Source organism: Sphingobacterium lactis, assembly GCF_011046555.1.
GTDB lineage: Bacteria > Bacteroidota > Bacteroidia > Sphingobacteriales > Sphingobacteriaceae > Sphingobacterium > Sphingobacterium lactis.
Window position 1 is genome coordinate 403699 of the sequence record NZ_CP049246.1, and the last position, 115343, is coordinate 519041.

Here is a 115343-nt window from a genome sequence, read left to right on the forward strand (position 1 = left end):
GGTCTCGGTAATAAGGCTTTTCTAGAAAGCTTCATTTTACCTTGCTTATCGATATCCAACAATTTAACCGTTACGATATCGCCTTCCTTAAAGACACCGTCCATTGTTTCCAGACGTTTCCAGTCGATTTCGGAAATATGCAACAATCCATCCTTACCTGGCATAATCTCAACGAATGCACCGAATGGCATAATGGATCTTACTTTACCTTCATAGATTTCACCGATTTCCGGTCTAGCAACGATTGCCTTGATACGTGCCGTAGCTGCATCGATCGAATCTTTGTTGTCTGCGAAGATCTGCACGATACCTTGGTTGTCAACTTCCTCAATGGAGATCGTAGCACCTGTTTCGCGTTGCATTTCTTGGATGATCTTACCACCAGGTCCGATAACCGCACCGATGAATTCTTTATCGATCGTCATCTGAATGATACGTGGAGCATGCGGTTTGTAATCTTCACGAGGAGTAGTAATGGTTTTCGCCATTTCGCCCAAGATGTGAAGACGTGCTTCTTTCGCTTGATCCAACGCTTGTGTCAACACTTCCCATTTCAGACCATTGATCTTCAAGTCCATCTGACAACCAACGATACCTTTTTCAGTACCCGTTACTTTGAAGTCCATATCACCCAAGTGATCTTCATCACCTAAGATATCGGAAAGGATTGCGTATTTACCTGTTTTCTCATCCGTGATCAATCCCATCGCAATACCAGAAACTGGCGCGGAGATTTTCACACCTGCATCCATCAAGGCCAATGTACCCGCACATACGGTAGCCATAGAAGATGAACCATTGGATTCCAAGATATCGGAAACCACACGGATCGTGTAAGGGTTATCCTCACCTGAAGGCAACACCTGCTTCAATGAACGCATGGCCAAGTTACCATGACCTACTTCACGACGACCAGGACCACGGTTAGGTCTTACTTCACCGGTTGAGAAACCTGGGAAGTTGTAGTGCAATAGGAATTTGTTGTATCCATGGATAAAAGCTCCATCGATCATTTGCTCATCATCCTTAGCACCTAAGGTTACCGATGTCAATGATTGTGTTTCTCCACGTGTAAATACAGCAGAACCGTGTGCCGCAGGCAAGAAATCTACCTCGGTTAGGATCGGGCGTACCGTGCGTACATCACGACCATCCAAACGGATGCCTTCGTTCAATACCAAATTACGTACCGCATCGTATTGTACATCATGGAAATATTTCTTCTTCAAGAACTCTGTATCGTCGTCAAGATCTTCACCTAAAGTAGCGAAGAACTCTTCACCGATTTCAGCGAATTTTTCGGTACGCTCGTGTTTTGAAGAACCTGATTTTGCTACAGCGTAAACTTTATCGTATGTCGCTGCGTAAACCGCATCTTTCAATTCTTGATTTTCTGGCTCGTGGTTGAATTCACGTTTTGTCTGTGCACCTACAAGACTTGCCAATTCAAGCTGTGCAGCAACTTGCTTTTTGATCGCTTCGTGAGCGAAAGCAATCGCTTCCACCATTTCATTCTCAGAAATTTCTTTCGCTTCGCCTTCTACCATCACGATATCCTGTGCGGAACCTGCCACAATAAATTCAAGGCTTGCGTTCGCCAAAGCGGACATCGTTGGGTTGATCACCAACTGACCGTCGATTTTCGCAACCCGAACTTCAGAGATTGGTCCGTTGAAAGGAATATCCGATACGGCGATAGCTGCTGATGCTGCCAATCCTGCCAAAGCATCCGGCATAATATCCTTATCTGCAGAGATCAAGCTCACCATAACCTGTGTATCGGCGTGGTAAGTCTCCGGGAACAATGGACGCAATGCTCTGTCGATCAAACGGGAGATCAAGACCTCGTAGTCAGATAAACGAGCTTCACGGCGCAAGAATCCTCCAGGGATACGACCTGTTGCAGCATATTTTTCTTGGTAATCTACTGATAAAGGCAAGAAATCGACACCCGCTTTCGCTTCTTTCGATGATACCACAGTAGCTAGCAACATCGTTGCTCCTTGTTTCAATACTACTGATCCATCAGCTTGTTTCGCTAACTTACCAGTAGACAATTCGATAGGAGCTTGTCCGCCGCCCATCTCAATTGTAACTTTCTTTTCGTTATAAATCATTGTGTTTTCTTTGCGATGCATTTGCCTCAATTCCGATGCATCAAATTATTTTTGACCTTTTTAATCGCACAAATGTAAAGAATTTTGTGCCGTTAACATAAAACCTCGGAAAATTTACTTCCACCTATCGATCAATAAAGCCAGAAGTGGGGTAATTTTCCCATGCTTTAAATCAAACCTAGTTCTATCCCCCTTCCTCCTGTTTCGGCATGGGGAGAGCGTATCTTAAGCGCACTCCTACTTGCTCGATGCTGAACATCCAATTTTTGTTGTCGCCAAAATGGGCCTTTACACAGCGAAAAAACGGGTTTTTAGTGGACCTTGTCCGAGGTGCTACCGTGGTGCGTACGCATTCCGAGCGAGGTGAGAGCGTGCCTATAGACACGCTCTCACTACGCTCTCACCACGCTCTCAGTACGCTCTCACCTCGGACAAGGTCCATGGAAATCAATTCCAACTGGCAATGTACCCGTCCAGAAAAAACAGGTCGTTCCAAATGGATCTCCACTAAAAAATCAGGATTGTTTAAGCACCCATGAGGAATTTCCGGGAGTTAGAGGCGGCAAAATTGATTGCGTGAGCAAATTGGTGGTTTTTGGTGGAAATGATGATCGCCGCTCCGTTCACGTTCGATAACGCAAGAAAATCGGCGCACAAAAAAAGCCGTTCCACATAATGGAACGGCTTTTCAATGCTTTTAATGAATATGCTTACTTGATGATATCACGTAAACCTAATCCTTTGATGATTGCACGGTATCTTTCGATATCTTTTTTGTACAAATAAGCCAATAACGAACGACGCTTACCTACTAATTTCTGTAGGGAACGTTGTGTGTTAAAATCTTTTCTGTTCGATTTCAAATGCCCAGTTAAGTGAGCGATTCTTTTCGTAAATAATGCAACTTGTCCTTCTGCAGAACCTGTGTTTTCAGCTGATCCAGCAAATTCTTGGAAGATATCAGCTTTGTACTCTTTACTTAAATACATTCTTGAATAATATTAAAGCGTTAAAAAATTTATTAATTGGCTGCAAAGTTAACATCTTAAATCGTAATCCCGAAATAAAAGATGAAATAGCCATTGCGCTGATTGTCAACGCACTTCGAAACCCTTACACCTTGATGTAAATCTTCTTTTGATCCAGCCAATAGCAAATGGCCCACATCACTACAAGAAAGCATAGCGAATAGGCAAATGAACCCACTTCTGGAGGTCCGGGCAGGTGTGCACACACATTTTTATAGAACCAGGCAAATGGTGTGGTAAAAACAGCTTCGCCCGCCTCATTCACGCCATTGGGAATTCGGATCAGACCGAGCCCCTTGGGCAAAAGCCCACTCAAAACAAAGATAAACAAAGGGTTCTTGCCGAAAACATCAAAGAACTTGGTCAGGTTGTTTCTCACCCTTTGCACTTCAATATACCAGATCATGGTACCCAGGGTTAGTACGCCCAAGCCCGTGGTGTACAAGACATACGAACTGGTCCAGATTTTTTTGTTGATCGGGAATCCCAATGACCAGGTCCAGGCCAGCACCAACAGGATAAAACCTGTCACGAAAAGACCGGAGAGTAATTTGAAGTGGGGCTCCTGGCTGACCGGGACTTTCGTCCACAACCAATCCACACTACCCTGTTTTTTGATGAATACGCCAGCTAGATAACCGAACACCACCTGAACGACCGCCGGCAGTGCACTCATCAATCCTTCCGGATCAAAAGGGACACCTTCACCCTTATACATATGGGCTACGCCCAAAATTTGCTTGTCAATGGCTGTCCCGAACCATCCTTCCAGGCTATAGGGATCACCGGTACCTAGCACCATGCACAGCCCCCAATACCCCAACAGGATAACCGCGGATATATAGATCAGCGTCCGTGGCTTGAAATAATACGCCAAGATGGATGCAAAGAAATAAGCAATGGCAATCCGCTGCAATACCCCAAGGATGCGGACACCTTTATCGGGATCAACAGAACTGACCCATTCACGGAATTGCAGTGTCCCATCCACCCATTGCACGAAGGGAAACCAATTCAGTCCAAGACCGATCAAGAAGATCAGGACCGTCCGCTTGATGACCTTTTTCCAGAACACCCCATCTCCGGCCTCTTGCAAACGAGGAATAACAAAGGACATGGCATTACCGACGGCAAATAGGAAAAAGGGAAAGACCAGATCGGTAGGCGTGCAGCCATGCCAAGGGGCATGCTTCAAGGGTGCAAACATATGGGACCATGTTCCTGGATTGTTGACCATGATCATTAAGGCAACGGTCGCACCACGAAACACATCTAAGGAATAATAACGCTGTTTCATAATTTATTGCTTAATCGAAGTTACACTATTCAGCAGACTTATTGCACACTTTATTGGTAAAAACACTGAAAAACGCAAGAAAACGCACTAAATCCGGCAAGATAACTGAATAGTTATTCCATGATCCGGATACTTATTAAAAAAATTAAAAAGTATTTGGATGTTAAATAATTATTAACATAACTTTGTCCGATAAATAACAAAACCAAACAGTGGATAGCCTGAAATTATCGATACTCAAGCGGCTTTACTTCTCCAATCCGCAGTCTATTGCGGAATTGAGCAGTACAATTGGCAAAAGTGTTCCGAACATCACCAATTCGGTCAATAAACTCTTGCAGGCAGGACTCATCGAACACGCTGGTTTGGCGGCTTCTACAGGAGGACGTAGAGCGGCCCACTTCGCACCCAATGCCGACAAATTACCCTTAATCCTTAGTGTCGCCATCGATCAATATTACACGTCTGTTGCTGTTGTTGATTTTAAGAATCACTACAAAACTGAAATCAGGACCGCAGCTATCGACCTGAAATCTCCCGAAGCATATACGGAACTACGTGCGCTGATCGAAGCATCCCTTTCGGAAATTGACCGGAAAATGGTGTACGGAATGGGGATCAGTATTCCGGGGTTTGTGGACAGCAACAGCGGGAAGAACAATTCGTATCCCGAGGATGCGCCACTTTACGACCTGAAGCACCAATTGGAACGGGATTTTCGCTTGCCGACCTATGTCGAGAATGATTCTTCTGCGATTGCAATCGCAGAACACCATTTCGGCAAAGCAAAGGAAGTGCGGAATGCGATGGTGATCAATCTAAACTGGGGCGTAGGATTGGGCATGATCATCGACAATGAGCTTTATCGTGGCCATAGTGGGTATGCGGGCGAGTTCAGCCATATCCCATTATCCAACCTGAATAAGTTGTGCTCCTGTGGCAAAAAGGGTTGCCTGGAGGTGGAAGCCTCCCTTGTTGCAGCGATTGATTTTGCACTGGAAAGATTACAGTCCGGGGAAGAGTCGTCGTTGAAACATAAAATCACTTCAGATGGTCGCCTCAGCGGGAATGACCTCTTGGATGCAGCAATTGCCGGGGATCAATTGGCCATGGAGGCCATCAACAGAATCGGCTATATGCTCGGCAAGGGCATTGCGACATTGATCCACATCATTAATCCGCAGAAAGTCATCATCAGCGGCCGGGGGGCAAAGGCCCAGGATATCCTGTTGCCACAGATCCAATCGGCCATCCTTGAATTCAGCATCCAACGCTTATCAAAAGATACTACTATTGAATTTTCAAATACCGATCATATACAACTATTAGGTTCAACTTGTATCTGTGTACTAAACGCAGATAAAAGCATCTACAAACAACAATTAACAGACTAATTAAATTAATTCATCAACAAAATGAGCAAATTTTACTCAAAATGTTGCAGCTTAACGGTTGTTATGCTTCTCTGCATATCGACCTTATTTGCACAGCAGACCGTTACGGGACGTGTAACGGGTGAAAATGGAGATGCCCTTCCTGGTGTCAGTGTTACCGTTGTGGGGACTAACCGCGCGGCACAGACCAATGCCCAAGGGTCTTACTCCATCCAAGCGAACAATGGCGACAAAATCCGCTTCTCCAGCGTTGGTTTTGCCAGCCAAGTGATTAACGTGAGTGGCACCACGCATAACGTGAGCCTGGCTGAAGATGCCGGCAACATCGATGAGGTGGTCGTAACAGCCATGGGGATCAAAAGAGAGCGTAAATCCCTTGGATATTCCTTCCAAGAGGTGAAATCCGAGCAGTTGGCCGATGCCAAAGAGAACAATGTGGCCAACGCCCTAGTGGGTAAGGTTGCAGGCCTTCAGGTCATCAAGGGTTCTGCAGGTCCAGCTTCATCGACCAAGATCACCCTACGCGGTAACAACTCCCTAACGGGAGATAACCAGCCCCTCATTATTGTGGATGGTGTTCCGATGAACAACTTCCTTGGTGCAAAAGGAAGTAATGGCCAAGTGAACAATGACTTCTGGAATCCCGGTACCGATATGGGTAACGGTTTAGGAGATATTAATCCGGAAGATATCGAGAGCATGTCCGTATTGAAATCCGGTGCGGCATCTGCGCTTTACGGATCTCGTGCGGGAAATGGTGCGATCGTCATTACAACCAAATCGGGTAAGGCCCAAAAAGGAACAGGGATCACCTATTCATCCACACTTGGTTTCGAAACTCTATTTATGATTCCTGAAATCCAAAGCGAATTCGGACAGGGTAAAGATGGTGTATTCGATGCTGTAAGTACCGACAACTGGGGTGCTGCAATCGATGGATCAACCTACCAAGCATACGACAACATCAATAACTTCTTCAATACGGGATTGAACCATACGCAGAATGTTTCCTTCCAGCAGCAAGTTGGGGAATCGACGAATGTTTATTCTTCCGCAACGTACCTGAACGATAAGAGCAAGATCCCAGGATCGTCCCTTTCCCGTCTGAACTTAATGTCCAAGGTATCCACTTCATTCGGACCGAACAAACGTTGGTCTACAGAAGTGAAGGTACAGTACATGAACAACGACGCTACGAACAGACCGATTTCAGGACAGAATAACTCCAATGCATTCGCGACGTTATTCCGTATGCCACGCACCATCAACATCTTGGATTACAAAAACCCGGTGAACAACCTGAACAAGATGAACTGGTACGGAACTTCCAATTCCATCAACCCGTATTGGTTAGCGGAATACAACCTGAACAACGATGTTAGGAACCGCTTTTTGAGCAATGCAAATATCAAGTACAAGATTACCGAATGGTTGGATGTAGAAGGTCGTGCCGGCTTGGACACCTATACTTCCCGTTTGGAGAACAAGACCTATGGCGGTAGCCCATTGAGCCCATCAGGCTTATATTCTACGGGTAAAACCGAATTTGCCGAGAAAAACTTCACCTTGGGATTGCATGCTAGACAGGATGCCATCAATGGTGGTAAATGGGGTGTGAGTGGATCGGTATTCGGCCAGATCATGCGCAGTGATGAAACCTACCTGGGTGTAGGCGTTGGCGAACTGGAAGTACCGAACTATTTCAATGTAACGAACGGAAAAGGAAACCCTACTCCTTCCCAATATAACGATAGAAAACAGATTAATTCCCTTTACGGAACTGGAGAATTGAGCTATGATGGATACTGGTTCCTAAATGTTACGGCTCGTAACGACTGGTCTTCTGCATTATCAAAAGTAAACCGCTCGTACTTCTACCCTTCGGTGAGTACATCCTTGGTAATTTCCGATATGATCAGAAAATCAGGTGGTGAAATGCCTAGCTTCATCAACTTCTTAAAGGTTAGAGCGTCGTATGCCATTGCTGGTAACGACATGAAAGCCTACCGTTTGATCAACCAGTATGAGATCAACCGCGATCCGAACGGAAATACAACCGCTGGATTGGGCGATGTTCGCTTCAACGAAAACGTGCGCAGCGAATTGATCAAATCCTTGGAGGTCGGTTTTGACACCCGTATGTTCGACAACCGTTTCGGTATCGACTTCGCGTGGTACAAGAACAACGCAACCCATCAATTATTGGAAATCCCTACGGACCCAATGAGCGGATTCAAAGCAGAAAACATCAACGCCGGAAATATCCAAAACTCAGGTATTGAGATTGCATTGGATGGACAGATCTTACGTTCTGAAAATGGCCTGAACTGGAATTCATCCGTTAACTTCTCGAAGAACGTCAATAAGATCATCGAACTTTCCGATAAGATCGACTACTATACCTTGGGTGGATTTGACAACATTGCCGTTCGTGCAATTGAAAACCAGCTATACGGACAGATCATCGGTTCCAAATTTTTGCGTGTTGACGATCAGAACAGCCCGTACTACGGACAGATGATCCTGAACGGGAATGGCCTGCCACAGGCAGTTGACGGACAGGTATTAGGAAACCAGTCGCCGAAAGCATTAGTGGGTTGGACCAACTCCTTCAATTACAAGAACGTTGGCTTAAGCTTTCAGATCGATGGTCGCTTTGGCGGGGAATTCTTCTCCGGAACCAATGTAAACTTACAGGCGAACGGTACAGCTGCTGAAACGGTAGTGAATGGCAAACGCGATAACTTCGTGGTAAGCGGTGTTGTTGCCAATGGTGATTCCTACACACAAAACACGAAAGAAGTTACGCCTCAGCAATACTGGACACAGGTTGCGACCAGCGGAAACATGGGTATCGGTGAAGCCAACATCTATGATGCGACAAACATCCGCCTACGGAACATTACCTTGAGCTATAACCTGCCAGCGTCGGTTTTGAAGAGCAAGGTATTGCAACGCGCGCGGATCGCTTTCACGATGAACAACGTATGGATGATCAAGAGCTATGCAAAAGGTGTCGATCCGGAATCTGTATTCTCGATCAACAGCAATGCGACGGGTTTTGAGAACTTCGCAACACCGACTTCGCGCTCCTACTTTATCAACCTAACATTAGGCTTTTAATCCTTAGCACTTAAGACATGAAAAATATTATATCAAAAATAGGTCTGGGAATCTTGCTTTCGGCGAGCTTGGCATCATGCTCCAAGTTTGACGAGATCAATGTGGACCCAGGAAAAGTTACCGAAGATCAGGTCCGTGTAGAATACCTGTTCAATAATGCCGTAATCGGTGCACAGATGGATCCGCACATTGCGGAACGTATCTTCGTTATTTATTGGAAAACAGCGGCCCGCCAGCACATGTCCACAGGTCTTGCCGGTGGATCGTACAATGACGGGTACTCTGTAGACTATTGGGGCCGTGGCTACCTTTCCCAATGGTTGAATAACATCAACCAAGCGATCCGTATCGGTGAAAAGCGCATCGCGGACAATTCTGCAGAAGGCCATATCAACAATGTTGTTCAGATTTCCAGAATCTGGCGTGCGTATTTGATGAGTGAGGCGGCAGATAACTTCGGTCCGATTCCTTTGAACGGTTTCGAGGGCGAAAACCCGGAATATGCAGATGTGAAAGCAGTTTATTACCATCTACTGGCGGAGCTGTCAGACGCTGTGGGTAAGATCAATGCAGTAAGTGCGGGTGATTATGCGAAATACGACAATGCCTATGGCTTCAACGGTGACAAATGGAAGAAATACGCAAACTCGCTACGGATGCGTTTAGCGATGCGTATTGCAGAAGTTGATCCGGCAAAAGCGAAAACGGAATTCGAAGCGGCAGCTGCTGGCGGCAATTACATCAAAGCCGCTGAGGATATGTTCGCCATTCAGGAGAAACCAGGATGGGATCCGCTTTCAGGGGTGATGAGCCGCGAATGGAACGGCCAAGTTCTTTCAGCAACCCTCAACAACCTGTATGTAGGTTTGGGTGGTGTGAAATCGGAAGTACAATTAGGTGCTGCCTTCCAATCCAGCATCAAGCCTGCGAACTATGCGGGTAGACGTTTCGTGGATCATTTCTCGCTTAAGACCAATGATCCGATGGCGGGCTATTTCTTCGATGGTATGCCGAACAGCATTGACCCACGTGCCTATAAAACGTTCTACATTCCTGGAGATACCTTGAGTGCGCAGTTTTCGAACTACCCTTCATGGACCAAGGATGCTAAGATTACCAAAGTTGCTTTGAAGCGTGCAACTGGAGGCAACATTCAACTTGACGTAGCGAAAACATGGAGTGCACAGGCACCTGGTGATTTCGGTGCGAAAGGTACGGCCAATGAAATCAGAACCATTCAGATCGGTAAGATCCCGGGATTATCCCAGGCATACCGCACCAGTCAGGCGAAACGTGTGTTTTTTGCTGCTTGGGAAAGCTTCTTCCTTTTGGCTGAAGCATCACTTAAAGGCTGGAATACAGGAACCACGGCACAACAGGCGTATGAGAATGGGGTGAAAGCCAATTTCGAATACATGGGCGTTGGCCAATACGCTAGCCAGTACCTGAGCTCTGAAAACTACAACAACGTAGGAACATCCGCGAAATTTACACATACGACCGAACCGGGTAATTCCCGTACAATGACGTATGTGGATGGCTACACCAATAAATCGGGAACAGCTACCATCAAGTATCCGGTGAACTCCATCTACAAGAATGGTACCGTGCGTAATGACCAATTGACCAAGATCATTACCCAAAAATACATCGCCAATATGCCTTGGTTGCCTTTAGAGGCATGGAATGACCACAGAAGATTGGGCTTGCCGTTCTTTGAGAACCCGGCAATCGAAAATCCACTGACCAATCTTCCAGCATTGAACGATGGAAACTACATGACCAACAGTGTCGATTTCTTCCCGCAGCGCTTGCAATATCCTTCCTCCTTTAGGGAAGCATCCAATGCGCAATACCAAAATGCAGTAACCCTGCTAGGTGGCGAGGACAAAGTAAGTACCCCGCTATGGTGGGCGAAAAAGAAATAAATAGTAAAAGCCGGGTATTTTACCCGGCTTTTTTATGCTTATGCAATGGACCTCCAGGTCCACACTATTCCCTAAGTGATGACTTGCATCATTCCAATGGATAATCCTTTTCCAGCACAAAACTTCCTTCCAATCGGATATCATCCGAAGAGCTACCAACCAGCACCTTAAATCGTCCTTTCTCCACTATCCACGCCTTGTCCACGCCCCATATCTTCAGGTCTTCTGGATTCAACGTAAATGCAACAGCTTGCTTTTCGCCTTTCTTAAAATGTATCCGCTGAAATCCGCGAAGCTGTTTGATCGGCGTAACGACCGAACTGACCTCATCGACAAGGTACAATTGGATAACCTCATCTCCATCATATTGCCCGATGTTCTCCACATCCAGGGTTATCTCCACGTCGAAACTTGCATCCTTTTCCTTCTTTACGATATGTAGCTTGCTGTAGGCAAACTTGGTATAGCTGAGTCCATGCCCAAAGGAGTATAGTGGCTTGGCTTCTATATCAATGTATTCATGATGCTTAGGCTTTTGGTGGTTATAGTAAACTGGGAGTTGCCCAACGGATCTAGGCACGGAAATAGGCAACCGTCCGGAGGGGTTGTAATCCCCAAACAGCACATCGGCAATCGCCAGTCCCCCCTCCTGACCTGGATACCAAGCATCGAGGATGGCAGGTAGGTGCTCTTGGGCCCAGTTTAAATTCAACGGTCTGCCCTTGATGGTCACCAACACAATGGGCTTACCCGTGGCGTGGATGGCTTCCATGAGCTTTAGTTGATCGCCCATCAAATCCAGCGAAGCGCGGTCAAAACCCTCCCCACTTTCCATGTCGGAAATTGCGTTTTTGCTTTCTTCCACATTGGCTGCACCGGTTGCCTGATAGGAGGTCATGAAGTCCCTGGCACTGGAGCCGCCCATCACCAGCACGACCACATCAGCACGCTCCGCAGCCGCGACAGCTGCTGCAATATCGGATGCCGCCGTATCCCGGATGGCTACACCCTTTACATATTCTACCGTCATTTTTTGCCCTACTTTCTCGCGAATGCCCTGCAGCACGGTCGTCACCTTGCCTTCCGCCTGCGGTGCCGTGTAATCCCCCAATTGGTTGTACACATTGTCAGCATTCGGGCCTATTACGGCAATCCGTTTCATATTTCCCTTTAAGGGTAGCAACTCGTTATCATTCTTCAAAAGTGTTATTCCTTCGAGTGCCACCTGTTTGGCGACCGCCCGATGGGCTTTTGTTCCGACCGTTCGCATCGCTTCCTGCTCGGAGACAAATGGATCTTCGAACAGGCCCAATGCAAATTTGGTCCGTAGCACGCGCTTCACGGCTTGATCCAGGGTTTCCTCATCGATGAGGCCCAAAGCCAGGGCGTCCTTTAGGTTCTTGCCATAGGCCGTTCCGCTCAAATCCACGTCAAGGCCTGCCCCTAAGCTCTGTGCGGCACTCTCGACCGGCGAACTTGCTGTAGCATGGCCACCATGCAGCCCTTGGATACTCAATAGATCGGAAACCACAAACCCCTGAAACCCCCATTCCTTTCGCAGGATCTGATTTAAGAGCCAGGCGTTGCTGGAACAAGGGATACCATCAATGGAGTTGTAAGCAGTCATCACGGAATGTGCACCCTGGCGAACTGCAGGCGCAAATGCCGCCAGGTAATTCTGCCGCAGATCCCGTTCACCGACCGATGCGGGGCCACCATTGTGCCCACCTTCGGGTACACCATAGGCTACAAAATGTTTCAACGTGGAAAACAGCTTTCCCTTTCCACCGATCTTTTCCCCCTGCATCCCTTTAACCATTGCTTTTCCCATCTGCCCGACCAAAAAGGTATCTTCCCCATAGGACTCTTCCGTTCTCGACCAGCGCGGTTCCCTTGCGAGATCCAACACAGGGCCATAACCATTATGGGCACCTACAGCCGCCGCTTCCAAGGCAATCACCGCAGCCATCCTTTCGATCAATGCCGTATTCCAGGTGCTGGCTTGGCCGATGGCAGTCGGGAAGACCGTGGCGCCGATGGCCATGTGCCCATGAGGTGTCTCCTCCGAAAGCAATAATGGGATTCCAAGTCGTGTACTGTCCAACATATAGCGTTGCAACGCATTGGTGGCCTTGGCTGCCTCAGCAGGACTTAGCCCGGTTTCCAGTGTCTTCTGCGTCCAAGGGTCTGCCCGCAATGTTGCCCACAGCAGGCCTATAGGTTCCTTCTTGACCAACTCCTTGAACTTTTGGCTGGCTCCAACGCCATGCCCCGTTTTTTCGTACATCTCCCACCCCAGGGGTTTGGCCAATTGCCCCACTTTCTCGTCGATGGTCATACGCCCCAATAGATCATCGACACGCTCCGTAATGGACAACCGACTATCCTTATACGGGAATTTCTGGGAATGCGCGAGGAATGGACTGATAGCGAGGCACGCCAAAATATAATAACACTTGATTTTCATGTCGAATCGATTCTTTAGGTACGTGTTTAGGATTATGTGTTGTAAAATAAGGAATTTTATCCTTTTAGCAGGATAAATAATCCCGCAAAGACCGTTGGAAAGAGGAAATTAGCCTGCCATTTTCTTATATTTGGCTATATCCATTTTATACACTTTTTACGATTTATAATGAAGAAGATCTTAGCCTTATCCCTCCTGCTGTTGTTTGTAACATTGGGCATGGCCCAAAAGAAGGAACAGTGGTTGGAAGATGACCGGTTTGGCATGTTCATCCATTGGGGCCTCTACAGTGCGACGGAAGGAATCTGGAAAGGTGAGCGCCTGCGTCACCCGAACAACTATGCGGAGTGGATCCGCTATCGGAACCGCATTGGCGAAGCGGAATACGGCGAATTGGCGAAGCGTTTCGATTGGGAGCGCATCAATCCGGAAGAATGGGTGTTGCTGGCCAAGAAAGCGGGCATGAAATACATCATCATCACGTCCAAGCACCATGATGGTGTTGCGCTTTGGGATACCAAGGTGGGCACCTACTCGCTGCCGAAACTGAGCGGCACGAATCGCGATGTCATTAAGGAAATTGCCGAGGCTTGCAAAAAGCACGATATAAAATTATGTTTCTATTATTCCCATTGGATCGACTGGCAGCATCCCTATGGATGGAGCCATAACCAAGAAGTAACCGGACGGGTTAGCGATGCACAATATGACCAATATTGGCAAGAGAAAGTCATTCCGCAGGTCCGAGAACTGTTGACCAATTACGGAGATATTGCCATGATGTGGTTCGACATGTGGATTCCCTATCAGCAGAGTATCATCAAGAAGGAACAGTTGGATCAATTGGCCAATATGATCCATGAATTACAACCCAACTGTTTGATCAACTCCCGTCTGGGCTTACCTATCCAGAACGAACATGTTGATTTTGAAACCTTGGGGGACAACCAATTTGGTGCAGCCTATACCGACTATGTCTGGGAAACACCGGGTACCATTGCCCATTCCTGGGGATACAATGCATTGGAGAACGAATGGAAGTCAACAAACCAACTTTTCCAGTCCCTAATCAATAACGTAAGTCTGAATGGTTCCTACACCTTGAATATCGGTCCCCGCGCCGATGGGACGGTTCCTTACGAAGGTGTACAACGTTTGGAGGAAATGGGAAAATGGCTGAAAACCTATGGGGAAGCGGTCTATGAGAACAATGGCCTACCGATTCGTTTCTCCCAGCACGATTGGGGGAAGATGACCCTGAATAAGAAAGATGGCGCAGTTTACCTCCATGTTTATAACTGGCCCTTGGATAAAACATTGCGGGTTACCGGTCTGGCCAGCAAACCGAAAAAGATTGAGGTCCTGACGCCTGCAGGGAAACAAGAAGTGAAGTTTGAACAACATGGCCCCATCTTGCATGTGCATGTGCCTACAGAACAGCCGGATCCCTATGTTTCCGTACTGAAGGTCACATTTCCGGAGCTGAAGCTCGATTCGGAGACCGTTGCAGAATCCTCATTCGGTGGATTTGCCCTCAACGCAAAAAATAATTTATCAAAGAACCTGGTCTTTAAGGCTTTTGACGGCACCAAACCAGACCATTTTGAATTGAAATCTACCGACCGCCCCCAATGGAAAGTTTTCATTCCAGAAGCAGGCACGTATACCATAGCGACTTCCATGCACAATGGGACTGGAAAAACAGTTGCCATCGACCTGATCATTGATGGAAAGACTTACGCGGCTCAAGTAGCGCCAAATGGTAAAGTAACGGTGGAACCCAATGAAAATTGGTATGTGGAGGAATTCTTGGATGTTCCCATGGGGTCATTCGAAGTTGAGCAACCCAAATCCCTAAATGTGGAGTTCCGGAGTTCAGCACCGATCCTATTTAACCGAATCTGGTTGGAGAAGAAATAAAAAGAAATGGGCGACACATGAAGTGTCGCCCATTTCTTTTATAGCGAGGAAAGTTCCTTCGAGCAGACGACTAGATCGCTGCAGTCTTTTCTTTTAACCAAGCTTGCTCCTCAGCAGATAGACTCGGAGAAAGTTTTTCAAATACCCAAGCATTGTAGTCGTTCAACCAGTTGATATGCTTTTCTTCCAATAGGGATTTATCCACCAAGTCTGTAGCGATATAACAAATGGTCAAAGTCTCAAAATCCATGAACTCGCCAAATTGGTTGCTGTCGATAACCTTGGAAAGCACCAGATTCTCGATACGGATTCCGTATTCCCCTTCGCGGTACAAGCCAGGCTCAATGGAAGATATCATTCCCGGTTCAACAGGTATATCCACGGCAGCCATATTGAAGACCTGTGGTCCTTCGTGCACATTCAGGAAGAAGCCTACCCCGTGGCCCGTACCATGGCCATAGTTGCGCAAGGTTTCCCAGATCGGACGACGCGTAATGGCATCGATCGAATATCCTTTTGTGCCTTTCGGGAAAATCGCCTGCGATCCTTCGATCGTTCCTTTTAACACAATCGTGTAATCCTGACGTTCTGCATCCGTAATGTTACCTAAGGACACCACACGTGTAATATCGGTGGTTCCATCCTTGTACTGGCCACCTGAGTCAACAAGCAATAAGCCTTCCTGCAGCAGGGTGGAATTGCTGTCGTCCGTTGCTTTGTAGTGTGGAAGTGCACCATGCTCCTTATACCCCGCAATGGTATCAAAGGAAATATCAACAAACCCTTCGGATGCCGCACGGATACCCTGCAATTTCTCCGCAATGGAGATTTCGCTCAGTTCACCGGTTTTGACATTTTCCTCCAACCATTTGAAGAATTTCGTCAATGCAACACCATCCTTAACCATGGCATTCCGTGTATGGGCAACTTCAACTTCATTTTTCATGGATTTGAACCAAGTCGATGGGTTCATATCCTCTACGATATCCACATTGGCTGGTACCGCATCATAGATGGCAAAACAGGTGCGCTTCGGATCCAAAAGAATGCGGTTCGCTGAAATCGTCTGTACGACCTCGAATGCTTTCTCGTAATCCGCAACCTCTACTCCAGATTGTTTCAGGGAAGCCACATCGGCCTCTGCTAATTTTCCAGATTGAATATATAGGGTGTTCTTATCCGTTGTAATCAATAGAAATCCCAATACTACAGGATTGCAATGCACATCATTTCCACGGATATTCAAGATCCATGCAAGATCGTCCAAGGAGGATACAAAGTGTGCTTCGACACGTTTGTCCTGCATCTGTGTTTTTATACGTTTGATTTTATCAGCGGTGGATTCACCTGTAGTTTCCACGCCGATCAGGTATGCCGGTTCTGTTGGTAATGCCGGGCGACCTTCCCAGATCGGGTCCAGAAGGTCAAGATGGCCATCGACCTGGATGCCCAACGGCTCCAACTCCTGCTGTACGGTTTGCGCTACGGCAACAGCGGCCAAATTACCGTCAAAAGCCACAGTATTTCCTTTTTCCAACTTCTTGCCAAGCCAGGTTACATATTCTGCTTTCCCCTGCACTTGTAGCTTAACCAATTCAAATCCTGATCCCGCCAACTGCTCATTGGCTTGCACAAAATACCGTGCATCGGTCCAAAGACCGGCAAAATCTTCTGTTATTACCAAAGTTCCCGCGGAACCGGTAAAGCCAGAGGTCCATTTGATACATTTGTAGCGGTCCGGAAGGTATTCACTGATGTGTGGATCGGAGGAAGGAATAATATAGGCGTCTACACCCTTTTCTTTCATCAACTGACGGATGGAAGCTAGTTTTTCGATGTAATTCATTATGTTATTTTTAATAATCTCCGCAAGTTATGAAATTCTCTTAACTAAAGTAATTCCTTACTCATAGATTTGAAATTTTACAATTTATATGTACTACTTGTCCAGTAGATTACGATATTTGCTATCTATGAGAAGATTTTTTTCATTTTTTTATTTCGTTGCGTTCATCAGCCTAACCAGCATTGAAACTACAGTTGCGCAAGAAGTAAAATCAAAAGTAGAAACAGCATTTGCTACATTCAGCAAACACCCTTCTATTCAGCATGGTACAGCATCGTTGACGGTTTTGAACTCCAAGACCGGTGAGGTGGTATATGCCAAAAATGATTTGCAAGGTCTTGCTACCGCATCGACTTTGAAAGTAATCACGTCCATTACGGCGCTGGATCTTTTGGGTTCGGATTTCCAATTTGAGACCAAACTGGATTATACCGGACAGATTGACTCCTTAGGCACCCTACACGGCAATTTAATTGTTTCCGGATTTGGCGACCCTACCTTGGGGAGCGACCGCTATGCGGAGACCAAAGCCGACGTCATCCTTGCCAAATGGGTAGCTGCTATCAAAAATTTGGGAATCAAGGAAATAAAGGGTATGTTGATCGCGGATGACAAGCTGTACAACGGCTATGATGTCCCGAATACCTGGATGTGGGGCGATATAGGGAATTACTACGGTGCGGGAATTAGTTCCCTGAACTGGAAAGAGAATAAAACGGGAATTAATTTCATCGTTGGCAGACCTGGTCAGGCCGCTCGGATGCAACCGACGGAGCAACTGCCTTTCTATACCCTCATTAACGAGGTGAAAACGGGTGCTGCCGGTTCCGGAGATAAAGTGTACGGCTATTCGGGTCCTTATGCTAAAAAAGTAGTCCTCCGTGGTACTTATGGCAGTGATCTAAAGAAGACCATTGAAATATCGGTGCCCGATCCGGCGTTACATTTAGGGTATGACCTGATGAAAGCCCTGGCGCAGGATTCCATTGTACTGACGGATTCTGTGACAACGGCGAAACGGTTGATGAATATCGATTCGCTCGTCCTGATGGAGGGACAGCGCGTCAATATCGTTTCCCATAAATCGCCACGCTTAGCGGAAGTTGTACATTGGTTCAATCAGAAGAGTATCAACCTGTATGGTGAGGCACTATTGAAATTAATCGGTGGTATTTCTGCCAACAATTTCGATACGGAGGAATCCGCAGAGTTGATCAGCAAATATTGGCAGAATAAATTAACTATTCCGCCAAGTGCCATCCATACTTTCGATGGATCCGGTTTGTCTCCACAGAATAGGGTGACAACCGCCGCGATGGGAAAGATCATGCATTATGCAAAATCACGTCCTTGGTTTGCTGATTTTTACAAATCATTGCCAACGATCAATAAGACGTCCATGAAGAGCGGAACAATTGGTGGTGTCCTTGGCTATACCGGCTATCAAAAAGCAGCCGATGGGCAGGAATACACCTTTTCGCTATTGGTCAATAATTACCACGGTCCGGCGTCACAGATGCGCCAGCGCATGTTTAGATTATTAGATGTATTAAAATAGGATATCGCAAGGCGATACCCACAAAAGAAAGAAGTAAAAACCAATATAGTAATGAGTAACATCAACAGAAAAAAAGACGCTTTAAACTATCATGCGATGGGGCGTCCAGGAAAGATTGCTGTCGTTCCTACAAAACCACACAGCTCGCAAAGGGACCTATCTCTAGCGTATTCACCAGGTGTGGCAGAACCTTGTCTGGCCATTGCAGAGAATAACGAAGATGCATATAAATATACGGCAAAAGGGAACCTGGTTGCTGTAATTTCCAACGGTACTGCGGTATTGGGATTGGGAGATATCGGCGCACAGGCCGGAAAGCCGGTAATGGAAGGTAAAGGCCTTTTGTTCAAGATCTTTGCCGACATCGATGTATTCGACATCGAATTAGACACCAAAAATGTTGATGACTTCGTAAAAATCGTGAAGGCTTTAGAGCCTACTTTTGGGGGTGTAAACTTGGAAGATATCAAGGCTCCTGAATGTTTTGAAATTGAACGTCGCCTAAAGGCAGAGATGAATATCCCTGTTATGCACGATGATCAGCATGGTACAGCGATTATTTCTGGTGCCGCTTTGATCAACGCATGTGAATTGCAGGGCAAGAACATTGCAGAGGTGAAAATCGTCGTGAATGGTGCTGGTGCAGCTGCCATTTCCTGTACGGCCATGTATGTGGCTGTCGGTGCGCGTAAGGAAAATATCGTGATGTTGGACTCCAAAGGTGTTATTCGCCAGGACAGAGACACATTAGACCCGACGAAAGCAGAATGGGCAACGGACAGAGATATCCATACGTTGGCCGATGCGGTTAAAGACAGTGATGTTTTCATCGGACTTTCTGCAGCAGATGTATTGACTCCAGAAATGTTGAAAACCATGGCACCTAAACCGATCGTTTTGGCTATGGCGAACCCGAACCCAGAAATTGCCTACGAACTTGCTGTGGAAACACGCGATGATATCATCATGGGTACAGGTCGTTCCGACTTCCCGAACCAAGTGAATAACGTATTGGGATTCCCTTACATTTTCCGTGGTGCTTTGGACGTACGTTCAACGGCGATCAATGAAGAGATGAAGATTGCAGCGGTAAAAGCAATCGCTGAATTGGCTAAGCAACCGGTTCCTGAGGAAGTGAACATTGCTTACAATACCAACAACCTACGCTTCGGTGTAGATTACGTGATTCCTAAACCTACCGATCCACGCTTGATCACAGAGGTTTCTGTGGCCGTTGCGAAAGCAGCTATTGCTTCCGGTGTAGCACGTATCGTGATCGAAGATTGGGATGCTTACCGTGATGAATTGCGCAAGCGCTTAGGTAAGGATGACCGTTTAATCCGTACCATCACTGCGAAAGCAAAATCAAACCCTAAACGCGTTGTTTTTGCGGAAGCTGATAACTATAAAACCCTTCGTGCGGCGCAGATCGTGAAAGAAGAAGGTATTGCATTCCCGATCCTTTTGGGTAACCAAGATAAGATCAATGGTTTGATCCAAGAGTACGGTTTCGAATTGGATGGTGTGGAAATCATCGACCCACAAAATGAAATCAAAACAGATCGTTTCGCTAAATATGCGGATCACTTATATCAAAAGAGAGCACGCCGTGGCGTTAACAAATTAGACTCCCGTAAATTGATGACCAACCGCAACTACTTTGCGGCGAGCATGGTGGAGTTTGGTGATGCCGATACCTTGATTTCCGGCTTGACACGCAATTATGCTTCTACCATCCGTCCTGCACTACAGGTGATCGGTGCAAAACCGGGCAGCCGTGTGGCAGGGATGTACATCATGTTGACTTCGCAAGGACCTTTGTTCTTCGGTGATACAACGGTAAATGCAAACCCAACGGCGCAGGAATTAGCAGACATCTCCGTTCTTTTGGACAATGCCGTGAAGCGCTTCAATGTGAAACCTCGCTTAGCGATGCTTTCCTACTCCAACTTCGGTTCCAATGATGGCGACATCTCCGATAAAGTTAGAGAGGCTGTACGCATTTTGCACAAAGAGCACCCAGAGATGATTGTTGATGGCGAGATCCAAGCGAACTTTGCTCTTAACAAAAACTTGCTATCGGATAACTTCCCGTTCTCTACGTTGAATGGTGAGCCAGCAAATACGTTGGTATTCCCGAACTTGGAATCAGGAAACATTTCCTACAAGTTATTGCAGGAAGTGGGCAACGCCGAAGCGGTAGGTCCGATCCTTTTGGGTATGAACAAACCGGTTCACGTATTGCAATTGGACAGTTCGGTTCGCGAAATTGTCAATATGGTTACCATTGCGGTGGTTGATGCGATTGAGCATCAAAACAATAATCAATAAGTCGCAACATACGTATGTACGAATATTTTAAAGGAAAACTTGTTTTCAAAGCCCCTACCCACGTCATTCTAGAAGTGGGTGGGATAGGTTATTACCTGCATATTTCATTGACTACTTACAGTCAGATCAAGGATCAAGAGGAGTGCAAGCTTTTTGCTTCCTTTCAGGTACGCGAAGATTCGCAGACCCTCTTTGGCTTTGCCACAGAAGCGGAGCGCCATCTTTTCCACCACTTGATTTCTGTATCTGGAATCGGTCCGAATACAGGTCGGATGATGTTATCGTCCATCACACCGGAGGAGATTCAATCGGCTATCGTCAATGGACAGGTGGCTGTGATCCAAAAGATCAAGGGTATCGGTCCGAAGACGGCACAACGCGTCATTCTTGAATTACAGGATAAACTGAAGAAACAAGGTCCGGATGCGTTGATTCCATTGGTGGTGAGCAAGCCGTCATCTTCCGAGGAGGCATTGACAGCACTTGTGATGTTGGGATTTCCAAAGCCTGCGGCAGAAAAAGCCTTGCAGGCCATTCTTGCAACAGAACCTGAAGCCAATGTGGAGCAACTGATCAAAGCCGCTTTAAAACGTTTGTAAAGAAAATAGTCCGCACTAGCGAGCGGTATAGCCCATCACTTCAACAGTGATGGGCTTATTTTTTTATCGACCTGCAATAAAAATGGTTTCCTTATATTTGTAGAAATTTAAAGGAGCAGAAAAATGGCAGAAGATTTAGCAATTCATTCGGGGAGCAAGGAAGAACAGTACATCGCGTTGATCCCGCAGATTCAAGCATTAATTGCTGGCGAAACCAATTTGATTTCCAATCTGGCAAACATCAGTGCCGCACTGAAAGAACAGTTTAATTTTTTCTGGGTTGGCTTCTACCTGATTGATGGTGAGGAATTGGTTTTGGGTCCATTCCAAGGACCGGTTGCCTGTACCCGGATTGCCTACAACCGCGGTGTCTGTGGAACAGCTTGGGCAAAAGAAGAAACCCTGATTGTGCCTGATGTGGAAGAATTCCCAGGTCATATCGCTTGCAGCTCCTTATCTAAATCGGAGATTGTGGTACCGCTCTTTTTACAGGACAAGTGTGTGGGGGTATTGGATGTGGATAGTGCAGCATTGAACACATTCGATGAAATTGATGAAAAATACCTGAAAGAGATCTTAAGGCTTCTCACCATAGCTTAATTTTAATATCTTTGCTGACCAAGCACACAAACTATTAGCCGAGATGTCAAGTCCAAGGACCCTATCTGTTTTCAATTTTATTATTGTAGCCCTCAACCTTTTGTGGATTGCACTGGTAGAGAATGGCTACATTTATTCCTATTCATTCTCCGATACCATTGCCCAATATCCAACGTATATTACACCGGCAAAATTTGCGTATAAGATCTGGACATTCATCGCTTTCGTTATGGTTTTGGCCAGTTACTCCATGTTTTATGGTACGCAAAAGGCACACCCCAACAAAAACACCATCCTGAAGGTAGTAAAAATTGATTTCTGGCTGATCCTCAATCAACTTGCTGTAGGAATCAGTATGTCCCTGAAACACAATGATAATTTCAGGTGGTCGCTTCTTTTTACCGGCATTGCCCTAATCAGTATTATGGTGGTGAATAACAAGATCCAAATCCAACGGCTAACATCCAATTCCTTTACGCGGTATTTCATTCGCTTAGCTTTTGGCTTGTATACGGGTTGGTTGATGTATGTTTTTGCGTTTAACCTCGCGGTGATTTTTGAAAAATGGGGATTTGGAATTCCTCCTGCAGGTCAATTCTACGTGGATGTTATCTTACTCCTTATCGTTTCCGTGGCTATGTTGAGCTATTCCTACCTGAAATGCTTACCCATGGTTTCTGTTGTGTTAACCTGGGCAGCGTACGGTGCCTATTATCAAGGCCAATTGCGTCCTCGAGCAGAATCCGAGCAAGTTGGGTACCTCCTTATTGCGCTCATCGTCATCTCCGTCGTCGTGGCCATCCTCACCTACATGCGCTGCAACAAGAACAGAGTTTCTAAACCAATGGAATTAATCGAGGATTAATTCCCAGATTTTGATCACTTTGTCATCTCCCGCAGTGAACAAGTACTGCTGATCCCAAACGATTGTATTGATGGAGAGCTGATGGCTATCGAATCCTCGATCTCGGGAAATGTTCTTCACCAAGGTCAAGTCTTCGGGTTTCCATAGCTTCCAGGTTTTATCCCGACTAGCTGTGGCAATCCATGGGTAATCTGGATTGTTGGAAATACCGTACACCGTAAACATATGAGGGGTCACTTCCTTCATAAGTGAAAGATCACTTCCGCGTAGTTTATATAGCTTGGCATCTCGACCACCGGTGAATAAAGCATCCTGGTGAAACAGGAGACTGGTGACAGGCATATCGTGTATTTTCTCTTTGGCGATCTGATGGAAGTCCGACGCGGAATGCACATGTACTTCGCCAAACTTATCCCCAAAGGCAATCTTATCTTCCGTAGGATGTACCGCAATAACGCGTACTGTTGTATCCGCTATTTTAAAGCGATACAGGAGCTCAAAACTGTCCAATTGATATACATAGGCATAGCCCTCTTCGCCGATCGCTATGAGCTCATTCTTCCCCGGGATGACCTGCATGGAAAATACAGCGCCCTGTTCAACCTTAAAATTCGCTTTTAAGGTCAATGTTTGGGTATCCACCACCAAGATTTGCCCAGAGCGCATACCAATTGCCAGAAGATCCGTTCCGGGAATAACCAATAAACAATATACCGAAGAACCTACTTTGCAAAGGATGCGCTTAAAGGAATTGCTTTCCAAATCCCATTCCACAACACCCTTATCATTCCCGCCACTGTATAAGGTTTTGGAATCTGCAGAAACGGCTAAGGCGAATATGGGGTTTTGATGACCAGCTAATGTCGCTTTTAGGTTGATGTCAATGTTTTTATAGTCCATGTACACGCAAAGATAACGCTTGGGGATGTAAAATATAAATCCCCGTCATTTTCATGACAGGGATTTTATGCTTGTTGCCAATTCTTTTATTGGTGTCTGCTTTCCAAATTCTTTGCTATCGTTTCCAGACTCATGCCTTTTTCCTTTAGCAGTACGATCAGGTGGAATAGTAGATCGGAAGTTTCATTGATAAAGTCGGTATCCGTTTCCGTAAGTGCGGCAATGACTGTTTCCACGGCCTCCTCACCTACTTTTTGAGCAATCTTGTTGATCCCTCTGCCGCGCAATCTATTCACGTAGGACTCCTCATTTGGAAAGTCGATGCGATGCTGCACGATCCTTTCCAGTTGGAGCAGGAAGTTCTGGTTGAATTCCGTTTTAAAACAGCTACGTGATCCGGTATGGCAGGTTGGTCCTACAGGATCGACCAAAATCAAGATCGTATCCTGATCACAATCGATGTGCATACTTTTTACATGCAAGAAATTTCCACTTTCTTCACCCTTTGTCCAAAGTCTGCCTTTGCTGCGGGAAAAGAAGGTTACCTTCTGTTCCGCTTGTGTTTTCTCCCACGCTTCCTGGTTCATGTACCCAAGCATCAATACCTCTAGGGTCTGATAGTCTTGGATAATCACCGGGACAAGGCCTGCGCCTTTATTGAAATCAATCGTCATGATCTGTTAATTATGAACGTCGAACGGGCACTCCGTTGACGTGTAGTGTTTCCTTTAATTCGGGGATTAAGATTTCCCCATAGTGAAATACCGATGCGGCCAGTGCGGCATCGACTTCCGCCTGTTGAAAGACATCCACGAAATGCTGCTGATTTCCCGCGCCGCCAGAGGCGATCAACGGTATGTGGATGCTGTCGTTTATTTTTTTCAGTAGGCCATTATCAAAGCCATTTTTGGTGCCATCGTGATCCATAGAGGTCAATAGAATCTCTCCTGCACCGCGATCCTCGGCTTCTTTCACCCAATTTTCCGTTTCGATGTCCGTTTGATCCCGGCCACCCCGCAGATGGACATAGTTCTTGCCATCCACCAATCGGGTATCCACCGCCAATACCACAAACTGCACACCAAATGCACGGGCCAGTTCCTCCAGTAATTTCGGATTGCGTACCGCAGCGGAATTAATGGATATCTTATCCGCTCCTGCGTTCAAGAGCACATCCGCGTCGGCTAGTTCATTGATCCCTCCACCAATGGTAAAGGGGATATTGATCTGCCGCGCAACGGCCTTCACCAGGTCAACTGTGGTCTTTCTGCGTTCATGCGTTGCTGTAATATCCAGAAATACCAGTTCATCGGCCCCTTGCTGGGAATATTGCCAAGCCAATTCCACTGGGTCACCGGCGTCCTTTAGGTCTACAAAGTTAACCCCTTTGACCGTCCGGCCATCCTTGACATCCAAACATGGAATGATCCGTTTTGCCAGCATCTTAGAAACTGATAAGGGCTTTAAGGTTCCAATCTTTGATCTCTTCGATCGTAATGTGATTTTCGTAAATGGCTTTACCAACCACTACGGATTCCATCTTGCCCAATTTGTTCAAGGCTTCGATATCACCCATCGAGCTGATCCCGCCAGAACCGATCAATTTGATAATTGGCGAATGATCCAATAACTTCTGATACAGCTCAACACCGGCACCGCCCAATTTGCCATCCTTGCTGATATCGGTACAAAGGAAACGGTAAAAACCTAGGCTTAGACATTTGTCAATGTATTCGATCAATTTAATCGGCGAGCTTTCCAGCCAACCGGAATATTTGATCACCTCATCCAACACATCGATGGCAATCACGATATGATCGGCATATTTCACGCGACCTTCGTTCAATTTGCTCAACTCTTCCAAAAAGGTTGGGTTGGTGATGGCTTGTGTACCCACAATAACACGGTAAACTCCTGCATCGACCAATTCCTTCACTTTCTCGATGCTGCGGACACCACCACCGTACTGCACCTTCATCTCCGTTTTCTGGATGATGTCGAAAAGGTACTCTTGGTTGCTGAAGTCGCCCTTTGCGCCGTTCAAGTCAATGATATGGACAATCTCAGTACCATTAGCATGGTACTTCTGGATCTGTTCCTCCAAAGAAATAGGATATTTGGTAACATCTTCATAGTTACCTTCTCTTAAGCGGACAACCTGTTTGTCCAAAACGTCGATTGCAGGTATAATATACATAGTCTAAAAAATTCAATTAAAATTCATTAAAGTTCCGCAGCAGCTGTTCCCCAACTTTCCCAGATTTCTCAGGGTGGAATTGAACCGCCCAGAAATTATCTCGAGAAATTGCTGCTGAAAAAGGCAACCCATAATCACAGGTTGCTATTGTATAGGTTAGCTCATGCTCAATAAAATAAGAATGAACGAAATAAAAATAGGAATTATTAGGGATATCACGGAAAAGAGGGCATGATTTTTCAAATTCGATACTATTCCAGCCCATGTGTGGGACCTTTTCCTGAATTCTTTTATCGAAGTGTAACGTCTTTAAGGGCATAATCCCTAATAAATTCGCATCTCCTTCTTCGGAATAATCAGTCAGGAGTTGCATCCCGACACAGATACCCAACACCGGTTTCGTCAGCGATTTGATGGTTTCGACAAGACCGGAATCCGCTAATTTCTGCATCGCTGCTCCCGCATGGCCAACGCCCGGAATAATGATCTTATCAAACCGATCGAAGTCCTCCGGCGTATTGATCATGCCATAATCAATGCCAACCCGATTTAAGGCCGCCGTAATCGAAAATATATTGCCCGCGCCATAATTTACTATACCAATCATATCTTATCCCCTCTTTACTGGCCTACAATAGCCCCTTTGTGCTCGGTAATTGCATGTTGTCCGCATCTCTGCGCACTGCCTTTTTAATGGTCTTCGCAAAGGCTTTGAAAATCGCCTCGATCTTATGGTGCTCATTATCACCTGTTGCCTGAATGTTCAGGTTCGATTTGGAGGCATCAGAGAAAGACTTGAAGAAATGGAAGAACATTTCCGTAGGCATATCACCGATCTTCTCCCGCTTGAACTCCGCATCCCAAACGATCCAGTTCCGACCGCCGAAATCAATGGCCACTTGCGCCAGGCAATCGTCCATTGGCAACGTAAAGGCATAACGCTCAATTCCACGTTTATTGCCCAGGGCTGTCAAAAAGATTTCACCCAATGCAATGCCCGTATCCTCAATGGTATGATGTTCGTCAATGTGCAAGTCTCCTTTCGCTTTGATCGTCAGATCCAATGCCCCATGACGGGCCAATTGGTCCAACATGTGGTCGAAGAAAGGAAGGCCTGTATCGATGTCGGATTTACCGGATCCATCGAGATTCAATTGGATATAAATATCCGTTTCGTTTGTTTTACGGTGATGTTCAGCTGTTCGGGTTCCCAATTTCAGGAACTCATAGATCGCTTGCCAATCATCTGTTTCCAGACCAATTGTATCCGTTGTAAATTCAATGCCTTCAAGCTTGCCCAACTCATCGTTTTTACGCAGCCAAATTGCCTTAGCACCTAAGTTCTGCGCCAATCGCACATCATTCACCCGGTCTCCAATAACGAAGGAATTGGCTAAATCATATTGCGTGGCATCAAAATATTCCTTGAGCATACCTACCCCCGGTTTGCGGGTGTCCGCATTTTCATGGGGAAAAGTCTTGTCGATGTGTTCTTTGACAAAGGTTACCCCCTCTCCTGCAAATGTCTCCACCACAAATTGATGTACAGGCAGAAAGTTCTCCTCAGGGTGTGCACTTGTGCCGAGACCATCTTGGTTGCTCACCATTACCAACTCAAAATCTAACTCTTTTGCTATTTTAGGAAGATATTGCAAAGCGCCCGGGTAGAACTTAAGCTTAGCAAAGGAGTCGATCTGTTCGTCCTCCGGTTCTAAGATCAAGGTCCCATCCCTGTCGATAAACAAAACTCTTTTCAATTGATCAGCCATTGTATGTTACTTATAAAAAACTTGGATTTCTTCTAATAGTCTTTCGTTCTCTGGTTTTGTCCCTACCGTAATCCGTAGACTTCCCTCGCAGAGGGTAACTTTTGAACGGTCGCGAACAATAATCCCCTTGTTGACCAAGAAGTTATACAGCTCGCGGGGTTGCGCCAATTTTACCAAAATAAAATTAGCATCCGATGGGGTAATATGCTCCACTTGCGGCAATGCCTGCAACTGGCCAACCAAGATTTCACGCTCCTGGACAGTGGATTTGATCCATTCGTTCACTACCTCCACATTGTCCAGCGCTTCCAGTACTAAATCCTGCGTCGCCTGATTAATGTTGTAAGGCGGTTTGATTTTATTGAATACGGCGATGATATCCCTGCTCGCAAAGGCAAGTCCTAAGCGCAATGCGGCCAATCCCCAAGCTTTGGAGAGTGTCTGCAGGACCACCAGGTTTGGAAATTCCGGCAGACTGTGCGTAAAGGATTTCTGTTTGGAATAGTTGATGTATGCTTCATCCACCACCACAAGTCCCTTGAAATTTACCAGTAAGGTTTCAATATCCAGCGGATTGATGCTATTGCCCGAAGGATTGTTCGGCGAACACACAAAAATCATCTTTGTATGCATATCAATTGCTTCAGCAATACCATCGAGGTCAAGCTGGTAATCTGGTGTCAGGTTCACCTTGCGGATCTGCACATCGTTAATATTTGCGGAAACCTCGTACATCCCGTAGGTTGGAGGCACCAGGATAACATTATCTTTTCCTGGCGTACAGCATGCACGGTACAGGATATCGATGGCTTCATCCGAGCCGTTCCCAAGAAACATATTTCCTGCAGGAACACCTTTTATACTTTCTAATTTGGCCTTTAACTTATGCTGAAGTGGATCGGGATAACGGTTGTAATCATGGGGCAGTGGCGAACCAAATGCGTTTTCATTGGCATCCAGGAAAATGGACGCATCGCCTTTAAATTCATCCCTAGCTGATGAATAAGGAACCAGGTTTTTAATATTATCCCTAAGAATTTCGGTTAAGTTGAAGGACATGGTATTCGTATAAAATTTTCGCGCTGTAAATATGGCTAAAATTCCATAAAAACACTAAACTAAAAACCATTTCCCTTCTACAGAAAGCTCAGTTTCAGGAAATATGGTCCGCGCTTCGTCCAAAAGTGGCTGAAGTGTACGGTATCTGGCAGAATAATGGCCGAGCAACAATTTCTTCGCGCCGACTTCCTTGGCAATTTCCGCTGCTTCCAATGAAGTGGTATGGAAGGTTTCCTTCGCCCGATCGACCATCTCATGAAGGAACGTACTTTCATGATAAAGCAGGTCAACACCTTGGATGCTGGACAGATAAATGGGATGTCGGACAGTATCCGAACAATAGGCGTAACTCCGGGATGCCGGTGGTGGCAGGGTAAGTTCCTCCGCCTTGAATACCTTCCCTTGCGGATCGACATAATCAATCCCCTTTTTGAGTGCAGCGAAGTACACTTTGGGGATGTTATACCGTTCCACCAGGTCGGCTTTCAGCGTTGCTGCTCGTTTTCCCTCATCGAAACGGAATCCCGTGCAAGAAATACGGTGGATCAACGGAAAGGACCGTACAGTCAGCATCCGGGTTTCATAGATCACCTCTTCCCGGTCCGGATTGGTCACATGAAAGATGATGTTATACCGGATAACGGTTTCGGAGTATTTAAAATGGAGTTCCAGGATTTCCTGCAGCGGTGCAGGCCCATAGATGTGCAGATCGGCCTTCCGGCCTACCAAGTGCATGGAGGACACCAACCCGACCAAGCCGAGGTAGTGATCTCCATGTAGATGGCTGATAAAGATATGATCAATGCGGTTGCTCTTGATGCCATAGCGTGAAAGCTGCATTTGCGTGCCCTCACCACAATCGATCAAAAACAACTGTTCATTATAGTTGATGACTTGAGAAGTTGGGTGCCGTTCGAACATAGGTGTCGCCGAACTGTTCCCCAAGATCAAAACCTCAAATCGTAACATATTAGGATTGTGCTTCTTTTAAATCCAAACGGATTTCATTACCAAAGATCAAATCCTTTGCTTTTTCAATATTGGGCGTGATGATCAGGTATTTGTCCAAGCCTAACGATGCGATGTAATTCTTTACCGGTTCGTTCAGGTTGGTCAGGATAAACAGCCCGCCTGTAGATTTACACAATCTTCTCGCCAGCAGTCCCGTGCGAATGCCCGCTTCATCCGTTTCCTGGACATTATTTAAATCCAACACGATATTACGCTGCCCACCGGTGTTGCGCAACATAAATTCCCCTTTCAAACTTGCGGCAGTATCCCCGTTTAACTTATCCGTTAGCGGCTCAATCACCACATACCTATCGTATTTATCTACCGTAAATTTCATATTTAAATAAATTAGCGTTGTCTATTTCAGGTTCTGCAATTCCCGGGTAACATTCGCTTCCACACGTTTCAACACGTCTCCCTCTTCAGGATATTGGAAGGATTCTCCCGTAATATGCTCGAAAAGTTCAATATAGCGTTCAGAAATGGATTTTACAATTTCTTCGGTCATTTCAGGTACTTTTTGACCATCCTTGCCCTGGAAACCATTCTCGATCAACCACTGTCTGACGAATTCCTTGGACAACTGTTTCTGCGGTTCATCTTTCGCCAAACGTTCTTCATACCCTTCGGCATAAAAGTAACGTGATGAATCCGGTGTATGGATTTCATCGATCAGGTAGATCTTACCGTCTTTCTTTCCGAATTCGTATTTTGTATCGACCAAGATCAATCCTCTTTCAGCAGCAATTTCAGTTCCGCGTGCAAACAGGGCATGCGCGTACTTCTCCAACTGTGCATAGTCTTCCTCCGTGACGATCCCTCTAGCGATAATGTCCGCTCTGGAAATATCCTCATCGTGGCCGACATCCGCCTTGGTGGATGGCGTGATGATTGGCTCAGGTAATTTTGCATTTTCCTTCAACCCTTCCGGCAACTTTACACCACACAATTCACGGCCACCGTCACGATACGTACGCCACAGGTGTCCGGAGACATAACCACGGATGACCATTTCAACCTTGAAGGGCTCGCAAGCCTTTCCGATCGTCACATTGGGATCCGGAACGGAAGCAACCCAATTCGGCACGATATCCGCAGTAGCCGCCAAGAATTTGGAAGCGATCTGATTCAATACCTGCCCTTTGTAGGGAATGGCTTTCGGTAGCACCACATCAAAAGCCGAAATCCGATCGGAAGCTACCATAACCAGGTAATCCGACCCGATCGTGTACACATCCCTCACTTTGCCTCTATAAAAAGCGGTTTGACCTTCGAAGTTAAAATTTGTTTCTTTTATTGTATTCATATGTATTGCGTCTTGGACGCGCTAATTAATTCTAAATATCTCCGTAAGCTTCCAGGATACGCTTCACTAATTTATGACGAACCACGTCGGAACCCGTTAGGTAAATCATATCGATGCCTTCGATACCGTCGAGGATCTTCACGGCATTGACCAGACCAGATTGCGTTTTCTTTGGCAAATCGACCTGGGTCATATCACCTGTTACGATAAACTTGGCCGTCGGTCCCATACGGGTCAGGAACATCTTCAACTGCATATCCGTGGCATTCTGTGCCTCATCTAGGATCACGAAACAGTTATCGAGTGTACGACCGCGCATAAAGGCCAGAGGTGCTACCTCAATGGTTCTGTTCTCCAGGTAGCCCTTCAATTTTTCCGCCGGGATCATATCGTCCAGGGCGTCATATAATGGGCGTAAGTATGGATCTACCTTCTCCTTCAAATCCCCAGGTAGGAAACCCAGGTTTTCCCCTGCTTCCACCGCAGGACGGGTCAGGATAATTCTTTTGATCTCTTTATTACGTAACGCACGGACAGCCAAAGCAACGGCTGTGTAGGTCTTTCCGGTTCCGGCAGGGCCAATGGCAAATAGGATATCGTTCTTATTGATGCTATCCACCATTTTGCGTTGGTTCGGCGTACGGGCACGAACGATCAATCCATTCGGGCCATATACGATCGGTTCACCTTTGAAAGCGGCCTTCTGTTCGCCCTCCTCTTTTTCCGGGATCACCGATTTCGCACTCGGCACGACACCAACTATACTCTCTAGACCTAATAACGATAAGGTCTGAAATTGGTTAATGTGCGCCAATACTTCGTCGAATACCTGTTGGAACCTGTTCCGCTCCCCTTCTTCACCCAATACTTTCAACGTATTTCCGCGAGCAACAAGGCGAAGCTTTGGAAATGCTTTTTTAATAAACTCAAAATTTTCGTTCTGAGCCCCCCATAATGTCACCAAATTGACAACATCCAAGTTGATTTCTAATTCACTCAAATTATATCGTTCTAAATTTTCGAATAGTCCAAGGTACGCACCTCGAATCGCTAATAAAGATATCAAAAAATCGGACATCTTGAAGCAATCTCAGGTATTTCAAAATCAAAAGTACAAACTAATTGAGCAGAATTAAAAGCATTTATATGGATTAATTCACATAAGATTTAGCAATCAGTTTAGTTTTTCTATTTTTGTAATTCACTGGCAAAAATAACTGTTAAAATTTTTTAGCTTCAGGCATTCTGAACACTATGGGAGTAATTACGTTAACCACTGACTTAGGTCATCGCGATTTTTATCAGGCTGCACTGAAAGGCAGCATCATTTCGCAGTTGCCAGATGTCCGTTTGGTCGACATCTCCCACGATATTCCATCCTTCAACATTCAGCATGCGGCCTTCGTCATCAACAATGCTTATCCCTATTTCCCGAAAGACACGGTGCACCTGATCGGTATCGACACGGTATTCCAAGAAGACTCCCGCTACCTTGCGATGTCCTACAAAGGGCAATACTTCGTGGGTGCGGACAATGGCATCTTCAGCATCATCACCGGGGAGGACCGCCCTGACGAAATGGTGGAAATCAACATTATGCAAGATTTGAGGTACCTACATTTCCCCTTGGCGGACATCTTGACCAAGGCGGCCTGTCACATTGCAAACGGTGGAAAACTCCGTGATATCGGATTACCGGTCGACAATGCCGTGCAGAAGGTTACATTCCAACCGGTCTATAATCAGAACAGCATCAAGGGCCATGTTACCTATATTGACTCCTTTGGGAACGTCATCAGCAACATCAGCAAGGATCTCTTCAACCGCGTACAGAACGGGCGCGATTTTATACTCCGCTTTAAGCGGAATGAAACCATCAGCAACTTGAGTTGGCATTACAATGAAGTCGCCGAAGGCGAAAAACTCTGTCTCTTCGGCATCAGTAATTTTCTCGAGATTGCCATCAATAAAGGCCATGCCAGCCAATTACTCGGTCTTTACCAAGACGAAACCATCTTGGTGGAGTTCCTGGAAAGCAAGTAATTCACCCAAAAACCAAAATGTTCCACGTTTTTTTATTGCCGTAAATCCCTGAAAATACAGCAGTTACCCCATTGTTTTTAGATATTAGGCACCATTATCCGGCCAACTCACCATCGCCCTATTCCATTTGGGAATATGGAGAGCATAAAAAAGGCGATAGAATAATTCTACCGCCTTATCGCCATACTGGCTTCTGGGATTTGTTAAACGTTGGTTGTGGATTTAGAACCCAAAACCAACCTTTAGGCTTGCCCTATGTGCATGAATGGATTTCGTAGCATGGTAATTATGAGTTGCCCCTGGCGTCATTAGCTGAGGCAACAATGGCACTGTCTCCTGATAGGTTTCCGAACCCGCCTTCTGGTAATGATAGCCTAGGGAAAGAGTAAAGGATCCTCTTGCGCCCAATTTCCACTTGACGCCGACCTGTGGAGCAACACGAAGGCCGCCTTCTTCTTTCCGGTCCGTCACTTGATCCCGAAAGCTCGCAAAACCATAGCCCACATCCAAACCGGCATACAATCCTGTGGTTTCGGGTTGTATGATGGTGTGGCGCACGCCCCCCGAGAGGGAAAACACATCCACCTCTTCTCCATGAGTCACAAATAACTTATCATACCCCAAGGTCCCTCCAAGCGTCCATTTCGGAGAAATAGCATACCCATTGAAGGTCTGTACCGTAAATCCACTTTCTTTCGTCTTAAAACCGTAAGGAAGTAAACCCAGCTCGGTATGATTGACAAATTTACGGTCCTGTGCAAACGCAGTGCTGCTCATTGAAAGCAAGACAACCATAAGGAATATATATCTTTTCATGCTGGTTACTTAGATGGAATTACGGAAATACAACTCAACTGTTTCAATTTTGCCGGGTCGCTGTAATCGAATTGGCAAACAGATTCCTTACCGATAACAATCAGTGATTTAGGCCCTGCAATCACATCGAAGCTCTTCAGGTTCTGCAGGTATTCCATCTGGTTATTGTCAACATCCATGACGTCATTGATCCGGAAGCTCTTAAACCCAAAATCACCTTCACAGACATATAGCGAGTTGCCCGAGAGTGCTAGCCCATGTGGATTCTTCATCTGGAATTTACTCACCAGCATCGGCTTCCGCAGATCTTGGATATCAACTACCTCCAAGACATTTTGAGAAGTGTTGCAATTTGTTCCACTTCGTAACGTAACAAAAGCATATTTATCATTTACAACCACGGGATCACAAGCACGTATATGCGTATAGGTGGCCAGTTTCTCGGGCGCCTGCGGATTCTTCACATTAAGAATATGCATACCATCATTTGCACCGACAAACAAGTTGTCCTTGTAAGGGAACAACGTTTCAATACCAAATCCAAGTGCGACATCCGTTTTAAATGCTGGCGAACGGCCATTGCGGAGGTCAAAAGCCTTGATCTTTTCCCCAAAAATTGCAAAGAGGTAATTATTATTCAAAGCGAATCGGGCCATCGATCCGGCTTGACCAACGCTGTTACCACTTTCAGCATACGAATCATACTCAATTCGGTAGCTTGGTATATACGTTTCTTTATAGGTGAAATCTACCAGCGAATCTTTGTACGCTATGGGGACCATATACTCATCGGATAGGACATCTTTTTGTACTCCATCCATAAAATAGCGCACTGCAAAAACATCTTTCTGCCGATCGATCTGCTTCGGCTTTGCGATGTTACTGATATCGAAAGTCACCAAATCTGTAACATTATCTACATAGAGCAGGTCATTTTGAATCGCCAAGTCAAAATTGCCCGGAATCGAAAGGAAACCAACAGACTTCGGACTGGATGGATTCTCATTGTTATAGATATGGATGCCTTTTTGCGGCTCATTGATGAACAGGTGGTTCTTATAGAGGTATATCTTCCCTGTTGCGCTCAACCCCTTACTCTGCTCCAAGGTAAAGGTCATGGCTCGCAAATCCTTCAGCTTGACTAGCACGGGCATGACCGTATTAAATTTCTGTCTCGTTTCGTATTTGTCACATCCCTGGAATATCATCAACAACAGCCAGCTGAAGATGAATAGGAAACTCCCTCGGGATCGGTTGATAAATTTCATAATCGTTAATTTTGGCTTGTAATACCCAGATAACGAAGCGCCTTACCGTAATGCTACAGCAAAAAAATTATTTTAAAGCAAAAAAAATAGTTTTGGAATAATACGATGGATTTTTAATCTTCGTTAAAACTGTGATATGAGAAAAATTTCCTTTCAATATGTAGCCCTTATCATACTGATGATGGTTTCCTGCTTGGTTTATGGACAAGATAGCACCATGGTCAAAGCGGATTCGCTCTCTTTTGAGTCCCAACGGGAGCGCGTGAATGCGCTGTTGAACGAACGGAGCCAGCGATTTGGTGAATACGATGTTTCCCTCGAGAAAAAGACCGGTGTCTTCGGACTGTTCAAGACCAAAAAGGACATGCAGAAATCTATAGACATCTTACGGCAGATCGTCCTGAACGACAACAATATCTTTATCGAAACACGCAAGCTGTTGGACCTGAAGGATGCCCAAAGCGAACGGTACCAACGCCTTGCAGATGAATACGACAAACAGATTTCGGCCTATATGGGCACCATTACCAAGCTGCAGAATGAAAATGAGAAACTGCGTGGAAATGTAGATGCGCTCGATGAATCAGAGACTGGGAACAATGCCCTGCTTTACCTGGCAGTTTTGGTTATTTTGATCTTGGGGACCTTGCTATTTCTGCAATACCGAAAGAATAGCAACAAAAAATTGACGCAATAGTGATAAGAAGACCTTTTTATATTGGTACTTTTGCTCGTTAAGTAAAAATTGGATCAATGGCCAGACCGAGATTGAACAGTGGTGATACGCATTCGGAAGATTTACCCAAGCCGAAAATAAACAAAGAAATCCTCCAAAAAGCTTTAAAGATATTCTCTTACATAAAGCCCTTCAAGTGGAAATTTGTTGTGGGCATGGTATTCCTTGTATTCTCCAGTTTAACGATGCTGACCTTCCCCGCACTGTTAGGGGCGATGATCGATGCGGCACAGGGCATACAATCGTATCCTTTCTTGCCGGCAAGCGTCAAGTTCATCGGTGGACTATCCCTGATCATCCTTACTTTCCAAGCCATTACCTCATTTTTCAGGATCCGCTTATTTGTGGAAATCGCTGAAAAAGCTTTGGCCAACATCCGTCGTGACAGCTACCATAAACTGATCACCCTACCTATCGATTTCTTTGCCAACCGACGGGTCGGCGAGTTGAACAGCCGTTTATCGGCGGACCTATCGCAGATCCAGGATACCATGACAACGACCTTGGCCGAAATGTTGAGACAGACCATCAGTTTAACCTTCGGGGTAATTCTATTGGTGTTCGTATCGCCGAAATTGGCATTGATGAACCTGAGTATTTTGCCGATAATCATCATTGTCGCCATGATCTTCGGGCGTTTCATCCGAAATCTTTCGCGTGAGTCGCAGGATAAACTGGCCGATTCCAACGCCATCGTGCAGGAGACATTATTGGGTATCAGCAACGTGAAAGCCTTCGTCAATGAATTTTTCGAATTTAAACGCTACTCCAATAAATTGGATCAAGCGGTAGGCTTGGCCGTCAAGGGTGCCACTTACCGCGGTATATTTGCATCCTTTATCATATTTGCGATTTTTGGCGCCGTAATCCTTGTGATCTGGTACGGAGCATCATTGGTTTCACGCAATGAAATCTCCGTTGGCGATTTAACGACCTATATCCTGTACTCTTTATTCGTTGCAGGATCGATGGGTAGTTTTCCGGAATTATATGCCAGTGTGCAGCGCTCTTTGGGTGCCAGTGAGCGGGTATTGGAAATCTTGAAAGAACAGCCTGAGGACATCCAGGTGAATGATGCCGACAAGGTTGTGCGGACACCGATTACGGGCGATATCGTATTTGACCACATTAGTTTTTCCTATCCTACGCGCCCTGACCTGGAGATCCTGAAAGACATTTCCTTTCACGTAGCTGCAGGAAAGAAAATGGCCATCGTTGGTCCTAGTGGAACGGGAAAATCGACCATAGCCTCCCTGATATTGCAGTTTTACCAGCCTTCTTCCGGAACGATCTATTACGACGGTATTCCCGCAGATGCGCTGCCACTGACCGATATTCGGAACCAGGTTGCTATTGTTCCGCAGGACGTCCTGCTCTTTGGCGGCACGATCCGAGAAAATATCGGCTATGGAAATCTCCATGCGGATGCAGAAGACATCATCACGGCGGCAAAACGCGCCAATGCACATAAATTCATCATGGACTTCCCTGAGGGTTATGACACCATCGTTGGTGAACGCGGTGTTAAGCTATCCGGCGGGCAGCGTCAGCGGATCGCTATTGCACGAGCGCTCCTGAAAGATCCGGCGATTTTGATCCTCGATGAAGCAACCTCCTCCCTGGATTCTGAATCTGAACGCATGGTGCAACTGGCACTCGAGGAACTTATGAAGAACCGAACTTCCATTATTATTGCGCACCGATTGTCCACCATCCGGGACGCTGACATGATCATCGTCGTTGAGAACGGCCTGATTTCAGACTTGGGCACCCACCAGGAATTGATGGAAAAAGACACCGGCCTGTACAGACATCTCTACACTTTGCAATCTCTTCAAGTGGTTGAAAGTTAATTTTTGTTAATTTAGAATATGTGAAAACTTTTTGGCGCAAGCCTTGTTTTATACTCACAGTACAATTGACAAATAGGATAAAAAAAATATAATCATGGAAAAAAATAGAAATGGATTAGTGGCATTCGCCCTATTAGGACTAGCAGTAGGAACAGCAGCTTATTATTTATTAGGCACTGAAGACGGCAAAAAGCAATTAGACCGTGCGAATGACGGCATTAAGAGCTTAACCAAGTCTATTAAGGATTTATCGAAGAAAGAAGCAAAACGTGCTTCCAGATTGGCTAAATCAGCTAAAGAAGATTTAGAGAACTTGAAAGATCGCGCTAAGAATGCGGGTCGTGATGCATTGGACAAAGCATCTTCAAAAGCAAACGAGTGGGCAAGCAAAGCTTCCGACGCTGCACAAAACGTAGGCGGAAAAGCTGAAGATATCGCTGACCGCGCAAAATCAGAAATTAAAAACGCTTAATTTCTAGAAACGCATTGACTCGCTCAACGGATTGATTCGTATCTTTGTAGACCATGAATCTTTTTGAGCAAGTTAAGACCTTAATATACAAAGATGTTGTCCTAGAATGGCGTTCTAAATATGCCATCAATAGCATCTTACTTTATGTGGTATCCACAGTATTTGTTTGTTATCAATCATTCAAATCTGTGGATACTCTTGTTTGGAACACTCTGTTCTGGATTATCCTGCTCTTCGCGGCCATTAATGCCATGAGCCGTAGTTTTGTGCAGGAGACGGGACCTCGCCAACTGTACTACTATGCGATTGTCAGCCCGAAAGCCATCATCCTGGCCAAGATCATCTACAATTCCCTATTGATGATCCTGCTGTCGACCATTGCCTTTATCGTGTACAACCTCATCTTTAAGAGCCAAGCGGAAAATATAGCAGTCTACCTGTTATCCATCCTGTTGGGCAGCATCAGTTTCGCCACAGTATTCACCATGGTTGCTGGTATCAGCGCGAAAGCGGGCAACAACAGTACCATCATGGCTATCCTGAGCTTTCCGGTCATCATCCCTTTGCTGATCGTACTGATCAAGCTTTCCATGAGTGGTGTCGTGGGCATGACAATAGGCGATAATTGGGGCGATATCGCTGTTTTATTGGCAATTAATATCGTCACAATTGCTATTTCTTTGCTCTTATTTCCTTACCTTTGGCGAGATTGATTTTTTAGTTCTTATGAGAAAGAGTTGGTGGAAAATCTTGGCGGTAGTGATGATCGCCAGTACGATAGTAGCCGGACTATTGGGTCCTGTCCCGGTATTACCCATTTTAAATGAAACAATCCGAAACGTCTATTTCCATGTCCCGATGTGGTTTGCGATGGTATTCCTATACTTAATTTCGGTCATCTATAGCATCAAGTACCTCAATTCGGGAAATCGCAATTACGATTTGATGGCCGTTGAGGCCGTCAATGTGGGCATCCTATTCTGCGCGTGCGGTCTGATGACGGGTATGTTATGGGCCAATATCACTTGGGGTGAACCATGGCCGAATGACCCTAAGCTCAATGGTTCCGCCATTGCGACCTTGATGTACCTGGCCTACCTGGTCCTACGCAATGCCCTGGAAGAAGAACAGAAGCGTGCAAAGATCTCTGCGATCTACAATATCTTCGCATTCCCGATTATGGTCGTTTTGTTGTATATCCTGCCAAAGATGACAGATTCCCTACACCCAGGAAGTGGAGGTAACTCAACCTTCGGTGATCTGGATATGGACAACTACATGCGTCCTGTATTTTATACTGCAGTAATCGGCTGGATCCTAATCGGTTCTTGGATCATGACACTGCGTTACCGCGTTCGTTTAATTGAAGACAAAAAGAACAGTTTTTAACATGAAAAATATCCTATATACAATCGCTGCCTTACTGATGTTCTGCAACCAGAGCTTCGCACAGGGCAAAGTGGAAATGGCTGATGGTCTACGCGCCGAAGGAAAGATTTATGTCGTTGTGCTGGTGATGCTGGTGATTTTCTCGGCCGTTGCCACCTACCTTTTTATCCTTGACCGCAAGGTTTCGAAATTAGAAAAAGACAGATAAGCCCTAAGTACATTTTTTGATATGATCATTAACCAACACCGTACGCTATCAGGATTGAACATTTTCCTTGTTACGCTTGTTGGTACCATATTATGTCTGGGTGTATATCTTCACCTGCCGGATAAATTGACCCCCGTATTGGTGGAACCCGGTCTGAACAGACTGTTGGGTCTCCATATCGGTGAGGATCTCAATCCACAGCTGAACGTAATTATTACCCTATTGCTGACCCTATTTCAGGCATTTTACCTCAATAGGGTTGTCAACCATTACAATCTTTTGGGGAAACCCAGCTTCCTGACCTCCCTCATGTTCATGACCTTGGTCAGCTTGTTCATCCCATTCCTGGTCCTTTCTCCTACGCTGATCTGTAATTTCATTACCATCTGGATGTTGCAGAAACTCTTCAACATCTATAAGCATGTGGACGTGAAGGGCACCATGTTCGACTTGGGCTTGATCGTGGCGTTGGGAAGTCTGATCTATTTCCCATTTATCGTGATGTTGCTGCTTATCTGGGGAAGCTTGATCATCTTCCGTCCCTTCGATTGGCGGGAATGGTTTACCCCGCTATTGGGTGTGATAACTATCTACTTCCTACTGGCAGTAGCCTATTTCTGGTTGGAACGGATGGATGAATTCTATCAGATTTTCATTCCATTCACGTATAACCTGCCCACACGTTTGGACATGGACATGAATGATTATTTCGTGCTCATCCCGATTGTCATATCCTTGGGAGGCTTTCTGTTCATCCTAAAAGACAACTTCTTTAAAAGTGTGGTGCAGATCAGAAAGAGCTTTCAATTGCTGTTCATCATGTTGGTGCTCATCTTCGGTTCATTCTATCTGAATGCAGAACGGTCCATCAACCATTTCCTGCTGGCCGTTCCTCCCCTGTCCATCTACTTGGCATATTTCTTCACCCATGCCAAAATGAAATGGTTCTACGAAACACTTTATGTGGTCATTTTACTGACGATAATCTACTTTCAATTTTTCTAACCTACTGAGCGGTAACCGTTTAACCTTTTTTAACAAACAAAAAGCCGTTGATATTTAAAAAATAGATAGTTTTGTAGCAAAAATTCAGGTATTTACAGCCATCACTGCAGCATTAACCTGATCATGAATGCGCAAAGCAAATTATGAATAGCTGATGGCCGATGAATCATTTAAAATATTGAAACAGTTGAAAATATTTAGCTCAAATACATCCTTACTGAAATTATTAGGCATCGGAGCCGTTTTATTATTCAGTCAGAATTCCTTCGCGCAATCCTCGACCTCACATTCACCTTATTCACAATTTGGTCTAGGCCAGATGCGTGGGGATCAAATACCTCAATTGCGCGGTATGGGCGGTATTTCAACCGGAGTTCGCTACCAAGGTGGGCTTCCGATTCTGAACATTTCCAACCCTGCATCGTATTCGGCATTCAACCGGACGATCTTGGATGCCGGTCTTTACGGCAATATTACCCAATTGGAAAAGGGATCCAGCGTAGGAAATACAGCAGATTTCGCATTCAGCCATTTCGCATTCGGATTTTCCCTGAATAAGCAGAATGGCCCGAAACTGGGTGGTCTATCCTTCGGATTGATGCCTTATTCGGATGTCGGCTATACCGTATCTGCAGACCGCGATATCAACAATACCCCGTATAAAACAAGCCTAATCGGTGAAGGAGGATTGAATAAAGCCTATGTGGGCTGGGGAGTTTCTCCATTCAAGAACTTCAGCATTGGGGCAAACGTAGGCTTCCTGTTCGGAAACCTGTACGACAAGTCCATTATCGAATATCCAGCAGGATATGGTTATTACAACACCTCCAAAACGGATACGCGTCGTGTTACCGGTGTAGTTTATGACTACGGTGCGCAATACTTCTTGCCCCTTGGAAACCGCATGAACCTGACTGTAGGTTATTCCGGTTCCTTGAACAATTCCGTTCGCAGCAGGGTAACCTCTTTGGTAACCCGTACACAGACCGACCTATCCGGTGCCGTAACGGAGCAAGTGCCAATTGATACATCATCGAACGATGAACTTTCCAACCGTAAGATCAACCTTCCGTTGAAACATAGCGTAGGATTCACCTTGAGCAAAGGCGTAAACTGGTCCGTTGGTGCAGACTTTAAGTATGCTGACTGGACCAACTATCAAGTTCGACAAGGTGAGGACAAATTGGGCAAGAACTTAGGTTTTGCCGTTGGTGGACAGATCAAACCAGATCCGACTTCCATGAACTACCTGAAAGTAATCGATTACCGCCTTGGATTCCGTTACAACAAAACGCACATGACGGTGAACGAGCAACGCATCAACGATATGGCAGTGACCGTTGGATTGGGTCTTCCATTACCGGAAACAGGTTTTGGACGGACATTCTCGAACGTCAACATCTCTGCGGAATTCGGTCAGCAAGGTACGATGAACCACAACCTGGTCAGGGAACGATATATTAACTTACATTTCGGATTCACCATCAATGATGCATGGTTTATCAGAAGAAGTTACGATTAATAGATGAGTTTGAAAAGATTCAAGATATCACGATTTTTGCCCCTAACATTAGTTTTGCTAGGGGCAATCTTGTCAATTGCCTGTGAAAATGACGCCAAGGATATCGACCGCCTGGCAAATATCAAGGCGGAAGAGGCTGTTGATATCTCTAAGGATGTGACGGTGGTCTACAGCGATTCGGCACAGGTGAAAGCTGAGCTGAAAGCTCCCGAGATGCGTGTGTATCATGACAGTACCGGTAGCTATGAATTCAAGAAAGGTGTGCAGATCATCTTTTTCGATGAATTTGCGAAGGAAATGCAGCGCATTACGTCAAAGTATGCCATCCAGCGTACCGAGAGCGGTATTACGGAGTTCCGCAACGATGTGGTGATTACCAAGGTGGATGGAACGGTCATCAAAACGGAGGAGCTGATCTACGACGAAAACCAGAAGAAGTACTACGGTAGTCAGCCCATTACCGCTGAATACAACGACGGAAGGACGTCTGCGCAGGGAACTTCCTTCACATCGGATGCCAACTTCAATGATATCCGATTCACCAACGGCACCGCGATTCACTTCCCGACCACAGACTCCCAATTGCCAGGATTTGGAAACTAACAAAGGCAGAGCTTTTTAGCCCTGTAAAATTTACAGTGTGCATGAAAGAAAATTTTACTCTTTTTTTCATAAAAATTGTATCTTGCGCCTTGTTTTAAAGAAACGACAATTAAGTAACTAAAAATTAGCAAAAAATAAAATACAGAATACATTATGGGATTAATGACCTATTTGCGGAACAAAGCGGGACTAGTAATTTTCGTGATTGGTTTAGCAATCGTTGCCTTCTTATTAGGGGATGCAATCAACGTGGGAAAACCATTTTGGCAGAGCAGCCAGAATGAGGTGGGTAGCGTAAATGGTGAAGGTATAGACTACCAACTGTTCAATGCACAGGTAGACCAAGCCAATGCCATGTACCAGCAGCAAATGGGTGGTGCTTCCAATCCGCAGATGCGCAACTTCGCCGTTCAACAGGTGTGGAATCAATTCTTGACCCAAAACCTCTTGAACCAAGAGATGGAGAAAATCGGAATTGAAGTAGGCAAGGATGAATTGAACAGCTTATTGTTCGGAAACAATCCTTCCCCACAGATTCTACAATCCTTCGGGAACCCTCAGACAGGACAGGTGGACAAAAATTACCTGAACCAGGTAATTGAGCAAGCAAAAACCAACCCTCAGGTAAAACAGGAATGGGAAATGTTGCTGCAGAATATCAAGAACGAACGTTTAAATCAAAAATACACAACGTTAATCAACAACAGTGTCTATACGACTTCCTTGGAAGCAGAATATGATTACAATGCACGTCAGAAACTGTCAAACTTCAAATACGTAATGTTGGATTATGCATCAGTGAATGATTCACAGATCAAATTGACAGATGCTGATTACAAAGAATATTACGATAAAAACAAGAAAGCCTTCAAAAACCCTGAAGAAACACGTACGTTGGAGTATGTTCTTTTTGATGCGAAACCAAATGCAGCGGATTCCGCTTTGGTACTTGGCGAAATGCAGAAATTGAAAACGGAACTGCAGGCTTCTACCAGTGACTCGGTTTTCGTAACGACACATGCGGACAACAGACTTCCAGTTCGTTATTATACCAAAGGACAATTGAGCCCAGCTTTGGACTCTGTAGTTTTCAAAACTGCACCAGGCACGGTAGTAGGTCCATTCCTTTCCGACAACGCATACGAGATCGCGAAAGTTATCGCGGTTAAGAACAGCCCTGACTCCGTAAACATCAGCTCCATTGTGATCAATCCAATGGCAGAAGGTGGTATGGATAAAGCCATGGTGAAAGCAGATTCCATTAAAAACTTGATTACCGGAGGTGCTAACTTTGCTGCCTTGGCAGTAGAATTCAGCGCTGATCCGAACAGCAAGAACAATGGCGGTGAAATGGGCACATTTACCCGCGGCATGATTCCTGAATTGGAAGAAGTGATGTTCGACGGTACAGCTGGTGATGTAAAAGTTGTCCCTACGAACAACGCTGTTCATATCATCAAGATCAACAGACAGATCGGTAACTCACAGATTGCGAAATTGGCGATCGTGGATAAATCCATCAACTCGGGCAAAGAAACTACAGATGCCGCTTATGCAAAAGCGAACAGTTTCTTCACTGCCGTGAATAAAGACAACTTTAATGATATCGCTAAGCAACAAAACGTAACGGTTAACAAAAACGACCGCACCTTGGCCATGGATAATATGCTAGGTGGCGTTGAAGTTCCTCGCGACATGGTACGTTGGGCTTTCGAAGCAGAAAACGGCGAAGTGAGCGATAAAGTTTACGAAACGAACGACAACTTCATCGTTGCACGTGTTACAAACATCCAACCAAAAGGACAGCAACCTTTGGAATCTGTAAAATCGAATATCGAGCCTTTGGTTAAGAACATGGTGAAAGCACGTATGTTGAAAGAGAAGATGAACAATGCCTTGAACGGTGCCGGTTCTATTGAGCAGGTAGCGCAGAAATTGGGCAAGAATGTACAGACGGTAGAGAATGTCGTGCTTGCTAACCCAGTTATTCCGGGTATCGCGGTGGAAAACGCAGTCGTAGGTACTGTATTCGGTCTTCAGCCGAACAAGCCATCCAAATCCATTGAAGGTAAACAAGGCGTATATGCAGTTCAAGTAACGGGATTTGTAAATCCTAAAGCTTTAGCTGGTGATGAGTTAGCTGCACAGCAAAAGCAGATCTCAGAAGCCAAGTCACAACGTTCATGGGGGACTATCCTAAAAGCATTACAGGACAATGCGAAGATTGTTGACAATCGCATTAAGTTCTTTTAACATTTAAATAATTAAATTTGCAGCTGGGTGACATGAAGTTACCCAGCTTTTTTTATTTTTATGCATATGGAAATTCAAGAAACAATCATCAATAAGGTCGCTCAAAGTGGTTTAATTACCATTGATCTTGCCGATCATGCACCCAAGGCACCTATTGAAATCTATGATATCAAGGACAACCTATTCCATGGCTTGATCTTAAAGGAAAAGGATTTCCGCGAATTCATCAAGAATCACGACTGGACACAATATAAGGACAAACATATCGGCATCATCTGTTCCACCGATGCGATCGTTCCTACTTGGGCATACATGCTACTGGCAACCAAGCTGGAGAATATTGCGCTATCCATTCATTTCGGAGATGAAGAGTATGTCCGCAAGGTCCTGTTCGATCACGCACTTGCAACTTTTGACTACAGCCAATATGTGGACCAACGGATCGTGATCAAGGGTTGTGGAGATATTCCCGTTCCGGAGTCAGCCTTCGTAACCTTTACGGCCCAATTGAGTAAGGTTGCCAAAAGTATTATGTACGGCGAGCCCTGCTCCACCGTGCCTGTCTTCAAGAGAAAGTCTTAAACTATAGTCCCCAATTCTGGTCAAAAGTATATGAAAAGATTATTACTATTTATCCCGATCTGTGTTTTGCTGATCGGTTCATCCTTCGCGCAGACCCTTCCGTATTTGAAAGAACCGACCTATCAAGTTGGGGAAGTATTGAAATATAAACTGCGCTACGGTATTATTTCCGCAGCAACAGGAACTCTTTCCGTGGAGAAGTCCAAACATAGCTTTGGCGTGAAAAACCCCATCCATTTAAATGCTTTCGGGCAGACATCGGGTGCTTTTTCAAAATTCTATACGGTAAAGAATCAATACGATTCGTACATCGACCAGGATACGTTCCTACCGATCTTATATACCGAGAATATTCGCGAGAACAAGTACCGCCGCGTGGAATACGCAACATTTGACCACAAGGCCAGAAAGGTTAATGGCAAGAAAGGTAACTTCTCGAGTCCTTCGGCACAGACCTTCGACCTGGTTTCGGCCTATTATTTCTCCAGAAATCTGGATTTCTCGAAGTTGAAATCGGGGGAAAAGTTTAAGATCACCTACTTCCTGAACGATGAAGTGGCTCAACTTGGCGTGGAGTACATCGGGGTGGAAAAGGTAAAAACCGTCCTTGGCGAATTGGAGTGTATCAAGCTCAGTCCGGAAATTACGCCCGGAAGAATCTTTAAAAAGAGCAGTCGTTTGTATCTTTGGGTCACCAACGATGGTAACCGGATCCCTGTAAAGGCACAGGTGGAGATCCTAATCGGATCGGTTACGATGGAATTGGTGAGTGCCGATGGATTGAAATACCCGTTGGGCAAACGCGTAAGTTATTCAAAATAAAAATGATAGAAGTAGGAAATGTCCTTGTTCATGAAGACATCATCAACAATGACTTTGTGTGTAACCTGAGTAAATGTAAGGGCATCTGCTGTATTGAGGGCGATGCTGGGGCTCCGTTAACGGAAGCCGAAACCAAGATATTGGAAGAAATCTACCCGAAAGTAAAACCTTACCTGACCGAAGCCGGTATCCAGGCCATTGAAGAGCAGGGCACCTCGGTCGTTGACGCCGATGGTGACCTGACGACGACCTGCGTCGGTGGCAATAAAGAATGTGCCTATGTGACCTGGGAAAATGGCATCACCAAATGTGGCATCGAAAAAGCCTATGAAATGGGGGATGTACAATGGAAGAAACCTATTTCCTGCCACCTCTACCCTATCCGGGCAACCCATTACCCTGAGTTTGACGTACTGCATTATGACCGTTGGTATATCTGTAAAGATGCCTGTTCTTTTGGGCAGGAACTCAAAATCCCGGTCTACAAATTCCTAAAAGATCCGCTCATCCGGGAATATGGTGAAGAATGGTATGCTCAGCTTGAAAATACCTTAGCTTCTCAAGCATAATTTTAGTATTTTTATTGGCAATTCAGAGCACACTGATGGTATTAAACCATATACATGTTGACACTAGACGAAATACAACTTCCAATAAAAGAACATCTCAAGCGATTTGAAAAGACCTTTAAGGCCTCGATGCAAAGCTCGGTTCCCTTATTAGATCGTATCACGCGCTATATTATTAAGCAGAAGGGAAAACAGATGCGGCCGATGTTTGTTTTCTTTTCAGCTGGATTGGTAGGAGGCATCAAGGAGTCGACCTATCATGGCGCTTCCCTGGTTGAATTGCTCCATACGGCGTCACTCGTGCACGATGATGTGGTGGACAATGCGAACGAAAGAAGAGGATTCTTCTCCATCAATGCCCTTTGGAAGAACAAGGTGGCAGTCTTGGTGGGGGATTTCCTGTTATCGAAGGGTTTGCTGCTGTCGGTGAAGAATAAGGAATTTGAGCTGTTACGGATTGTATCCGAAGCCGTAGAAGAGATGAGTGAGGGTGAGCTTCTTCAGATTGAAAAAGCCCGCCATTTGGACATCAAGGAGGAAATCTATTACGAGATCATCCGCAAGAAAACAGCGTCGCTGATTGCGTCCTGCTGTGCCTGCGGAGCTTCTTCTGCCGGTGCCGATGCAGAGACCACCGAAAAGCTGCGCCTATTCGGTGAAAAAGTAGGCATCGCTTTCCAGATTAAGGACGATCTTTTCGATTTCGGACTGGACGATGTGGGAAAACCTGTCGGCAATGACATCAAGGAAAAGAAAATGACCTTGCCCTTGATCCATGCACTTTCGATTGTGGATAAGAGTCAGAAACGGAAAATCATCAACTTGGTCAAGAACCACAATGAAGATCCAAAAAAAGTAGCCGAAGTCATTGCCTTTGTCAAAGCCAATGGCGGCATGGACTACGCAACGGAGCAAATGCTGAAGTATCAGCAGGAAGCTTTTGATATCCTCCATAGCATTCCTGGTGGAGGTGAATACAAAACAGGATTGGAACAATTAGTACGCTTTACAACAGAACGAAACAAATAACTATGAGCCACGAAGCACTATTCATGATCGGATTTATAATCTTTATAATCCTCATGTTAGCCATAGACCTTGGTCTATTTTCAAAAAGTGACAAACCTGTATCCCTGAAGGTCGCCGCCATCATGAGCGCCATTTGGGTCACATTCGCCCTCCTATTTGGTTTATTGCTGTATTATTGGGGAAATGAACTTCACAATGTACACGATATCCCGCGACTCAAAGAGGTTGTGGCCAATCACATGCACAACATCACCATTAATGAAAATGACCTTGTTGGCAGCTTAAAGGCCTATAATAAAAACCTGACCCTGGAATATCTAACCGGCTATGTCGTGGAATACGCCCTATCCGTAGATAATATCTTCGTGATGGTCCTCCTGTTCAGCTCATTTGGTATTCCGGAAAAATATTACCATAAAGTATTGGTTTGGGGTATTCTTGGTGCCATCATCATGCGTTGTATCTTCATCTTTGTAGGTGCTGCCTTGATTACCAAGTTCGGCTGGATCTTATACCTATTCGGTGCATTCCTAGTATTTACGGGTATCAACATGTACATCAACCGTAACAAAGAGGAAGAAGTGGATCCGGAGAACCACCCGGTTGTAAAATTCATGTCGAAGCGCTTTAAGGTGACCCACAAATTGGATCAAGGAAAATTCTTCCATGAAGAAAACGGCGTGAAATACATGACACCTTTATTTCTGGTGCTGATCGTTATTGAATTCACAGATCTAATCTTTGCCGTTGACTCCATCCCCGCGATCTTCTCTGTAACCAAGGATCCATACATTGTATTCTTCTCGAATATCTTTGCCATCCTGGGCTTACGTTCGATGTTCTTCCTATTGATCAACATCATCCATAAGTTCCACTACCTGAAGGTCGGATTGGCGTTCCTATTGATTTTTATCGGTGCGAAGATGCTATTGCACAGTTACCTGAAAGATTGGGGATTCACGACCAGTCATTCCCTGATCGTTATCTTAGGTATCCTAGCGATCAGTATTATTGCATCGCTGATGTTCCCGAAAAAGGAAGATTACACCAAAGCATAAAAGCCAAAGCATAAAAGAATATGCCATTAGGCAAACAAAAAGGTGGGATATGTTCAATCCCGCCTTTTTGTTTGCCTATGGTATTATCCCCGCCTTAATCCACCAATAATTTTACACAATGTACGCTCCTGCTCGATTATTATTTAATAAATTCGTGCCAACAAATTTAACTTAATAATAACATATGAATTGGAGTAAATCTATTCTAATGGCAGCTGCTTTCTTTGCAGCTACACAAGTACAAGCACAAGATAACCTTATAAACGCCCTTAAAGGCAATGTTAGTGACAACTCAAAAGAAGGATTTAAGTTCACCGAGGTGATCAATTTAGGTAAGACGTCTATCAAGGACCAAGGATCTTCCGGTACCTGTTGGTCGTACTCCGGAAACTCTTTCCTGGAGTCTGAGATGATCCGTATGGGTAAGGATCCGGTTGAGATTTCCCAAATCTACACCGCACGCAACACGTATGTGGAGAAAGCTAAGAATTTTGTCCGCTTGCACGGAAAACAGGCGCAAGGTGATGGCGGTCAATTGCACGACGTATTGACGATCTTCAGAAAATATGGTGCCGTTCCTTATGAAGTGTACACGGGACTTCCGGAAGGACAAACCAGAAACAATTTCAGTGAGATGAGCCCAATTCTACAATCCATCACGGAAAGCGTAGCGAAGAGTAAAAAACCGACCGCAAACTGGTTGAAAGCATTCACCGGTGCGATGGACTCCTACTTGGGTGAAGTACCTGAAAATTTCCAGTACAAAGGAAAGACGTATACGCCAAGAACATTTGCTGACCAAGTGATCGGTATCAACCCGGATGATTACGTTGGTATCTCGTCCTTTGAAGAACACGAACTCTACAAACGCTTTGTCCTGTTGATTCCTGACAACTGGTCCTTCGAGAGCTTCTACAACGTAAAAATCAACGACCTAACGGATATCATTGACCATGCACTATCCAAAGGATACACGGTTGCCTGGGCTACTGACGTATCGGAAAAAACGTTCAGTTGGAAGAATGGTGTAGCATTCGTTCCTGAAAAACCGATCGAGAAAATGACCAAGGAAGAAGTTGACAACCTATTCAACGGTCCGAAACCGGAAGCGAAGATTACGGCTCAACAAAGACAGGCTGCATTCGACAATTATGAAACTACGGATGATCACGGGATGCACATTGTAGGCTTGGTAAAAGACCAGACCGGCAAAGAATACTACATTGTAAAAAACTCTTGGGGTGCAACAAATGACTACCAAGGATATATGTACGCAACCAAGGAATTCGTGCGCTATAAGACAATTTCCTTAATGCTGCACAAGAAGGCATTGGATAAAAACATGCAAAAGCAATTGGGAATCTAACAATTCCTTAAAATAATTTCGAAAAGTCCCGTTTTGTAGCGGGACTTTTTCATTTTATTAATTAACTTTAGCTTAAGATACAATTTAAAGTAAATAAACACGGATTATGAAAAAGTTACTATTATTATTATTTACCCTTCCCTTCTTAGCGATAGCGCAGGATAAAGGGATCGCCTTCGAGCACAATACGACTTGGGAGAAGGTAAAGGCCAAAGCAAAAGCAGAAAACAAACATATTTTTGTAGATGCATTCACGACTTGGTGCGGTCCATGTAAATGGATGGCGGCGAACATATTTCCACAGGAAAAAGTAGGAACGTTCTTCAATGAGAACTTTGTGAACCTGAAAATCCAGATGGATGAAACAGCTGCGGACAATGACGATGTAAAGTCTTGGCGCGAAGAAGCGAAACGCTTTGCTAAGGATTACAAAGTTGTTGCTTATCCGACATTCTTGATTTTCAACCCACAGGGTGAGCTTGTTCACCGGATCGTAGGTGGTGGTGAAGCGGATCAATTTATTGCATTAGCAAAAGACGGATTGAACCCAGATACCCAATACGAAACGTTGGTTAAGAAATTCAATGCCAACCCGAAGGACAAGGCCGTTGCACAAGCTACATTAGCTGCAGCACAAAAGGCATACGATAAGGAGACTTCCGCAAAAGCGATGGAAACCATTATCAGCAACTCCACACAGGAGGAATTGCTTAGTGCGGACATGTTGAAGTTATTGTCGAAAAATGCGACATCCCCAAGCTCGAAGGCTTTTGAGGTTATCCGCAAGAACCAAGCGAAGGTTGACGAAGTATTAGGTGCGGGCAAAGCAGCGAATATCCTTTCGATTGCCATCATTAACTCGGAAATCGCACCGGTAGTATCTCGCTCGGAAACCGATATCTTCGACAAAACTGTTGCTGAGGTAGCGGCGAAATACCCAGATGTGAACATCGCACCGATGGTAGCAAGCTACAAGCCTAATTATTATGCACGTCAGAAGAATTGGCCAGCATTCAGGGATGCTGTACAGGCCTATATCAATATGGATCCAGCTAAGGTTTCGCCTTCACAGTTAAACTCATTTGCATGGGCAATCTTCGAAAACTGCGATGATCCAGCATGTGTGGAATCTGCATTGGCATGGAGCAAGAAATCCTTGGAAGCAGAGGAAAACCCAATGCTGATCGATACGTACGCAAATCTTCTTCACAAATTGGGAAGAACAAAAGAAGCGATCGAATGGCAGGAGAAAGCGTTGGCAAAAGTAGATGCAGATAGCAAAGCGGAATACCAAGCCACATTGGACAAAATGAAAAAAGGCGAACCTACTTGGGTAAAAGATACCGAATAAGCAGGTTGTCCCTATAGCAAAAGCCCCGCATCGTATTCGATGCGGGGCTTTTGTTTGTGGCATGATTCCACAAAAAGGGGCCACTTGCAGGGCAAGCAACCCCAGGATGGTAGTCACACCAACTTAATAGCTTATCGCAGGACTTCGCGTGCGATGACCAGCCGTTGGATCTCTGAGGTTCCCTCATAGATCTGCGTAATCTTTGCATCGCGCATCAAACGTTCCACATGGTATTCTTTTACATAACCGTACCCGCCATGGATTTGCACAGCTTCAACGGTATGCTTCATGGCAACTTCAGAAGTGCTGAGCTTGGCCATGGCCGCGATCTTACCGTAAGGCAAGCCTTGGTCCTTCGTCCACGCCGCCTTGTAGGTCAATAGGCGTGCCGCCTCAATATCGACCTCCATATCCGCTAATTTAAACTGGATGGCTTGATGGTCCGCAATGGGCTTCCCGAAGGTCTTACGCTCCTTAGCATAGGCCATAGCGAGGTCATAGGCGCCCGCTGCGATGCCCAAAGCCTGGGCAGCGATGCCAATACGGCCACCGTCCAAGGTCTTCATGGCAAACTTAAATCCAAAGCCGTCTTCACCGATCCTGTTTTCCTTGGGCACCCGAACATCCGAGAACATCAGGGAATGCGTATCCGAACTGCGGATCCCTAATTTATTTTCCTTTGGACCGATGGTAAACCCTGCCATGCCTTTCTCAACAATCAGGACATTGATTCCGCGGTGCCCCAATTCGGGGTGCGTCTGCGCGATGACCAGGTAAATATCCGCGTTCCCCCCGTTCGTGATCCAGTTTTTTGTCCCATTAAGCAGGTAGTGATCTCCCTTATCTTCGGCCAATGTATGCTGTGAAGAAGCATCGGATCCCGCTTCCGGTTCGGAAAGGGCAAACGCGCCCAATTTTTCTCCGGATGCCAAAGGTTTGAGGTACTTCTGCTTCTGCTCCTCCGTTCCGAATTCGTTTAATCCATAAAGGACAAGCGAATTGTGCGCTGACATAATCACGGCAGCTGACGCATCAATTTTCGCGATCTCCTCCAAGGCAAGGGCATAGGCCAACGTATCCATTCCCGCGCCACCATAGGCTTCGGGAACCATGATGCCCATAAAACCCAGCTCCCCCATCTTCTTCACAAAATCGGTCGGAAACTTGGCGGCTTCATCGCGTTCAATAACGCCGGGCTTTAATTCCTGCGCAAATTCACGGGCTGCTTCCCGGATCATCTTATGTTCTTCTGAAAGTTCGAAATTCATTGCTACTGTTTATATGGTTTACTCAAATATAAAGAATATTTATTATGCAAGCATAACAAATTATTACATTTTACCATATCCAGAAACTATTTCCAAATATCCTAAACTTTAATAACCCATTGACTGTTATAGACATAGTGCAAATCACACCGCTCTCCCCACAACGGGAAAAGTGGATTATGCCATCAAAAATTGGAAATTTCAATTAAATCTACTATATTGGTAGAGTAAATAGAATCTAACATATAAACAATACAATCATGAGTTTAAGATTAGGAGATACAGCACCGAACTTCAAAGCAAAGACAACAGCCGGCGACATCGACTTTTACGATTACATCGATGGCAAATGGGCCGTTTTATATTCACACCCTTCGGATTACACACCGGTTTGTACCACTGAATTGGGGAGAACCGCAAAATTGAAATCGGAATTCGACAAACGGAACGTAAAGGTCTTGGCCTTGAGCGTGGATTCGGTTGAAGATCATGAAGGTTGGGTAAAGGATATCAACGAGACCCAGCAAACGGAAGTTAACTTCCCAATCATTGCCGACGAAGATCGCCATATCGCAAACCTGTACGACATGATCCATCCCAATGCATCAGCCACAGCTACGGTGCGTTCGGTATTCGTGATCGGACCGGATAAGAAGATCAAATTGACGCTGACCTATCCGGCATCAACGGGCAGGAATTTCAATGAGATCCTCCGCGTGATCGATTCACTACAGTTAACGGAAGACTACCAGGTCGCTACCCCAGCAGATTGGGAAGATGGCCAGGATGTTATCGTCGTTCCTGCCATCAAGACCGAGGATATCCCTGCGAAATTCCCGAAGGGATATACCGAAATCAAGCCTTATCTGCGCACAACGCCGCAGCCAAACAAATAAAGGGACATTATCAGGAAATGAATACTTCATTATAAAGGCCAGCTGTTATCAGTTGGCTTTTTCTTTAGGTGATGATTCTTTTTCTTGCGCGGAACGATATAGGAGGTAATCAGCGCGATCAGGGTTACCAGCGTAAGTTGTTTGATGATATCGCTCAGGTGGACATCGAAACTCGACGATGAGAAGAAAAAATTAAAAACCTGGAGGATGACCACTAGGGTCAGGAAAATAAAGAAATACGTCCAAAAGGTTCTCATAGTATTTAATTTACGATAAATATAAGATTAAAACCTTAATTTCCAAATAGATATAAATACCTGTTTTCCATAACGACTATCGTTTGGCATGACAAAATAAAAAGGTGCCCGCATCCGCAGGCACCTCCATTATACAAAAGTCCATTTTATTTTTAATATACCTTCACCATGTAGATGTAGTCTTGCAACTTCTTGATCTGCTCGGTTCGTGGCAATGTAGAAAGGCTATTCTTGCTGTTCAGGATGATATTTCCTTTCAGGTTTTCCTTGGGAATCCTGTTCAATGTTTCTACGAGCGCTTTGGTCTTGATAGCGAAAGCTGCACCATCAATCCCCTTCTGTTTACCAGAGATAATACCGATGATATTACCGTTTCGATCCAGTACAGGTCCACCACTATTTCCCGGGTTCACCGGAATGGAAATCTGGTAAGCTGTTGTATCGCCGCTATAGCCTGTTGCCGAACTCAAGTAGCCTTCGCCATATACCGCTTCGTCACGTGGGTATCCGATGGTGAAGATATCCTCACCTAGATCCATTCCCTGTTTACGGAAGGTATACGGGATACTTGCCGATTTAGCGAATGTCGAATCCGAAATGTGTAGGATGGCCAAGTCTTTCTCCTGATCCACATGGATAATGGAAGCCTTGAATGTGTCTCCACTACTGTTCTGCAGGTGGATACTATCCGCTCCGCTCACGACATGGAAGTTGGTCACGACATATCCATCCTTGGTCAACATAAAGCCTGTTGCACCATACTGCAACGGTGCCGGCGCAGTGGTATTTTCTTTATTGATGTTGCGGATGGCATTGTTATGCGCATTCACATTCTTCTTAACGTTGTTTATCTCGCGTTTAAGCGCACTGTAGTCCGAACTGGTCTTGCGTATCGTTGAGAAGTATCCGGTCGCATACAGCGTAGCTAAAGAGGAAAGAACGGCAACTGCGGCAGCAGCAACGCCATTGATCTTTAATTTCTTCCACATCATGACGATGATTCCTTGGTTCGGTTGCTCCTGAATCACGGCCGCCAATTGCTGTTTGAATTCGCTGCGCGCTGACTGATCTTCCATTTGCTTGAGAAAATCGGCATGCGAGCGGAACAGGTCCTGCAATTCCGGATTTCCATCGCGCAACTGCTCGAAATCCTGCCGCTCTCGGGCGGTCATATCTCCGATGAGGTAGCGGTCTGCCAATTCCAAAAATTCCTGCTGTCTCATGTTGTTCTAACTATTTTGATTTTTGGTCGAAGAACAGTTTCTTCAACCGCTGTAAACATTTATATTTCTGGGTCTTTGCGTTGTCCGGATTGGTATATCCCAATTTATCGCAGATTTCCTGCATCGACCTGTTCTGAATATAGAAATCCTTCAGGATGGTCAGGCAGGGTTCCCCCAATTGGGACATGGCCCCTTCCATCTTTGCAAATTCCAATTCCTTTTCCACGTGGACCTGTAGGTCACTTTCCACATCGGGGATATCGTATTCATCGCTATCCACCGTACTGTAAGCATTTTCCTTCTTGTTGAGCTGCTTGAGCCAAAGGCGTCTACTGACTGCGTACAGGAACGTGCTGATCTTACTGCTGAGTTCAAAGTCCGTCTGAGTAACCTTATCGTACAGCACCATCACCGCCTCCTGGAAAATATCCTTGGCCTCATCCTCGGATCCCCGATTACCCGTAATCAGATGAGATACGGAAGGGAAGCATGTTTTGTAGATGTAGGATATCGCTGAATTGTCCCCGGAACGGAGCCCCGCCAGCAATTCCCTGTCCTCACGCGTCTTTGGTATGATCTGCCTTATTTTACTCACCTATTAATACACTTATTTTCAAATAGTAACCCAAGAAACCCTAAAATATTTACCTTTTATGATTTCGACCCCAAACGTAAGAGATTTTTCATGCATTATCAATCCCTACGTACTTCTCTTAACAAATTTCAAAAAAATAAGAGACACCATCCGTTCGGGATGGTGTCTCTTATGCGTTATGTCTTGTGCGATCTAGATGCCCGATAACAAATTGCTGAAGTACTCCCCCAAAACCGGAACCGGTTTCTTATTTCCGTTCGCTGCGTTGATGACCCCAAGGATCCACATCACGACCACCAGTATACTACCGGCTGCTCCAATGATCCACCCGATGAAAGGAATGTAAGCAATGATTCCCAGAGCAAATCCCGTAATCATGATCCCCAACGACTGGCGAATATGGTAAGCCGCAAAATCATTGCGCTTGTCATTGTTCATTACAAAGGCAATTATGAGACCAATTACTGTAATATAAGCGATAATGGCAATATTTTTACCATCGTTGATGCTGTTGTTCCCTGGTGTTTCCAGTGGTGTTCCTGTATTTTCCATAATTAAAGTCTATTGTTTAGCTAAAATTAATATATTTTTCCAATACTTCACCATCCCTTGACCTACATTATTCGCTGATTAACCATTCCCCATAGCAGAATTCCTGATCGACACCCCTAAAAACGTGGATTACAACCTGTTTGGTGCGGAAACAAAACCTCACTCCTTGGACCTTGTCCGAGGTGAGAGCGTGGTGAGAGCGTACTCAGAGCGTGTGAGAGCGTGTCTATAGACACGGTCCCACCACGGCTACACCCCGAACACACCTCGGATGCACCTCAGACAAGGTCTAGGTAGCACCAGGGCTGTTTTTGAAACGCAGCCTTAAAATGAAAATAACAGTGACAGAGGATATTACATGAAAATATCATAAACCGACAGCGTGTTGGCACTGAACAATTACCAATAAAAAGCGAGAAAAATTACGGAATTCGAAATTTTGAAAACGTCCTGTCGAATAGTACGTTTTTGAATGGAATACACTCAAATATAAGGGATTACAACCAAAAAAAACAGCAATTTTACTGGAAAAACATTGTTTTTTTATCGGGAGAGTTACCGAAATGGCCGATGACACCAAAAATTACGAGATCGGGGTGAATATGTACAGCGAACAGAATTGTTTAAACAATTCGCAAAGTCCAAGTGTTGTTTTTAAAAATATAGGTAATGGAAGAGAAATTAATCAAATACCCGCACCCGAATGGAGAGATTACGGTGCTATGGCGTCCGGAACGCTGCATACACAGCGGTATCTGCGTCAAGACCCTACCAGAGGTCTACAACCCGAAGGCGAGGCCATGGATAACGCCTGAGCCCGCCACCACGGAGGAACTGATCGATCAGATTGACCATTGCCCTTCCAAGGCGCTGCAATATGAGCTTCACAAATCGGATTAAAACAAAAAAGGTATCATGTTTCCATGATACCTTTTTGCTTGAGCGGTCTGGACGGGACTCGAACCCGCGACCCCATGCGTGACAGGCATGTATTCTAACCAGCTGAACTACCAGACCAAATATTGTATAAACTCAAAAGAACGTTGTGAAGCGATGTGCTTCCTTAATTTTAGCGGTCTGGACGGGACTCGAACCCGCGACCCCATGCGTGACAGGCATGTATTCTAACCAGCTGAACTACCAGACCTAAAATCTTAAATCAATAAATAAACTTCCGGAAACCTTGCGTTTCCTTTATTTTGCGGTCTGGACGGGACTCGAACCCGCGACCCCATGCGTGACAGGCATGTATTCTAACCAGCTGAACTACCAGACCTTTTTCCTTCTTTTCAGAAGGTGTGCAAATATAGTGTTTATTTCTATATTCGCTAAAAATATTTCAAAAAATCTTACTCTACAGAGCCTTCTTTCATCTTTTCCGCATTCTCCGCAAACTGCAGTGCGTCGATAATATCCTGAATATCACCATCCATAATTGCAGGAAGGTTATACATGGTCAAACCGATACGGTGTTCCGTTACACGACCTTGCGGATAGTTGTACGTACGGATCTTCGCCGAACGGTCTCCCGTAGAAACCATCGTCTTCCGTTTTGCCGCCACGTCGCCGTGTTTTTTCTGTACCTCAAGCTCATAAAGCTTGTTACGCAGCATTTCCATCGCCAATTCCCGATTCGCCAACTGTGAACGCTCTACCTGACAAACAACAACAATACCCGATGGCTTGTGTGTCAATTGCACCTTGGTTTCTACCTTGTTCACGTTCTGACCACCGGCACCTCCCGAACGGGAAGTCTGCATTTCAATATCCCCAGGGTTCAATTCCACGTCCACCTCTTCGGCTTCTGGCAATACCGCCACAGAAGCTGCTGAAGTATGTACACGGCCCTGCGTTTCCGTATCAGGCACACGCTGAACCCGGTGAACTCCCGATTCATACTTAAGCTGCCCGTACACATCCTCGCCGATAACCTTCAAGATCACCTCTTTATATCCACCAGAAGTACCTTCGGTAACATCCATAACCTCATTTCTCCAGCCTTTGGCCTCAAAATAACGGGTATACATCCGGTAAAGGTCTCCCGCAAATAGCGCCGCCTCATCACCACCTGTACCACCACGGATCTCAATGATCGCATTCTTGGCATCCTCCGGATCCTTAGGGATCAACATCAAACGAATCTCTTCTTCCTTCTCTTCTTTCTGCGTATACAATAGATCCAACTCCTCCTTGGCCATCTCGCGCAACTCCTGGTCTTTCTCGTTCACCAAGATGTCCTTGTTGGCATCCATATTACTGACCATATTCTTGTAGATATGGTATTGCTCCACGATCTTGCCCAAGTCCTTGTATTCCTTGTTCAATTTCGCGAAACGCTTCATATCGCTGATGGTATCCGGATTGCTTAACTCCCTTTCAACCTCTTCCCAGCGTTCTTTTATTGCTTGTAGTTTCTCTAACATAAACTGTTCTGAATTGATACAGAGCCTTGAGTTTCACTCCGCTCTGCAATTAATCGACAAAAATAAAGATTTTTGCCCGCTTTTTATCAGACTAATGCGAAGAAACTGCTTTTAGCCCAACAATAGATGCAATAAGGGTGAAAATAAAGAATATCCGCCAAAAGTCTGTTGGTTCCTTAAAGATGATAATCCCCATCAGGACCGTACCTACGGCGCCGATTCCGGACCATACCGCGTAAGCAGTTCCCAATGGCAGGGTCTGCGTCGCTTTGATCAAAAGTCCCATGCTCACCGTTACACTCAACAGGAAGCCCAGATACCACAGGTACATTTCCGTGCCGGATGCATCTTTTGCCCGTCCGATGCAATACGTGAAGGCCACCTCGAACAGACCACCGATAATTAATAATATCCAATTCATAGTTCAAAAAAAATAATGGCGAAAATTTCCCTTCAATTTACGCTAATTCCTTATACAAATGTTAAAAAAATTATTTCCGGATGCCACGGATCCGGCTGAGGGTAACCTGTGTGATGCCCAGATAGGACGCAATATACCCCAGTTTAATGCGGTTGGTGATGTTCGGTGCTTTCTTCAGCAGTTCTTCATAGCTCTCCTTGGAAGACTTGAACAGGCGCAGCATCAGGCGATCCTCGATCTTAAGACCTTCCAGTTCAGCCAGCCGTCGGCCCCAATTGGCAATCTCGATATGCGTGGAATAGAGCTCCTCCAAATCTTTAATGGGCAGGCGGTACAGTTGGGAGTCTTCCAGTGCCTGGAAGTTTTCATAGCCGGGTTGCTGAAGAATATAGCTGTTCAGGGAAATCAAGGCTTCTCCCGGAAAGGTAAAACCCAGGACCACCTCCTTTTCCAGTTTGTTGTAGTAAATCCGACAGATGCCTTCTTTTTGAAAGTACAGGTAATGGCTGTGCTTATCCGCTTCGATGAAGACCTTATTTTTCGGGACTTCGATCACCTCGCAGATGCCGTTCAGCAGCTGGAACTGCTCCTCGGCAAGCGGCTGAATGGATTGCACTATTTCCCTGAATTCCATTTTTCCAAGGTTAATTGCTCCCCATCCCACACGGCATAGGTGCTATAATTGATCCATTCCCCCAAGTTAATGATCCGGCTATTGTCGGCCAACTGTTTATCATAGGGAAGGTGGCGATGGCCAAAAATAAAATAATCGACATGCTCACCTTTCAGGAGTTCCTTTGCGTAGATGATCAGCCATTCACGGTCTTCACCCAGGAAAACCTCTTCGTTGTTGTTCGCAATGCGGCTATGCTTTGACCATCGGGTAGCGATGCCAATGCCTAGGTTAGGGTGTAGGCGCGCAAAGAGCCATTGACAGAACCTGCTACGGAATATTTTCTTGAGGAATTTATATTTGCGGTCACCCGGCCCAAGGCCATCCCCGTGGTGGATATAGAAACGCTTGCCATTCAGGGTAATGATCTTTTCATTGGAGACGATCTCCGCATGCAGCTCATCCTGCAGGTACCCGAACATCCACATATCGTGGTTGCCCTTGAACAGCGTAATCTTGACCCCCAGGTCGGCCAATTCCGCCAGTTTCCCCAAGAATCGGATATACCCCTTCGGAACCACTGTGCTATATTCGAACCAGAAATCGAAGATATCACCGACAAGGTAAAGTTCGGCAGCATCATTTTTTATGAAATCCAACCAGGAAATAATAGCTTGCTCCCGCTGTCGGGAATTTTCCAGCGGGTAGGATCCAAGATGAAAATCTGATGCAAAGTATATCTTATTGCGGTGATTCATGCGTGTCAAAACTAACATTATAATTACGTATTATCAAGGTGTGCAAATTTTGAAGAGCGATTTATTTCCTTAGTTTTGTTGTAGACTAATAAAATAAAGATTATGATTAAAAACCTGAGTTTCGGCGTGATGCTCTTGGCACTCACCGCCTGCCAGCAAGAAAAGGCAATTGAATCAAACCCCGATATTAAAGTGAAACCCTACCCACAGACAAAAAAAGGCGACGTGACGGACATCTATTTCGGCACCAATGTCGAAGACCCCTACCGTTGGCTGGAGGACGATCTTTCCCAAGAGACCAAAGATTGGGTAAAGGCGGAAAACGAAGTGACCAACGACTATCTCGGACAAATCCCTTTCCGGGAAAACATCCGTAAACGCCTGGAACATCTTTGGAATTACGAAAAAGTGGGCGCTCCTTACAAAGAGGGCGATTACATCTATTTCACCAAGAATGACGGTCTGCAGAACCAATATGTGATCTATCGCAAAAAGGGTGAGGATGGCCAAGAGGAGGTTTTCTTGGATCCGAACAAATTTTCGACCGATGGCACGAGCTCATTGGCCGGCATTTCCTTCTCCAAGGACGGCTCACTGGTGGCTTACCAGATTTCCGAAGGTGGCTCCGATTGGACCAAGGCCGTGGTGATCCGCGCAGCGGATAAATCCGTGGTCGGCGATACGCTGCAGAACGTAAAATTCAGCGGATTGGCTTGGCATGGCAATGAAGGGTTCTATTACAGCTCTTACGACAAACCTACGGCAGGTTCTGCCCTATCGGCCATGACCGATCAACATAAATTATACTTCCACAAGCTGAACACACCACAGAACACCGACGAATTGATCTTCGGTGGCGCCGTGACGCCGAGACGTTACGTAGGGGCCTACCTAACGGAGGACGAGCGCTTCTTGGTGGTGACCGCAGCGAACACCACTTCCGGAAACGAGCTTTACATCAAGGACTTCAGCAAACCGGAATCGGATTTCGTAGCCGTGGTGAACAATATGGAGAAGAACCATTCCATTTTGGATAATGATGGCGAGCGATTGCTGATCTATACCGAATTGGATGCGCCAAATGGACGTGTCGTAGAAACGACCAGTGCAAAACCTACACCCGACACCTGGAAAAACCTGATCCCTGAAACGGAACAGGTGCTGAGCCCTTCTTTGGGTGGCGGAAAAATCTTCGCCAATTACCTCAAGGATGCAACTTCCTTGGTGAAGCAATATGATCGCTCCGGAAAATTGGAACATGAAATCGAACTGCCTGGTGTAGGCTCCGCAGGCGGATTTGGTGGTAAAAAGGACGATAAGGAGCTGTATTTCTCCTTCACCAACTACGTAAATCCAGGTACGATCTATAAATACGACATTGCCTCCGGGAAATCGGAGATCTACAAAAAACCGGAGGTGCAATTTGACCCGACGAAATACGAGTCCAAGCAAGTATTCTACACATCCAAGGATGGAACCAAGGTGCCGATGATCATCACCTATAAAAAGGGCATCAAATTGGACGGCACCAATCCGACGATGCTGTACGGATATGGCGGTTTCAACATCAGTTTAACCCCGGCATTCAGCGTGAGTAATGTGATCCTGCTCGAGCAGGGCGGTGTATATGCCGTTGCCAACCTTCGCGGAGGTGGTGAATACGGCGAAAACTGGCACTTGGCCGGCACAAAGATGAAGAAACAGAATGTTTTCGATGACTTTATCGCAGCAGCGGAATACCTGATCGGTGAAAAATACACTTCGGCCGAGAAATTGGCCATCTCCGGTGGTTCGAATGGCGGTCTATTGGTAGGCGCTTCGATGACACAGCGGCCGGAGCTCTTTAAAGTGGCCTTCCCGGCAGTTGGTGTATTGGACATGCTCCGTTACCACAAGTTCACGGCCGGTGCAGGTTGGGCGTTTGACTACGGTACGGCGGATGACAGTGCCGAAATGTTCAAGTACCTACACACGTATTCGCCATACCATGCACTGAAGCAAGGTACGGACTATCCGGCAACGATGGTAATGACTGCGGACCATGACGACCGTGTAGTTCCCGCGCACTCCTTCAAATTTGCGGCGCGCCTACAGGAATACAACAAAGGTACCAATCCGGTACTGATCCGTATCGATACCAAAGCGGGACATGGCGCCGGAAAATCTACAGCCATGGTCATTGCCGAACAGACTGATAAATGGGCCTTCTTGTTCCAGAACATGAACGTTGGCTATAAAGAAGTCAAATAAACACGAATAGAAAAAGCCCGTCATGGTTCTCCAATGGCGGGCTTTTTTTTATCAGATTGGTCTTATGGCTTGGCAATTGCCTGATCAATCTTTGCCAAAAAACCATAATCCTCGAAGGAGAAAGCTCCTGTTTTGCTCATATTGCGCTCAAAAAGGAACTTTGCCTTTTTCAACAGGTTTTTATCATCCTGAAGCAACCCATCGTACATCAGGAGCTGTGCCAAAGGCCGGACCTGTTCAGGTTCTAGGCCATCGGCGAAATTCGCCAATGCCGATTCATCTTCTTCAACAAAGAAAGACCGGTCCACAAGAAAAAAGTCCTTATAACCTTTTTCGACATCCAACTCTTCCGCTTCCGGATCAAAATGCTCATACCTATCCACGATCAACCGGAGGAATTTCCCCATTTCATTGATCCAGTTCAGGATGGTATCCTTTTCAAATCGTATTCCCATAATTATCTTATCTGTCCATCGCCCGTGACGAACCATTTCTCGGTGACCAATTTCTCCAAGGCAAATGGGCCGCGGGCATGTAATTTCTGGGTAGATATGCCAATTTCCGCGCCAAGACCAAATTCACCGCCATCCGTAAAGCGTGTGGAGGCATTGGAATAGACGGCCGCGGCATCTACCAATTGCATAAAGGTCGCTATATTTTTGGAATCTTGGGATACGATACATTCAGAATGTTTGGAGGAATGCCGTTCGATATGGGTCAGCGCTTCTTCCAAGCCGTTAATGACCTTAACGGAACAGATCAGGTCGAGGAACTCACGCCCATAATCTGCCGGGGCCGCCTTTTCCAATCGGGTAAGTCCGTGCCGCTGCCAATGGGCAAAGGAAGCATCATCCGCACGCACGGTCACATCGGCCGCTTCCAGCAGCGGTGCTAAGCGGGACACCAATCCTTCTGCCACTTCCCTATCCACTAGGATGGTGTCGAGTGCATTGCAGACCGATGGCCTGGAAATCTTGGCATTGGCAACTATCTGAGCGGCCTTGTCGAGGTCAGCAGACTTATCCACATAGGTATGGCAGACACCAGCACCGGTTTCTATAACCGGAACGGTGGCATGCTGACGGACATAGTCAATGAGTCCCTGCGACCCTCTCGGGATGATGATATCCACGTACGAACTTGCCGTCAGCAATTCCAGTACACTTTCCCGTTCAGGGGGCAGCAGTTGGACAATATCTTCATTCAATTGGTGATCCCTCAATATCCCCCGGATGATCGCCACCAGGCAGCTGTTGCTGTACCAGGCATCCGACCCCCCTTTGAGCAGGCATACATTTCCGGATTGGATGCACAAAGCGGCCACATCGATGGTCACATTGGGTCGCGCTTCATAAATAACACCGACCACACCCAATGGAACAGTCATGCGGTCAATCTGCAATCCATTGGCTAGGTATTTCCGACTCAGTACCTGTCCCGTTGGATCTTCAAGTCCAGCGACCACCACCAGGCTATCGGCAAGGCCCTGAATCCGCTCCGCTGTCAATTTCAATCGGTCATATTTTGCATCCTTCGGATCCATTCGGTCCAGGTCTTTCTTGTTTTCCCGTAAGATATCGGCCTCGCGCTCCACGAGCGCAGCCGCCAATTCACGAAGGATAATCTGCTTTTCCACATGATTGATCAAAAGTATGCTGCGTTTTGCGGCATTCGCCTGTACCAATAGTGGCTCTATGCTTTTTGAGTTTGTCATCATAGTAATACGATATCATCTGCATGTGCGATCTCCACATTCTTTTTCCCCTTTGCCTCCAGGATGGCATTGGAATCGATCTTTGATTTGGCCACCGCATAGACGATTGCGTCTTCATCAGCAATCTGGAACACCTCGCCCGCTTCAAATCCTTCCACCACCTTGCTCACCCCCACGGCCAGGAGGCTTTTGCGCTTACCCAATGCGGCAACCGCGCCTTTATCCACCTGCAGCAGCCCTGTGATCAGACTTCCACTCGCCAGCCATTTATTGCGGGAAGAGAGCTTCTTTTGCTGCGGAAGACAGACTGTGCCCGTTTCGCCCTTAACGGCTTTGAGGATCCCGTCCTCGGTAGCCATGGAAAATATAACGGTGCGTATACCCATTTGAGTAGCCAAACGTGCAAAATTCAACTTAGAGGTCATCCCACCCAATCCTACCGTGGACTTTTCTTTCATTGCCAACGATAGCGCTTGTTTATCGATGACATCCAATTGTGGAATTACCTGGCCTTTGGCATCAAATACCCCCGGAACAGACGTACTGAACAAAAGCTGCTGCGCACCGAAACCGGCTGCGATCAGGGTGGCAAGCTCATCGTTGTCCGAAAACTTCAGTTCTTTATTGCTGACGACATCATTCTCATTGGCGATGGGGATCACATTGTTCTTCCATAGTGTCTCATAGGTATTTTTCAATTGCAGGAATTGCCCCCTATTGGAAAAATGGTGCCTTTCGCACAGACTTTGCGCCAAGGCAATCTTGAAAGGCTTGAAATAGGTGGAATAGGTCCGCACCAACATGGGATTGCCTATGGCAGCGGCGGCCTTTTTCTGGCTCAATGTTCCCGTATACTTAGGGATGAATTTCTTCCCGGCGGCTACAGCACCTGAAGATACCAGTACAATGTTATAGTCCGGCTGCAGCGCTGCACATTGCCGCGCAATTTCCAGCACGATGCGCTCATCGATCTCGCCATTGCTCGTAATCGATGCTGATCCGAATTTGATCACTAAAACCGGCTTCTTCATGTTGTTATAAATTCAATAATTTGGCTAATAACTCAATAATATCATAACAAATTTGTAAATAAAATATGATAATGCCAATTAATAAAGGGATTATAACAAAATAGCTTAACGGAGGAGGTGTTTAAGGTTTTGGGGGATTCCCTGAGCGGTTGAGATTGTAAAGCACGATACCGCCAACCATAAGGGGTGTAACAAAAAAACGATAATCTCTACTTTGGACAGTTTCACCAGCATTCAATTTATGGACAATGTTGTACACACAGGCACCCAGGTAGACTGCAGTTAATGCCAAAAGGAAATACGACCATTTTCTTCCCATACCTATATAATGATGACTGTTTAAAACATGTTTTTCTGACGGATCATATCCACATAGGTTACGCCGGCAACCAGCACGGGATACGTCAGGGGTCGAGCTTCCTTCCAATCAATGGGTTCTTTCGCCATTAGTTTTGGGACTGCCAAGAACAGACCACCGATGAAAGCGATGGCACATAAGATTAGTATAAAATAGGATCTTTTCTTGGTCATGCTTGAAAATAAGGAATTTAAGGCAATTTTCCTAACTGAAAAGACAAAAACAAACAGTATAAAAAATGCTGCCCACCAAAGTGGGCAGCATTGTATATTTTCTGTAAGGGATTAGCCGAGTACCAATTCCACCGGACAGTGATCGGAGTGCATTGCTGTCGGTAAGATCCTAGACGAGTGGATATTGTCTTTAAGGGCATTGGAAACCATATTGTAGTCAATGCGCCAGCCTAAATTCTTACCCCTCGCTCCAGCACGGTAGGACCACCAGGTGTAATGGTGTGGATCCGGGTTCAAATGCCTGAACGAATCGATATAACCGGAATTAATAAAGTTTTCCATCCATTCGCGTTCTGCCGGCAGAAATCCCGAGCTGTTTGCGTTTGATTTCGGATTGTGGATATCGATGGCTCGATGGCAGATATTGAAATCTCCACAGACCACCAGATTGGGCTTCTCCTTCAGCAGGTCATTGCTATACTGTTGAAAATCGTCCAGGAAGCGGTACTTGAAATCCTGGCGGAGATCGCCTGTTGTTCCCGACGGGAAATAAACACTCATCACGGACGCTTTATCAAAATCTGCACGAATGACGCGCCCTTCAAAATCATAATCCTCATGACCGCAGCCATATTCAATGTGGTTCGGCGTGATCCGTGTAAAGATTGCCGTTCCACTGTAGCCCTTTTTCTGTGCCGGATACCAATAATGCTCGTAACCCATCTCCTCCAACAGCACCAATTCGGGAACTTGATCCGGATTGGCCTTGATCTCTTGGATACAGATCACATCCGGACTTTCGGCCTTGAACCAATCCAACCAGCCTTTTTTAAGTGCCGCGCGGATCCCGTTCACATTATATGTTATAATTTTCATCCTTATGGGATTTTATAATATCTCGATTTCATCGAGTCAAACAATTTTCCTAATCCTTTCTTAGGTCCCAGCCCCTTTAATTTCCGTTCCATATCGATAGCTTCCGAACGGGTAAGCAAGCGCATAGCAAAACGCTCATCCTGCAGCGGTCTATCGTTATCATCGGTCTTCACGGCTGCGATCTTATCGACCAGTTCAATGCCTTCGATCAATTCGCCGAATACCGTATAATTACCATCCAAATGTGGCGTTCCACCGATCGTTGAATAGGTCTCCCGTTGCAATGGCGTTAATTTCACACCCTTCAGGCGGAATTGCTCCAACGAATCCAGTGCTGCGGCACTGAACTTACGGCCCTGCACCAGGTAGAATTGCGATGCGGCAGACTCCTTTGCCGGGTTATTGTCCCGAGCGGCACCCAAGGCGCCTTTTTTATGGATGATATTCGATTGAATTTCCGCTGGTATTTTGTAGCTCGGCCCACCGTTCCCCAATTGTTGCCTACTGGCAGCGTAACGGGAATCTGGATCGCCACCCTGGATCATGAAATTATGGATCACACGGTGGAACATCAAAGAATCGTAATAACGTTCCTTTACCAGCTTCACGAAATTATCGCGATGCTTACGCGTTTCATTATACAGTTTAATAATACCATCGCCCTTATTGGTTTTCACCTCGATATAATAATGACTCGGTGTTTGCGCAAATAACATGGTCACGCCCATCATAAAGGCAACCAACAAACTTATTTTCTTCATAGGTTAAATGAAATTTACATCTTCAAAATAGTCGATGATCAACGACTTGATTATGAGCTCCTGCTCCATGAGTGTATAATTGGGAATCGGCTTAACCGTTTTCCAATGCGGCCATCCCTGTTCGTCCAAGCCTTCGAGCTCGTAGAACCCCAAGCTGCTGAATAGCCTACACGTGGCAATGTGCATCAGTTCTTCCTTTTCACGTTTGGAGAATTCCTGCGGTCCTTTTCCCAGCTCCTGAACGCCGATCAGGAACAGCATGACCTTGATATCGGGAATATCCATCTCAAAATGAGTGGCTACGGCCTCCTGTAAGCTGGCCCATTTCTTATTTATCTCAGCTGCCTGCATCTTATTTCTCCTCTTCTTGCCAAGCAGCTATCAACTGCTCGCATCGTGCTTCAATCAGTTCAAAAACTGGCCCGAACATATTGTTATCGTAATACGGATCCGGTACAATATCATTATCCAGAAATAGGGTCACTTTATCCACATCCTCCGGCGTTGGTGCCAGGGCAATCACATCGGCATAATTCTGCCGATCCATAACCAGGATCTTATCAAACTTTGCGAACAATTCCGGCACGAAAAACTGTGCACGCTGTCCAGAAATATCAATACCACGGTCTTTTGCAATGGCGATGGATCGCTTATCCGGCGCCTGCCCGACATGCCAATCCCCTGTTCCTGCGGAATCGATTTCCCAAGAAAGACCCGCTTCCTTAGCCTTAAATTCCAATATCCCATGCGCCAGTGGCGACCTGCAGATATTTCCCAAACACACCATTAAAATCTTCATGGTTTCAAATATAGTGAAGAGAACCGAGATTTGCGCACCGCCCATCCCCTTCTTCAACTGCTTTGCCAAAATATGGCATTTCCATTAATCTACAGCTCGAGATGGTGGGTAGGCTTTCACACAACACTCCTATCGCCCATTATTTTTCTGCCAATAAGATATCGTAGTTATTAATAAAATCTGCTAATGCCATTCGAATCTGGTCATCAATAATTTCCCCTTCAGCATTAATCTTTCCCTTAATTCCTTGGATCAACCATGTATTTTCAGGATGGAATTTTGCCATGAGTATTCTCATGATTAATTGCAATTCTTCATGACCTTTTTCTCCCTGAGCAGAGGCAGTAATAATTCCAATGGGTTTGTAGGAAAATACGGTTGTAGAAACACACCATTCCAAAAGATTTTTCAAACCACTAGGGATGCTAAAAATATACTCCGGAGTACAGATGATGACCCCATCCGAATCTTCAATCAAAGCCCGAATAGTTGATATGCTTTTAGGGGTATGATCTACTGCTAATTCAGGATCGAAATGAGGTAGGCTCGCCAAACTGTCCATTACCCTACATTCAAATCCATCCCCTGTTAATGCTATGAAATTTTCCATCAATCTAAGATTCGATGAATTTTTACTTGCACTACCGATAATGATGAGGATTTTTTTCTTGACCATGTTTTTTTACACCAATTTACCTAATCGAATAGCATTCAACAAAAAGGGAGCGAAATTCGCTCCCTTTCTCCTTATTTATAAATTTTAATACTGTAACGGTACATTGAATTCTACGGTACTTCCTTTCTCAGGCACACCGGAAATTCGTACGATATTCCTTCTTGTGCTGGCCAATGCCGATTCAACATCGTCTACGGAGTTAACTGGCTTACCATTGATCTTTGTGATCAATAAGCCACGTTCCACGCCGAAGTACTCGAAGATACCTCCTCTATGCACTTGTGAAACCACAACACCGGAAGTCACACCCAATTCTTTTTTCTTCGCATCAGGTGCTGCGACAAAGCTTGCGCCCAATTTATTGAAGATCTCTGCTGCCGAAGCACTTGCTTGTTCCTCTTCTTCGGTTTTCGCTTTCGCTTCTTCACCTTTCAATGTCAAGGTTACTTCTTTTTCCTTACCTGCACGTTTGTAGGTCAATTTAATTTTATCGCCTGGGCGTAATCGCGCTACATGCTCCTGCAAGTCTGGTGAACTGTAAATTGTACGTCCATCAATCTTGGTCAAGATATCACCTTTTTGGATTCCTGCAGCTGCTGCCGCACCATTTTTCAACACTTCGCGCACATATAGTCCATTGACATCGTTTATGCCCGCCTCTTTGCGTAACTCATCGGTCAATTCTGTAAATGTCACGCCTACATATCCGCGTTTTACACTACCGAATTCTTTAAAGTCATCCACGATTTTCTTCGCCAAGTTGATTGGAATAGCGAAACCATAACCTGCATAGGTACCTGTAGGGGAAGCAATGGCGGAGTTGATACCCACCAGTTCACCACGAGCATTCACCAAGGCACCCCCCGAGTTTCCTCGGTTTATTACTGCATCTGTTTGCAGGAAGGATTCTACTGCGTTGCTGATCATCTGTTCTTCCTGGCCCATGCCGAATCCACGCTGTTGCTGTGGCTCATCAAGGATCCCGATACGACGACCTTTTGCGGAAATGATACCTGCCGTCACGGTGGACTGCAATCCGAGTGGATACCCAACGGCCAACACCCATTCACCGATCTGCACATTATCCGAGTTTCCCAACTTCACGATTGGCAGGCCATTCGCATTGACTTTGATTAGGGCTAAGTCGAAGTTCGGGTCACGGCCAATTACTTTGGCTTCGTATTTACGTTTATCTGTCAATACCACTTCAATTTTATCGGCTTCTTCCACCACGTGGTTATTGGTTACGATATATCCATCCGGAGAGATAATTACTCCCGAACCGGATGCTGTTTGCGGGCGTGCCTGTCCACGACGCTGCTGAGGCACCCCGAAGAATTCCTCGAACATATCGAATGGCGAGCCGCCACCTCCACCACGGTTACCCCGTCCGGACATGGTGACCTGGATGTGCACAACCCCTGGCGTTACTGCCGCCGCAGCCTGCGTAAAGTCTGGGTTCCCCGTGGAGGACATAATCTCCTCGCCAGGATTACTCGCGTAATATACTTTCTGACGTTCTTCAAACGTCATGTTGTCCATCTGTTTCTGTTCAAAGAGCTTAAACCCGCCCACTGCAATGGCTCCTCCAACGATGGCTGCTAATAATGTTGCTCCTATCTTTTTCATATATATTTTTGTAAGATCTAAATTTATGATATTCATCTTCCCTTGCCCAAATGTAATACCATTCAAAGTCTCGGCAAGGCTTTTGTCAGTTAAAAAATGTTAACAACTGGTACTTCTGTCAAACATTTAACATGATTTAACAAAAGTGCGGTTAATTGTAACAAGAATATTAATTTTACAGCAGAATCTCAAGAAAATGGCAACAGAAATTCAATTTTATAAATACCAGGGAGCAGGCAATGATTTTATCCTCATTGACAACAGAAACCTATCTTTTGACCCCAATAACCACGAATTAATTAAAAAATTATGTGATCGTCGGTTTGGTATTGGCGGGGATGGACTTATGCTCCTTCAGCATATAAATAATTTTGATTTCCAAATGCTCTACTTCAATGCCGATGGAAAAGAAGGCACAATGTGCGGCAATGGGGGCCGTTGTTTGGTAGCCTTTGCACGTGACTTGGGCATCATCGATCGGGAAACTGTCTTTTTGGCAGTAGATGGGCAACATGATGCTGCCATTGAAGGAAATACCGTCAATTTAGGTATGATCGAAGTCAAGGAATTCCACCGTGACGGCGAAGCCTATGTCCTGAATACCGGGTCTCCACATTATGTGGCGTTTGCCGAGAACCTTCAAAATAAGGATGTGTACAAAGAAGGGTATGCCATCCGGAACAACAGCACCTATGGGGAAAAGGGAATCAACGTGAATTTTATCCAACCAGAAGGTGATGGCTATTTTGTCCGTACGTTCGAACGGGGTGTCGAGGATGAAACCTATGCCTGTGGTACGGGAGCTGTCGCATCGGCGATGACCGTAGCCTTGGCGTCAGGAAAGGATGGTGATTTCACGATTCCAATCCGAGTAGTGGGTGGCCAACTGCATATTACATTCCATAAAAACGGAAATCATTTCTCGAAAGTTTACCTCTCGGGACCTGCCGAACAGGTATTTGTAGGAAAAACAGTTATTTCACAATAAATTAACCTGTTTTCGCTTGGAGAAAGCACGCCAATAGCCGTATATTAGTAGCTTTTTCAGCAGAGTCTATTCAATGCAACAGGTTGATACTAATTCTTCATATCGCTTAGTTTATTCTTTAGGGAAACACCCCTATTTAGGCTACCTGATTGAGCCCCATATCGTCCAGCTCAACCAGAATGGCTCCTATTCCCTATCCTATAAGCGTGTATTTAGCAATACGGTTGACCAATTTGCAGACGCACTCGATCAGACCGACTACAAACTGATCCAGCTCTGTGATGAGATTGAGCAGACCCAACTGATCAAAAGGTTCCATAAAAAAGCCATTCGCCCGGCAGATTACTTCACCAAGATCTTCGACAGCAAAGTCTACGACCTTATCCGTCCGAAAATTGAAGCGAGGTTATTGACCATTCTGGCGAAACTTGGCGACAAACCGCTCTTTCTGATGAGCAAGGATGGATATCCCGCCGATCAGGAACTGCAAATCGCTCCCCAACCGACAAGTATCCTCTTTCACTTCCGCAGAAACGAAACGGAAACCCGTTATTTCCCAACACTGAAATACGATGGTCACCGCATGGAGTTCATGTATAAGAATGCCGATGTGATCATCAATCAACAGGCTTGGCTCCTGCTCGAAAATACACTCTACCATTTCGATGAGGAATTGGAGGGCAAGAAATTGACACCGTTCCTGAACAAGAGATACATTTCTATCCCTCGGAATACAGAAAGGAAGTATTTCGAGACCTTTGTGACCAACTTGATTGAGAAGCACCACGTTTACGCGGAAGGGCTGGAGATCACCAATATAAAGGAACAGGCCGTTCCGCAGTTGCGCATCGTGTACAGCGGCGACCAAGAGGCACAGCTCCAACTGTGCTTTCAATACGGCGAGTATAATTTTCAAGCCGGTGCACACCACCCTGTAACGGTGCGGTATGTCCATGATGCCGAGCGGGATGCACATCAATTTTTCCGCATTAAGCGATCCCTGCAATGGGAAGAACAGAAGGCCAAAGCACTTGAAGCACTCGGCCTCCAAAAAGCGGATGCCCTATTTGGTTCGTATGCGCCTAAAATGGATCTATTCGGCCAAAGGGGTTCCAGTATCGAGTGGATCAACCAACATTTGCATGAATTGGAGGAAAACGGATTCCGTATTGTTCAAAATCCAAACGACAAGAAGTTCCTGATCGGCAAGACTTCCTTGGATATTGAAATCTCCGAGCAGAACGATTGGTTCGATATCAAAGCTGTCGTTCGATTTGGGGATTACGAAATTCCCTTCATCCAATTACGCCAACATATCCTGAACAGGATTCAGGAATTCGAGCTTCCGAATGGGGAGATTGCCATCATTCCACAGGAATGGTTCTCCCAATACGAACATCTCTTTCAATTTTCATCCCAGAAGGAGGAATTACGCCTGAACCGCAGCCATATCGGTTTGCTTCACGATATCTCCGAACATGCCCAAGTCAGTATGCAGCGGAAACTGAACCGTCTTGGTGAATTTGATGAGATCGTGGATACGGCAAGTCCGGAGGGATTCAAGGGGGCACTCCGCCCATATCAGAAAGCGGGATACAATTGGTTCCATTTCTTGCAAGAGTTCCATTTCGGCGGTCTACTTGCTGATGACATGGGACTGGGAAAAACCGTACAGACCCTTGCCCTGCTGCAGAAACAGAAAGAATCAACCAAGGGCACCGACCAACCCAAGACATCTCTATTGATCGTTCCGACTTCCCTGATCTTCAACTGGCAGAAGGAAGCGGAAAAATTCACGCCCAATCTACGGGTACTATTGCACACCGGAACGTACCGCAGCAAGGACAATTTTGCCTTCAGCCATTTTGATCTGGTCATTACCACGTATGGTGTGGCACGTATCGACCAAGAGATGCTTGCTGCATTCTATTTCAACTACATTATTCTTGATGAATCCCAGAACATCAAAAATCCGAGATCCAAATCCTTTGCAGCCATCAAGCACATCAAGGGCAAGAACAAACTGGCATTGAGTGGTACTCCGGTTGAGAACTCTGTGGCAGATATCTGGTCACAGATGTCCTTTGTGAATCCAGGTCTCCTGGGGAACTACACGTATTTCCAGAAGGAATTTGTGCAGGCCATTGAAAAAAAGAAAGATGAAGATAAGGCCAAGCGTCTGCAGGCCATCATCAAACCTTTTATCCTCCGCCGGACGAAATCACAGGTTGCGACGGAACTGCCCCCAAAATCTGAGCAGATCTTCTATTGCAGCATGACCGAGGAGCAACAGGAATATTATGAGACTGTCAAATCCGAATACCGCAATGCGTTGATGGATGGTGCGTTTTCGGGCAAGGCGAGTCAGATCGCGCTGTTGCAGGGGCTGACGAAACTCCGCCAATTGGCGAACCACCCACTGATGATCGACGACCATTATGCCGATGGATCGGGTAAATTTGATGCTGCCATCGAAACGATGGATGCGATCCTTAAGGAAGGAAACAAAGTCTTGATCTTTTCGCAGTTCGTCCGCCATCTGCAGATTTTCCGAGACTACTTCATTAAGCACAAGGTGAGGTATGCCTATTTGGATGGCGCTACGGTAGACCGGAATGCTGCAGTCAAGGAATTCAAAGAGAATGATGACACCCAGGTCTTCCTCATTTCCATCAAAGCAGGTGGGGTCGGTCTGAACCTGACAGAAGCGGATTATGTATTTATCCTTGATCCCTGGTGGAACCCAGCAGTGGAGCAACAGGCCATTGACCGAAGTCACCGCATTGGGCAGAAAAAGAATGTTTTCATCTATAAGTTCATTTCCAAGGACACCATCGAGGAGAAAATCCTGGCATTACAGGGCATGAAAAAAAGCATCGCCACGACGCTGATCAATACGGAGGAGTCCTTTGTGAAGTCCTTAACGAAAGAGGATATCAGTGAACTCTTCAGTTAGCCATCCCGCTACAAAAAAATAGATGTTCACACCATAAACCCCTATAAGTCAACCTGTATCACAAAACTTTAAGAAAAATTTAATTACATTAGGTTTCTCTACCTATATGCTTATGACTTACGAATTAGATTTTTCCACCCAGTATGGTCAGTTTTATCTTGTTGACAAAGGTTCAAAAAACCACACGGAAGTCAAAGATTTTTGGAGCGATCAAGCTTTTAGCGATCGTCTTGGCGAAACGGGCTCGATGCTTGGTATCCTGATCGAAAACGACCTGACCACCGTGAAGGGAAGGCTGGAAATCCTTGACGGACCGCCGTCGGAATTGGAACCTGAAGCCGAACATATCGTGGAGACTTCCCTGGTCCTGGATTCGGGCATATTGGAGCTACAGGATTGTCCATCCAGTCGGATCCTGGTGGAAGTTCCGCTGGAGAAAGGCACTTACAGAATCCGGATCAGTTCATACCACATCAGTGAGCCCTACGCAACGAAAAGTGACGAAGTAAACGATCGGTACCTCCTGCAGGTCTGGAAAGAGCATCAGGCATCCGAAAAAAGGGTCCTTAGGCAATTCGATAGGTTTTAGCCAGTAAAGCGCTTGCAATCCGGAGACGTTGATTTTATTAGGTATAAAAAAATGCCCTGATGGAATCATCAGGGCATGTATACAATATTTTATTCTTATAATGCGGATCTGAAATTCACCACACTTTCTTGTACATTCGGTTGGTTATTCTCCCAGTTGTATTCGTATTCTGCAGAGAACATGCCTTTATAGTTCTGACGTTTCAATTCGGCCTGCACTTCTTTCAAGCCTAATTTTCCGGTACCCCAGATGACGTCATGCGCCTTTTTATCACCAAAAGCATTCAGGTCCTTAAAATGGATATGGAAGATCTTCCCTTCCAACTTCTTAAGGGAAGCTATGGGATCTAGGCTGGACCGCATCCAGTGGCCAACATCGGCTGCTGCGCCCATGCGTGCGCTTCTACCTTCCAAAGCCTTCAGAACCACATCAGGATTCCAATAGTGTGAAGGTTCAGGGTGGTTATGGATCGCCAGACGGATATCATATTGATCGCATAGCGCGGATAAATAATCCAATTGGTCTTCTGATGGTTCTGCGTTGATCACCTGTACCCCAAGATCTTTGGCAAATTGGAATATTTTTTCCCATTCCGCTTTATCCTTGGCGCCCACGACACCATAGGCATGCAGGGTTATACCGCGATCCTTTAGCAGTTGCTTGACCAACTTCCTGCCTTCAGGAGAAAGTTCGTACGTCATTTTCTCCGTGCTTCCGGCACCAATTTCTTGACCTGGAAATGCTTCTACGAAGCGAAGGTTGGATTGCGCAATTCTATTTAATGCTTGCTCAAAGTTGAATAGGCGGAACGTATAGGCTTGTGCGCCCAATTTCCAACCGAGCTTTTCCTCAGGAAATGGACCTTTAGCTTTCGTTACAGCTTCTTCATTCGTCGGGTGCACCTTACTTGCGCATGATGCGAACATCAGCAGGGCTACCGCAAGGATGCCCGAACATAATTTAGTCAATTGTTTCATTTTTATTTAGCGTTGATTTATGTTTTAGGCTTCAAATTGAGGAACGGCCAACTTGATCCGCTCCAACACCTCTGCTTGCCCCAACAGTTCGGCAATCTTGAACACATCCGGTCCAAATTTCCCGCCCACTAACATAATTCGGAACGGCATCATCAATTCGCCCATCTTCATCCCCGATTCAGCGATCAGGTTTTTGAATAGCGGTTCCAAGGTTGCGGCATCCCAAGTCTGTTGTTGGGCAAACACGTCACTGACCTTGGTAAAGAATGATGTCTTATCGGCGTTCCATTTAGGTTTTACGGCATCTACGTCATAGGTTGTTGGTTTCTGGAAGAAGAATGATGATTGCTCCCAAAAATCCTCGATGTAAGTTAACCTTTCTTTCACTAAATCGAGAACGATTCCGACAAAATTTTCATCCTGTTGTTCGACCTGTATGCCATGGCTTTCCAGAACAGCCGCTACCTGCGGTAATAATTCGCTTTCTGGTGCGCGCTTTATCCATTCCTGATTGAACCATTTTGCCTTTTCGAAATCGAATTTTGCACCGGCTTTACTGATTCTGTCGACGGAGAATTTTGCGATCAATTCCTCCAAGGTGAATAATTCCTGATCGGTACCATCGTTCCAGCCCAATACGGCCAACATATTAACGAATGCCTCCGGCAAGAATCCGCGCTCACGGAATCCTGTGGTTAAGTCACCAGTTTTCGGATCGTTCCAGTTCATGGCATATACCGGAAACCCTAAGCGATCGCCATCACGTTTGCTCAACTTTCCATTTCCATCGGGTTTAAGGATCAATGGCAGGTGTGCCCATTCGGGCATCTCCTCTTTCCAGCCCAAATATTCCCATAGGAGAATGTGCACTGGAGCAGAAGGCAACCATTCCTCACCACGGAAGACATGGGAAATGTCCATTGCCTTATCATCCACGACCACAGCAAGGTGGTACGTTGGCATGCCATCGGCTTTGAGCAGGACTTTATCATCTACTAATTTTGTTTCAAAACTTACCCGTCCACGGATCATATCTTCGAATGAGACCACTTCATCTTCCGGCATTTTGATACGGATGGTATGTGGCGCACCACTTTTCAATAGGCGAGCTGTTTCCTCTTCACCTAGGCTTAGTGAATTCCGAAGGTCCATGCGGTTATCATGGGCATACCGGAAATTCGGGTGCTGCTCACGCTGCGCATTCAGTTCTTCTGGAGTATCGAAGGCATAAAAGGCATGTCCTTTTGCTACCAGATCTTCCGCAAAATGGCGGTAAGAGGGCTTGCGCTCACTTTGCCTGTACGGTCCATAATTGCCACCATGCTGCGGGCTTTCATCTGGATTTAACCCACACCATGCCAAACATTCCATGATATACTCTTCGGCACCCGGCACGAAACGTGTCTGGTCTGTATCCTCCACACGCAGGATAAAATCGCCTTGGTGATGTTTAGCAAAAAGATAGTTGAATAGTGCGGTACGAACACCGCCCAAATGTAATCCGCCGGTCGGACTTGGCGCAAAACGGACGCGAACTTTTTTATGTGAACTCATAAGCACAAAACTACGCATTTATTACTTTTCTTTCTCGTAGCAATGGGAAAATGATTATTTTGGTTGACGCGTAACGCTATGAAGCAACATCCTTACCGGTATAATAAACAGCAATGGAAGTTTTTCCTGTTCCTATTTGCAGCCTTGATTGCTGCAGCATCCCTGCTGTATACCAATTATTTGGTGAAGAGTCTGTCGAAATCGGAACGAACCAAAGCGGAAGTCTGGGCCATGAGCACGCAGAGTATCGTCACGATGCCCGATGTGGACGACCAGTTTATCAGCTTTATCTACGCGGTTCGGGATAGTCTCAGCCTTCCGGCAATCATCACCAAGGAAGATGGAACGATTATTTTCTGGCGTGATCTGGACAGCACCAAAACCAACATTCACCCGTCTGCAGTCGACAGCAGTAGCACGCAGGAATATGATCCGGAATACTTCGAGAAGCAGCTTTCAAAAATGAAGAAAGCCCATCCCCCGATCCACATATCCTTGGATACGGGCGAGAAATGGCTGGTTTACTACCAGGACTCTGCTGCCCTAAGCCAATTGCGGATATTTCCTTACTTACAGCTTTCCCTGATTGCGATCTTCTTGATTATTGCCTATACAGTTTTCAACTCCATCCGAGACTCCGAACAGAATCTTGTATGGGTGGGTATGGCGAAAGAGGCTGCCCATCAGCTGGGCACGCCGATCTCATCCATGATGGGCTGGCTGGAGCTGGCCAGGATAACTTATGAGGGACGCGACAACTCGTTGTTGGACGAAATGGAACGGGATGTGAAACGGTTGGAAATCGTTGCAGACAGGTTTTCGAAAATTGGATCTACGCCCTCCCTCTCCAACCATGTCGTGTATAAAATCGTGGAGGAATATGTCAATTATTTCAGTGTTCGGACCAGTAAGCGTATTACATTTGAGATGACCGGAGACCAACAAGTGGAAGCCCAAGTGAATGTACAGGTATTCGACTGGATCATTGAAAACCTCCTCAAAAACGCTGTAAATGCCATCGAAGGTGAGGGTAAGATTACCATTAACATTTCAGAAAACATTGCAAAAGAGGAAATTTTTATAGACATTAGTGACACCGGAAAAGGAATTCCAAGGTCCAATTGGGAGACCATTTTTCAACCAGGATATACCACCAGACAGCGGGGTTGGGGATTAGGATTGAGTCTGACAAAGCGGATGGTATATTACCATAAAGGACAAATTTTCGTTAAAGAATCTGAAATAGGAAAAGGTACTACCTTTCGAATCGTATTAAAAAGTAATTTACGCTATGAACCCACTCAAATCTGATGAATATCCGGCAATCTTCAATGATTACATCGAAACCGTCACGGGCGATGTGATGGAAGAACTGCAGGAACAGATCGACACTTTCCCCGAATTAATTGCGAGTATCCCCGAAGAGTTGGGTACGTATGCTTATGCAGAAGATAAATGGTCGGTAAAGGAGGTCCTTTGCCATATCGTTGATGCAGAACGCATCATGACCTACCGGGCCTTACGCTTCGGCAGGAATGACATGACCGCATTGGCATCCTTTGAACAGGATGAGTTCGTGATCAATGGTCGCCATAATGAGCGTAAATTGGCGGATATCGCAGAAGAGTTCGTCCACCTGCGCAAGGCGAACATGCACCTGTTCAAATCTTTTGATGAAACAGAGCTTGCCCGTAAAGGGATGGCTTCCGATCGGTTGATTTCCGTTAGGGCACTTCTATACATCATTGCAGGTCACCTCAACCACCATGTTATTATCCTGAAAGCCCGTTATTTAAAAGATCAAAAGTTGATAAACGATGTGGTATAAGGAATATACGTTAGAAGAAGTCAATAAGATCTTTGCGATCAACATGACCGGTTTCCTGGATATCAAAGCAGTTTCGATTACACCGGACGCCCTTGTTGCGGAAATGCCGGTTACTGAAAAAGTAAAACAGCCATTTGGTATCTTACATGGTGGGGCATCTGTCGTGCTGGCGGAATCCGTAGGTAGTGTTGCCTCCCATATGTTGGTCGATTCGGAAGTCTGGGCCGCGGTTGGATTGGAAATAAATGCCAACCACATCCGTCCGGTAACAAAGGGCGTGGTGCGCGGAACATGCAAGCCTCTGCATATTGGAAAAACCACCCACGTGTGGGATATTCAGATCCATGATGAACGCAATAAATTGGTCTGCGTTTCCCGCCTGACCATGGCCATCATCAAAAAACCGAAGCTCGCTTAAAACAATATTCAACTATACGTGTTCATAAAAAACCATAAATATTATGGTATTATGATACGGTTTAGGTTTGAGAGAGACGTTGCTAAAACGATGTCTCTCTTTTTTATGCCCGCATGCAAACGGTTGATTGACATTTTAACCTTTAAAATATGGAAATATTTTATTAGCCTTGTGATTACCTTAAATTAATATTTGACACATCAAATTTATGACCACGCAGAATAATCAATCCACTGTAGGGCCTATGATCATCATTGGCTCGTTATTCTTTATCTTCGGGTTCGCCACTTGGCTTAACTCCTTATTAATCCCTTATTTACGAATCGCCTGTGAGCTGACAGAGGTACAATCCTACTTCGTTACGTTCGCCTTCTATATCGCATATTTAGTGATGGCACCGGTATCCACTTGGGTACTGAACAGGTTTGGATTTAAGAACGGGATGGCTGTTTCCTTGGGGATTATGGCGGTTGGAGCGTTATTGTTTATTCCTGCGGCATATTCACGAACATATTTGCTTTTCTTAGTCGGTCTCTTTATCATGGGTGGTGGATTAGCCATTCTACAGACGGCTTCCAATCCGTACATCACGATCCTTGGTCCTGTGGAAACGGCAGCACGCCGGATCAGTATCATGGGTATCTGTAATAAGTTTGCGGGTGCCTTAGCGCCTATCATCCTGGGTTTCTTCCTGAAATTGGACGAAGCCGATAAGGTTAAGGAACAATTGGCAACCATGAGCCTCGAAGAGAAGAGTCTAGCCTTGGACAATATCGCCCTGAAAGTGGTCAATCCATACATCGGTATTGTTGTCGTGCTGGTACTGTTGGGTGTCTGGATTTCAAAATCCAATCTACCTGAAGTGAAGGGTGATGAGGAAGAAGACCAAGAACACCATAACCTGACAGAAACGAAGCACTCCATTTTTGATTTCCCGCACGTATTGCTTGGTTTCATCGCGTTATTCGCGTATGTGGGTGTTGAAGTATTGGCAGGAGATACCATTATTGCCTACGGTACCTTCTTGGGTATCCCGTTGGCAGACGCCAAGTTCTTCACGTCATTCACCATGGCATCCATGGTATTCGGTTATATCATCGGTATCATTGCGATCCCAAAATACCTATCCCAAGAAACGGCATTGAAAGCTTGTGCCATCCTGGGGATTTTGCTAACCGTAGGTATCGTGTTTACCGACGGTATGGTTTCCTTGGCTTTGGTAGGTCTATTGGGTCTGGCGAATTCACTGGTATGGCCGGCAATTTGGCCATTGGCATTGAAAGGTGTAGGTAAATTCACGAGTGCCGCATCAGGGATCTTGGTGATGGGTATTGCCGGTGGGGCAGTTATCCCGTTGTTATACGGCTGGTTATCCCACTCCGTTGGAGCACACCAAGCCTATTGGATCGCGTTACCATGTTACTTATTTATCCTTTATTATGCCGTATCAGGACATAAGGTCCGTAAGCATTAAAAAGGCATGATCAAGAATATTAAATGGAGTTAGGCGACTGACTCCATTTTCTTTTTTGGCCTTTTTTCTTATCTTCGATAATTCTATTTAAAAGATTATGAAAAAATTAGCATTAACTATCCTGGTTGTGGCAGGATTAATCTTCAGCAGTAATCAGGCTGAAGCTCAATTAAAATTACCACAATCAAGTAGCACCCAATTTATCATTCAGGATTTAGGTATTGAACAGGTCAGCGTAATCTATCAGCGTCCAAGTGCAAAAGGTAGAACGATTTTTGGCGACCTAGTTCCTTATGGACAGATTTGGCGCACGGGAGCAAATAATGCAACAAATATCACTTTCCAATCAGAAGTAATGATTGAAGGGCAGAAACTAGATTCAGGTACATACGCCCTATTCACGTTGCCAACCAAAGATGAATGGACGATCATCTTCAATAAAAACGCGAAACAGTGGGGTGCCTATACCTACGATAAGGCGGACGATGTTCTTCGCATCAAAGTAAAACCAACAGAATTGCCTACGCATGTAGAAACCTTCACGATTGGGTTTGAGGATGTTCACGAGCAGACCATGGACATGACCTTAAGCTGGGAGAAAACTAAAGTGAAATTCAATATTACCGTAGATCAGAAAGCAGAGATCATTGCCAGCATTGAGGAAGCCATGAAAGGCGAGAAAAAGCCTTATTTCAATGCCGCTATGTATTATTACAATAACGACGTGGACATTGCAAAAGCTGCGGAATGGATGAAAATTGCCGATAAGGGCAATACCAAAGCTCCACACGTGAAATACTGGAAAGCATTGATCCTAGCAAAGGCTGGGGATACAGCTGGCGCGTTAAAAGCTGCAGAAGAGGGCTTGGCCATGGCGAAAAAGCAAAACCATACCGAGTACATCAAATTGATTACGGAAGCTATAGCGACTATCAAAAAATAAGAACATTGCAATAAAAATAAAACAGAAAATCCTGATCGATTGATCAGGATTTTCTGTTTTATACCGGTTATATCTTTGATCTGTCCGTTTCTCAGCCCTTTAATGCCTTCCATAGGATTTCTATCGGATGCTGGGCGATGACTCCTGTACCGTCCTTTATTTGATGCCTACAGCTTGACCCAGGAGCTGCTACAATGGTAGTATCTGCCTTCCCCCGTACTGCGGGAAAAAGCACCAGCTCTCCGATCTGTTGGGAAAGTGCATAATGCTCCTTTTCATAGCCAAAGGATCCCGCCATACCGCAACAACCCGAAGGAATCTGTTTAACGTTGTAATTCGATGGAATCCCCAACACCTTGGAAACCGTCGGCAGCAGCCCCCAGGCTTTCTGTTGGCAGTGCCCATGTAAGAGGATATCCTGGGCTTGATCATCAAATTGTGCAGAGGATATATGCCCCTGTTCGAACTCCTGCAAGATGTATTCCTCAAAGGTCACCGCCAGAGGGGCGATGCGTTCAGCATCGGCCAGGAGATGATCATCCACAAGGTCTACATATTCATCGCGGAAGGTCAATATCGTCGATGGTTCGACAGCCAACAATTGGGTATCCTTATCCAGTCGATCACGAAAGATTTCTACATTTTTATTGGCCAGCTTTTTTGCGTCCCGAAGCAATCCTTTTGAAATCAATGCCCGCCCAGAAAAAGCATGGGGTACCATGAGTACCTCATATCCCAGACGCTCCAAGAGCAAGATTGCCTTCTTGCCAAGTTCCACCTCATTGAAGTTGGTGAACTCGTCGCAGAAAAAATAAACCGACTTGATGGCTTTCCTATTACCGACAAATGGCTTATCCTTTTGTTGGAACCATTTTCGGAGGGTAGTGGATGCTATTTTGGGGATTTCGCGCTCCGGCGCAAAACCCAATATGTTCTTGACCAGACGACTCGTGTACTTATTGCCTGCGACTACATTGTACAGTCCAGCAATCGGCTGCATCAATTTGGTCATCGCATCCACATGTCCGATCATGCGCGATCGGAAAGGAACACCATGACTATCGTAATACCCCTGAAGGAATTCTGCTTTCAACTTTGCCATATCCACGGAGGAAGGGCATTCCGATTTGCAGGCTTTACAACTCAAGCAGAGGTCCATGACTTCCTTGATTTCCTGATGGTCAAATGGGTTCGCTTTCTCAGAGTTGGTCAACATCTCCCGCAGGATGTTGGCGCGGGCCCGTGTCGTGTCCTTTTCGTTTTTCGTTGCCATATACGAGGGACACATGGTTCCACCCGACAGGTGCGACTTTCGGCAGTCTCCGGATCCATTGCATTGTTCGGCATGCTGCAGCACGGTTTGAGGTCCATAACGGAACACGGTCTTTATCGTTCTTTCCTGTTGCCCGGGTTTATAGCGCAGGAACGTATTCATCGCTGGAGTATCCACGATCTTTCCCGGATTGAAGATCCCCAAGGGATCCCAGGTTTTTTTAATTTCTTTTAACAGCGCATAGTTGTGGTCCCCAATCATTAGCGGGATAAATTCTCCACGCAACCTCCCATCGCCATGTTCACCGCTCAGGGATCCTTTATATTTCTTTACCAGATGGGCAATCTCTAGCGCAATTTCCCGAAACAGCTCATTTCCCTCCTGTGTTTTTAGGTTAATGATCGGGCGCAAATGCAACTCGCCTGTTGCGGCATGGGCATAATGCACCGCATACAGTTTATATTTTTCTAAAATGATATTAAAATCGGCAATATAGGCTGGTAAGTCGGCCACATCAACTGCTGTATCTTCAATCACCGCCACGGGTTTATCATCGCCTGGCACATTACTCAGCAAGCCCAGACCGGCTTTTCGCAAATCCCAAACGTTCTTTTTGGCCGCCCCCAATACCAATGGAAAATGATACCCTATGCCATGGGCAAGAAGATCTGCTTCAACCTCGGCCACCTTGGCTCGGATGGCTGCTTCATCCACCCCATCATATTCGGCAATTAGAATGGCCTGGGGCTCCCCCGATACGAAAAATCGGTTCTTGGATTGTTCCAGGTTATCTTTCGTGCGCTCCAAGATATAATGGTCCATCAACTCACTCACCAACGGTTTATGTTTGAGGACAATCAAGTTTCCCTGCAAAGCGTCTTTCAGCGTATGGAAATGCACGCACAGCAAACCACTAGGTAGCGAAGGCAACGGGTCGACATGCAGTTTTATTTCGGTAATGAAGGCAAGTGTACCTTCCGAACCACAAATCAGTTTACAGAAGTTAAAAGGTTCCTTTCCGGCCGTAAATGGGTCAGTTTCCAATAAGAGGTCGATGGCATAGCCCGTATTTCGGCGATGAACGGAAGGTTTCGGAAAATGTGCTCGGATTTCTTCCTGATTCCGGTAGTTGCTCAATAGGCTACGGCATTGTTTATACAGCTGCCCTTCCAGGTCACCCTGGTTACATTTGCGATCGAACTCGTCATACGTCAGCGCTTTGAAGGTTACCTCGGAGCCATCGCTCAATAGGGCTTGCACCTCAATGGTATGCTCTCTTGCGCTTCCGTAGATCAACGAATTGGAACCGCAGCTGTTATTGCCGACCATCCCACCGATCATGGCGCGATTGGCCGTTGAAGTCTCCGGGCCGAAGTATAAGCGGTGAGGTTTGAGGAACATATTGAGTTCATCCCGGATGACGCCAGGTTGAACGCGTACCCAAGACGCTTCCTCGTTTACCTCGAGAATCTCCGTAAAATATTTGGACACATCGACCACAATACCGGCACCCACCACCTGTCCGGCCAAGGAGGTGCCAGCAGTCCGTGGAATCAGGGAAGTACCATTCGTCCGGGCAAAGTCGATTAACACGCGTAGGTCATGCTTATCACGGGGGTAAGCAACAGCCAATGGCAGCTCCCGATAAGCGGATGCGTCCGTTGCATACAGCAGACGCATCTTCTCATCCCAGAACAGCTCGCCATGCAATTCTTCCGAAAGCAGGAGCAATTGCTCTTCCATAAGGTATTATCCTTTTATTTGTGAGGTATATGTACTTTCAAAAATCTTATCCGCATTGTTGGTCTCGAAACCATCTCTACGGTGTTCCCTTTTGATTTGATCTTTTGGAAGATCCTTAAAGGCAGGAAGGACGCTACGCTCGGCAAATTCTACATAGCTTCCGGCAATTTCCAACGTCTTCCCATCCGCAAATTTCGCATCATATAAAGCCGATACGGTACTACTCTGCCGCAACAGCCCATCATCACTGGTTTTGATCTTCCCGCCAGAAGTATTCAGTTTCACGCCGATACTTTCCAAAAAGGCATTAAATTCTTCCAAAGTGTTATATCCGTCTTTCAGTTCGTGGATACTGATGGTATAATGATTCAAATAATAGCGGTTATAGATTACCCAAGCTGCATATTCACTTTCAGCGAGGAGGGTTTCATATTCCGCGGAAGTTGGCAAATCCCAAAGGGGTTTCTGCAGGAATGCAGCCACTTCAACGCCATTTTTCAGATCCAGCGCATCAACAGGGTCCGTGGTAATGCCCGCAGTATATTTTTGGATGATATCCTGCGCAGCCTGACTCAGCTCGGACACACGCAATTCAGAGACGAAAATCCTAGGGTATTCGTCGGAAGGTGGAGCGAACCAATAGGCATCCAGTTTCTTTCCTTCGAAATAGTAATAATCCATTTTTTTATAGCCAAAAGACAGGAAGATTTTCTCAAAGGATTTGATTCCAAGGTTGGGAACCCCCAAAGTCCTGAAGGCAATATGGTCATTGACGATATCAGCCTGCGCAGAAACAACGCCACGCTCCAATAACGCCTTTGTAATTTTATCTACATCCGAAACATTTTTACGGTAATGCTCGAACAGGTCGTTCAGCACGATATCGATGGGTTTTTGTTCGTCGAAATGCATAGCGAAAATTTAGTGTTATAATTTGAATAAAGTTATCTAAAATTTATCAAACAAGAACAATTGTTCAATAAAAATACAGATAATAAAAATATTATTCAGCAAACTACAATTCTTCGGCAAGAATCTTCTCCAACTCTTCTGCTGTGAGGTTCATATTGATATTTCCATCTTTGGCAAAAGATATCTCGCCGGTTTCCTCCGACACAATAACTGCAACCGCTTCGGAGACTTCCGTTACGCCAATGGCTGCCCGATGGCGCAGACCGAACTGCGGGGGAAGATCCTCACTGTCCGAAAGTGGAAGCACGGAGCTTGCCGTCATAATGCGATTGTCCACAACGATCACAGCCCCATCATGCAAAGGCGAATTCTTGAAGAAGATGGTCTCCAATAAGCGCTTGGATATGGGTGCATCGATGATTGTACCACTCGTTTGGTAATATTCCTCATCAAAATAACGAGAGAACACCAATAAAGCCCCAGTTTTTGATTTGGACATGTTCTGGCAGGCCTCTACAATGGGCTTTATAAACTCTGAATTGTCTTTGTGAGTAGATTTCTTGGCACCGAATATGGTCCAGAAGAACTTTTTCCGACGTAGGGAAATATTCTTACCGATATGCAGCAAGAACCGCCGGATTTCCTGCTGGAACACCACGATCAAAGCAATCGACCCGACGGAGATAAATCCGCCGAAAATCTCCGTCAGCAGGCGCATCTCCATCTGCTTAACGACCAGGTATATGCCATAGAATAGACCCACCCCAATCAGGATATTCACGGCTATAGTACCCTTGATCAGGCTATAAACGTAATATATGATAATTGCCACCAGCAATATATCGATGAAATCAAGCAACCTGAAGCCACTTAAGAGATTGAAGTCCAGACCATCCATATGTGTTGCAATTTAAAAAATTTTATCCATTGCTGCGTGCATTTAAAATGATAAAATGATGGGAATATGGACAGCTAAAACCTTAGATTTGTAAAAAAGGCTAGAATATGACCAAACTATCTGTAAATATCAACAAGATTGCCACCCTGCGGAACTCCCGTGGTGGAAATGTTCCCAATGTATTATCGGCAGCTTTGGCGTGTGAACGCTTCGGCGCTGAAGGCATCACCGTACACCCACGTCCGGATGAAAGACATATCCGTTACCAGGATGTATACGACCTCAAGGCCAATATTGCTACGGAATTCAATATCGAAGGGAATTGCCGGGAACAGAAATTTGTGGATTTGGTGTTGGCGAACAACCCGACACAAGTGACATTGGTACCGGATGAATTAGGACAGATCACATCCAATCATGGATGGGACACGATCAAATACAAGGATTACCTCACAGATATGGTCAAGTTATTCCAAGGGCAGGGAATCCGTGTTTCCATCTTTGTGGATCCGGTAGAAGACATGGTGGAAGGAGCTGCAGAAACTGGAACGGACCGTATCGAACTCTATACCGAAGCGTATGCTGCTGAATTTACGGCCAACAAGGAAGCAGCCATTGCACCGTACATCAAGGCGGCAGAGAAAGCACAGGAAGTCGGCTTGGGTCTGAATGCAGGGCACGATCTGGACTTAAATAACCTGCAATATTTCCAACAGCACATCCCCGGATTATTGGAAGTCAGCATTGGCCACGCGCTGATTGCCGATGCCCTCTATTTGGGATTGGAAGAGACGATCAAGCGCTATTTGGCGGCATTGAAATAAGGCTGCGAAAAGCATCAAAGGCATACTATAAAAAAAAGCGATCAAGAATTAGTTCTTGATCGCTCTTTTTATGGCATGGGGAATGTTATCGGATTCCCCTGAATATTCTATTCCATCTGATCTTGGTCAGGAAGGAACCATCTTCGTCCCAACTCAACCAGGTAAATAACGCTTTCCCTACAATATGGTCTTCAGGGACAAAACCCCATCCTCTTGAATCCAGGGAATTATGTCTGTTGTCCCCCATCATCCAGTAATAATCCATTTTGAAGGTATAGCTATCCGTTTTTAGACCGTTGATATAATATCCATCTTGACGCTGTTCAAAGTTATTCCCTTCATATACCGTAATGGCACGTTGGTAAAGTGGCACATTCAAGCTATCCAATTTTACGGTCCAGCCTTTTTTAGGCACTTGAATAGGTCCAAAATTATCGTAGTTCCAAATGATTCCATTTTCATAGAATGGGAATGCTCTGAAGTTCGGGTTGTTATCTCCTGGTTCGAAGATAATCTCACGTACTTCTTTAACACTTGCCCAGGATTTGATTTCTGCGGCTTCTCCTTTGGTCATGTGCATACCGTAGATCCCTTCGCTTGGATTTGTATATAACGGATCCAACTCCACACGCATATCCAACAGCTTTTGCAGGTTCAGTCCATTGGGATCTGTGAATACCTGATAGTTCGTTTGGAAATCATCATCTTCAAATGCTGGTTTACCATTTACAAAAAGCTTGGTGCGTTCCATGGAAACAATATCTCCAGGCATCCCTACACAGCGCTTGATGTAATTTTCACGCTTGTCCACTGGTCTGTTATAAGGTTCATCCGCTTCCACAGGGTAGTTAAATACGACCACATCGTTGCGTTTGATTTCCTGGAATCCAGGGAGACGTTTATAAGGGACCTTAATAATTTCCGAATATGCTTTTCCACCGGTCACCGGCATGGTATGGTGTGCGAAAGGGAAAGCGATTGGGGTCATCGGGATGCGCGGTCCATAGTTCAATTTACTCACGAACAGGAAGTCACCCACCAATAAGCTTCTTTCCATCGATCCCGTTGGGATCATGTAGGCTTCGATCAGGAAACCACGGATAAGGGTAGCGGCAACTGTTGCGAAAATGATCGCATCTGCCCATTCGCGGCCTACTGATTTCTTATACGGATATTTCTTCTTGAACTCCTCTGTGGTGGATTGCCCAAGGTATTTCACATTAGGATCCCTACCCCACATCGGCAAGACGATAAAAGGCACCAAAACGGCAGCGGCATTTTCCCAAAACCGACGTTTACCAAAAGCCTTGATCAGATTCAGGTATAAATCGTAAAAGATAAATATATTGACGATCGGCACAAAGAGCCAGACGATCCACCACGTAGGTCTTCCAACCAGTTGGGCCATGACATATTGTGCATAAAACGGAACAATAGCCTCCCAACCTTGCCTACCGGCTTTCTTATACAATAAAAACAGTCCGTAAAGCGAACCTATGATGTATATGGCTAAAATGATATACCACATATTTTACTTATTAAAATCAAACATTTCTGTCACCTGGAAAAAGCCCTTTTTCCCTAAGAGCCATTCCGCAGCAATAACCGCACCTAAAGCAAATCCCTCCCGACTATGGGCGGTATGCTTAAATTCAATCTGGTCCACCTCAGAGCTGTAAAGAACAGTATGCGTGCCTGGCACTTCTTCGATGCGCAAGCTTTCGATTAAGAGTTCATTCGGTTTTGGAATCACTTCCTCTCCGGATCCCTCCACGCTGTTCACCCAGCTTTGTTTTGCCGGAATATGCTCAAGGATACCTTCGGCAATGGTAATAGCCGTGCCGCTTGGTGCATCTAATTTATGGATATGGTGAATTTCCTCCACCTGTACGTCATACTGCTTATAGGGTTCAATTGCTTTCGCCAACATCTTGTTGATATGGAAAAAAATATTGACCCCGATACTGAAATTAGAACCATACAATAAGGATTGATTGGCTTCTAAACAGGTTTCTTTCACTTCTTCCAGATGTTCATACCATCCGGTGGTACCGACAACCAGAGGTAGATCTGCCTCAAAACATAGGCTGATATTCTCCAATGCCGCATTCGGTGTACTGAAATCAATGGCGATATCAGCATCTTCCAGGTCGTCCACCTGGATGCTGCTTCGGTTTTGTTCATCAACAATCAAAACGACCTCATGCCCTCTTTTCATGGCAAATCGCTCGATTAACTGTCCCATTTTTCCGTAACCCAATAAAACGATCTTCATATAGTTAATTGGTTAATTATCTGATTTTAAAAGTCATCTTTACGCCAGGCGTAACGAAACTTGTCCCGGAAAACATGCCTGTTCCGGGAGTATATGCGTAATTCGGCATTAATGTAGGCGATATCTTGAAGCTTAAATCGTTGCTGATATTCCAACGGTTCTTCAAAATGGAATCCACGTAGGCTTCCACCACATTCAATCCATACCAGCCTACGGTCACCAAGATGGTTAGATCTCGATTCCGACGGCCGTAGTCTTTCTGGGCAATTAATCCTTGATCGGACCAGTTAGTCTCGAACCCAAGCGGGCCACTGGACGGCTGCCCGAATTCCTCTCGATATTTCAACTCATCCAGGAACATGTTATAGTACCAGTTCCAATAATCAAAGGTAAGATAAGCTGCCACAAACCCACCATAGATAATCGGTGTCTTTACCCACCAGATCCCACCATTTGTATACTGCCCCCAGCCTGGAAGGATCAAAGATCTTTTCCAAGCGACGCGGGATAACCGTTCGATTTCCAGTCGGGTGGAATCCTTTAGGATATCCTTATAGTAATATTTTTCACGCTCTTTCTCCGCTTTTTTTCGGGCCCTGCGTTCAGCACGCGTTTCCTTGCGTGTGGTATCTTGGGCATCCCCTGCTTTTAGGGAGTCCTGAAGCTGCACCATTTTGGTGGAGTCTGGAATGGTGTCTTTTACCTGTCCCATGGCACCTGTAAAAAGCAACATCAATCCGAAGAGCAGTCCTAACTTATGCATTACCAATCCAGCAATTCTAAAATACGGCTTAGATCATCTTCAGAGTCAAATGGAATCTCGATCGCACCTTTGCCCTTGTTGGTTTTCACGTTCAATTTCACGCGGGTAGCGAATTTAGAGGCCAAGTCATCCTCAATTTTCTGATATTGGAAGGTTAGCGGAGTTTCCTTCTTCGCCCCTTTCTGTTTTTTATCTCTTGCTTGCTGTACCTCACGTACCAGCTCCTCTGCTTTACGTACGGAGAGCCCCTTTTCTACGATTTCCTTGAAGATGAACAATTGTTTTTCCACTTCACCGACATTGATCAGTGCACGGGCATGGCCCATGGTCAGATCTCCATCGCGGATGGCGGCTTGAATAACAGGAGGTAATTTTAATAGACGCAGGTAATTTGTCACCGTCGAGCGGTTCTTGCTAACCCTGTCGCCCAGTTCTTCTTGTTTGAGGGAGCATTCCTCGATCATGCGTTGGAAGCTGAGGGCAATCTCGATCGCATTCAAGTTTTCACGTTGAATATTTTCGATCAGGGCCATCTCCAACATCTGTTGGTCGTTTGCCGTACGCACATAGGCAGGGATCTCGGTGATACCTGCTAATTTGGATGCCCGCAAACGGCGCTCACCACTAATCAATTGATATTCGTTCTTGCCGATTTGGCGAACGGTAATGGGCTGGATAAGCCCTTGTAATTCGATAGACTCAGAAAGTTCACGCAATGCCTGCTCATCAAAATCCGTCCGAGGTTGGAAGGGGTTGATGGAAACTTGATCTATTTTTATAAAGTTGATACTTCCAGCCGGTGAGCTGGACGTCTTAGCTACAGGAGTTTCGGCAGTTTGGCCTTTTGGCGTTTCGACTACTTCTTGCTGAAGCAATGCACCTAAACCTTTCCCCAATCCTGTTTTCCGCTGTTGTGCTGCCATACTATACTGTTACTGTTTCCTTATTGTTCTCTTTTAATAGTCCGTTCTTTTCTAATATTTCACGTGCTAAATTTAAGTAATTCACGGCGCCTTTGCATGATGCATCATGCATAATGACAGAAACACCGAAGCTTGGGGCTTCACTCAAGCGTGTATTCCGCTGAATAATGGTATCGAAAACCAGGTCATTGAAATGCGTCCGTACCTCTTCAACCACTTGGTTGGATAGACGTAGGCGAACATCGTACATTGTCAATAGAATGCCTTCGATTTCCAGATCCGTATTCAAGCGGGTCTGTACGATTTTGATGGTATTCAACAATTTACCCAGACCTTCCAAGGCAAAATATTCACATTGAACCGGAATAATGACCGAATCGGATGCCGTCAATGCGTTGATGGTAATCAATCCAAGGGATGGGGAACAGTCGATGATAATAAAATCATACGCATCCTTCACCTCATCCAATAGACGCTTCATTTTATACTCACGTTCTTCGAGGTTGATCATTTCAATCTCTGCACCCACAAGGTCAATATGCGCTGGGAGCAGGTCAAGATTTGGTGTATCCGTTTGTTGAATCGCTTCGCGGGCTGTCACATCATTCACTAAGCATTCATAGATACTTGTCTTGATCCCACGAGGATCAAAACCAATGCCCGAAGTGGAGTTTGCCTGCGGATCTGCATCGACAAGCAATGTTTTATATTCCAGGACAGCTAAACTAGCTGCTAGATTGATGGAGGTCGTCGTTTTACCTACTCCTCCCTTTTGATTGGCTATGGCAATAATCTTTCCCATGGTACTTCCTCAGATTTTGAAAATAATTTCAAGTCGGCAATATTCTAATCAATTTGCAAATTAACAACCATCCACGAGATATGATACTTAAATGATGTTAAATTTATTAATTTTGGAGCTTATCCAAATCCGCCAACTCAGGATGCTAAGATACAAAAAATAGCATTAGGTATGGAGGTCCAACAGTATTGGTTTTCGTAAGTTACATTTAAACAATGAATTTAATTATCTCAGGCACAAATAGAAAACATTCCAATTCACTAAAGGTTGCGAAATTTTATCAGAAAGAATTTCGTAACCGTGGGGAGGAGTTCGAGATCCTTTCCCTGGAGGATCTACCTGCAGATATTATCAACACGGACCTCTATGGAAAGAGAAGCCCTGAATTTGCCGAAATTCAACAAATGGTATCGGAAGCCAAGAAGTTTGTCTTCATTATACCCGAATACAACGGCTCCTATCCCGGGGTGCTGAAAGTGTTTGTGGATGCATGCGCCTTTCCTGCCTCTTTTTTCCACAAAAAGGCTGCCCTGGTCGGACTATCCACAGGAAAATACGGAAACATCCGTGGAGTCGACCATTTCACCGGCGTATGTAACTATGTACGTCTGCATGTCCTCCCCTTAAAGATCCATATCCCACTGATTCAGAATGAAATTAACCAGGAGGGTGATTTCACAGACCCATTAACTTTGAAATTTATTACCGAACAGATCGAGGAGATTGTTCGCTATTGATCTTTCTAGCGATTTAATTTGTCAAAATTTCTTTACTAAAGGGTTTTAGCATTGTGAAAGCCTGTGAATTGATTTTTTATTTCTACATTTAGTTATTAGAAATAATCAATTAAGCTTTCGAATATGTCAACGCTATTAAACAAATCCTGGCTCTTAGTGCCTTTCCTATTGGTTCTTTCCTGCACCCAATCCACTAACCAATCAAAATCTGAAGGTAATAGGGAATTCTTCAACGGTCAGGATCTGGCAGGATGGCACATCTATAACAAGGGTGCTGCAGAAAGCAAATGGAAAGTAGCGGATGGCGAATTGATCTGTGACCCCACCGCTCCCGGCGAATTTGGCGATATCATCAGCGATCGCGAATATGAGAACTTCGAGCTCGAATTCGAATGGAAAGTAAAGAAGGGTGGCAATAGTGGTGTGTTTATCAATGTAAAAGAGGACAGTACGTATGCTGCAACTTTTGCAACAGGCCTGGAGATGCAACTTCTGGACAATGCGAACGCTGAACACCGTCACCAAATTGACTCCACGCATTGGGCAGGATGTCTCTATTCAGTGGAATGTATCGGCAGCAACTCCAAACCGAATCCTTTTGGCGAATGGAATAAAGGCAAAATCAAACAGCAGAACGGAACAGTTACCTTTTGGCTGAACGATAGGATCACTTTTGAGGATGATGTCAACAGTACAGCATTCAAGAATAAAGTAGCGAACAGCAACATGAAAAACTATCCAGCATTCGGGACATTCCCCAAGGGAAAAATCGCCTTCCAGAATCATACGGATTCCGTAAGTTTTAGGAACATAAGAATTCAAGAACTATAAATATCAACCTATCCACAATTGAAAACGCTGTTGAGCTACGCTTAACAGCGTTTTTTTATGCTATTAAATCTGACGCCTGTTGATTTGCTGATTTTATAATCTAATTGTCATATCAAACAAAAAAGAGGGTTATTATTTATAATCATTCTAAATAAATACTACCTTTAGCCCAAGCAAAAGTAAAAGTTTCAATTATACAAAAGTCCTGTTTACCCACATGGGAAGGCATGTGGGTAAGGCAGGCACAATAGTCCACAGGCACTGTATGCTGCAAAAATTATCCGATGGGAAAATGCCAAATCAAAATCCTCGCGAAAAACGACATGGGCTTCATCAGTATGCCTGCCGGTCAAAATATCATCCATGTTTGTTTCAATAATCTACTCATCAACTTCAGCAAGGAAGATTTCTTTACTTTTCGAAATCTGGTAAAGGACATTTTCGACGACAACAAACCTATCGTATTTCCAGACGGAAAAAACAGAATCTTACTCCATACCCCGTACGAAGGGATCAACTTCTCCTTTGATCAATTTGAAATGTTGGAACTCGTAAAAACGTTGGACGAAGCCTTCTACATGGAAAAAATCTATTCGTACCTCGAGAATTAATTTATTGGTAAGGAGATAGGTAGATATCATCACGTCATTTTATATGCGGGAACAAGGCTAACGCAAATGTTGTGGGCTAGATTTCTAAAATAGTTACACCCCGCTGGGGTTGTATGGGGTTATATCCATTTCATTCTAAAATAGTTACACCCCGCCGGGGTTGTATGGGGTTATATCCATTTCATTCTAAAATAGTTACACCCCGCCGGGGTTGTATGGGGTTATATCCAATTCGTTCTAAAATAGTTACACCCCGCCGGGGTTGTATGGGGTTATATCCATTTCATTCTAAAATAGTTACACCCCTAGCGGGGTTGCATTATGGATATTCGTCTGGAATTGTGATTATGGATATTGGGAAATGGCTTTATAGGAGGGCATATTTTGGACTAATAATTATCAAGGACATCCTAATCCACTGGACAAGCTAGCCGAACAATAATTGCCCATGCGATCATTTACATTAGAAATTTAACACGCCATCCAATCCTGGAGGGGTGTCACTATTTTAGCTCACGAGCAATAATGTTATAGTAACCCCAGAGGGGTGTAACTATTTTGCAAAAACCCCACCAGCTCACGATTTGCCATTTTCATAATTTACATTCCCTCAAAAGCCTGAAAAATCTGCCGTGATTTGGGCACATTGTGGACCTTGTCCGACTCCCGAGCGGGGTGCGTTCGGGGTTCAGGCGAGGTGGGACCGTGCTATAGACACGCTCTCACCACGCTCTCAGTACGCTCTCACCACGCTCTCACCTCAGACAAGGTCCCCGCAGTATGAAATGGAAAAATCAGCATGCTTAACAATTAAAATTTTGATTATAAACATTTTAACTCTAAAAACGACCAAATACCAAACCTAGATTTAACCGCTTATTTCGGGTTGTTACTCTAGCTGATCTGCGTTGACAACGATATGTTATAAAATCATTGGGATAAAGATGAAAATAGCGTGTGATGTACCTTTGGATTTAATATGATACGTTTAGAAGGGTGGACTTTTTCAGCCTGATCCAAAAAAACAATTACTTTGATGGGCAGAAAACGAAAAAAGCACCTGAAATAGGTGCTTTTTTTTGTGTGGAGGCTACAGGATTCGAACCTGTGACCCTCTGCTTGTAAGGCAGATGCTCTGAACCAGCTGAGCTAAGCCTCCTTTTTTATTTTGGTGGAGAATACTGGATTCGAACCAGTGACCCTCTGCTTGTAAGGCAGATGCTCTGAACCAGCTGAGCTAATTCTCCTTTTCGCTGTTGCGGTGTGCAAATATAGGTGTAAAATCTGATTTACAAAATAATTTATCCAGAAAATTCACAATTTTTCAGCAAGACTTTAAATTCCAATAATTTAAATTTCATCCTTAATTCCATCGGGATGATGAAATCGTTCGATATTCATTCGTACCTGATGCGCCCATGGCATAGCTTTCAATTTTTCATCAGATAAGATTACATGCACGAGGACACATTCACCACGCAATATTATCCGATCCTGAAATGCGAACTTAAATTGATAGGTCAGGCTGGAATCCCCCAGTTTGGACACATACATGGATTTCTCAAAGGTATCCCCCATCCGTGCTGGTGAAGAAAAAGCGACTTTTAGATCTGCCGTGGGAACCCCTTCACCGTGGTGCAACTCCTTAAAAGGGAAGCCCAATTCCTCCTCAAACCAGTCTTCAACCAGTTCGTTCAACATTTCCAGAAACCGAGGATAGAACACAATCCCTGCGGCATCACAATGCTGAAACTTGACCTTCTGCTGTTTTTTGAAAATCTGCGCCATGTTCATGTTTTGTGTTTCTTATTTAATTTTTTGAGCGACCAAGAATCCTGAAGCTCCACTTAAACCAGGTCCCGGATGGGTAGATGCACCGATATGGTACAGGTTTTTAATGGGTGTTTCATGATTCTTAACCCCAGCCATCGGGCGCCAAAGTAAATATTGGTCTAAACTGCACTGCCCTGAATAGGGGTCTCCGTGCACCAGGTTGATATTTGCCCGCGAAAGATCTTTCGGCGAGACGACCTTGCGAATAACGGTTGCCGATTTGATATTGGGAATATATGCAGCGATCCGGTCGATAATACGGTCAGCATACGCTTCACGCAGTTCATCGGTCCACTCGCCTTGGCAAAGATCGCCCAATGCTCCGCCCGCATCTGCAACGGGATAGTTCGGACATTCCGGCACTTGAATCCAGAGGATATGCTTCCCTTCAGGGGCACGACTCGGATCCAATGCGGTTGGTTGAGCGATGCAAATGGTGCCCTTTGCGGGCAACTCCTGCCGGGTAGCTTCATTTACTGCACGTGAAATATCATCGATTCCATCCGTTAGATGCACATAAGTCACCTTCTCCAATGCTGGCTGCACCCAGTTCGGCGCTTCATTTAAGATCAGGTGGATCTGCATATTGCCCTTTCCATATTTATAATTCCTGGCTTGGATCTCCACTTTCTTGGAAACCTTCGGTTCATTGACTAGCAAACGACCGTACAATTGCGTTGGTGTTACATTGGCCACGACATATTTGGACAAATGAATGGAATCATCTTCCAATACCACACCTTCAGCTTTGCCATATTTATCCACCAATATCCGTTCGACATGCATATTTTGAACAAATCTGCCGCCATTCTCTTCTATAATAGTTTTAAATGCATCTACCAAGCGGTAACTCCCCCCCTTGACCAATGGCAAACCAACCATTTCAATACTCATGGCGGTAACTTTCGCCATCGTAGCCGAGAGCGGGCTTTCCGGAGACAAACCCGAATGCAAGACCCACGGGGCAAGGTTTGCCAATAACGCTTTCGATTGGAAATGATCCGGCAAATCGGCACGAACGGACTTCAGGAATTCCTGAGCGTTCTCCGACGCCTGTCCAATGCCCTGTTTCCATACATATTTAGCAAGGAATTTTCCCATTTTCATGGTCATTAACTCACCACCCAAAATGGTAAATAAGATATCGGCATGCTGGTTCACCCAATCCATCTCCGCAGCAAACCGATCGCCATCTCCATCAGCAAGAGCATTGAATGCCGCAATGTTTGCTGCACGATCGGTTTTTAGGATACAATATTGCCCATCGGACATGAGCACCCCAGTGGGCACATCATTGGTCAGGAATTCGACGCCATTTTCCTCCAAGTCATCCTTTAATAGCGGATAGGCTGCCGAGGTAACAAATAAAGGATACGCTGTAGAATAGGTATCTATGTGACAGCCCTCAATCCATTCCGTTTGTACACATCCACCCAAAACGGGGTAACGTTCAATGACCGTAACTTTTTTACCCTTTTTCGCCAATAAGGCCGCACAGACCAAACTGTTTATTCCACTACCAATGATGATGACGTCTTGATTCATATCCCTAATTGTTGTTAAATTCAGAAGCGTTAGAAGAACGGTTTTCCATTTCGGCTTCGACTAAGGCTATTTGCCCCTGCAGTTGTTCCGTTTCGTGATTTTTCAATCCGAATTCGATTAATTCGGAAACAATATCCGCTATTCCTCGAACATTGACGTGCTTAACGGCAAACTCATTGACCATTTTAAACTTAGAATGTCCCCGGGCATAGGTGTCTCCATACCCTTTTTTCAGTCGATAGGACCGCGCCAATTGTACTGCGAGCTCATAATTGACGGCCGAAATGTCACAAATACGCTCCAACCAATCCGCTATATTTTCAATTTCCTCGGCATGACGGAGCGTTTTCTTCCGGTACCCCTTCATTCCGCCTATACAATATAAGATAAAAAACCAAAAGATATTATGCGTGTCCATCCGTCGGTCTTTATCGAGATATTTTGTAAAGAAGCGATGTGCCGATTCACTATTCTCCATGCGCTTGCCCAGTCCTACTGGCATAAAGCCATATACCTCCTCAAATCGAGGGTGGAAATAATCTGTTGTTTTGACAATTTCGCCCTTCTTTGCGCCAACCTGTTGAAATACAGTATCCCAGCGTTCTGCCCTGGTCTTGATATCTGCCACATTTACCAGATCATCATAGGCCATGGCCAGGGCAAGGTATTGCGCTACACGATTAGTCAGAATATTATCCTTATTACGGAAGTCTCGTTCGACTTTTAAAATAGGTTTCAAATAATCCAAGTATTCATTTCCCCAGGAAATGCCTCCCCATTCCACTACATGTTTTATACCGGCATAAACGACCTCATGGGTGCTCTCTGGAAACTCATTTCGGATTTGTTGTATCGCTGCATTGAATTTTCGATTTGCATTCGAGGCAGGCAAAGCTTCAAACTTTGCTGGGCTCAATTCAGGCACATAAGGTGTAGCCTCCTTTGCGGATAGACCCAATCCTACCAATCCAAATGCGGCTTTAAAGGCGGCAAGACTGGTGGGAACCGCAACGCCCCCAGCTTTAATGGTTTCCTCAAACTGCTCTACCGAGAAAGGCAAACTTCCCGAAGCGGCCAAGGCACCAAAAAGGGTTGCAGAAATAACACTCTTATGGTTTTCAGCAAGGTCTTTCAGGTTCGCATACACACTATGTTTCGCATACTTTCTTGCCAGCTCAAAAATGGAAGTACCATCAAGGATGCCGTCTCCAGGTTTCTCCTTTTCTTGGATGGCCAGATTGCGGTGCGTGGAAAAAATCAACGTAGTTTTTTTGCTCACAAATCCACGCTGAATGGCACGTCCCGCTTCGATCAATTCCGTAGCCATGACGACATCCACATCTTCCGGTGCCGGCATCTGTGCCAATACCGGAGAGATCCTCTTCCCGCCATCCTTCGGAATGGCATCCTCGGGAAATAACTCCAGGTAATAAACTGTCGAACCGGTACGCTGCGCTACACCTGCAATGGTGGTCGACTGTGCCCAATAGCCATTTTTGGACGCCAGTTGGACAATCCATTGCGTCAATACCCCACCTCCATCGCCACCGACGGCAATCAATGCGACCTTAATGGGTTCGACTACCTTCTTTATATTTTCGCTCATGTTATAATCTGTTTTGACGCTCTCCGTTTTTGCAGAAAACTAATCATCCCATACTGAATCTTGTAGATCAGCTTTTCCATAAAGCCGGCGTTGCGAATGACCTTTGCGCTATAGAATGCCGGACACAGTGCGGCAGCTTCCGCCACCTCACCACAGTTTCCGCAGGCAACGCAGGATTGTTCGATGTGGGCAACCGGATCTTCACGCAGGGGATTATCCGTATACTTCAGCGTTAAACTAGGACATCCCGAAAGCCGCATACAGGCATGATCGCCGGTACAGACTTTCGCATCCACACCAAACTTCTCATTCTCCACACGTTTGCCTTCCTCCACGCGTTTTTTGAAAATGCGTTTTTTCCTGCGCTCTTTATTCAAGCTACATTCCGATTGTGCAATAATGACCTTTGGCCCTTTTTCTTTTGTCGTCAACGCTCTGGTCAGTTCCTTGACCATCCTTTCGACATCGTAGGTTCTGTCGATGATCTTCACATACTGCACGCCCACGCCCTTAACCGCTTTTTCTATCGGATTATTTGTTGTCCGTAAAAAGTTATAGGCCCGGGAGGATGGAATATCCTGTCCTCCGGTTGCTGCCGCATAATAATTATCAATGATGATGATCAATCCGTCAAACTTATTGTAAACGGCATTTCCTATCCCTGATGTTAAACCGTTATGCCAAAATCCGCCATCGCCCATAATTGCAATTGGCCGTTTCTGGCCTTCCTGGGTTGGTGTGTTGAAGAGATTAAAGGCCGCAGCGGAGGAAGCCCCCAATCCATAACCCATGGTGGTTGCCCCAATATTGAATGGCGGCAAGATGGAGAACAGATGACAACCGATATCGCCGGCGATATGGTGCTGGCCGATCCGTTCTTGCACGATCTTTAAAGCGGCAAAAATCGGTCGCTCTGGACAACCGGTACAGAAACCCGCCGGACGGACAGGCACTTTCTCCAACAGCTGCTTGTTGTCTTCCTCAGAAATTTTCTTGGTGAATACTTCCCGCTGTGCTGTAGTCAGTTCTTCGCCGATATCTTCGAAATACTTGACCAAACCCTCCTTAACCACGCCGATTGTATAATCACCGACCTCAGGCAAGACATTCTTCCCATACAGCTTCGTGGTCAAATGATGCTTGTGCAATAAATAGCCGATATTCTGCTCGATATAATTGGGTTGCGCCTCCTCGATCATTAGGACCGATTTCTTATCCCGGCAGAAATCAACCACTTCATCGGGAATAACCGGATAAGCCACGTTCATCACATAGACTGGTATCTTCACATTCCCAAGATTATCCGATAAACCAAGGGACACCAATGCCCTATTGAGGTTATTGAAGAGTCCGCCTTGGACAATGATACCGATATCTTCCCGATCTCCTTTTAGAAATTCATTGATCTGCTGGTCTTTGATAAATTGAATCGCCTTTGGCAACCGCTTTTCCACTTTTTCCTTTTCATGCAGAAAGGTTGCCGGAGGTAAGACGATTCGACTGACGTCCCTTTTGGGATCATTTAAACAATCGGATATTTTTACTTTTGGCGGCTGATTATCGCGTGCTATAAATTGTCCATGGAGGTGGCAACTACGGACGCGCAATTGCAAGATAACCGGTGAATTGCTCGCTTCGGATAGTTCAAATCCCAATTCCACGGATTTCACAATGCTTTCCAGATTGGGTCGTGGGTCCAATAGCCAGATCTGGGACTTCATTGCGAAAGCATGGGTCCGCTCCTGCATAATGGATGAACCTTCCCCATAATCTTCGCCTACAATAACCAAGGTACCACCCGTTACGCCCCCAGAGGCCAAATTGGAAAGCGCATCTGAAGCCACATTGGTCCCCACGGTGGATTTCCAGGTGACCGCACCACGAATCGGGTAATAGACCGAAGCGGACAGCATCGCCGCCGCTGCGGCTTCGGAAGCCGAATTCTCAAAATAAACCCCAAGCTCTTCCAAAAGGGGTTCTGCATCTGCAAATACATCCATCAAATGCGAAATTGGCGACCCCTGATAACCTCCCACATAACCAACTCCACACTCCAACAGGGCTTTAGTAACGGCCAGGATTCCCTCTCCATGGAACACTTCTCCGGCCCCCTTCCGCAAGGTCTCGACTTCTTTCTTAAATGATTTCTCTGCCATGATTTTCTCTTTACAGTTTCTGGTAATACTCCCTAGGATGGGACAATCGCGAAGACGCGCAACGGACTGCCGGAACCATCTTCGATTTTCAATGGGGCAGCCACAATGATAGCTCCCCGAACAGGCAATTGGTCCAGATTCCGAAGGCATTGAAGCCCATATTTTCCGGCACCATGCATTAAGGTATGGCAAGGTAATGGCATATCCCAAACGAAGGACATCCCTGCATCCGTATTCAGTGTTTCCACGCCAAAACCTAGCACATTTCTGTTAATCATATATTCTACAGCTTCCTTACTCGGTCCGGGGGTGTGGTTCAAACCATCTGCACCGGTATTCAAGAATTCCGCGCCAATGGGGCGTTTGTGCCAGTCGGTACGAAAAAGCACCCACTCATTGGCACGCAAAATGCCATGTTCGGATTCCCATTTCTGGATAAATTCAGGCGTAAGGACAAAGTCTGGATTCCCTATGACCTCCTCGGATGCATCAATAATCTGTGCAGCAGCCATAAAGTGTTCCGTTGGAATGGTATCCACGGTATTGTTTGGATGGTCTTTTCCGGTTATCCAATGAACGGGAGCATCAAAATGGGTCCCAAAGTGTTCCCCCAACGTGATGTTGTTCCAATACCACCCCGGACCTTTGTCATTATATCGTGAGATTTCCGTTTTCTTAAAGGTGGCCACCTGGCCCATTTCTGGCGGCAGGGGCAGCCCAGGAAAGTTTTCGTTCAAGGTATGTGTGAGGTCAACAAAACGAATATTTCCGCCCGTCAACAATGCTTGTAAGGATTGCATAAGTTTATATTTTTTGGTTAACGAATTCCTTTTTCGGCAAGGATCGGCAGCACATTATCCCTAAAATAAGGGAACTCGGCAGCGTAATCAAAGAAGGACAGTGTTGTGCCCTTAAATCCTGCTTCATGTAATGCAATCAATCCATCGGCAACCTGCTGCGGCGTTCCCACCATCGGAAAACCACCATGGCCGAGCGCCATTCCTTCACGAATGCTGTTCAACAGATCGTGCGGGAAACTTTGTGCATGTGCGAATTGGAGATTGATTAAGTTATCTGTTGCCGACCAGTCGATATTATCCATGACACGTTGCCTTTCTGCCTGCGCCTCTTCCTCCGTCGGTCGGCAAATGATATGGGAAAATGTCAAGACATTGATATCCTTTCCGGCATCTACACCTTTCTGTTTTAGTTCTGTAATTTCGGCCTTGGACCGATTGAGGTCGATTGCGGGAGTGAATAGAAAATTAGCATTTTCAATCGCAAAATCTCGACCCTGTCCGGAGCCTGCAGCATTGAAAATTGGCGGCAGGTAGGTAGGCCTCGGATTGCCATAGCTGCGCGTGGTCTTGAAATAGGAACCATCAAAATTGAATGGACCTTCTTCTTTCCACAGCCGCTTAATAAAATTAAACCATTCCTGTGCATAGCCATACCGTGTTTCATGATCCGGAGGAAGCGGAATTCCTAAAGCATCGTATTCCGGCTTGTTCCAACCCGCTACAATATTCAGTCCTACACGATCATTGCTGATCTGCGCCATGGTTGCAATTTGCTTCGCGACTACAACCGGATGATTGGCTACCGTGTGGATTGTCGCAAACACAGTTATCTGCTTTGTTCTCGCCAACAATGCCGTTGCCCAGGTAATGGTCTCCATCACTTCCCCGTGGAAATCCGTTTCTCCACCATAGCCTACCCATCGTGCAATGGGCAACATAAAATCTATTCCTGCCTCATCTAACAGCAGCCCCAACTTGAGGTTGTTCTCCCAATTCGCTCGCCAACGATCAGGCAATTTCGAAACGGTCATTCCACCACCACAATTGGTGGAAAAGGTACCTAGCAGGAACTTGTCTTTTTTCAGAAATGGGTGTTTTTCAGTCATCTTTTAATTGGTTAATTTGTTCATAGGTTTATAGCGTTCTGTTTACCTGTGGCTCTGGGGCTTCAGGGCAACTTTCATTCTTTCAAATTCTTTGCGCATCCAGGCTTGGGTTTTGTTCAATTGGGGAATGCCAACACGATATGGATCCGGAACCAAGCTATCCAGTGATTCCTGTTCATACGCGGCGCTCTGCAGCACAAATCCGGGATTCACCAATAGCGTCTTCCCCATCGCAATGAGATCGGCGCGATCCGCCAAGAGGGTGGTATTGATCTGATCAATGGTCGTAAATTGACCGATTGCCATCACCGGAATACCGACATCGTGTTTAATGGCGTCCGCGAGGGGCACTTGCCACATTGGACCTTCTTTAATCTCCTGATCGGGCACTGTACCTCCTGAGGTGACAGAAATCAGATCCGCTCCGGCATCCTTGAAGGCTTTGGCAATGGCAATACCTTCGTTAATCGTATTTCCACCCTCTTTCCAATCTTCAACGGAAATTTTCACGGATATCGGCTTTTGGGAATCTACCACCGACCGTATAGCTTCAAATACCTGCACGGGAAATTTCACTCTGTTTTCGATCGCACCACCAAACTCATCATCCCGAAGGTTCGTCAAAGGAGACAAGAAAGAGGCCAATAGCATGCCGTGGCAAGCACTTAATTCGATCATGTCAAACCCAGCTTGATCGGCACGCTTGGCCGCCGAGACAAACTGTTCGATAATCTCTTGCATTTCCGCCCGATCGATAGCCTTTGGAATTGGATATCCTGAACCATACGGTTTTGCCGAGGCTGCTTTTAACGGCCACCCCTGTCCGTTCAACGGTTCGAAGGCACCTTGCCAGCGTCTTTGCACAGCACCCTTCGGTCCGGCATGTCCCAATTGCATGGCAATTTTCGCGGAACTGTTGGTATGGACAAAATCCACAATCCGCTCCCACTCTTGTGCTTGTTCGTCCGTATAGATTCCGGCACAACCCGGACTGATCCGACCGGAATCAGAAACCGCTGTCATTTCAGTGATTATCAGGCCCACGCCACCCGTTGCTCGAGATCCATAGTGCATCAAATGCCAATCTTGAACACGACCATCCACTGCGGAATATTGCCCCATGGCACTCATCACCATCCGATTGGGCAGATTCATCTCCCGGAGCTTATAGGTGCTGAAAGCCGGCGACTGTCCCACCTTCTGCTTTGTCCGCGCATTGAATGCTGCCAGTACCTGTTGTGTAAAGGCTTTATCCCGAATCGCTTGGTTCTCATAGGTGACCTTACGGGATCGAGACATCACACTGAAGGCAAACGCCATGAAATCGGCTTGCTCCACATGCCTGTCCATCCCCTCAAACCACGCCATGGATATATTGGCAGCATTTTGTATAGCTTCCACATGCGGGCGAAAGTTCGCCTCATACGATGCGAATATCTGTTGGACATCTTCTTTATTTTCGATTACCGATTGCGCCAAGGCTATCGCCTCCTGCATGGCAAGCTTAGTCCCTGACCCGATGGAAAAATGCGCCGTAGCTACCGCATCCCCCAACAGAATGACATTATCTTTATGCCACCGCGTATTGGTGATCAATGGAAAGCTCCGCCAATGGGATTTATTGGTCAGCAAAGGATGACCATCCAATTCTTGGGCGAAAATTGCTTCCAATTTCAACCTCGTTCCTGCTTCATCATCCACTACAAAACCTGCTTTTTCAAACGTTTCTTCCGTTGTTTCAATCACCCAGGTACTCTTTCCTTCTTCATATTGATAGCTATGTGCCACAAAAGGGCCATAAGCCGTGGTTTTAAAGAAGTAAGTAAATGCATCCAAAGGTTTGGTGGAGCCCATCCATACGAATTTGTTTTTCTTTGGAATTACGACTGTACCGAAGTCTGCCTGCAATTCAGTTCGGATTACGCTGTTTATACCGTCTGCAGCCACGATGATATCGCTTTCGGGAACATCCTTGAGGCTATTGATCCGGTACTGGGAATGGATCGTTACGCCTTCCTCTGCACAGCGTTGGGCCAAGAGTTCCAACAACGTCCTTCTGGAACAACCACAGAAACCATTTCCGGTAATCCGTACGACTTCCCCGTCGCGATAGACGTCCAGGTTGTCCCAATAGGCAAACTTGCTGCGGATCAATTCATAGGACCGGGGATCCTTCGTCAGAAACTCACTGAGTGTCTCATCCGAAAAGACCACACCAAACCCGAAAGAGTCCGATAATTTATTCTGTTCATAAATATTGATTTCCACCTCCGGCATCGCCTTTTTGACCAAAATGGAAAAATACATCCCCGCCGGTCCTCCCCCAACAACAGCTATCTTCATGTTATTTATTTTTCGTGTTATACCAGTTTCATATAGGATCCTTTGAAATAAAGGATAGGATCATCCTCCGTACAGGCGAAGTTGTTCACCTGGCCAACGAACAGCGTATGGTCCCCTTCAATATGTGTGGACACCACGGACGTTTCGAAATAGGCACAGGCTTCGGGAACAACTTTTGCCCCATGGAAATCCACGAATTCCACGAGGAGGTCATCTTGTGGTGAACCTGCAAAATGACGGCTCCACTTTTCCTGGTGGTGTGCCAATACACTGATGGCATACTTTTTAGATTCGTGCAAGAACTGGTGCATTCGTTTACTGTTATCGATGGATATCAACACCAAATTTGGATCTAAGGATACGGACATAAAACCATTGGCGGTCATGCCATGTACCTTTCCCTCGTGCTCCGTGGTAATCACCACAATTCCTGTAGCGAATTTGCCGCAGGCATTTCTAAACGCTCTCATGATCTACTCTCCTATTTTAATTAAATGGCCACCTTGGACATGTGCGATGCAATGACCGCCTCGGTTTGATCCGCATCGAACCACCATGGGGTAAATTGCGATGGATCGCTGAAGTTGTTTGCGATCAGATCGGCAAGAGATTGTGCCACAGAAGCGGCTCCCATTAAATTCAAGATATGCGGCGGCGGCGGTGTCAACATGGAGTTTGTCCAGTTTGTCACAGTCTGTGCATACGCATAATATTTCTCGAACGTCGCATTCATCCACGCCTCTGTATATGGCTGGTCACCATGCGCCAAGATTTCATCCAGATATACCTTACTGCATTTGGATGCATTGTTTGAGCCCTGTCCTGTGATCGGATCATTTACAACGACTACATCGGCAATACCGAATACCTTTCCCCCATTTGGCAAGGTAGCTACGGGTTTTCTAACGGTTGGCGCAAAGCGGCCGGCAAGTACACCGTTGTCATCCGTCAATGTTACGTTCTGGCAGCGTTCGTATTCCCATGGAAGGAATGTCTTTAAAATCCATAAGCTCTTTTCCAGATGTTGCTCAGGCGTTGTCACGTCGCCCCAACAATCCATCGGACCTCCAGGAACTCCTTCAAACACCATGATTTCACAATCTCCGTTGATTGTTTCCGAAGGGAAAACGAAATACTCGCCAACGCCGGGAATCAGGTTAAAGGACACTTTGGAGAAAGGACGAATGGGTTCCATATTCTTCACATAGGTCAGGGCCAATGCACGCATGGGTTTATCAAAGGGACTGCGATCGGCATCCCGTTCGAAAACACGGACGATTTCGCCTTTCCCGGCAGCCACGATCACGAGGTCGTAATCCTCGGTCATACGCTCCATCGATTCAATACCTACATCCTCCACGACAAACTTCCCGCCCAATTTCTGGAGTTCTTCGATTAGTCGTGGCATTTTTATACGCTGATCCACAGCTTGGGCCTCCTTCTCCAATCGCCCCGCCCAGGTAAACAGCTTTTCACCCGGCTTTTCCGGATTGGGAACCGTAACACCCAATCCCTGAACAGGAGGGCAACTCTCATCCCAATAGTTTATACCGATTTCTCGTTCATGCGAAAGGGCCATATCGAACATACACTGACTCGACATCACCTTTCCGGTGCGTATCTGTTCTGGCGTGCGGTTGCTGAAAACAGTAACCTCATAGCCTCCATTCTTCAAAAGACCGATTGCAGTCTGTAATCCTGCTTGGCCAGCGCCTACTATTGCAATTCTTCTCATTGGTTTCATGATTATAATTTATGATTGGTTATTTCTGTTATTTGGCAAGCTTTGGAAATAAGGGTTCATGTTGCTCCGGCCCCATTGCGGAATAACCACCATCGACGACGGTTTCATTTCCAGTCATATAGGACGCTTCTGCCGAAGCCACAAAAGCTACCACATTCGCAACCTCCTCGGCATTGGCAATACGCCCCATCAAATTAAAGGAAGAAGTTACCTCATCGGCATGTGCACGGTCATTTTTGGTCAACCCTTCAAAAGGCAATGACCACACATGGCCTAGACGGACCATATTGACGCGTATTTTATCTGCGGCATATTCCACAGCTTGCGTCTTGGTCAAGTGCAATAGTGCGGCTTTGGAAACGGGATAGGACCAACGCTGAATATGCGGGAAAACGCCAGAAACCGAACCTATATTGATAATATTGCCGACGCTAGCTTTCAGGTAAGGCCGTACCATCTCGCCGAAAACTGCGGCAGAAACAACATTGGTATCGAGCGTCCGGAGCCAGGTTTCACGCGAAGTTAATGGACCATCATCGGCATAGGCCGCTGCACAGTTCACCAAGACATCCACCCGACCATACTTTTGTAGGGTGAAATCCAACAGTGCACGAAGCGAAGCATCACTCGTGATATCTGTTTTTATGAAATCGAATTGTTCCGCATAGGCGGCTTTGCGATCGACATCTGATCCTAATTCCAAGGCCCCAACAACAACAGATGCACCTAACTGAATAAATTTATCGGCAATAGCCAGGCCTATTGTTGCAGCCCCGGTTAATAGACAAACTTTCTTTTCAAAGTCCCTCATAATTATATCGTTTATAGCTCAGGCATCTTTGGAAACTGCCTGACTGGTTGTTATAACAAATATAATGATAATTTTAGAATTGCAAAATTAATTTCATAATTACTGAATTTAATAGCTTTATTAGCCTTGAAAATTCAACTATATCATTTTAAATTTTGTATTATTGAATATTGTTTCATATTTTTGAATAACAAATTATAAACTAAATAAGACGACATCATGAAATTTCCAAAGTTCAAGGCGGCGGCCGTTCAAACCTCGCCGGTTTACTTCAATGTCGATGCGACGGTGAGCAAGGTGTGCGCTATCATACGCGAAGCAGCAGAAAACGGAGCGAAGCTTATTGCTTTTCCAGAAGTCTTTATTTCGGCCTATCCTTATTGGAACTGGATCATGAATCCCGTTGAAGGAAGCAAATGGTTCAAGAAACTATACCTGAACTCCATTACGGCGGATGGCCCCGAGGTGGAAAAAATTGCACAGGTAGCCAGAGATTATGACATCAATGTCGTAATCGGGCTCAATGAGCGTGTTAAAGAAAAGGTAGGGACCTTATACAATACGATATTAACGATCAGTAACGAAGGGCATATTCTGGGCCGGCACCGAAAACTGGTACCAACGTGGGCGGAGAAATTGACCTGGAGTGGCGGAGACGGTTCATCGCTTAAAGTTCATGATACCAATGTCGGCCCATTAGGCGTACTTGCCTGTGGTGAAAACACCAATACCCTGGCTCGATTCTCCCTACTTGCCCAAGGTGAACTGATCCATATAGCAAATTATATCTCCTTGCCCGTAGCTCCAATTGATTATAACATGGCCGAAGCCATAAAAATTCGGGCGGCGGCACATTCTTTTGAAGGCAAGGTCTATACGATTACATCATGCTCGACGATCTCCGAGGATATCATCCAACTCTTTGAAAAGGAAGTGCCCAATGCACGGGAACTACTCACCCGTAAAAACAGCTCATATTCGGGATTTATTGATCCCAATGGGCAGCAAATTGGTGAATCCATAATTGATGACGAAGGAATTGTCTATGCAGAAATTGACCTCGAACGTTGCATCCAACCTAAACAGATGCACGATTTACTGGGCCATTACAACCGATTCGATATTTTTAATCTGAAGGTGAACACAGAAGAACAGCGTGCCATTCAATTCGCGGAGTCAAAAGCGGTCGCTGTGGAAAACGAACATGGTCAGCTTCCTGACCATGATTTGGACAACCTGATCGATATCCATAAAAACAAAGCATATAAACATTAGTATGTAAACCATAAAACTAGCTCATCATGGAAACAAACATTTATAAGAACAAAGATGATGTTTACGGCAGAGCACGTGTAGAGGACAACGAAGAACTAAAAGCGTATTACAGCAAGTTAGCCGAACTGGACACCGGAGCCCTGTGGACCGTGGCCAATGAAATCGAACCTTGGGAACCCATTTCCAATTCTGTTCCGATGCTGTGGAAGTACGACGAATTGAGAGATTTGGTCCTGGAATCCGCACGTCTGGTCACACCGGGACAGGCAGGCAGAAGGGTTGTTTACTTAATCAATAAACAGCGTGCCCATGTAAAGGCAGCCTGTGGATGGCTTTATGCAGGAATTCAGGTTACCCAACCTGGAGAATCCACCCCTGCCCACCGCCATAAAGCAGCAGCCTTACGTTTTATCATGGAAGGAGACAAGGGGTATACCATTGTCAACGGCAACAAGATATCCCTTGGCGTCAATGATTTTGTTATTACCCCCAACAGCACGTGGCATGAACACGGCGTAGATGCTGAAGGGAAAACCTGCATTTGGATGGACGGGCTGGACATTCCTTTGGTGAATGCGCTGGAAGCCAATGATTATGCTGTCTATGATGACGAGGACGGACAGGAAGAACTTGTTCCGATGAACTACTCCCCTATGAGCTACTCTGGTAGCGGCTTGATCCCTGTGGACAGGGAATGGGATAACCCGTACTCCCCATTGTTTAAATATTCTTGGGAAAGCACCTATAACGCATTGAAGAATGCAGCACAGGTAACTGACGGCACCCCGTATGATGGTGTTATCATGCAGTATTCGAATCCACTTACGGGCGGACATGTGATGCAAACGATGGGCGCTGCCATGCAACTTTTGAAGCCAGGCAAGCGAACTAAAGCCCATAAACATACCGGAAGCTTTATCTATCAGTGCGCAAAAGGACATGGCTATACCATCATTGACGGTAAACGCTACGATTGGAAAGAACGTGATACATTCTGTGTACCCTCTTGGGCATGGCATGAGCATGTCAATCTCTCCGAAACGGAAGATGCTTTCCTATTTAACTTCAATGACCTTCCCACAATTACCAAATTGGGATTATACCAAGAGAAAGCGTATTTGGAAAACGACGGTCATCAAAACATTAGTTAACTCTTTTTAAAACACGTACATGAAACTGGTAACCTATAGAGCGAATACGGAAGCTGCGGGCAGATTGGGATTTTTACACGATGACCTGATTATCGACATGGAAGATTTCGGGGATATTTTCGGGATGCCCTTACCATCCACCATGCTGGATTTTATCGACATGGGCCCGATTGCCATTCGGGCAGTGAACCAACTGTTGGAAAAAGCCGACCTTTCGACGATTGCTACCTGCAGCATCCCTTTTAGTAATGCCTTATTGCTTGCTCCGATTCCGCGTCCACGGAAGAATATCTTTGGGATCGGATTGAATTATACCGAGCATGTCGCAGAATCTGCGCGTGCCTTGGACACGGCCAATGAGCTTCCGCAGAAGTGCGTTATCTTCAGCAAACCTCCGACAACGGTCATCGGGAATGGTGATCCGATCAAGCACAATAGTGACGTGACCCAACAAATGGACTGGGAGGGCGAGCTTGCCGTTATCATTGGCAAAAGAGCAAGTCGCATTGATTCGGCAAATGCGCTGGACCACGTGTTTGGCTATACCATTATCAACGATATTTCGGCGCGTGATTGCCGCCGGTCGGGCCAATGGATTGTTTCCAAAGGTCAGGATACCTTTGCACCAATGGGTCCCATGATCATCACGGCGGATGAGCTCACCGATCCCCATAACCTATCGATTATCACCAAAGTTAATGGTGTCGAAAAACAGAATGGCAACACCAAGTATATGTTGTTCAATGTCAATGCTATCCTTGCCGATATTTCTGAGAGCATCTGCTTGGAACCTGGGGACATCATTGCAACAGGTACTCCGGCAGGGGTCGGTGCAGGCCGTGAACCTCAGGAATTTATGTTTCCCGGGGATGTGGTCGAGATCACCATTCCACCGATAGGCACCTTGAGAAACCCAATTGTAAAAGCTTAGCAAGACTTACGACTATGTCAAAAACTAAATTTAAGATCGGCCAGATCGTTCCAAGTTCGAATGTAACGATGGAAACTGAAATTCCGGCTCTCTTTCGTGCACGTGAGGAAATCTATCCCGAGCGGTTTACCTTTCATTCCTCGCGTATGCGCATGAAGCATGTAAACAAGGAAGAGCTCGCAAAAATGGATGCACAGTCGGATGCGTGTGCCATTGAGCTATCCGACGCACAGGTGGATGTCATGGGATATGCATGTCTGGTGGCCATTATGTCCATGGGCAAGGGTTACCATTGCATTTCGCAATCCAGACTGCACCAGCAGACCGTGGACAACGATTTCCCTACTCCTATCGTCACAAGTGCTGGGGCTTTGGTTGAAGGCTTACAGGCATTAGGTGTGAAGAACATTGCCGTAGTTGCCCCATATATGAAGCCATTGACTCAACTGGTTGTCGACTACATCGAAGATCAAGGCTTCACCGTAAAAGATTGGGTCGCGCTGGAGGTCGCAGACAACCTGGAGGTTGCTGCCCTAGACCCGAACAATCTGAAAGAGATCTATAAACAATTGAACCTGGACGGTGTGGAGGCGCTGGTCCTTTCTGCTTGTGTTCAGATGCCGTCGCTTCCCGCCGTAGATGCCATTGAGCAGGAAATCAACATTCCCGTAACCACAGCAGCAATCTGCACCACGTACAGCATGCTCAAAAAACTGGGATTAAAGGCTCATGCTCCAATTGGAGGGGCCTTGCTTTCCGGCAAATACTAATTTTTAGCGCCCGAGCGGATCATTTGTTTTCAGCATTGCAGAAAAACAATTAGATTCGCTCTTTGTTATCCCCTAAAATTTACATGGAGAAAAAGAAAAACGGTATTCAGTCGATCGATGTTGGGTTTTCCATTCTTTCGGTCTTGGTCAATTCGGCAAGTCCGCTACCTTTGAAAACAATCTCGGCACAGAGTGGTCTCTCTCCGAGTAAGATCCATTCGTATTTGACGAGTTTTATCAATTTAGGTGTTGTGGAACAGAATCTCAGTACGGGGTTCTACAGCTTGGGACCTACCTGCCTGAAATTGGGCTTGGGTTATTTGGATCAGGTGAATATCCTGACATCCTCCCAACCGATCATGCTTGAATTGGCACAGGAAATTGGACAGACTGTTTTCTTGGGTGTATGGGGCAATAGAGGTCCAACCATCGTCAATCGTGTAGACGGTCCTTATTCGCAAACGATATTCGACCTCCGCATTGGTAGTGTTTTACCACTTCTGAGCTCCGCGTTGGGTAAAAACTTTGCTGCGCATCTCCCCCTATCCTTCATCGAACCATTTATCGTGGATGAGATAGAAAAGCAAGGCAGCGGCAGTGGAAAACCTGTTGCGCTTTCAGATGTGTACGATATGTTGGATGAAATCCGCAACAACGGCATCAGTAATTCTCGGGGTCAATTGCTATCCGACTTTACCTCCCTCTCGGTACCCATATTTGATTTCTCCAACAGCATCTATGCAGGTATTACAATCATGGGTAAGATTGACGTTTTCGATGACCGATTGGACGCAAAACCCGCCAAACTACTCAAAGCTGCCGGCAAAAAACTCTCGGAGCTCGGGGGCTGGCAGGCCGTTAGCCGATAGCTTATTTTACGTAAGGGATCTTACAACATTATTTAGCCAGCGCTTTCCAAACTACGATCGCTCAAATTTTCCTCCAGCACCATGAAGCTATAAATCAAAAAAGCGGCCTATTTCAAGCCGCTTTCCTATTATATTGCAAAAATTTTTATTCGCTATTAATCATAGAATTTCCAGGAAACCCCGAACCTCAGGAATGCAGGGTTCATCGGGTAACGGCGTACCGTATAGTATCCCCTTGGTGAGATATGCTGATTGGCGAAGTTATAGCTCAAGAATAAATTCACGCGATCTATATTTCCAGTCAGCCAAAAATCAACAACCGGATAGGTCGAAAATTCCAGTCCTAAATTATCATTGTAAAACTGTCCGGCGTTGATGGCGTAGGATGGTGTTCTAAAAGGCGTATTGAAACGTACATCCGTTCCGATACGGAAATCCATCACATTGTACAGTTTATTGGCATAGTACAGACTGTGCCAAGTGTATAACTCAGGTGTGGCTAATATATCCATGGCATCCGATTTCTGGTAGACCACACGGTTGTCCAGGTG

Annotated in this window: 105 protein-coding genes and 5 tRNA genes (2 of these 110 only partly in view); 47 read left to right on the top strand and 63 right to left on the bottom strand. The window is 45.6% G+C overall.

From position 1 onward, the window contains the following. From pnp to G6N79_RS01805, 3 genes are all read right to left on the bottom strand, one after another. Window positions 1-2117, bottom strand: the 5' portion of a protein-coding gene (pnp, locus tag G6N79_RS01795) for a polyribonucleotide nucleotidyltransferase (RefSeq protein WP_103905072.1). It extends 40 nt beyond the left edge of the window; the window shows 2117 of its 2157 coding nt (coding positions 1-2117); its start codon is at window positions 2115-2117; its stop codon lies off the left edge, out of view. 710 nt (window positions 2118-2827) lie between these two features. After that, entirely contained in the window at window positions 2828-3106 is a 279-nt protein-coding gene (gene rpsO, locus G6N79_RS01800) for a 30S ribosomal protein S15 (RefSeq protein ID WP_103904899.1), read from the bottom strand. A 124-nt stretch (window positions 3107-3230) separates the two neighbouring features. Next, window positions 3231-4442, bottom strand: coding sequence for an acyltransferase family protein (locus G6N79_RS01805; protein WP_103904900.1), 1212 nt, complete (start codon window positions 4440-4442; stop codon window positions 3231-3233). A gap of 212 nt (window positions 4443-4654) precedes the next feature. Between G6N79_RS01805 and G6N79_RS01810 the strand changes: the two genes are divergently transcribed. The 3 genes from G6N79_RS01810 to G6N79_RS01820 all read left to right on the top strand — a co-directional run bounded on the left by G6N79_RS01810 (window position 4655) and on the right by G6N79_RS01820 (window position 10887). Next, the gene (locus G6N79_RS01810; RefSeq protein ID WP_103904901.1) at window positions 4655-5836 is read left to right on the top strand and encodes an ROK family transcriptional regulator; all 1182 of its coding nucleotides are present in this window, start codon (window positions 4655-4657) and stop codon (window positions 5834-5836) included. Between the two features lie 63 nt (window positions 5837-5899). After that, complete coding sequence (locus tag G6N79_RS01815; protein ID WP_241241724.1) at window positions 5900-8959, top strand: SusC/RagA family TonB-linked outer membrane protein; 3060 nt, start codon at window positions 5900-5902, stop codon at window positions 8957-8959. Between the two features lie 17 nt (window positions 8960-8976). Then, window positions 8977-10887, top strand: coding sequence for a SusD/RagB family nutrient-binding outer membrane lipoprotein (locus G6N79_RS01820; protein WP_103904903.1), 1911 nt, complete (start codon window positions 8977-8979; stop codon window positions 10885-10887). Window positions 10888-10975: 88 nt separating this feature from the next. On the opposite strand, the gene G6N79_RS01825 is transcribed toward G6N79_RS01820, so the two are convergent. After that, window positions 10976-13354: a glycoside hydrolase family 3 N-terminal domain-containing protein gene (locus tag G6N79_RS01825; RefSeq protein WP_103904904.1), complete on the bottom strand. Its 2379-nt coding sequence runs from the start codon at window positions 13352-13354 to the stop codon at window positions 10976-10978. A 168-nt stretch (window positions 13355-13522) separates the two neighbouring features. On the opposite strand from G6N79_RS01825, the gene G6N79_RS01830 reads away from it, so the two are divergent. After that, complete coding sequence (locus G6N79_RS01830; RefSeq protein ID WP_103904905.1) at window positions 13523-15274, top strand: alpha-L-fucosidase; 1752 nt, start codon at window positions 13523-13525, stop codon at window positions 15272-15274. 70 nt (window positions 15275-15344) lie between these two features. Here the strand turns inward: G6N79_RS01830 and G6N79_RS01835 are convergent, their stop codons facing one another. Next, window positions 15345-17120 (bottom strand): aminopeptidase P family protein, encoded by a 1776-nt coding sequence (locus tag G6N79_RS01835; RefSeq protein ID WP_103904906.1) that lies wholly within the window; start codon window positions 17118-17120, stop codon window positions 15345-15347. A 127-nt stretch (window positions 17121-17247) separates the two neighbouring features. Here G6N79_RS01835 and dacB point away from each other — a divergent pair, with 127 nt between their 5' ends. The 5 genes from dacB to G6N79_RS01860 all read left to right on the top strand — a co-directional run bounded on the left by dacB (window position 17248) and on the right by G6N79_RS01860 (window position 23073). Then, window positions 17248-18678, top strand: coding sequence for a D-alanyl-D-alanine carboxypeptidase/D-alanyl-D-alanine endopeptidase (gene dacB / locus G6N79_RS01840; protein ID WP_103904907.1), 1431 nt, complete (start codon window positions 17248-17250; stop codon window positions 18676-18678). 51 nt (window positions 18679-18729) lie between these two features. Next, complete coding sequence (locus G6N79_RS01845) at window positions 18730-21009, top strand: NADP-dependent malic enzyme (RefSeq protein ID WP_103904908.1); 2280 nt, start codon at window positions 18730-18732, stop codon at window positions 21007-21009. Between the two features lie 14 nt (window positions 21010-21023). After that, the gene (gene ruvA, locus G6N79_RS01850) at window positions 21024-21608 is read left to right on the top strand and encodes a Holliday junction branch migration protein RuvA (RefSeq protein WP_103904909.1); all 585 of its coding nucleotides are present in this window, start codon (window positions 21024-21026) and stop codon (window positions 21606-21608) included. A gap of 123 nt (window positions 21609-21731) precedes the next feature. Next, a complete protein-coding gene (locus G6N79_RS01855) occupies window positions 21732-22208 on the top strand; it encodes a GAF domain-containing protein (RefSeq protein ID WP_103904910.1) in 477 nt (158 codons plus the stop codon). A gap of 43 nt (window positions 22209-22251) precedes the next feature. Continuing rightward, window positions 22252-23073: a hypothetical protein gene (locus G6N79_RS01860; protein ID WP_103904911.1), complete on the top strand. Its 822-nt coding sequence runs from the start codon at window positions 22252-22254 to the stop codon at window positions 23071-23073. Here the strand turns inward: G6N79_RS01860 and G6N79_RS01865 are convergent. From G6N79_RS01865 to G6N79_RS01915, 11 genes are all read right to left on the bottom strand, one after another. Continuing rightward, window positions 23059-23973, bottom strand: a complete 915-nt coding sequence (locus G6N79_RS01865) for a WD40 repeat domain-containing protein (protein ID WP_103904912.1) — start codon at window positions 23971-23973, stop codon at window positions 23059-23061. The two genes, G6N79_RS01860 and G6N79_RS01865, sit on opposite strands and share 15 nt — an antisense overlap. Before the next feature lie 86 nt (window positions 23974-24059). Then, window positions 24060-24647 (bottom strand): bifunctional phosphoribosyl-AMP cyclohydrolase/phosphoribosyl-ATP diphosphatase HisIE, encoded by a 588-nt coding sequence (hisIE, locus tag G6N79_RS01870; RefSeq protein ID WP_103904913.1) that lies wholly within the window; start codon window positions 24645-24647, stop codon window positions 24060-24062. 10 nt (window positions 24648-24657) lie between these two features. After that, a complete protein-coding gene (gene hisF / locus G6N79_RS01875) occupies window positions 24658-25416 on the bottom strand; it encodes an imidazole glycerol phosphate synthase subunit HisF (RefSeq protein ID WP_103904914.1) in 759 nt (252 codons plus the stop codon). 1 nt (window position 25417) lies between these two features. After that, window positions 25418-26170: a 1-(5-phosphoribosyl)-5-[(5-phosphoribosylamino)methylideneamino]imidazole-4-carboxamide isomerase gene (locus tag G6N79_RS01880; protein ID WP_103904915.1), complete on the bottom strand. Its 753-nt coding sequence runs from the start codon at window positions 26168-26170 to the stop codon at window positions 25418-25420. Between the two features lie 16 nt (window positions 26171-26186). Further along, window positions 26187-26777, bottom strand: a complete 591-nt coding sequence (gene hisH / locus G6N79_RS01885) for an imidazole glycerol phosphate synthase subunit HisH (protein ID WP_103904916.1) — start codon at window positions 26775-26777, stop codon at window positions 26187-26189. 22 nt (window positions 26778-26799) lie between these two features. Then, window positions 26800-27939 (bottom strand): bifunctional histidinol-phosphatase/imidazoleglycerol-phosphate dehydratase HisB, encoded by a 1140-nt coding sequence (gene hisB / locus G6N79_RS01890; RefSeq protein ID WP_103904917.1) that lies wholly within the window; start codon window positions 27937-27939, stop codon window positions 26800-26802. Between the two features lie 6 nt (window positions 27940-27945). Then, window positions 27946-28998: a histidinol-phosphate transaminase gene (hisC, locus tag G6N79_RS01895; RefSeq protein ID WP_103904918.1), complete on the bottom strand. Its 1053-nt coding sequence runs from the start codon at window positions 28996-28998 to the stop codon at window positions 27946-27948. Between the two features lie 54 nt (window positions 28999-29052). Continuing rightward, a complete protein-coding gene (locus tag G6N79_RS01900; protein ID WP_103904919.1) occupies window positions 29053-29967 on the bottom strand; it encodes a ribonuclease Z in 915 nt (304 codons plus the stop codon). Between the two features lies 1 nt (window position 29968). Next, the gene (locus G6N79_RS01905) at window positions 29969-30346 is read right to left on the bottom strand and encodes an STAS domain-containing protein (protein WP_103904920.1); all 378 of its coding nucleotides are present in this window, start codon (window positions 30344-30346) and stop codon (window positions 29969-29971) included. A gap of 21 nt (window positions 30347-30367) precedes the next feature. After that, the gene (locus tag G6N79_RS01910) at window positions 30368-31315 is read right to left on the bottom strand and encodes a phosphoribosylaminoimidazolesuccinocarboxamide synthase (RefSeq protein WP_103904921.1); all 948 of its coding nucleotides are present in this window, start codon (window positions 31313-31315) and stop codon (window positions 30368-30370) included. 31 nt (window positions 31316-31346) lie between these two features. Then, window positions 31347-32315 carry a PhoH family protein gene (locus G6N79_RS01915; protein WP_103905073.1) on the bottom strand — a complete coding sequence of 323 codons (969 nt, stop codon included), beginning with the start codon at window positions 32313-32315 and terminating at the stop codon, window positions 31347-31349. A 254-nt stretch (window positions 32316-32569) separates the two neighbouring features. On the opposite strand from G6N79_RS01915, the gene G6N79_RS01920 reads away from it, so the two are divergent. Beyond that, complete coding sequence (locus G6N79_RS01920) at window positions 32570-33358, top strand: SAM hydrolase/SAM-dependent halogenase family protein (RefSeq protein ID WP_103904922.1); 789 nt, start codon at window positions 32570-32572, stop codon at window positions 33356-33358. 222 nt (window positions 33359-33580) lie between these two features. Here the strand turns inward: G6N79_RS01920 and G6N79_RS01925 are convergent, their stop codons facing one another. Both G6N79_RS01925 and G6N79_RS01930 read right to left on the bottom strand, forming a co-directional pair. After that, complete coding sequence (locus tag G6N79_RS01925; protein ID WP_103904923.1) at window positions 33581-34174, bottom strand: outer membrane beta-barrel protein; 594 nt, start codon at window positions 34172-34174, stop codon at window positions 33581-33583. Between the two features lie 5 nt (window positions 34175-34179). Continuing rightward, window positions 34180-35442 (bottom strand): LVIVD repeat-containing protein, encoded by a 1263-nt coding sequence (locus tag G6N79_RS01930; RefSeq protein WP_103904924.1) that lies wholly within the window; start codon window positions 35440-35442, stop codon window positions 34180-34182. Window positions 35443-35578: 136 nt separating this feature from the next. Between G6N79_RS01930 and G6N79_RS01935 the strand changes: the two genes are divergently transcribed. The 17 genes from G6N79_RS01935 (at window position 35579) to G6N79_RS02015 (ending at window position 52260) form a co-directional block, all read left to right on the top strand. Then, window positions 35579-36139 carry a hypothetical protein gene (locus tag G6N79_RS01935; RefSeq protein WP_103904925.1) on the top strand — a complete coding sequence of 187 codons (561 nt, stop codon included), beginning with the start codon at window positions 35579-35581 and terminating at the stop codon, window positions 36137-36139. Between the two features lie 56 nt (window positions 36140-36195). Continuing rightward, a complete protein-coding gene (locus G6N79_RS01940) occupies window positions 36196-38031 on the top strand; it encodes an ABC transporter ATP-binding protein (protein WP_103904926.1) in 1836 nt (611 codons plus the stop codon). Window positions 38032-38125: 94 nt separating this feature from the next. Next, the gene (locus tag G6N79_RS01945) at window positions 38126-38503 is read left to right on the top strand and encodes a YtxH domain-containing protein (protein ID WP_103904927.1); all 378 of its coding nucleotides are present in this window, start codon (window positions 38126-38128) and stop codon (window positions 38501-38503) included. A gap of 53 nt (window positions 38504-38556) precedes the next feature. Next, window positions 38557-39216: a heme exporter protein CcmB gene (locus tag G6N79_RS01950; RefSeq protein WP_103904928.1), complete on the top strand. Its 660-nt coding sequence runs from the start codon at window positions 38557-38559 to the stop codon at window positions 39214-39216. Next, window positions 39173-39892, top strand: a complete 720-nt coding sequence (gene ccsA, locus G6N79_RS01955; RefSeq protein ID WP_234993134.1) for a cytochrome c biogenesis protein — start codon at window positions 39173-39175, stop codon at window positions 39890-39892. Before G6N79_RS01950 ends, ccsA begins: the two co-directional genes overlap by 44 nt. Before the next feature lies 1 nt (window position 39893). After that, window positions 39894-40100: a CcmD family protein gene (locus tag G6N79_RS01960; protein WP_103904930.1), complete on the top strand. Its 207-nt coding sequence runs from the start codon at window positions 39894-39896 to the stop codon at window positions 40098-40100. A 21-nt stretch (window positions 40101-40121) separates the two neighbouring features. Then, complete coding sequence (locus G6N79_RS01965; protein WP_103904931.1) at window positions 40122-41105, top strand: DUF6427 family protein; 984 nt, start codon at window positions 40122-40124, stop codon at window positions 41103-41105. A 187-nt stretch (window positions 41106-41292) separates the two neighbouring features. Beyond that, the gene (gene bamG, locus G6N79_RS01970; protein WP_146060564.1) at window positions 41293-42627 is read left to right on the top strand and encodes a BamG family beta-barrel-assembly machinery protein; all 1335 of its coding nucleotides are present in this window, start codon (window positions 41293-41295) and stop codon (window positions 42625-42627) included. A 3-nt stretch (window positions 42628-42630) separates the two neighbouring features. Then, window positions 42631-43230, top strand: a complete 600-nt coding sequence (gene lptC / locus G6N79_RS01975; RefSeq protein ID WP_103904933.1) for an LPS export ABC transporter periplasmic protein LptC — start codon at window positions 42631-42633, stop codon at window positions 43228-43230. Window positions 43231-43383: 153 nt separating this feature from the next. Beyond that, window positions 43384-45483 carry a SurA N-terminal domain-containing protein gene (locus tag G6N79_RS01980; RefSeq protein WP_103904934.1) on the top strand — a complete coding sequence of 700 codons (2100 nt, stop codon included), beginning with the start codon at window positions 43384-43386 and terminating at the stop codon, window positions 45481-45483. Between the two features lie 66 nt (window positions 45484-45549). Beyond that, window positions 45550-46065, top strand: a complete 516-nt coding sequence (locus G6N79_RS01985; RefSeq protein ID WP_200818744.1) for a DUF2480 family protein — start codon at window positions 45550-45552, stop codon at window positions 46063-46065. A gap of 30 nt (window positions 46066-46095) precedes the next feature. Continuing rightward, the gene (locus G6N79_RS01990; RefSeq protein ID WP_103904936.1) at window positions 46096-46887 is read left to right on the top strand and encodes a DUF3108 domain-containing protein; all 792 of its coding nucleotides are present in this window, start codon (window positions 46096-46098) and stop codon (window positions 46885-46887) included. Window positions 46888-46889: 2 nt separating this feature from the next. Next, complete coding sequence (locus G6N79_RS01995; RefSeq protein ID WP_103904937.1) at window positions 46890-47456, top strand: DUF3109 family protein; 567 nt, start codon at window positions 46890-46892, stop codon at window positions 47454-47456. Window positions 47457-47510: 54 nt separating this feature from the next. Continuing rightward, window positions 47511-48485 carry a polyprenyl synthetase family protein gene (locus tag G6N79_RS02000; protein ID WP_103904938.1) on the top strand — a complete coding sequence of 325 codons (975 nt, stop codon included), beginning with the start codon at window positions 47511-47513 and terminating at the stop codon, window positions 48483-48485. A 2-nt stretch (window positions 48486-48487) separates the two neighbouring features. After that, window positions 48488-49543: a TerC family protein gene (locus G6N79_RS02005; protein ID WP_103904939.1), complete on the top strand. Its 1056-nt coding sequence runs from the start codon at window positions 48488-48490 to the stop codon at window positions 49541-49543. 184 nt (window positions 49544-49727) lie between these two features. Then, window positions 49728-50909: a C1 family peptidase gene (locus G6N79_RS02010; protein ID WP_103904940.1), complete on the top strand. Its 1182-nt coding sequence runs from the start codon at window positions 49728-49730 to the stop codon at window positions 50907-50909. A 106-nt stretch (window positions 50910-51015) separates the two neighbouring features. Next, window positions 51016-52260, top strand: a complete 1245-nt coding sequence (locus G6N79_RS02015) for a thioredoxin family protein (protein ID WP_103904941.1) — start codon at window positions 51016-51018, stop codon at window positions 52258-52260. Between the two features lie 131 nt (window positions 52261-52391). Here G6N79_RS02015 and G6N79_RS02020 read toward each other — a convergent pair whose 3' ends face one another. Beyond that, complete coding sequence (locus tag G6N79_RS02020) at window positions 52392-53528, bottom strand: acyl-CoA dehydrogenase (protein WP_103904942.1); 1137 nt, start codon at window positions 53526-53528, stop codon at window positions 52392-52394. A 260-nt stretch (window positions 53529-53788) separates the two neighbouring features. On the opposite strand from G6N79_RS02020, the gene G6N79_RS02025 reads away from it, so the two are divergent. Beyond that, window positions 53789-54424 (top strand): peroxiredoxin, encoded by a 636-nt coding sequence (locus G6N79_RS02025; RefSeq protein WP_103904943.1) that lies wholly within the window; start codon window positions 53789-53791, stop codon window positions 54422-54424. A gap of 29 nt (window positions 54425-54453) precedes the next feature. Here G6N79_RS02025 and G6N79_RS02030 read toward each other — a convergent pair whose 3' ends face one another. The 4 genes from G6N79_RS02030 to G6N79_RS02045 all read right to left on the bottom strand — a co-directional run bounded on the left by G6N79_RS02030 (window position 54454) and on the right by G6N79_RS02045 (window position 57051). Continuing rightward, window positions 54454-54681, bottom strand: coding sequence for a hypothetical protein (locus tag G6N79_RS02030; RefSeq protein WP_103904944.1), 228 nt, complete (start codon window positions 54679-54681; stop codon window positions 54454-54456). A 152-nt stretch (window positions 54682-54833) separates the two neighbouring features. Further along, window positions 54834-55904 carry a S1C family serine protease gene (locus G6N79_RS02035; RefSeq protein WP_103904945.1) on the bottom strand — a complete coding sequence of 357 codons (1071 nt, stop codon included), beginning with the start codon at window positions 55902-55904 and terminating at the stop codon, window positions 54834-54836. Between the two features lie 10 nt (window positions 55905-55914). Next, on the bottom strand, window positions 55915-56499 hold the full coding sequence (locus G6N79_RS02040) for an RNA polymerase sigma factor (protein ID WP_103904946.1): 585 nt from the start codon (window positions 56497-56499) through the stop codon (window positions 55915-55917). A 192-nt stretch (window positions 56500-56691) separates the two neighbouring features. Further along, window positions 56692-57051, bottom strand: a complete 360-nt coding sequence (locus tag G6N79_RS02045) for a DUF4870 domain-containing protein (RefSeq protein WP_103904947.1) — start codon at window positions 57049-57051, stop codon at window positions 56692-56694. A gap of 669 nt (window positions 57052-57720) precedes the next feature. Between G6N79_RS02045 and G6N79_RS02050 the strand changes: the two genes are divergently transcribed. Next, entirely contained in the window at window positions 57721-57951 is a 231-nt protein-coding gene (locus G6N79_RS02050) for a (4Fe-4S)-binding protein (RefSeq protein ID WP_103904948.1), read from the top strand. A 43-nt stretch (window positions 57952-57994) separates the two neighbouring features. Here the strand turns inward: G6N79_RS02050 and G6N79_RS02055 are convergent. The 7 genes from G6N79_RS02055 to G6N79_RS02085 form a co-directional block, all read right to left on the bottom strand. Continuing rightward, a tRNA-Asp gene (locus tag G6N79_RS02055) sits at window positions 57995-58068 on the bottom strand. 56 nt (window positions 58069-58124) lie between these two features. Beyond that, window positions 58125-58198: transfer RNA gene (locus tag G6N79_RS02060), tRNA-Asp, on the bottom strand. 55 nt (window positions 58199-58253) lie between these two features. After that, window positions 58254-58327: transfer RNA gene (locus G6N79_RS02065), tRNA-Asp, on the bottom strand. Between the two features lie 73 nt (window positions 58328-58400). Then, on the bottom strand, window positions 58401-59474 hold the full coding sequence (gene prfA / locus G6N79_RS02070; protein WP_103904949.1) for a peptide chain release factor 1: 1074 nt from the start codon (window positions 59472-59474) through the stop codon (window positions 58401-58403). 91 nt (window positions 59475-59565) lie between these two features. Next, a complete protein-coding gene (locus tag G6N79_RS02075; RefSeq protein WP_103904950.1) occupies window positions 59566-59895 on the bottom strand; it encodes a DMT family transporter in 330 nt (109 codons plus the stop codon). Window positions 59896-59965: 70 nt separating this feature from the next. Beyond that, window positions 59966-60529, bottom strand: coding sequence for a Crp/Fnr family transcriptional regulator (locus G6N79_RS02080; protein WP_103904951.1), 564 nt, complete (start codon window positions 60527-60529; stop codon window positions 59966-59968). Continuing rightward, window positions 60511-61266 carry a UDP-2,3-diacylglucosamine diphosphatase gene (locus G6N79_RS02085; protein ID WP_103905074.1) on the bottom strand — a complete coding sequence of 252 codons (756 nt, stop codon included), beginning with the start codon at window positions 61264-61266 and terminating at the stop codon, window positions 60511-60513. The genes G6N79_RS02080 and G6N79_RS02085 overlap by 19 nt, the downstream gene beginning before the upstream one ends. A 102-nt stretch (window positions 61267-61368) precedes the next feature. Here G6N79_RS02085 and G6N79_RS02090 point away from each other — a divergent pair, with 102 nt between their 5' ends. Further along, window positions 61369-63516, top strand: a complete 2148-nt coding sequence (locus G6N79_RS02090; protein ID WP_103904952.1) for a prolyl oligopeptidase family serine peptidase — start codon at window positions 61369-61371, stop codon at window positions 63514-63516. Between the two features lie 62 nt (window positions 63517-63578). Here G6N79_RS02090 and G6N79_RS02095 read toward each other — a convergent pair whose 3' ends face one another. From G6N79_RS02095 to G6N79_RS02140, 10 genes are all read right to left on the bottom strand, one after another. Then, the gene (locus G6N79_RS02095; protein ID WP_103904953.1) at window positions 63579-63971 is read right to left on the bottom strand and encodes a hypothetical protein; all 393 of its coding nucleotides are present in this window, start codon (window positions 63969-63971) and stop codon (window positions 63579-63581) included. Window positions 63972-63973: 2 nt separating this feature from the next. After that, a complete protein-coding gene (locus G6N79_RS02100; RefSeq protein ID WP_103904954.1) occupies window positions 63974-65233 on the bottom strand; it encodes a glutamate-5-semialdehyde dehydrogenase in 1260 nt (419 codons plus the stop codon). Then, the gene (gene proB / locus G6N79_RS02105) at window positions 65230-66261 is read right to left on the bottom strand and encodes a glutamate 5-kinase (RefSeq protein ID WP_103904955.1); all 1032 of its coding nucleotides are present in this window, start codon (window positions 66259-66261) and stop codon (window positions 65230-65232) included. Before proB ends, G6N79_RS02100 begins: the two co-directional genes overlap by 4 nt. 339 nt (window positions 66262-66600) lie before the next feature. After that, the gene (locus G6N79_RS02110; protein ID WP_103904956.1) at window positions 66601-66792 is read right to left on the bottom strand and encodes a hypothetical protein; all 192 of its coding nucleotides are present in this window, start codon (window positions 66790-66792) and stop codon (window positions 66601-66603) included. A 111-nt stretch (window positions 66793-66903) separates the two neighbouring features. After that, window positions 66904-67668: an exodeoxyribonuclease III gene (locus G6N79_RS02115; RefSeq protein WP_103904957.1), complete on the bottom strand. Its 765-nt coding sequence runs from the start codon at window positions 67666-67668 to the stop codon at window positions 66904-66906. 2 nt (window positions 67669-67670) lie between these two features. Continuing rightward, window positions 67671-68429 (bottom strand): peptidylprolyl isomerase, encoded by a 759-nt coding sequence (locus G6N79_RS02120; protein WP_103904958.1) that lies wholly within the window; start codon window positions 68427-68429, stop codon window positions 67671-67673. A 3-nt stretch (window positions 68430-68432) separates the two neighbouring features. Continuing rightward, window positions 68433-68780, bottom strand: a complete 348-nt coding sequence (locus G6N79_RS02125; protein WP_103904959.1) for a hypothetical protein — start codon at window positions 68778-68780, stop codon at window positions 68433-68435. Between the two features lies 1 nt (window position 68781). Further along, window positions 68782-69297 (bottom strand): low molecular weight protein-tyrosine-phosphatase, encoded by a 516-nt coding sequence (locus tag G6N79_RS02130; protein ID WP_317046367.1) that lies wholly within the window; start codon window positions 69295-69297, stop codon window positions 68782-68784. Between the two features lie 70 nt (window positions 69298-69367). After that, the gene (locus G6N79_RS02135) at window positions 69368-69904 is read right to left on the bottom strand and encodes an NADPH-dependent FMN reductase (RefSeq protein WP_103904960.1); all 537 of its coding nucleotides are present in this window, start codon (window positions 69902-69904) and stop codon (window positions 69368-69370) included. A gap of 84 nt (window positions 69905-69988) precedes the next feature. Further along, window positions 69989-71533, bottom strand: a complete 1545-nt coding sequence (locus G6N79_RS02140; protein ID WP_103904961.1) for a Do family serine endopeptidase — start codon at window positions 71531-71533, stop codon at window positions 69989-69991. A gap of 196 nt (window positions 71534-71729) precedes the next feature. Here G6N79_RS02140 and dapF point away from each other — a divergent pair, with 196 nt between their 5' ends. The 3 genes from dapF (at window position 71730) to G6N79_RS02155 (ending at window position 76066) form a co-directional block, all read left to right on the top strand. Further along, window positions 71730-72521: a diaminopimelate epimerase gene (gene dapF, locus G6N79_RS02145; RefSeq protein WP_103904962.1), complete on the top strand. Its 792-nt coding sequence runs from the start codon at window positions 71730-71732 to the stop codon at window positions 72519-72521. 73 nt (window positions 72522-72594) lie between these two features. Further along, window positions 72595-75477, top strand: coding sequence for a DEAD/DEAH box helicase (locus G6N79_RS02150; RefSeq protein WP_103904963.1), 2883 nt, complete (start codon window positions 72595-72597; stop codon window positions 75475-75477). Window positions 75478-75589: 112 nt separating this feature from the next. Then, the gene (locus G6N79_RS02155; RefSeq protein WP_103904964.1) at window positions 75590-76066 is read left to right on the top strand and encodes a hypothetical protein; all 477 of its coding nucleotides are present in this window, start codon (window positions 75590-75592) and stop codon (window positions 76064-76066) included. Window positions 76067-76161: 95 nt separating this feature from the next. Here G6N79_RS02155 and G6N79_RS02160 read toward each other — a convergent pair whose 3' ends face one another. Both G6N79_RS02160 and gltX read right to left on the bottom strand, forming a co-directional pair. After that, a complete protein-coding gene (locus G6N79_RS02160; RefSeq protein WP_234993135.1) occupies window positions 76162-77043 on the bottom strand; it encodes a sugar phosphate isomerase/epimerase family protein in 882 nt (293 codons plus the stop codon). Window positions 77044-77067: 24 nt separating this feature from the next. After that, window positions 77068-78597 carry a glutamate--tRNA ligase gene (gene gltX, locus G6N79_RS02165; protein WP_103904965.1) on the bottom strand — a complete coding sequence of 510 codons (1530 nt, stop codon included), beginning with the start codon at window positions 78595-78597 and terminating at the stop codon, window positions 77068-77070. 78 nt (window positions 78598-78675) lie between these two features. Between gltX and G6N79_RS02170 the strand changes: the two genes are divergently transcribed. From G6N79_RS02170 to G6N79_RS02190, 5 genes are all read left to right on the top strand, one after another. After that, window positions 78676-79908 (top strand): sensor histidine kinase, encoded by a 1233-nt coding sequence (locus tag G6N79_RS02170; RefSeq protein WP_103904966.1) that lies wholly within the window; start codon window positions 78676-78678, stop codon window positions 79906-79908. Then, complete coding sequence (locus G6N79_RS02175) at window positions 79889-80425, top strand: DinB family protein (RefSeq protein WP_103904967.1); 537 nt, start codon at window positions 79889-79891, stop codon at window positions 80423-80425. The genes G6N79_RS02170 and G6N79_RS02175 overlap by 20 nt, the downstream gene beginning before the upstream one ends. Continuing rightward, a complete protein-coding gene (locus tag G6N79_RS02180) occupies window positions 80415-80843 on the top strand; it encodes a hotdog fold thioesterase (RefSeq protein WP_103904968.1) in 429 nt (142 codons plus the stop codon). Before G6N79_RS02175 ends, G6N79_RS02180 begins: the two co-directional genes overlap by 11 nt. Before the next feature lie 208 nt (window positions 80844-81051). Continuing rightward, window positions 81052-82317 carry a sugar MFS transporter gene (locus G6N79_RS02185; RefSeq protein ID WP_103904969.1) on the top strand — a complete coding sequence of 422 codons (1266 nt, stop codon included), beginning with the start codon at window positions 81052-81054 and terminating at the stop codon, window positions 82315-82317. 97 nt (window positions 82318-82414) lie between these two features. Beyond that, entirely contained in the window at window positions 82415-83260 is an 846-nt protein-coding gene (locus G6N79_RS02190) for a DUF2911 domain-containing protein (protein WP_103904970.1), read from the top strand. Window positions 83261-83351: 91 nt separating this feature from the next. Here G6N79_RS02190 and G6N79_RS02195 read toward each other — a convergent pair whose 3' ends face one another. The 3 genes from G6N79_RS02195 to cdaA form a co-directional block, all read right to left on the bottom strand. Continuing rightward, window positions 83352-86276, bottom strand: a complete 2925-nt coding sequence (locus G6N79_RS02195) for an FAD-binding and (Fe-S)-binding domain-containing protein (protein ID WP_103904971.1) — start codon at window positions 86274-86276, stop codon at window positions 83352-83354. Window positions 86277-86282: 6 nt separating this feature from the next. Continuing rightward, window positions 86283-87188 carry a DUF1338 domain-containing protein gene (locus tag G6N79_RS02200; protein ID WP_103904972.1) on the bottom strand — a complete coding sequence of 302 codons (906 nt, stop codon included), beginning with the start codon at window positions 87186-87188 and terminating at the stop codon, window positions 86283-86285. Between the two features lie 103 nt (window positions 87189-87291). Continuing rightward, entirely contained in the window at window positions 87292-88086 is a 795-nt protein-coding gene (gene cdaA / locus G6N79_RS02205; RefSeq protein WP_200818745.1) for a diadenylate cyclase CdaA, read from the bottom strand. A gap of 107 nt (window positions 88087-88193) precedes the next feature. Here cdaA and G6N79_RS02210 point away from each other — a divergent pair, with 107 nt between their 5' ends. Continuing rightward, a complete protein-coding gene (locus tag G6N79_RS02210) occupies window positions 88194-88910 on the top strand; it encodes a pyridoxine 5'-phosphate synthase (protein ID WP_103904973.1) in 717 nt (238 codons plus the stop codon). Between the two features lie 85 nt (window positions 88911-88995). Here the strand turns inward: G6N79_RS02210 and lepB are convergent, their stop codons facing one another. From lepB to G6N79_RS02235, 5 genes are read right to left on the bottom strand one after another with little or no spacing between them, the layout of a single operon-like run. Continuing rightward, the gene (lepB, locus tag G6N79_RS02215) at window positions 88996-90438 is read right to left on the bottom strand and encodes a signal peptidase I (protein WP_103904974.1); all 1443 of its coding nucleotides are present in this window, start codon (window positions 90436-90438) and stop codon (window positions 88996-88998) included. 3 nt (window positions 90439-90441) lie between these two features. Then, window positions 90442-91185, bottom strand: coding sequence for a 4-hydroxy-tetrahydrodipicolinate reductase (gene dapB, locus G6N79_RS02220; protein WP_103904975.1), 744 nt, complete (start codon window positions 91183-91185; stop codon window positions 90442-90444). Window positions 91186-91201: 16 nt separating this feature from the next. Further along, the gene (locus tag G6N79_RS02225) at window positions 91202-91948 is read right to left on the bottom strand and encodes a DUF5683 domain-containing protein (RefSeq protein ID WP_103904976.1); all 747 of its coding nucleotides are present in this window, start codon (window positions 91946-91948) and stop codon (window positions 91202-91204) included. Next, on the bottom strand, window positions 91948-92871 hold the full coding sequence (locus tag G6N79_RS02230; protein ID WP_103904977.1) for a ParB/RepB/Spo0J family partition protein: 924 nt from the start codon (window positions 92869-92871) through the stop codon (window positions 91948-91950). The genes G6N79_RS02225 and G6N79_RS02230 overlap by 1 nt, the downstream gene beginning before the upstream one ends. A 1-nt stretch (window position 92872) precedes the next feature. Further along, on the bottom strand, window positions 92873-93673 hold the full coding sequence (locus G6N79_RS02235; RefSeq protein WP_103904978.1) for a ParA family protein: 801 nt from the start codon (window positions 93671-93673) through the stop codon (window positions 92873-92875). Between the two features lie 215 nt (window positions 93674-93888). On the opposite strand from G6N79_RS02235, the gene G6N79_RS02240 reads away from it, so the two are divergent. From G6N79_RS02240 to G6N79_RS02250, 3 genes are all read left to right on the top strand, one after another. Continuing rightward, complete coding sequence (locus tag G6N79_RS02240) at window positions 93889-94410, top strand: NADPH-dependent FMN reductase (RefSeq protein WP_103904979.1); 522 nt, start codon at window positions 93889-93891, stop codon at window positions 94408-94410. 123 nt (window positions 94411-94533) lie between these two features. Continuing rightward, a complete protein-coding gene (locus G6N79_RS02245) occupies window positions 94534-95241 on the top strand; it encodes a 3-keto-disaccharide hydrolase (protein WP_103904980.1) in 708 nt (235 codons plus the stop codon). 284 nt (window positions 95242-95525) lie between these two features. Continuing rightward, window positions 95526-95852, top strand: a complete 327-nt coding sequence (locus G6N79_RS02250) for a DUF6686 family protein (RefSeq protein ID WP_103904981.1) — start codon at window positions 95526-95528, stop codon at window positions 95850-95852. Window positions 95853-96936: 1084 nt separating this feature from the next. On the opposite strand, the gene G6N79_RS02255 is transcribed toward G6N79_RS02250, so the two are convergent. From G6N79_RS02255 to G6N79_RS02310, 12 genes are all read right to left on the bottom strand, one after another. Next, a tRNA-Val gene (locus G6N79_RS02255) sits at window positions 96937-97011 on the bottom strand. A gap of 10 nt (window positions 97012-97021) precedes the next feature. Beyond that, a tRNA-Val gene (locus G6N79_RS02260) sits at window positions 97022-97099 on the bottom strand. 103 nt (window positions 97100-97202) lie between these two features. Continuing rightward, complete coding sequence (locus G6N79_RS02265) at window positions 97203-97640, bottom strand: acyl-CoA thioesterase (RefSeq protein ID WP_160003598.1); 438 nt, start codon at window positions 97638-97640, stop codon at window positions 97203-97205. Between the two features lie 18 nt (window positions 97641-97658). After that, entirely contained in the window at window positions 97659-99230 is a 1572-nt protein-coding gene (locus G6N79_RS02270; RefSeq protein ID WP_103904983.1) for a phytoene desaturase family protein, read from the bottom strand. A 4-nt stretch (window positions 99231-99234) separates the two neighbouring features. Continuing rightward, entirely contained in the window at window positions 99235-100836 is a 1602-nt protein-coding gene (locus tag G6N79_RS02275) for an indolepyruvate oxidoreductase subunit beta family protein (RefSeq protein WP_103904984.1), read from the bottom strand. Then, window positions 100833-102992, bottom strand: a complete 2160-nt coding sequence (locus G6N79_RS02280; protein WP_103904985.1) for an indolepyruvate ferredoxin oxidoreductase subunit alpha — start codon at window positions 102990-102992, stop codon at window positions 100833-100835. The genes G6N79_RS02275 and G6N79_RS02280 overlap by 4 nt, the downstream gene beginning before the upstream one ends. Before the next feature lie 32 nt (window positions 102993-103024). Beyond that, window positions 103025-103792, bottom strand: coding sequence for a cyclase family protein (locus tag G6N79_RS02285; protein ID WP_103904986.1), 768 nt, complete (start codon window positions 103790-103792; stop codon window positions 103025-103027). A gap of 17 nt (window positions 103793-103809) precedes the next feature. After that, window positions 103810-104898 carry an LLM class flavin-dependent oxidoreductase gene (locus G6N79_RS02290; protein ID WP_103904987.1) on the bottom strand — a complete coding sequence of 363 codons (1089 nt, stop codon included), beginning with the start codon at window positions 104896-104898 and terminating at the stop codon, window positions 103810-103812. A gap of 42 nt (window positions 104899-104940) precedes the next feature. Next, window positions 104941-107241 carry an oxidoreductase gene (locus G6N79_RS02295; RefSeq protein WP_103904988.1) on the bottom strand — a complete coding sequence of 767 codons (2301 nt, stop codon included), beginning with the start codon at window positions 107239-107241 and terminating at the stop codon, window positions 104941-104943. A gap of 17 nt (window positions 107242-107258) precedes the next feature. Continuing rightward, window positions 107259-107711, bottom strand: a complete 453-nt coding sequence (locus G6N79_RS02300; RefSeq protein WP_103904989.1) for a flavin reductase family protein — start codon at window positions 107709-107711, stop codon at window positions 107259-107261. 20 nt (window positions 107712-107731) lie between these two features. After that, window positions 107732-108976: a styrene monooxygenase/indole monooxygenase family protein gene (locus G6N79_RS02305; protein WP_103905078.1), complete on the bottom strand. Its 1245-nt coding sequence runs from the start codon at window positions 108974-108976 to the stop codon at window positions 107732-107734. Between the two features lie 37 nt (window positions 108977-109013). Continuing rightward, a complete protein-coding gene (locus tag G6N79_RS02310; protein WP_103904990.1) occupies window positions 109014-109796 on the bottom strand; it encodes an SDR family oxidoreductase in 783 nt (260 codons plus the stop codon). Window positions 109797-110015: 219 nt separating this feature from the next. Between G6N79_RS02310 and G6N79_RS02315 the strand changes: the two genes are divergently transcribed. From G6N79_RS02315 to G6N79_RS02335, 5 genes are all read left to right on the top strand, one after another. Further along, window positions 110016-111071, top strand: a complete 1056-nt coding sequence (locus G6N79_RS02315) for a carbon-nitrogen hydrolase family protein (RefSeq protein WP_200818746.1) — start codon at window positions 110016-110018, stop codon at window positions 111069-111071. Window positions 111072-111097: 26 nt separating this feature from the next. After that, the gene (locus tag G6N79_RS02320; protein WP_103904992.1) at window positions 111098-112222 is read left to right on the top strand and encodes a cupin domain-containing protein; all 1125 of its coding nucleotides are present in this window, start codon (window positions 111098-111100) and stop codon (window positions 112220-112222) included. Window positions 112223-112241: 19 nt separating this feature from the next. Continuing rightward, window positions 112242-113153 carry a fumarylacetoacetate hydrolase family protein gene (locus tag G6N79_RS02325; RefSeq protein ID WP_103904993.1) on the top strand — a complete coding sequence of 304 codons (912 nt, stop codon included), beginning with the start codon at window positions 112242-112244 and terminating at the stop codon, window positions 113151-113153. Window positions 113154-113167: 14 nt separating this feature from the next. Continuing rightward, window positions 113168-113923, top strand: coding sequence for a maleate cis-trans isomerase family protein (locus tag G6N79_RS02330; RefSeq protein WP_277601413.1), 756 nt, complete (start codon window positions 113168-113170; stop codon window positions 113921-113923). Window positions 113924-114006: 83 nt separating this feature from the next. Beyond that, complete coding sequence (locus G6N79_RS02335) at window positions 114007-114792, top strand: IclR family transcriptional regulator (RefSeq protein WP_103904994.1); 786 nt, start codon at window positions 114007-114009, stop codon at window positions 114790-114792. Window positions 114793-114947: 155 nt separating this feature from the next. Here the strand turns inward: G6N79_RS02335 and G6N79_RS02340 are convergent, their stop codons facing one another. After that, a protein-coding gene (locus tag G6N79_RS02340) for a putative porin (RefSeq protein ID WP_241241725.1) crosses the window boundary here: on the bottom strand, window positions 114948-115343 show its 3' end. The gene runs 1587 nt beyond the window's last position; the window shows 396 of its 1983 coding nt (coding positions 1588-1983); the start codon falls outside the window, past its right edge — the gene reads right to left on this strand; its stop codon occupies window positions 114948-114950.

What these genes read in the sequence shown, in the direction of transcription:
- rpsO (WP_103904899.1), bottom strand. Translation starts at nt 3,106, where the DNA reads ATGTATTTAAGTAAAGAGTACAAAGCTGATATCTTCCAAGAATTTGCT.
- G6N79_RS01805 (WP_103904900.1), bottom strand. Translation starts at nt 4,442, where the DNA reads ATGAAACAGCGTTATTATTCCTTAGATGTGTTTCGTGGTGCGACCGTT.
- G6N79_RS01815 (WP_241241724.1), top strand. Translation starts at nt 5,900, where the DNA reads ATGCTTCTCTGCATATCGACCTTATTTGCACAGCAGACCGTTACGGGA.
- G6N79_RS01820 (WP_103904903.1), top strand. Translation starts at nt 8,977, where the DNA reads ATGAAAAATATTATATCAAAAATAGGTCTGGGAATCTTGCTTTCGGCG.
- G6N79_RS01825 (WP_103904904.1), bottom strand. Translation starts at nt 13,354, where the DNA reads ATGAAAATCAAGTGTTATTATATTTTGGCGTGCCTCGCTATCAGTCCA.
- G6N79_RS01830 (WP_103904905.1), top strand. Translation starts at nt 13,523, where the DNA reads ATGAAGAAGATCTTAGCCTTATCCCTCCTGCTGTTGTTTGTAACATTG.
- G6N79_RS01835 (WP_103904906.1), bottom strand. Translation starts at nt 17,120, where the DNA reads ATGAATTACATCGAAAAACTAGCTTCCATCCGTCAGTTGATGAAAGAA.
- dacB (WP_103904907.1), top strand. Translation starts at nt 17,248, where the DNA reads ATGAGAAGATTTTTTTCATTTTTTTATTTCGTTGCGTTCATCAGCCTA.
- G6N79_RS01845 (WP_103904908.1), top strand. Translation starts at nt 18,730, where the DNA reads ATGAGTAACATCAACAGAAAAAAAGACGCTTTAAACTATCATGCGATG.
- ruvA (WP_103904909.1), top strand. Translation starts at nt 21,024, where the DNA reads ATGTACGAATATTTTAAAGGAAAACTTGTTTTCAAAGCCCCTACCCAC.
- G6N79_RS01855 (WP_103904910.1), top strand. Translation starts at nt 21,732, where the DNA reads ATGGCAGAAGATTTAGCAATTCATTCGGGGAGCAAGGAAGAACAGTAC.
- G6N79_RS01860 (WP_103904911.1), top strand. Translation starts at nt 22,252, where the DNA reads ATGTCAAGTCCAAGGACCCTATCTGTTTTCAATTTTATTATTGTAGCC.
- G6N79_RS01865 (WP_103904912.1), bottom strand. Translation starts at nt 23,973, where the DNA reads ATGGACTATAAAAACATTGACATCAACCTAAAAGCGACATTAGCTGGT.
- hisIE (WP_103904913.1), bottom strand. Translation starts at nt 24,647, where the DNA reads ATGACGATTGATTTCAATAAAGGCGCAGGCCTTGTCCCGGTGATTATC.
- hisF (WP_103904914.1), bottom strand. Translation starts at nt 25,416, where the DNA reads ATGCTGGCAAAACGGATCATTCCATGTTTGGATGTCAAGGATGGCCGG.
- G6N79_RS01880 (WP_103904915.1), bottom strand. Translation starts at nt 26,170, where the DNA reads ATGTATATTATACCTGCAATCGACGTTTTGGACAAACAGGTTGTCCGC.
- hisH (WP_103904916.1), bottom strand. Translation starts at nt 26,777, where the DNA reads ATGATTGGTATAGTAAATTATGGCGCGGGCAATATATTTTCGATTACG.
- hisB (WP_103904917.1), bottom strand. Translation starts at nt 27,939, where the DNA reads ATGGCTGATCAATTGAAAAGAGTTTTGTTTATCGACAGGGATGGGACC.
- hisC (WP_103904918.1), bottom strand. Translation starts at nt 28,998, where the DNA reads ATGTCCTTCAACTTAACCGAAATTCTTAGGGATAATATTAAAAACCTG.
- G6N79_RS01900 (WP_103904919.1), bottom strand. Translation starts at nt 29,967, where the DNA reads ATGTTACGATTTGAGGTTTTGATCTTGGGGAACAGTTCGGCGACACCT.
- G6N79_RS01905 (WP_103904920.1), bottom strand. Translation starts at nt 30,346, where the DNA reads ATGAAATTTACGGTAGATAAATACGATAGGTATGTGGTGATTGAGCCG.
- G6N79_RS01910 (WP_103904921.1), bottom strand. Translation starts at nt 31,315, where the DNA reads ATGAATACAATAAAAGAAACAAATTTTAACTTCGAAGGTCAAACCGCT.
- G6N79_RS01920 (WP_103904922.1), top strand. Translation starts at nt 32,570, where the DNA reads ATGGGAGTAATTACGTTAACCACTGACTTAGGTCATCGCGATTTTTAT.
- G6N79_RS01925 (WP_103904923.1), bottom strand. Translation starts at nt 34,174, where the DNA reads ATGAAAAGATATATATTCCTTATGGTTGTCTTGCTTTCAATGAGCAGC.
- G6N79_RS01930 (WP_103904924.1), bottom strand. Translation starts at nt 35,442, where the DNA reads ATGAAATTTATCAACCGATCCCGAGGGAGTTTCCTATTCATCTTCAGC.
- G6N79_RS01935 (WP_103904925.1), top strand. Translation starts at nt 35,579, where the DNA reads ATGAGAAAAATTTCCTTTCAATATGTAGCCCTTATCATACTGATGATG.
- G6N79_RS01940 (WP_103904926.1), top strand. Translation starts at nt 36,196, where the DNA reads ATGGCCAGACCGAGATTGAACAGTGGTGATACGCATTCGGAAGATTTA.
- G6N79_RS01945 (WP_103904927.1), top strand. Translation starts at nt 38,126, where the DNA reads ATGGAAAAAAATAGAAATGGATTAGTGGCATTCGCCCTATTAGGACTA.
- G6N79_RS01950 (WP_103904928.1), top strand. Translation starts at nt 38,557, where the DNA reads ATGAATCTTTTTGAGCAAGTTAAGACCTTAATATACAAAGATGTTGTC.
- G6N79_RS01960 (WP_103904930.1), top strand. Translation starts at nt 39,894, where the DNA reads ATGAAAAATATCCTATATACAATCGCTGCCTTACTGATGTTCTGCAAC.
- G6N79_RS01965 (WP_103904931.1), top strand. Translation starts at nt 40,122, where the DNA reads ATGATCATTAACCAACACCGTACGCTATCAGGATTGAACATTTTCCTT.
- lptC (WP_103904933.1), top strand. Translation starts at nt 42,631, where the DNA reads ATGAGTTTGAAAAGATTCAAGATATCACGATTTTTGCCCCTAACATTA.
- G6N79_RS01980 (WP_103904934.1), top strand. Translation starts at nt 43,384, where the DNA reads ATGGGATTAATGACCTATTTGCGGAACAAAGCGGGACTAGTAATTTTC.
- G6N79_RS01985 (WP_200818744.1), top strand. Translation starts at nt 45,550, where the DNA reads ATGGAAATTCAAGAAACAATCATCAATAAGGTCGCTCAAAGTGGTTTA.
- G6N79_RS01990 (WP_103904936.1), top strand. Translation starts at nt 46,096, where the DNA reads ATGAAAAGATTATTACTATTTATCCCGATCTGTGTTTTGCTGATCGGT.
- G6N79_RS01995 (WP_103904937.1), top strand. Translation starts at nt 46,890, where the DNA reads ATGATAGAAGTAGGAAATGTCCTTGTTCATGAAGACATCATCAACAAT.
- G6N79_RS02000 (WP_103904938.1), top strand. Translation starts at nt 47,511, where the DNA reads ATGTTGACACTAGACGAAATACAACTTCCAATAAAAGAACATCTCAAG.
- G6N79_RS02005 (WP_103904939.1), top strand. Translation starts at nt 48,488, where the DNA reads ATGAGCCACGAAGCACTATTCATGATCGGATTTATAATCTTTATAATC.
- G6N79_RS02010 (WP_103904940.1), top strand. Translation starts at nt 49,728, where the DNA reads ATGAATTGGAGTAAATCTATTCTAATGGCAGCTGCTTTCTTTGCAGCT.
- G6N79_RS02015 (WP_103904941.1), top strand. Translation starts at nt 51,016, where the DNA reads ATGAAAAAGTTACTATTATTATTATTTACCCTTCCCTTCTTAGCGATA.
- G6N79_RS02020 (WP_103904942.1), bottom strand. Translation starts at nt 53,528, where the DNA reads ATGAATTTCGAACTTTCAGAAGAACATAAGATGATCCGGGAAGCAGCC.
- G6N79_RS02025 (WP_103904943.1), top strand. Translation starts at nt 53,789, where the DNA reads ATGAGTTTAAGATTAGGAGATACAGCACCGAACTTCAAAGCAAAGACA.
- G6N79_RS02030 (WP_103904944.1), bottom strand. Translation starts at nt 54,681, where the DNA reads ATGAGAACCTTTTGGACGTATTTCTTTATTTTCCTGACCCTAGTGGTC.
- G6N79_RS02035 (WP_103904945.1), bottom strand. Translation starts at nt 55,904, where the DNA reads ATGAGACAGCAGGAATTTTTGGAATTGGCAGACCGCTACCTCATCGGA.
- G6N79_RS02045 (WP_103904947.1), bottom strand. Translation starts at nt 57,051, where the DNA reads ATGGAAAATACAGGAACACCACTGGAAACACCAGGGAACAACAGCATC.
- G6N79_RS02050 (WP_103904948.1), top strand. Translation starts at nt 57,721, where the DNA reads ATGGAAGAGAAATTAATCAAATACCCGCACCCGAATGGAGAGATTACG.
- prfA (WP_103904949.1), bottom strand. Translation starts at nt 59,474, where the DNA reads ATGTTAGAGAAACTACAAGCAATAAAAGAACGCTGGGAAGAGGTTGAA.
- G6N79_RS02075 (WP_103904950.1), bottom strand. Translation starts at nt 59,895, where the DNA reads ATGAATTGGATATTATTAATTATCGGTGGTCTGTTCGAGGTGGCCTTC.
- G6N79_RS02080 (WP_103904951.1), bottom strand. Translation starts at nt 60,529, where the DNA reads ATGGAATTCAGGGAAATAGTGCAATCCATTCAGCCGCTTGCCGAGGAG.
- G6N79_RS02085 (WP_103905074.1), bottom strand. Translation starts at nt 61,266, where the DNA reads ATGAATCACCGCAATAAGATATACTTTGCATCAGATTTTCATCTTGGA.
- G6N79_RS02090 (WP_103904952.1), top strand. Translation starts at nt 61,369, where the DNA reads ATGATTAAAAACCTGAGTTTCGGCGTGATGCTCTTGGCACTCACCGCC.
- G6N79_RS02095 (WP_103904953.1), bottom strand. Translation starts at nt 63,971, where the DNA reads ATGGGAATACGATTTGAAAAGGATACCATCCTGAACTGGATCAATGAA.
- G6N79_RS02100 (WP_103904954.1), bottom strand. Translation starts at nt 65,233, where the DNA reads ATGATGACAAACTCAAAAAGCATAGAGCCACTATTGGTACAGGCGAAT.
- proB (WP_103904955.1), bottom strand. Translation starts at nt 66,261, where the DNA reads ATGAAGAAGCCGGTTTTAGTGATCAAATTCGGATCAGCATCGATTACG.
- G6N79_RS02110 (WP_103904956.1), bottom strand. Translation starts at nt 66,792, where the DNA reads ATGACCAAGAAAAGATCCTATTTTATACTAATCTTATGTGCCATCGCT.
- G6N79_RS02115 (WP_103904957.1), bottom strand. Translation starts at nt 67,668, where the DNA reads ATGAAAATTATAACATATAATGTGAACGGGATCCGCGCGGCACTTAAA.
- G6N79_RS02120 (WP_103904958.1), bottom strand. Translation starts at nt 68,429, where the DNA reads ATGAAGAAAATAAGTTTGTTGGTTGCCTTTATGATGGGCGTGACCATG.
- G6N79_RS02125 (WP_103904959.1), bottom strand. Translation starts at nt 68,780, where the DNA reads ATGCAGGCAGCTGAGATAAATAAGAAATGGGCCAGCTTACAGGAGGCC.
- G6N79_RS02135 (WP_103904960.1), bottom strand. Translation starts at nt 69,904, where the DNA reads ATGGTCAAGAAAAAAATCCTCATCATTATCGGTAGTGCAAGTAAAAAT.
- G6N79_RS02140 (WP_103904961.1), bottom strand. Translation starts at nt 71,533, where the DNA reads ATGAAAAAGATAGGAGCAACATTATTAGCAGCCATCGTTGGAGGAGCC.
- dapF (WP_103904962.1), top strand. Translation starts at nt 71,730, where the DNA reads ATGGCAACAGAAATTCAATTTTATAAATACCAGGGAGCAGGCAATGAT.
- G6N79_RS02150 (WP_103904963.1), top strand. Translation starts at nt 72,595, where the DNA reads ATGCAACAGGTTGATACTAATTCTTCATATCGCTTAGTTTATTCTTTA.
- G6N79_RS02155 (WP_103904964.1), top strand. Translation starts at nt 75,590, where the DNA reads ATGACTTACGAATTAGATTTTTCCACCCAGTATGGTCAGTTTTATCTT.
- G6N79_RS02160 (WP_234993135.1), bottom strand. Translation starts at nt 77,043, where the DNA reads ATGAAACAATTGACTAAATTATGTTCGGGCATCCTTGCGGTAGCCCTG.
- gltX (WP_103904965.1), bottom strand. Translation starts at nt 78,597, where the DNA reads ATGAGTTCACATAAAAAAGTTCGCGTCCGTTTTGCGCCAAGTCCGACC.
- G6N79_RS02170 (WP_103904966.1), top strand. Translation starts at nt 78,676, where the DNA reads ATGAAGCAACATCCTTACCGGTATAATAAACAGCAATGGAAGTTTTTC.
- G6N79_RS02175 (WP_103904967.1), top strand. Translation starts at nt 79,889, where the DNA reads ATGAACCCACTCAAATCTGATGAATATCCGGCAATCTTCAATGATTAC.
- G6N79_RS02180 (WP_103904968.1), top strand. Translation starts at nt 80,415, where the DNA reads ATGTGGTATAAGGAATATACGTTAGAAGAAGTCAATAAGATCTTTGCG.
- G6N79_RS02185 (WP_103904969.1), top strand. Translation starts at nt 81,052, where the DNA reads ATGACCACGCAGAATAATCAATCCACTGTAGGGCCTATGATCATCATT.
- G6N79_RS02190 (WP_103904970.1), top strand. Translation starts at nt 82,415, where the DNA reads ATGAAAAAATTAGCATTAACTATCCTGGTTGTGGCAGGATTAATCTTC.
- G6N79_RS02195 (WP_103904971.1), bottom strand. Translation starts at nt 86,276, where the DNA reads ATGGAAGAGCAATTGCTCCTGCTTTCGGAAGAATTGCATGGCGAGCTG.
- G6N79_RS02200 (WP_103904972.1), bottom strand. Translation starts at nt 87,188, where the DNA reads ATGCATTTCGACGAACAAAAACCCATCGATATCGTGCTGAACGACCTG.
- cdaA (WP_200818745.1), bottom strand. Translation starts at nt 88,086, where the DNA reads ATGGATGGTCTGGACTTCAATCTCTTAAGTGGCTTCAGGTTGCTTGAT.
- G6N79_RS02210 (WP_103904973.1), top strand. Translation starts at nt 88,194, where the DNA reads ATGACCAAACTATCTGTAAATATCAACAAGATTGCCACCCTGCGGAAC.
- lepB (WP_103904974.1), bottom strand. Translation starts at nt 90,438, where the DNA reads ATGTGGTATATCATTTTAGCCATATACATCATAGGTTCGCTTTACGGA.
- dapB (WP_103904975.1), bottom strand. Translation starts at nt 91,185, where the DNA reads ATGAAGATCGTTTTATTGGGTTACGGAAAAATGGGACAGTTAATCGAG.
- G6N79_RS02225 (WP_103904976.1), bottom strand. Translation starts at nt 91,948, where the DNA reads ATGCATAAGTTAGGACTGCTCTTCGGATTGATGTTGCTTTTTACAGGT.
- G6N79_RS02230 (WP_103904977.1), bottom strand. Translation starts at nt 92,871, where the DNA reads ATGGCAGCACAACAGCGGAAAACAGGATTGGGGAAAGGTTTAGGTGCA.
- G6N79_RS02235 (WP_103904978.1), bottom strand. Translation starts at nt 93,673, where the DNA reads ATGGGAAAGATTATTGCCATAGCCAATCAAAAGGGAGGAGTAGGTAAA.
- G6N79_RS02240 (WP_103904979.1), top strand. Translation starts at nt 93,889, where the DNA reads ATGAATTTAATTATCTCAGGCACAAATAGAAAACATTCCAATTCACTA.
- G6N79_RS02245 (WP_103904980.1), top strand. Translation starts at nt 94,534, where the DNA reads ATGTCAACGCTATTAAACAAATCCTGGCTCTTAGTGCCTTTCCTATTG.
- G6N79_RS02250 (WP_103904981.1), top strand. Translation starts at nt 95,526, where the DNA reads ATGGGAAAATGCCAAATCAAAATCCTCGCGAAAAACGACATGGGCTTC.
- G6N79_RS02265 (WP_160003598.1), bottom strand. Translation starts at nt 97,640, where the DNA reads ATGGCGCAGATTTTCAAAAAACAGCAGAAGGTCAAGTTTCAGCATTGT.
- G6N79_RS02270 (WP_103904983.1), bottom strand. Translation starts at nt 99,230, where the DNA reads ATGAATCAAGACGTCATCATCATTGGTAGTGGAATAAACAGTTTGGTC.
- G6N79_RS02275 (WP_103904984.1), bottom strand. Translation starts at nt 100,836, where the DNA reads ATGAGCGAAAATATAAAGAAGGTAGTCGAACCCATTAAGGTCGCATTG.
- G6N79_RS02280 (WP_103904985.1), bottom strand. Translation starts at nt 102,992, where the DNA reads ATGGCAGAGAAATCATTTAAGAAAGAAGTCGAGACCTTGCGGAAGGGG.
- G6N79_RS02285 (WP_103904986.1), bottom strand. Translation starts at nt 103,792, where the DNA reads ATGCAATCCTTACAAGCATTGTTGACGGGCGGAAATATTCGTTTTGTT.
- G6N79_RS02290 (WP_103904987.1), bottom strand. Translation starts at nt 104,898, where the DNA reads ATGACTGAAAAACACCCATTTCTGAAAAAAGACAAGTTCCTGCTAGGT.
- G6N79_RS02295 (WP_103904988.1), bottom strand. Translation starts at nt 107,241, where the DNA reads ATGAAGATAGCTGTTGTTGGGGGAGGACCGGCGGGGATGTATTTTTCC.
- G6N79_RS02300 (WP_103904989.1), bottom strand. Translation starts at nt 107,711, where the DNA reads ATGAGAGCGTTTAGAAATGCCTGCGGCAAATTCGCTACAGGAATTGTG.
- G6N79_RS02305 (WP_103905078.1), bottom strand. Translation starts at nt 108,976, where the DNA reads ATGAGAAGAATTGCAATAGTAGGCGCTGGCCAAGCAGGATTACAGACT.
- G6N79_RS02310 (WP_103904990.1), bottom strand. Translation starts at nt 109,796, where the DNA reads ATGAGGGACTTTGAAAAGAAAGTTTGTCTATTAACCGGGGCTGCAACA.
- G6N79_RS02315 (WP_200818746.1), top strand. Translation starts at nt 110,016, where the DNA reads ATGAAATTTCCAAAGTTCAAGGCGGCGGCCGTTCAAACCTCGCCGGTT.
- G6N79_RS02320 (WP_103904992.1), top strand. Translation starts at nt 111,098, where the DNA reads ATGGAAACAAACATTTATAAGAACAAAGATGATGTTTACGGCAGAGCA.
- G6N79_RS02325 (WP_103904993.1), top strand. Translation starts at nt 112,242, where the DNA reads ATGAAACTGGTAACCTATAGAGCGAATACGGAAGCTGCGGGCAGATTG.
- G6N79_RS02330 (WP_277601413.1), top strand. Translation starts at nt 113,168, where the DNA reads ATGTCAAAAACTAAATTTAAGATCGGCCAGATCGTTCCAAGTTCGAAT.
- G6N79_RS02335 (WP_103904994.1), top strand. Translation starts at nt 114,007, where the DNA reads ATGGAGAAAAAGAAAAACGGTATTCAGTCGATCGATGTTGGGTTTTCC.